The 84,383-nt window shown below is 34.8% G+C and carries 67 protein-coding genes, 1 tRNA gene and 1 pseudogene (1 of these 69 only partly in view); 51 read left to right on the top strand and 18 right to left on the bottom strand.

Annotation, left to right across the window (positions count from 1 at the left end; genetic code table 11):
* Together FLS47_RS19110 and FLS47_RS16770 are read right to left on the bottom strand one after the other, a co-directional pair.
* Positions 1-152 (bottom strand): DUF4372 domain-containing protein (locus FLS47_RS19110; RefSeq protein WP_149915475.1); only part of this gene is annotated, 152 nt, incomplete at its 3' end.
* A gap of 359 nt (positions 153-511) precedes the next feature.
* Positions 512-596, bottom strand: a tRNA-Ser gene (locus FLS47_RS16770).
* 160 nt (positions 597-756) lie between these two features.
* Here FLS47_RS16770 and ispE point away from each other — a divergent pair.
* Positions 757-1,566 carry a 4-(cytidine 5'-diphospho)-2-C-methyl-D-erythritol kinase gene (ispE, locus tag FLS47_RS16765; RefSeq protein WP_149915474.1) on the top strand — a complete coding sequence of 270 codons (810 nt, stop codon included), beginning with the start codon at positions 757-759 and terminating at the stop codon, positions 1,564-1,566.
* A 27-nt stretch (positions 1,567-1,593) separates the two neighbouring features.
* On the opposite strand, the gene FLS47_RS16760 is transcribed toward ispE, so the two are convergent.
* A complete protein-coding gene (locus tag FLS47_RS16760; RefSeq protein ID WP_149915473.1) occupies positions 1,594-2,835 on the bottom strand; it encodes a PQQ-dependent sugar dehydrogenase in 1,242 nt (413 codons plus the stop codon).
* Positions 2,836-2,990: 155 nt separating this feature from the next.
* Positions 2,991-4,229 (bottom strand): PQQ-dependent sugar dehydrogenase, encoded by a 1,239-nt coding sequence (locus FLS47_RS16755; protein WP_149915472.1) that lies wholly within the window; start codon positions 4,227-4,229, stop codon positions 2,991-2,993.
* Positions 4,230-4,376: 147 nt separating this feature from the next.
* On the opposite strand from FLS47_RS16755, the gene FLS47_RS16750 reads away from it, so the two are divergent.
* Positions 4,377-5,093 carry a class I SAM-dependent methyltransferase gene (locus FLS47_RS16750; RefSeq protein WP_149915471.1) on the top strand — a complete coding sequence of 239 codons (717 nt, stop codon included), beginning with the start codon at positions 4,377-4,379 and terminating at the stop codon, positions 5,091-5,093.
* Positions 5,094-5,200: 107 nt separating this feature from the next.
* Positions 5,201-5,536: a hypothetical protein gene (locus tag FLS47_RS16745; protein WP_149915470.1), complete on the top strand. Its 336-nt coding sequence runs from the start codon at positions 5,201-5,203 to the stop codon at positions 5,534-5,536.
* Positions 5,537-5,818: 282 nt separating this feature from the next.
* On the opposite strand, the gene FLS47_RS16740 is transcribed toward FLS47_RS16745, so the two are convergent.
* Positions 5,819-7,450, bottom strand: a complete 1,632-nt coding sequence (locus FLS47_RS16740) for an ABC-F family ATP-binding cassette domain-containing protein (RefSeq protein ID WP_149915469.1) — start codon at positions 7,448-7,450, stop codon at positions 5,819-5,821.
* 166 nt (positions 7,451-7,616) lie between these two features.
* On the opposite strand from FLS47_RS16740, the gene FLS47_RS16735 reads away from it, so the two are divergent.
* Both FLS47_RS16735 and FLS47_RS16730 read left to right on the top strand, forming a co-directional pair.
* Complete coding sequence (locus FLS47_RS16735) at positions 7,617-8,486, top strand: helix-turn-helix domain-containing protein (RefSeq protein ID WP_149915468.1); 870 nt, start codon at positions 7,617-7,619, stop codon at positions 8,484-8,486.
* A gap of 151 nt (positions 8,487-8,637) precedes the next feature.
* Entirely contained in the window at positions 8,638-10,137 is a 1,500-nt protein-coding gene (locus FLS47_RS16730) for an acyl-CoA dehydrogenase family protein (RefSeq protein WP_149915467.1), read from the top strand.
* Positions 10,138-10,177: 40 nt separating this feature from the next.
* Here the strand turns inward: FLS47_RS16730 and FLS47_RS16725 are convergent, their stop codons facing one another.
* The gene (locus FLS47_RS16725; RefSeq protein WP_223225397.1) at positions 10,178-10,936 is read right to left on the bottom strand and encodes a metallophosphoesterase; all 759 of its coding nucleotides are present in this window, start codon (positions 10,934-10,936) and stop codon (positions 10,178-10,180) included.
* Between the two features lie 13 nt (positions 10,937-10,949).
* Here FLS47_RS16725 and FLS47_RS16720 point away from each other — a divergent pair, with 13 nt between their 5' ends.
* Positions 10,950-11,492 (top strand): TraX family protein, encoded by a 543-nt coding sequence (locus FLS47_RS16720; protein ID WP_149915466.1) that lies wholly within the window; start codon positions 10,950-10,952, stop codon positions 11,490-11,492.
* Here the strand turns inward: FLS47_RS16720 and FLS47_RS16715 are convergent.
* Genes FLS47_RS16715 through FLS47_RS16705 form a run of 3 tightly spaced genes read right to left on the bottom strand, consistent with a single transcriptional unit; the run spans position 11,451 to position 14,289 of the window.
* Positions 11,451-12,836 carry an exonuclease domain-containing protein gene (locus FLS47_RS16715; RefSeq protein ID WP_149915465.1) on the bottom strand — a complete coding sequence of 462 codons (1,386 nt, stop codon included), beginning with the start codon at positions 12,834-12,836 and terminating at the stop codon, positions 11,451-11,453. The two genes, FLS47_RS16720 and FLS47_RS16715, sit on opposite strands and share 42 nt — an antisense overlap.
* A gap of 27 nt (positions 12,837-12,863) precedes the next feature.
* A complete protein-coding gene (locus FLS47_RS16710) occupies positions 12,864-13,628 on the bottom strand; it encodes a sulfite exporter TauE/SafE family protein (RefSeq protein WP_149915464.1) in 765 nt (254 codons plus the stop codon).
* Between the two features lies 1 nt (position 13,629).
* Positions 13,630-14,289 carry an HAD family hydrolase gene (locus tag FLS47_RS16705; protein ID WP_149915463.1) on the bottom strand — a complete coding sequence of 220 codons (660 nt, stop codon included), beginning with the start codon at positions 14,287-14,289 and terminating at the stop codon, positions 13,630-13,632.
* Positions 14,290-14,385: 96 nt separating this feature from the next.
* Here FLS47_RS16705 and FLS47_RS16700 point away from each other — a divergent pair, with 96 nt between their 5' ends.
* Positions 14,386-14,682, top strand: coding sequence for a hypothetical protein (locus tag FLS47_RS16700; RefSeq protein ID WP_149915462.1), 297 nt, complete (start codon positions 14,386-14,388; stop codon positions 14,680-14,682).
* A 5-nt stretch (positions 14,683-14,687) separates the two neighbouring features.
* Here FLS47_RS16700 and FLS47_RS16695 read toward each other — a convergent pair whose 3' ends face one another.
* Positions 14,688-15,839 (bottom strand): serine hydrolase domain-containing protein, encoded by a 1,152-nt coding sequence (locus FLS47_RS16695; RefSeq protein WP_149915461.1) that lies wholly within the window; start codon positions 15,837-15,839, stop codon positions 14,688-14,690.
* 131 nt (positions 15,840-15,970) lie between these two features.
* Here FLS47_RS16695 and FLS47_RS16690 point away from each other — a divergent pair, with 131 nt between their 5' ends.
* The 6 genes from FLS47_RS16690 to FLS47_RS16665 all read left to right on the top strand — a co-directional run bounded on the left by FLS47_RS16690 (position 15,971) and on the right by FLS47_RS16665 (position 20,011).
* Positions 15,971-16,837 (top strand): SPFH domain-containing protein, encoded by an 867-nt coding sequence (locus FLS47_RS16690; RefSeq protein WP_149915460.1) that lies wholly within the window; start codon positions 15,971-15,973, stop codon positions 16,835-16,837.
* 26 nt (positions 16,838-16,863) lie between these two features.
* On the top strand, positions 16,864-17,019 hold the full coding sequence (locus FLS47_RS16685) for an Arc family DNA binding domain-containing protein (protein ID WP_149915459.1): 156 nt from the start codon (positions 16,864-16,866) through the stop codon (positions 17,017-17,019).
* A 143-nt stretch (positions 17,020-17,162) separates the two neighbouring features.
* The gene (locus FLS47_RS16680; RefSeq protein WP_149915458.1) at positions 17,163-17,987 is read left to right on the top strand and encodes an ABC transporter ATP-binding protein; all 825 of its coding nucleotides are present in this window, start codon (positions 17,163-17,165) and stop codon (positions 17,985-17,987) included.
* Between the two features lie 9 nt (positions 17,988-17,996).
* Positions 17,997-18,803, top strand: coding sequence for a hypothetical protein (locus FLS47_RS16675; protein WP_149915457.1), 807 nt, complete (start codon positions 17,997-17,999; stop codon positions 18,801-18,803).
* 1 nt (position 18,804) lies between these two features.
* Positions 18,805-19,182, top strand: coding sequence for a GntR family transcriptional regulator (locus FLS47_RS16670; protein ID WP_149915456.1), 378 nt, complete (start codon positions 18,805-18,807; stop codon positions 19,180-19,182).
* A gap of 1 nt (position 19,183) precedes the next feature.
* A complete protein-coding gene (locus FLS47_RS16665; RefSeq protein ID WP_149915455.1) occupies positions 19,184-20,011 on the top strand; it encodes a hypothetical protein in 828 nt (275 codons plus the stop codon).
* Between the two features lie 50 nt (positions 20,012-20,061).
* On the opposite strand, the gene FLS47_RS16660 is transcribed toward FLS47_RS16665, so the two are convergent.
* The 5 genes and pseudogenes from FLS47_RS16660 to FLS47_RS16640 form a co-directional block, all read right to left on the bottom strand.
* Positions 20,062-20,391 (bottom strand): LPXTG cell wall anchor domain-containing protein, encoded by a 330-nt coding sequence (locus tag FLS47_RS16660; RefSeq protein ID WP_149915454.1) that lies wholly within the window; start codon positions 20,389-20,391, stop codon positions 20,062-20,064.
* An 89-nt stretch (positions 20,392-20,480) separates the two neighbouring features.
* Entirely contained in the window at positions 20,481-20,924 is a 444-nt protein-coding gene (gene rplI / locus FLS47_RS16655) for a 50S ribosomal protein L9 (protein WP_149915453.1), read from the bottom strand.
* Positions 20,925-20,938: 14 nt separating this feature from the next.
* Positions 20,939-21,202, bottom strand: a complete 264-nt coding sequence (gene rpsR, locus FLS47_RS16650) for a 30S ribosomal protein S18 (protein WP_149915452.1) — start codon at positions 21,200-21,202, stop codon at positions 20,939-20,941.
* Positions 21,202-21,570: a 30S ribosomal protein S6 gene (gene rpsF, locus FLS47_RS16645; protein ID WP_149915451.1), complete on the bottom strand. Its 369-nt coding sequence runs from the start codon at positions 21,568-21,570 to the stop codon at positions 21,202-21,204. Before rpsF ends, rpsR begins: the two co-directional genes overlap by 1 nt.
* Before the next feature lie 833 nt (positions 21,571-22,403).
* Positions 22,404-22,685, bottom strand: a pseudogene (locus FLS47_RS16640) (GIN domain-containing protein); the annotation flags it as partial.
* Between the two features lie 179 nt (positions 22,686-22,864).
* Here FLS47_RS16640 and FLS47_RS16635 point away from each other — a divergent pair.
* From FLS47_RS16635 to FLS47_RS16605, 7 genes are all read left to right on the top strand, one after another.
* Positions 22,865-23,425 (top strand): Crp/Fnr family transcriptional regulator, encoded by a 561-nt coding sequence (locus tag FLS47_RS16635; protein ID WP_149915449.1) that lies wholly within the window; start codon positions 22,865-22,867, stop codon positions 23,423-23,425.
* An 83-nt stretch (positions 23,426-23,508) separates the two neighbouring features.
* On the top strand, positions 23,509-24,897 hold the full coding sequence (locus tag FLS47_RS16630) for a TolC family protein (RefSeq protein ID WP_149915448.1): 1,389 nt from the start codon (positions 23,509-23,511) through the stop codon (positions 24,895-24,897).
* A gap of 2 nt (positions 24,898-24,899) precedes the next feature.
* Positions 24,900-25,862, top strand: a complete 963-nt coding sequence (locus tag FLS47_RS16625) for an HlyD family secretion protein (protein ID WP_149915447.1) — start codon at positions 24,900-24,902, stop codon at positions 25,860-25,862.
* 7 nt (positions 25,863-25,869) lie between these two features.
* Positions 25,870-27,033 carry an ABC transporter permease gene (locus tag FLS47_RS16620; protein WP_149915446.1) on the top strand — a complete coding sequence of 388 codons (1,164 nt, stop codon included), beginning with the start codon at positions 25,870-25,872 and terminating at the stop codon, positions 27,031-27,033.
* Between the two features lie 241 nt (positions 27,034-27,274).
* Complete coding sequence (locus tag FLS47_RS16615) at positions 27,275-27,742, top strand: hypothetical protein (RefSeq protein WP_149915445.1); 468 nt, start codon at positions 27,275-27,277, stop codon at positions 27,740-27,742.
* 84 nt (positions 27,743-27,826) lie between these two features.
* A complete protein-coding gene (locus FLS47_RS16610) occupies positions 27,827-29,140 on the top strand; it encodes an IS1380 family transposase (RefSeq protein WP_149915444.1) in 1,314 nt (437 codons plus the stop codon).
* Positions 29,141-29,469: 329 nt separating this feature from the next.
* On the top strand, positions 29,470-30,618 hold the full coding sequence (locus FLS47_RS16605) for a sensor histidine kinase (RefSeq protein WP_149915443.1): 1,149 nt from the start codon (positions 29,470-29,472) through the stop codon (positions 30,616-30,618).
* 106 nt (positions 30,619-30,724) lie between these two features.
* Here the strand turns inward: FLS47_RS16605 and FLS47_RS16600 are convergent, their stop codons facing one another.
* Both FLS47_RS16600 and FLS47_RS16595 read right to left on the bottom strand, forming a co-directional pair.
* Complete coding sequence (locus FLS47_RS16600; RefSeq protein WP_188347471.1) at positions 30,725-32,332, bottom strand: astroprincin family protein; 1,608 nt, start codon at positions 32,330-32,332, stop codon at positions 30,725-30,727.
* A gap of 57 nt (positions 32,333-32,389) precedes the next feature.
* The gene (locus tag FLS47_RS16595) at positions 32,390-33,106 is read right to left on the bottom strand and encodes a hypothetical protein (protein WP_149915441.1); all 717 of its coding nucleotides are present in this window, start codon (positions 33,104-33,106) and stop codon (positions 32,390-32,392) included.
* A gap of 411 nt (positions 33,107-33,517) precedes the next feature.
* Between FLS47_RS16595 and FLS47_RS16590 the strand changes: the two genes are divergently transcribed.
* The 28 genes from FLS47_RS16590 to FLS47_RS16455 all read left to right on the top strand — a co-directional run bounded on the left by FLS47_RS16590 (position 33,518) and on the right by FLS47_RS16455 (position 80,837).
* Positions 33,518-34,150, top strand: coding sequence for a DUF3826 domain-containing protein (locus FLS47_RS16590; protein WP_149915440.1), 633 nt, complete (start codon positions 33,518-33,520; stop codon positions 34,148-34,150).
* Positions 34,151-34,195: 45 nt separating this feature from the next.
* Positions 34,196-35,800: a DUF5123 domain-containing protein gene (locus tag FLS47_RS16585; RefSeq protein ID WP_149915439.1), complete on the top strand. Its 1,605-nt coding sequence runs from the start codon at positions 34,196-34,198 to the stop codon at positions 35,798-35,800.
* Between the two features lie 42 nt (positions 35,801-35,842).
* On the top strand, positions 35,843-39,055 hold the full coding sequence (locus FLS47_RS16580; protein ID WP_223225395.1) for a SusC/RagA family TonB-linked outer membrane protein: 3,213 nt from the start codon (positions 35,843-35,845) through the stop codon (positions 39,053-39,055).
* Between the two features lie 12 nt (positions 39,056-39,067).
* Complete coding sequence (locus FLS47_RS16575; protein ID WP_149915438.1) at positions 39,068-40,972, top strand: RagB/SusD family nutrient uptake outer membrane protein; 1,905 nt, start codon at positions 39,068-39,070, stop codon at positions 40,970-40,972.
* 36 nt (positions 40,973-41,008) lie between these two features.
* Entirely contained in the window at positions 41,009-41,968 is a 960-nt protein-coding gene (locus FLS47_RS16570; RefSeq protein WP_149915437.1) for a hypothetical protein, read from the top strand.
* 196 nt (positions 41,969-42,164) lie between these two features.
* Positions 42,165-43,781, top strand: a complete 1,617-nt coding sequence (locus FLS47_RS16565; RefSeq protein WP_149915479.1) for a polysaccharide lyase — start codon at positions 42,165-42,167, stop codon at positions 43,779-43,781.
* Between the two features lie 451 nt (positions 43,782-44,232).
* The gene (locus FLS47_RS16560) at positions 44,233-47,370 is read left to right on the top strand and encodes a DUF6298 domain-containing protein (protein ID WP_149915436.1); all 3,138 of its coding nucleotides are present in this window, start codon (positions 44,233-44,235) and stop codon (positions 47,368-47,370) included.
* A gap of 27 nt (positions 47,371-47,397) precedes the next feature.
* Complete coding sequence (locus FLS47_RS16555) at positions 47,398-48,801, top strand: glycoside hydrolase family 140 protein (protein WP_149915435.1); 1,404 nt, start codon at positions 47,398-47,400, stop codon at positions 48,799-48,801.
* 100 nt (positions 48,802-48,901) lie between these two features.
* Entirely contained in the window at positions 48,902-49,747 is an 846-nt protein-coding gene (locus tag FLS47_RS16550; protein ID WP_149915434.1) for a glycoside hydrolase family 43 protein, read from the top strand.
* Positions 49,748-49,756: 9 nt separating this feature from the next.
* Positions 49,757-51,583, top strand: coding sequence for a sialidase/neuraminidase family protein (locus FLS47_RS16545; protein ID WP_149915433.1), 1,827 nt, complete (start codon positions 49,757-49,759; stop codon positions 51,581-51,583).
* 2 nt (positions 51,584-51,585) lie between these two features.
* A complete protein-coding gene (locus tag FLS47_RS16540; RefSeq protein ID WP_149915432.1) occupies positions 51,586-54,366 on the top strand; it encodes a glycoside hydrolase family 2 protein in 2,781 nt (926 codons plus the stop codon).
* 11 nt (positions 54,367-54,377) lie between these two features.
* Positions 54,378-57,119 carry an alpha-L-rhamnosidase gene (locus tag FLS47_RS16535; RefSeq protein ID WP_149915431.1) on the top strand — a complete coding sequence of 914 codons (2,742 nt, stop codon included), beginning with the start codon at positions 54,378-54,380 and terminating at the stop codon, positions 57,117-57,119.
* Between the two features lie 3 nt (positions 57,120-57,122).
* Entirely contained in the window at positions 57,123-58,259 is a 1,137-nt protein-coding gene (locus FLS47_RS16530) for a sialidase family protein (protein ID WP_149915430.1), read from the top strand.
* A gap of 5 nt (positions 58,260-58,264) precedes the next feature.
* Complete coding sequence (locus FLS47_RS16525) at positions 58,265-59,410, top strand: iron-containing alcohol dehydrogenase (RefSeq protein WP_149915429.1); 1,146 nt, start codon at positions 58,265-58,267, stop codon at positions 59,408-59,410.
* On the top strand, positions 59,394-60,344 hold the full coding sequence (locus FLS47_RS16520) for a dihydrodipicolinate synthase family protein (protein ID WP_223225393.1): 951 nt from the start codon (positions 59,394-59,396) through the stop codon (positions 60,342-60,344). The genes FLS47_RS16525 and FLS47_RS16520 overlap by 17 nt, the downstream gene beginning before the upstream one ends.
* Complete coding sequence (gene pdxA / locus FLS47_RS16515; RefSeq protein ID WP_149915427.1) at positions 60,337-61,362, top strand: 4-hydroxythreonine-4-phosphate dehydrogenase PdxA; 1,026 nt, start codon at positions 60,337-60,339, stop codon at positions 61,360-61,362. Before FLS47_RS16520 ends, pdxA begins: the two co-directional genes overlap by 8 nt.
* Positions 61,363-61,369: 7 nt before the next feature.
* On the top strand, positions 61,370-62,509 hold the full coding sequence (locus FLS47_RS16510) for a four-carbon acid sugar kinase family protein (RefSeq protein ID WP_149915426.1): 1,140 nt from the start codon (positions 61,370-61,372) through the stop codon (positions 62,507-62,509).
* 18 nt (positions 62,510-62,527) lie between these two features.
* Positions 62,528-64,075: a sodium:solute symporter gene (locus FLS47_RS16505; RefSeq protein ID WP_149915425.1), complete on the top strand. Its 1,548-nt coding sequence runs from the start codon at positions 62,528-62,530 to the stop codon at positions 64,073-64,075.
* Between the two features lie 22 nt (positions 64,076-64,097).
* A complete protein-coding gene (locus FLS47_RS16500; protein ID WP_149915424.1) occupies positions 64,098-65,486 on the top strand; it encodes a DUF4974 domain-containing protein in 1,389 nt (462 codons plus the stop codon).
* Positions 65,487-65,634: 148 nt separating this feature from the next.
* Positions 65,635-66,537 carry a sugar phosphate isomerase/epimerase family protein gene (locus tag FLS47_RS16495; RefSeq protein WP_149915423.1) on the top strand — a complete coding sequence of 301 codons (903 nt, stop codon included), beginning with the start codon at positions 65,635-65,637 and terminating at the stop codon, positions 66,535-66,537.
* A complete protein-coding gene (locus FLS47_RS16490) occupies positions 66,527-67,978 on the top strand; it encodes a glycoside hydrolase family 28 protein (protein ID WP_149915422.1) in 1,452 nt (483 codons plus the stop codon). Before FLS47_RS16495 ends, FLS47_RS16490 begins: the two co-directional genes overlap by 11 nt.
* A 31-nt stretch (positions 67,979-68,009) precedes the next feature.
* Positions 68,010-70,724, top strand: a complete 2,715-nt coding sequence (locus tag FLS47_RS16485) for a family 78 glycoside hydrolase catalytic domain (protein WP_149915421.1) — start codon at positions 68,010-68,012, stop codon at positions 70,722-70,724.
* On the top strand, positions 70,725-71,831 hold the full coding sequence (locus FLS47_RS16480) for a glycoside hydrolase family protein (protein ID WP_149915420.1): 1,107 nt from the start codon (positions 70,725-70,727) through the stop codon (positions 71,829-71,831).
* Positions 71,832-71,861: 30 nt separating this feature from the next.
* A complete protein-coding gene (locus FLS47_RS16475; RefSeq protein ID WP_188347470.1) occupies positions 71,862-74,216 on the top strand; it encodes a glycoside hydrolase family 2 TIM barrel-domain containing protein in 2,355 nt (784 codons plus the stop codon).
* A gap of 132 nt (positions 74,217-74,348) precedes the next feature.
* Positions 74,349-76,778: a right-handed parallel beta-helix repeat-containing protein gene (locus FLS47_RS16470; RefSeq protein WP_223225391.1), complete on the top strand. Its 2,430-nt coding sequence runs from the start codon at positions 74,349-74,351 to the stop codon at positions 76,776-76,778.
* A 9-nt stretch (positions 76,779-76,787) separates the two neighbouring features.
* Positions 76,788-77,873 carry a Gfo/Idh/MocA family protein gene (locus tag FLS47_RS16465; RefSeq protein WP_223225389.1) on the top strand — a complete coding sequence of 362 codons (1,086 nt, stop codon included), beginning with the start codon at positions 76,788-76,790 and terminating at the stop codon, positions 77,871-77,873.
* Positions 77,870-79,441: a sodium:solute symporter family transporter gene (locus FLS47_RS16460; protein WP_149915417.1), complete on the top strand. Its 1,572-nt coding sequence runs from the start codon at positions 77,870-77,872 to the stop codon at positions 79,439-79,441. The genes FLS47_RS16465 and FLS47_RS16460 overlap by 4 nt, the downstream gene beginning before the upstream one ends.
* Positions 79,442-79,487: 46 nt before the next feature.
* Complete coding sequence (locus FLS47_RS16455; RefSeq protein WP_149915416.1) at positions 79,488-80,837, top strand: glycoside hydrolase family 88/105 protein; 1,350 nt, start codon at positions 79,488-79,490, stop codon at positions 80,835-80,837.
* A gap of 52 nt (positions 80,838-80,889) precedes the next feature.
* On the opposite strand, the gene FLS47_RS16450 is transcribed toward FLS47_RS16455, so the two are convergent.
* Complete coding sequence (locus FLS47_RS16450) at positions 80,890-81,657, bottom strand: IclR family transcriptional regulator (RefSeq protein ID WP_149915415.1); 768 nt, start codon at positions 81,655-81,657, stop codon at positions 80,890-80,892.
* Between the two features lie 411 nt (positions 81,658-82,068).
* Here FLS47_RS16450 and FLS47_RS16445 point away from each other — a divergent pair, with 411 nt between their 5' ends.
* The 3 genes in view from FLS47_RS16445 to FLS47_RS16435 are tightly spaced (at most 4 nt apart) and all read left to right on the top strand, a layout consistent with a single transcriptional unit that may run on beyond the window.
* Positions 82,069-83,211, top strand: coding sequence for an ABC transporter substrate-binding protein (locus FLS47_RS16445; RefSeq protein ID WP_149915414.1), 1,143 nt, complete (start codon positions 82,069-82,071; stop codon positions 83,209-83,211).
* 4 nt (positions 83,212-83,215) lie between these two features.
* Entirely contained in the window at positions 83,216-84,364 is a 1,149-nt protein-coding gene (locus FLS47_RS16440) for a CaiB/BaiF CoA transferase family protein (RefSeq protein WP_223225387.1), read from the top strand.
* Between the two features lie 2 nt (positions 84,365-84,366).
* On the top strand, positions 84,367-84,383 hold the 5' end (the start) of the coding sequence (locus tag FLS47_RS16435; protein WP_149915413.1) for a CaiB/BaiF CoA transferase family protein. It continues 1,126 nt past the right edge of the window; the window shows 17 of its 1,143 coding nt (coding positions 1-17); its start codon is at positions 84,367-84,369; its stop codon lies off the right edge, out of view.

Raw genomic sequence — 84,383 nt, 5'->3', positions numbered from 1 at the left:
AACATACTAATCAGGTGGTCTTTAGTTGTAAAACGTTTAACGTAACGATCCGAACTGCTTTTTTTTACTGCACTTTTTATGATCTTATCGTCAATTAACGAAATCAGCTGTCCGAAAACAGATTTGCAAGAAAAATAATTACTTTTACTCATCGTATTTTTAGTTGTGGTAAACCAAATCTACGATTACTTTAAAGAAGCCAATAAATTGGCTTCTTTTTTTTACAGATTTTACCGGACATCAGTGATTAAAATATAGTAATAATACATTTTAGGATTGCCTTACTCAATTTTCTGAAGATGGATAACCTGAATTTTTTATTAAATATTGGAATTTACAAATAATTCACATTTCAACATTCTGTTAAGAGTCCTTGTAAAAGTTTTGAACTATTATGAAATTCGAATAAATGTTAAATACATAAAAATTTGCTTTGGGATAGGGGTATACAAAAAAAAATCCCTAAAACGTTTAAATTATAGGGATTTGATATATTTTATCATTTAAGATGCGGAGAGCGAGGGATTCGAACCCCCGAACCTGTGACAGTTAACGGTTTTCAAGACCGCCGCATTCGACCACTCTGCCAGCTCTCCGCCACAAAAGTAGAAATTCTTACTAGATCTACAAAACTTATTTTACGCTTGTATCTTTACACCTTGAAAATGAGCCTAATTAATTTGATTTTGCTGTTTTGCTAAATAAAACCACATTGAAATCTTTTCTACCTTTGGCATTATTTCGTTATTTTGTACTATGATTTCGTTCGCAAACGCAAAAATAAATTTAGGATTATCTATCACCGAAAAACGTCCAGATGGTTATCACAACATTGAAACGATGTTTTATCCAATAAAGATGTATGATGTGTTGGAATTTGGTGATGCGGATACGTATTCTTTTGAAGCTTTTGGTATAGATATTCCAGAGGATGGAGTTAACTTATGCACGAAGGCTTATCAAATTTTAAAAAACGATTTTCCAGCAATCCAACCAATTTCTATTAAACTACTTAAGAATATTCCTGTAGGGGCAGGCTTAGGAGGTGGATCTTCAGATGCTGCTTATGTGTTAAAGGCAATCAACGATCTTAATAAGATAGGATTAAGTAAAGAACAATTGCAACAGTATGCAAGTAAGTTAGGAGCTGATTGTCCTTTTTTTATTTCAAATAAACCTGTATTTGCAGAAGGAATAGGTACAGAATTTAGCGAAGTAGAGGTTGATTTATCTACGTATTTCATCGTGATAATTAAACCTGAAATTCATATTTCTACAGCTGAAGCGTATAGCAATATTACGCCTCAAGTACCAAAAGTAGATTTGCGTAGAGCTATTAAATTGCCTATACAAGAGTGGAAATACTATATTACGAATGATTTCGAATTAGGAATTTTTGAAAAATATCCTTTGATTCAAGATATAAAAAACAAACTCTATGAAAAAGGCGCATTGTACTCCTCAATGTCAGGTTCGGGTTCGTCTGTATTCGGTATATTTGAGGAAGAAATAAATCTTGATGATATTTCGGATTTGGGAAAAGTTTATTATCCTGTAGAAATATAGAAAATATAAAATTACAAAGAAGTAGCGCTACTTCTTTGTAATTTTATAAAGTTTACCTGCATCTGTAACGGTATACAATTCTCCATTTTTACCCTCTACCACATCACGGAAACGTTCTGCTTCACGAGATAGAAGTCTTTCTTCGCCGACAACTTTATTGTTATTAATCACCAGACGTGCAATGTGAGTGCTGCTCAATCCTGCAATAAATAAATTGTTTTTCCATTCTGGAATACCTTTTCCCGAATAAAAAGTCATGCCTGAAGGGGACAAAACGGGATCCCAATAGTATACTGGTTGTTCCATTCCTTTTTTTGCTTGTATTGTTGGTTCACCAATTTGCTTACCTGAATACTCGATGCCGTATGTTATTACTGGCCAACCGTAGTTTTTAGCAGGTCTAATAAGATTCAATTCGTCACCACCTCGTGGGCCAAATTCTGCGGCCCATAGTGTGCCATTGCTAGGGTGAAAAGCTATTCCTTGAGGGTTACGGTGTCCGTATGAATAGATTTCAGGCAAGGCGTTTTTGTTGTTTGCAAAAGGATTATTTGCAGCTGGCTTACCATCTTTCGTTATACGGATTATCTTTCCTAAAGAACTTTTTAAGTCTTGAGCCAATACCCTTGTCGATTGATCCGAACGCTCGCCAATAGTTACTAATAAATTACCTGACTTATCAAAAACCAAACGTCCACCATAATGTAATGCACCGCGATGGGTGTGAGTAGAGCGGTATATGACTTTAGCATTTTGCATGGATTTTTCATCTTTAGAGAGGGTACCTTTAGCTACGGCAGTATGGTTTCCGTTTGTACCAGTCTCTGTAAATGCCCAATAAACAGTTCTATTGATTGAGAATTGTTGATCCAAAACTAAACCTAATAAACCGCCTTGTGCGCGTGCATCTACTTTGGGTAGTCCTGCGATTGCTTCACTGATATTTCCAGCAGCATTGACGATTCGCATATTACCTTCCTTTTCGGTTATTAATAATTTGCCGTCCGACAATATAGCAATTCCCCATGGAGATTTCAATTTATTCGTCATGACCTTGAAGTCATAGGCAGTTTTAGTTTTTACACCACCGATTCTAGTTTGTCCTGCAAATGCTGGTTTATAATTTGTATTTGCTTTATTCTTTTCAACAGGAGCAATTGTGTCTTTTTGTATTAAAGGCAAGTGAATAAATGTAGTATGCTGAGGTATTGATGATGAAGATAATAGGAGTGTAGTTGCTACACTAGCTGTGAGTATTAGGTTTTTCATAAATTAAGTTTTGTTGTCCAAATTTATTAAAAAGAGAACAGATAAAAAGTTATTTGTTTATTCCCAATTTCTAAAAAAACAAGAAAAGCCCTCTAATTCTTGTGATTAGAGGACTTAGCTTTGTATTGTAAAGAATATTTTACGCTAAATGATGCTTATTTTTTGCCAATGCTGTATAATTTTCCGCCATCAGTGACAGCTAATAACTCACCATTAATGCCTTGAACTACATCACGGAATCTTTCACCTTCTTTAGCTAATAGACGCTCTTCACCCACTACTTTATTGTCTTTGATGACAATTCGTGCAATGTGTGTACTGCTTAACCCTCCGATGAAAAGATTGTTTTTCCATTCAGGAATAGCATCACCTGAATAGAACGTCATGCCTGCAGGAGATAAAACTGGATCCCAATAATAAACGGGTTGTTCCATACCTTCTTTAACCTGTATTGGCGGATTGCCAATTTCTTCACCACTGTATTCAATGCCATAAGTAATCGTCGGCCAGCCGTAATTTTTACCTGCCTTAACACGATTCAATTCGTCACCACCGCGTGGCCCAAATTCCGATTCCCAAAGATCTCCAGTTTCTGGATGAAATGCGATACCTTGCGGATTACGGTGTCCATATGAGTAGATTTCTGGTAAAGCATCTGCCTTGCCCGAAAACGGATTGTCACTTGCTGGTTTACCATCTTTCGTGATGCGAATCAATTTTCCTAAGGTAGATTTTAAATCTTGTGCTAATGCACGTGTAGGTAAATCAGAACGCTCACCACTTGTCACAATCAAATGACCTGTTTTATCAAATATTAAACGACCGCCGTAGTGTAGCTTGCCATTATAAGTTGGTGTCGTACGATAAATTACGGTCACGTCTACTACCGATTTCTCGTCATCTGCCAAGCGACCTTTAGCCACAGCTGTATGATTTCCGCCCGATACGGGTTCCGTGTACGCCCAATAAATTGTTTTGTTACTCGCATATTCTGGATCTAATGTGATACCTAACAAACCACCTTGACCGTCATTGTCCACCTTTGGTAACCCATTAATGGCTTCGCTCACCATACCATCATTCGCCACTAGACGCAATACACCTTCTTTTTCGGTAATCAAAAATCTACCGTCAGGAAGAACTGCAATACCCCAAGGGGATTTCAATTTATTGGTAATTACTCTACTTTCATAAGGTGTAGTCGTTTTTACCCCAGCTATACGTGTCTGTCCTTCGAAGGCAGGCTTGTAATTTGTGTTTGCTTTACCAGTTTCTACTGGAGGAAGCGTGTCTGTCTGCTGTGATGTTTCTTCTCCTTTTGTATTATTCTCGTTGGTACAAGATGACGCAATAATAATAGATGCAAATATTGCAGTATAAAAAAGTTTGTTCATATTAAATGTTAAGTTTTGTAGGCTAAGATATTAAATTTATAGTAATACTCTTTATCATAAACATTCAAACTCTTGAAAAGTTCTTAATTAAGATCAATAAAAAGTAAGCCAATATTATTTATTATCTTGTAATAAATTTGATAATTCATGAACCATAAAGCAACCCTTAAGGAAATAGAAGAGCGTTTTGATAATGATGTAACACGTTTTTCGAATTTGGAGACTGGGCAGTTGACCACTTTGGATGCAAAATTCAATATGGAACTTATCACAGAGGGTATTGTTCGAAGCAATCCCAATGTACAACATGTATTAGATATTGGTTGTGGTGCTGGTAATTATGATATTAGTCTTTTGCAACGGAAGTCGCCTTTACATATCACTTTATCCGATTTAAGTCAGCCAATGCTTGATAAAGCTAAGGAAAGGGTAGATGCTGTAAATTTCGGAGGTTCTTGTCAAAAGATAAAGGGAGATTTTAGGAAGATTGAGGTTGCTGATGAATCTTTTGATGTTATAATTGCAACAGCTACATTACATCACCTTCGTGACGATGCGGATTGGGAATATACCTTTGCAATGCTGTATCGAAAATTGAGGAAGGGTGGAAGTATATGGATATTCGATTTAATAACGCAAGATTCTGACTTATTACAAGAATTTATTTACAAGGTTCGTTATGGTGACTACTTAGTGTCATTGAAAGATGAAGCTTACCGCGATCATGTTTTTGATTACATCGACAAAGAAGATTCTCCACGAAGCTTGATGTACCAGCTGGATTTATTGCGCAAGGTCGGTTTTTCGAAAGTGGATGTTCTTCATAAGAATTTGTGTTTTGCTAGTTTTGTAGGTGTGAAGTAAAGATTTTTAAATGAAAGATTTTAGACTAATTATAGTTGTTTGCTTATTATCTTCTTGTAATAATAATCAAGAATTTTCCGGCAATGAAGTTGAAAAAAAGTTAACTTTTGACTGATTACACTACTGAAGATAAATACAATAGTCTTCTGAAATCTGCTATCAATGATGGTAATGTTGACTCTTATAATGAAATTGTAAATATGATGTTTTTGTATAATGATCTAGCTGAAGCTTATTATTATTCACAAATTATGGCCTTTAAATATAATTGCGCGGAAGCATATTACAATCTTTATCAGGTTTTAAGCAATAAGGGAACAATAAATGACATTAATACGTATAGCGATGATGAGTATACAAATAATATGGCAAAATATTATCTTCTAAAATCTTACGAATTGGGATATAAAGATTCGAAAAAGTATATTAAAGACATTTTTTAAAGAAAATAAAATTCCATCATCTTTTGAATATATTAATTTTCAGAAGTTAAATAATCTTACAACTAAATAGATTGTTTGTTTTTTCAAGGATAATTTAATAAATAACTAAACTTTTCATATATAGCATTTCGATTAATCTAAGCTTCTCAACAAAACCAATAAGAAGGAGCTTTACTAAGTGCTCAAGTAATTATTTTCTTATTAGCAACTTGGTTAACATTCAATAGAAAATCCCCAACTAGCTAAGCTGATTGGGGATTTTCCTATATACTTAAGATAGTCTTATTTTACTTTGTACATTTCTTCACGTTGTGCTTTTACGACATCAGAGTTAATGTATTCGTCGTACGTCATCAATTTATCGATAATACCGTTAGGTGTTAATTCGATGATACGATTCGCAACAGTTTCAGTTAACTCGTGGTCACGTGATGTAAACAACATCGAACCTTTGAAGTCTTTCATGCCATTATTCAATGCTGTGATTGATTCCAAATCCAAGTGGTTGGTTGGTTCGTCAAAGATTAAGAAGTTAGCACCTTGCAACATCATTTTGGAGAACATACAGCGCATTTTCTCACCACCTGATAATACAGAAACTTTTTTCATCACTTCTTCACCAGAGAACAACATTTTACCTAAAAAACCACGGATAAATTGCTCATCAGCATCAGGTTTTGTAGTATAGTTACGTAACCAATCTACTAGGTTTTCGTTATTACCATCAAAGTAAGACGAATTATCCATTGGCATATCCGTAGGAGTGATGGTTACACCCCATTTGAATTCACCTGTATAATCTTTGTCACGTCCAGTAAGGATTTCGTAGAAAGCCGTAGTAACCAAATTATTTTGACTCAATACAGCAATTTTATCGCCTTTATTCATCATGAATGTGATGTCCTTGAAGAATACTTCACCATTCACTGTTTTACTCAGACCTTCAACATTTAAGATTTGATCTCCAGGCTCTCTATCATACGTGTTAAACATGATAGCAGGATACTTACGATTCGAAGGCTTGATCTCATCAAGATTGATTTTATCTAAGGCTTTCTTACGTGAAGTCGCTTGTTTTGATTTGGAAGCATTTGCAGAGAAACGACGAATAAATTCTTGTAACTCTTTTACTTTATCTTCCATTTTCTTGTTTTGGTCAGTACGTTGTTTCAATGCCAACTGCGATGATTCATACCAGAATGTATAGTTACCGGAATAAATAGTCATCTTACTGAAATCGATGTCCACGATGTGCGTACATACATGGTCTAAGAAGTGACGGTCATGGGATACGACCAATACGATAGCTTCATAAGACGCTAAAAAATCTTCTAACCAAGCAATGGTATTGATATCCAAATCGTTGGTAGGCTCGTCCAAAATCAAAATATCTGGTTTACCAAAAAGCGCTTGTGCTAGTAACACACGTACTTTCTCGTTACCATCTAATTCTTTTAATTGTTTGTAGTGTTGGTCTTCTTTGATACCTAAGTTGCTCAATAGGGTAGCAGCATTACTTTCCGCATTCCAACCATCCATTTCAGCAAATAAGCTTTCTAATTCACCTGCACGTTCACCATCAGCGTCAGTGAAATCTTCTTTCATATAGATTTCATCTTTCTCTTTCATGATTTTGTACAGTTCTTGATTTCCGATCATCACGGTCTCAAGCACACTGAATTCATCAAATTCATAGTGATTTTGCTTCAATACAGACATGCGCTCACCTGGTGTGAATGCTACAGAACCTGTACTAGGGTCAATTTCACCCGATATAATTTTTAAAAAGGTTGATTTACCAGCACCATTAGCACCAATAATACCGTAACAATTTCCAGAAGTAAATTTTAAATTAACATCTTCGAATAGCACACGTTTGCCAAAACGAAGAGATAGATTGGATACATTAATCATGGGGGCAAAGATACAGTTTTATTCATTAAAATGTATACGTGTAAAGTACCTGCAATGTAATTTATTACAGTGTGATAGCGGTTAAATTTGTATAGTTCATAAGCGATTAATTTTGTAAACTATTAAATATACATTAGTTTAGAAGACGTTTTAACGGTTTCATAGGATGAAAAAGAACAAGATATATGCAGATGAGTTTGTTTCCAAGTTTATGGAAGGGAGCTTACAGCATCTGAAGTATATCCAAACTCCAATCAAAATATTCGCTCTAAAGGATATTGCTCCCTATTTAAGAACGCCAATTCCACCGATATTTTTCGGTTATAATTTATTAATACATCTTACAAAAGGATATTTTCAACATCAGATCGAATCCACACAGTTTTTAGTAAAAGCCCCAGCCGTAATAATAGCTAACTATGGACATATATCTGCTATTAGCGATGTAGACAAGAATGCAGAAGGACATTGTGTGCTGATCAAAGAGCAGGCTATGACTTCGATCTTGCGGGATCAAGAGACCTTGAATATTTTTAATATTGCTCCATTGCTCAATTTGAATCTTGAAGAAAGTAGAGATTTGGACTCGATGTTGCAACTGTTGTATAAAGAAATTTACGATCAAAATCCGTATCAGTCCTATTACGAAAGTATTTTTAAAACCATTCTATTAAAGATTATCAAACTTTCGGATGCGAATACCACTCTTCAGCGTAATCAAGAAATTGCAATAGCTTTTAAACAATTGGTTTACTTGGATTTTTTTAAAGAAAAGTCTGTTACATATTACGCAGATAAATTATCCGTGTCTACCAATTACCTCAATCGTTGTGTTTCAGGGGTTTTTAATAAGTCTGCTAAGCAAGTCATATTGGAAGTGGCTATTATGCATAGCCAGTTGCTTTTGGTCGAAACGAATAAACCTATAGCAACAATAGCGTATGAATTGGAATTTGAAGACCCTTCTTATTTTACTCGATTATTTAAAAAACTTGTAGGTATTACTCCTAAAGAATACCGCAATAGGACAATGTAAAAAACTGTTAATGCACGATTTGTCCTGTTATTTGTTCTGTTTTTAATAGTTAGTGCCTCTCTTATCGGTTAATTTTACGAATGTAAGTGCAGTTGCACTATTTGCACTATGAAAAACACACTGAACATAAAAGAATTAAATTACAAAAGATATGAGTCAATTAGTTGAGCAAGCAGATTTTAAGACATACATTGCTGACTTTTCAAAACATTTACGCGAACTATTTAGAAACGAATATGATTTCAATAAAATAAGTCTAAGTCGCGATTTACCGCCAGAATTTAGAGCAAAGATTATGTCTAAAAATCCATTGGCGGTAGCTATACCGGAGTTACATGGTGGTCGAGGAGTAAATGTAAAAGAATGTTTGGGAGTACTTGCTGCAGCTTCATACGAGTCATTGTCTTTGTCTTTAATCTTTGGTATAAACATCGCGTTATTTCTAGAGCCATTAGCTAAATACGGTAACTACAATGTTCAAGAGCGTATTTTCAAAAAATTCTTGGAAGAGAAAGCAATGGGTGGTTTGATGATCACCGAAAAAGCTTATGGAAGTGATGCGCTAAATATGAAAACATCCTTTCAAGAAGTTGATGGTGGGTATAAAATTAATGGTGAAAAACATTGGCAGGGTTTAAGTGGTGCAGCAGATTTTTGGTTAGTGACTGCGCGTAAGGCAAATGATAACGGTGATTTGGCACGGGATATAGATTTCTTTGTGACAGATGATAAAAATCCTGCGCAACATATTCCAATGGTGGAGCGTTATAATAATTTAGGATTGTATGCGATTCCTTATGGGGTCAATCAAATAGATATTACTGTTCCTGAAGAACAAAAATTACAGCCCGAAAGTACAGGTTTGAAATTGATGTTGGATATGTTGCACCGTAGTCGTCTCCAATTTCCAGGTATGGGATTAGGATTTATCAAACGACTAATGGATGAATCATTGGCACACTGCCAAAATAGAATAGTTGGTAATGCTCCTCTAGCGAATTTGGATGCTGTTAAATTTCAACTTTCACGCATTCAAGCAGCATATACTATTTGTTCAGGAATGTGTCACTATAGTACTTCAAATAGTGGTATTGATAAAGATTTGGCTACGGCTGCCGTTGAAGCCAATTCATTGAAAGCATTGATTACTGATTTAATGCAAGAATCAGCTCAAATAGCTTTGCAGTTGGCCGGGGCAAACGGTTATCGTTTGGATCATATTGCTGGAAGAGCAGTAGTTGATAGTAGACCTTTCCAAATTTTTGAAGGTTCCAATGAGATGCTTTATGGGCAGATAGCTGATTCTATTTTAAAGCTAATGCGTAAATCAAAAGAAAAAAGTTTAGCTAATTTCTTGTCGACTTATACGAATACAAATGATAGCATTCCTTACTTTGCTAACTTATTAAACTTCACTATTGACTCTTCAGTCAACCAGCGTGACGCAATTACGTTAGGTCGTATTATTGCGCGTGTGATTAGTTTCCAATTTGTGTTACATATGAATGGATTTAATTCAGAACTAATTGAGTTGACTCGTCAACATATGGTCACGGACATCACAATGTTGGTAGGTCAATATTTATCAAAAAATACAGCTAGCCCAATTTTTGAATACCATGAAAATTCAGATTGGATGAATTTTGCCTAATTATTCATAAAAATTAGGAAAGGGTAGAAAATAAATCTTTCTACCCTTTCTTTTTTAATGTAAATACTGTTATTTCTGGTCTTACATTCCACCTGACGCGAATGGAATGCCCTAATCCTTTGTTTATATATAATGTTCTTCCGTTAGAAAGGTGTTTCAAACCTTCATCATAATTTTTATTATCAACAGGAATAATACTGGCTTTAGAAAAGGGGAGACGTACTTGGCCGCCATGCGTATGTCCAGATAAAATCCAACCATCATACCCGTTCCAAACATCTAGATCACATACATCTGGATTATGCACCAAAACAAGATTAGCTTTTTCTCGGCTATATAAATCCATTGCACTGTCTGGATAAAAATTAGTTCTCCAATAATCATCTATACCAATTACATTGAGCCCATTTATATTTAAATTTGTATTGCGTAAAACAGTAATTCCGTTATTGACAAGTATCTGAACTAAGGAATCAGCTAGGGATCCATTTCTGGCAAGTATTCCGTAATCATGATTTCCGAGAATTGCTACAGTTGCTAACTTTCCCTTTGGTGAATATTCAAGAATTTTTTGTAACTGATCAAATGGAGCTTGATTAACATTTACAGCACTTATATAATCACCTGTGAAAACTAAAATATCAGGATTTATATCACATATTTTTTTTTTAATTTGTCTAATTATATACTCTTCGTCAACCGTTTCACCAATGTGTATGTCTGAAATCTGCACTAGCTTTTTGCCAACCAATGATTCTGGGAGATTTGTAATAGGCATAACGTATTGATTCCATTCCACCCAACGCGGTTCTATGCGCCAAATGTATACACCAAGTGATAATGAAATTAGGTTTACGCATACTAAAAGTAGTAAACACTATTTTTTTCGTTTGTTTATGTTTGCTCTACTTTCAGAGATTCCTTATGATCTAGCGTTTGGAGGTCAATGGTTTGATTCTTCGCGACAGAATATATTCTTCACCTTGCTAGCAGGATTATCAGCGTTAATGGTAATAGATTCAAACAAAATATCCTCTGATGTGAAGATATTGCTTATCGTAGCGTTGGTCACAGCAGCTAATCTTTTTCATTTTGATTACTATTATTTGGGAGTTCTACAAGTTGTTTGTTTTTATGTGTTTCGGACGAATGTACTGAAGCAATTTCTTACTGTGGGGATTTTAAACTTATTTTACATGTTTAGGATATCTACGCAATCGGCGGCAATTCTCGGTCTATTGCCTATTTATTTATACAATGGTGAGCGCGATAAGAAAACTGGGATAGTATTCTACATATTCTATCCTGCGCATTTATTCATATTCTGGATTATTAAAAGGTACTTTGTTGGCTAGTTTTTTTACCTTTCTTGGATATCTTTCGATGAATTGAAGAACCAATGAATTCATATAGTAGTTACTTACGCACTTGTCTTCGTCATTAATTACATCTTCATAATCTCGAATGTCTAAATCCACATCAAAATAACCAAAAGCATGTAAGTTGTTATTTTTGAAGAGTATATAGGATTTTTCGTCCAAATGTCTACCTTGATCAATCACTAGAAAAGATTGCGATTCCATTTTAACTTTTTCTAAAGCTAGTTCGACTTTTTCATTGTGTTCAACAGAAGATGGGAGAGTACTGTAGTCTAACTTTGGCTTTGATTCATTGTGTACGCTGTAGAAGTAACACAACTTATTGTCTAGTTCGAATTCCTCCATCAGTTGCAAAAGCATTTGATTGGCTTCGTAAGGACGCTCAAAGTGTTGTACAGCGCTCGCGTGTTTGTCATAAGGTGAAACGATAAGGCGTACGTAATCATTCTGATCCGTATATTGAATCAATGAAAATTTTGGTTCAAACTTTTTCAACGCACGATTGTGCGTTGGCCAATGCTGCTTGATTAGCTTACATTCGGTGAGCAAAGACATTAACTCCGTTCCAGTTTCGATGTAATCTATATGATGTATATCATTGATAAAAGCTTGTCTTTTTTGCGTCCCATTTGTTCCCGAAAAATGACTTAGCACTCTTTTTTGAATATTTACAGCTTTGCCCACATAAATAATTTTGCCTACTGCATTATGAAAGATATATACGCCAGTTGTTTCGGGGAGTTTAAGGAAATCTTCCTCATTGATATGTGTTGGCAGGCGGTGTTCTTTAGTTTTCCGTAGCGTACTTTCAATCAGCTTCTCCTTGTCCTCTCGTACGAGTTTTTCAAAAAGTGTCACAGTTGCTTCCGCGTCTCCCATAGCGCGGTGTCTATCGTGAATTCGTATGCCAAGATTTTGACACAATTTCCCTAAACTGTACGAAGATTGATTCGGAATTATTTTGCGCGAAAGTCGGACAGTACACAATTTGGGAGCTCGCCACGAATAGCCAGCATTTTTTAATTCTTCGACGATAAACGAATAATCGAAATTGACGTTGTGTGCGACAAAGATTCGCTTGTGTAATAATCCGTATACAGTGGATGCTATATCTTTGAATGTCGGTGCATCTTCCACCATTTCATTTGTAATGCCAGTCAAGGCTTGAATATGAAAGGGAATAGGAGAATCGGGATTTACTAAGGACTGAAATTTCTCTAAAATATGCGTTCCATCGTGGATGACAATTGCTATCTCTGTTATTTTATTCCCTGCTGCATACGAACCAGTCGTCTCAATATCCACAATCGCATATTCCATACGACAAAAGTACAAACAAGTTTTTGATTAGAGAATTATCAATAAGATAGAAGCAATGATTACCAAAGCGATAATTATGTGTCGGAAGGTTTTTTCGGGTAAAACTTTAATAATTTTAATTCCAATAAATCCACCCAATAGAATAAAGGGCAAAGCCATAAGATTTAATATAATTCCTTCCCAAGTAATATTGTGCCACACAAATACTTGAAGTGGAATCTTACTCAAATTTAATATGAAAATAAACCAAGCAGATGTAGCTGCAAAAGCAATTTTATCTAAACGCTTTGAAAGCATATATACAGAAAGGGCAGGCCCAGCCGCATTGCCTATCATCGTAGAAAAACCTAATATAAATCCAAATAGCGGCGAATACCATTTTTTATTAGTCAATAGCTTCTGTTTTTCTAAAGATGATTTTTCCATCCAAAGCATAATGAAAACGCCAACTATTATGCAGATTCCAATACAGATTTTAAAAGTCTTATCGTCGATGTAATTTCCCAACAATAACCCTATGAAAAGCCCAAAGAAAGCTAGCGGTAATAATTTTTTGACTTCATGCCACAGAAATGCCTTTCGATAATAAATTACAGCCACCAAATCTGCAAAACAAAGCAGAATTAGCACAATTCCTGTAGAATATTTTGCCCCGAAGAGTAAAGCAAAAAGAGGCACAGCTAATGTTCCAATGTTTTGAATTCCCGTTTTGGAAATACCAATCAACATGGCGCACGTAAAATACAACGCCCAACCATAAGGACTTGAAATCAATTGCAGTGCCTCTTCCATTTTAAGATTTTAGTATATCAAGAACCTTTGCAGCATTGATCTCTGAATAATCATTAATGTAATAGTCGCATTTCGGTAATTGTTCTTTCGTATGCGAACTTAATACAGCTACTACTTTCATTCCTGCATTTAATCCTGCAGTGACACCAGAAAATGAATCTTCAAAGACGACACAATTGCTTGGCTCAACACCTAATCTGGCGGCTGAATTTAAATAAACTTCAGGATGTGGTTTATGCAAAGTCACATCTTCACTAGCCATTAAAGATTGCATTTGCTCACGAATACCTAATTGATCAATTATCATATCCATATTTGCTCGTGGAGCTGAGGTGCATACCGCGGTTTTGAAATTGTTGGCTTTCAGATCCGCTAAAAATTCTTTGTAATGGAGTATAGTTTCTACTTTATCTTTATAGAGGTCGCGAAACAATTGTTCCTTTTCATTTTCTAATTGAAGTAGTTCTTCACCATGTACTGGTCTTTTGAAAAAGTAAGTCATGATGTGACTGTTGTGTTTACCATACATATGATCTTCAAACTCTTGCTCTGAGTATGGAATTTGGTATTTGTCAAAAAAAGCTTCGAATGCTTTAGCGTGATGCGGATTGGTATGGCAGATTACACCATCCATATCAAATAATACGGCATATTGATTCATAGGGCAAATATAGCTATAAATTAAGGCTATAGCGTCATAATTGTGTGTAAGTTATTTGATGAAAATCGGACATAATTATTATTTTTGGCAATGCCAATGAAAAACTTTCTTACAATAATTATAGCCATACTTTTTTTAGCCTGTGACAATGATGTGTACGAGACACACACCAAGCAAGGTGTATTTACCATTACCAAAATAAAACGAAGTGGTAAAAGACATCTTCGCGGATTCTATGTCGAAGGATTTGAAAAGAAAGTCAAATACAGTGATATACGAAATGGAAAATACAACGTAGGCGATAAAGTTCAATTGAATTATGATTCTGTAATTAATAAAACCAAAGGAACCTATAAGATAGTATTGCAACGCAGAATAGATGTCGAAAAATAGCTTAATTAAATACCCATCATTTTATAAGCTTGTTCAATATATTGATAGAAAGCCCCTTGTGGATCTTGTTTGTTTTTCTTATCATGCAAATGACCTAATCGAACAATTAAAATATTATCCGCCGGAATTGAAATAACAAATTGCCCTAAATGACCATCCATATAGAATACTTTCTTGCCCTTATATTCATTCAGCCACCAACTGTAACCATAATTTTGTGAATCCAAAGCTGCTGGCGTTATTGAATTTTGCACGTAAGAAGAATCTAGAAGTTGCTTTTCACCCCAACGTCCATTTTGGGTATACAATTTTCCAAAACGTGCGAAATCGCGTGCATTACTTGCAATACAACAATATGTTTTTTCAACACCATCCTGAGGTGAGAATTGCCAAAGTGCATCATTTTCAGCGCCCATTGGCTTCCAAAAATGTTCGGACAAAAATTCTGATAGCGAAACAGGAAGGGCTTTAGCCAATACCATTCCTAGTAATTGCGTGTCACCGCTTTGGTATTTAAATTTTTGATTTGGTTTGTCCTTTATTGGCAATTCCAACATGGCTTTGCTGATATCTTTGTAAAAATAAGCTTTAGTTGTAATTGAAAAAGGGGAATAGTATTTTTCATCCCATTGCAATCCCGATCGCATGGAAACTAAATCACGGATAGTCAATTCATCTGCGTATTCGCCTTGTAATTCGGGTAAATAGCTTTTCACTTTTTCATCCAAACTAATTATATAGCCTAGTTCTAAGGCTTTGCCTAATAGGGCAGCAGAAATGCTTTTGGCCATAGAAAATGAGTTTGTCAACGATTTTTCGTTAAAACCATCGTAATATTTTTCAAACCAGATACTGTCATTCTTTATAATCAAATATGCTATGCTTTTATTAGCAAGGTGGATAGAATCTAATACAGGTGTAGAACTGCTTTTATTGTAATCTACCGATTGTGGCCAAGGTTGAGGTGTTCCTTTTTCGATTTTTCTGTTCTCAAAATATTTATAATCCTCCAAAAAAGCAGATGTATGTCCTGTCAAGTAAACTGTACGTACAGCCTTGAGAATATACCCATTACCTGTAAATAATAGACCTAAAGAAATAACTGTTATAAGCACGATAAGACTACCAATTAGCCATTTGAGTATGTTGAGTATCATATATTCGGTTTATAAAAAATAAAGATACATAATGTTTTAAAATAATGAGATTCAAATATTTTTTGAAATTTAATTTTATTTTGATATATTTATGATATCAAAATGATATCAAATTTTAACACTTATAAATTATGGAAAAAGTTATTAAGCCTACCTCAGGATATTCTGCAATCGGAATTGGCATTGTTTTGTTATTAATGTCTGGTTACATTGTATATTTATCTGTCTTAAACGATCGACCAGGATTTATATTCCTCGGTATTCTAGTTTTTTTAGCCTCAGTTTTTATTTTTAAAGGAATTCTGATTGTGCATCCGAATCATTCACGTGTATTGAATTTCTTTGGTAGCTATGTAGGCACAATTAAGGAAAATGGATTGTTTTTTGTGAATCCATTGTATACAGCGACAAAAATGTCTTTGCGTTCGGAAAACTTACAAGGACAAACGTTAAAGGTTAATGATAAAATGGGTAATCCTATTGAAATCGGTGCGGTAATCGTTTGGAAAATAGGGGATACGTATAAAGCTGCGTACGATGTAGAACGCGTGTTTGATTATGTGCGCGCACAATCCGAAGCTGCGGTTCGTCATTTGGCGGTGAGTTTTGCATACGATGATTTGGAAGATGATACGGCTGAGATTACCTTGCGAAATGGTGGGGAAGAAGTAAATCACATTTTGGAAAATGAATTGACAGAGCGCTTGTCAAAAGCAGGTATAGTTGTGCAAGAAGCTCGTATTAGCCACTTGGCTTATGCGGCAGAGATTGCTGGAGCGATGTTGCAAAGACAGCAAGCTGCAGCAATTGTAGCAGCGCGTGCAAAGATCGTTGACGGTGCTGTTGGGATGGTAGATATGGCGTTGAAAAAATTATCCGCTGAGAATATTGTGGAATTGGATGATGAGCGCAAAGCAGCCATGGTAAGCAATCTAATGGTTGTATTATGCGGCGAAAAAGCAGCACAACCAATTGTAAATACAGGTTCCTTGTATTAATAATAGGAGCATCAAAGTGATTTGATATGAAGAAAAAAAGTTTTGTGGTGAGGATAGATGAGGATACATTCAAGCTACTTGAAAAGTGGGCGCAGGATGAATTTCGTAGTGTCAATGGTCAAATTGAATTTTTACTACATGAAGCCCTGGTGAAGAGCAAACGGAAAAAGAATAAGGAATAATAGTTTTTAAGAGAGATTTTCGAATCTCTCTTTTCGTTTATATAAGGTATTCAAATTACTTAAAACAAAAATTTATTTTCAAAAATAGTTGAAATATAAATTTTTCGATTTATATTAGTGTATCATTTAAATAGTACACTAGTATGATAGCAATTAAAAACTTAAATTTTAGTTATACCAAAAACAAACCAATCTTTTCAGATTTGAATCTAGATTTGGATACAGGGCATATCTATGGACTCCTCGGTAAGAATGGGGCAGGAAAATCGACGCTTCTGAAGAATATGATTGGATTAGTATATCCCAATTCAGGCGAGATTTTAATTCTTGGACAGAATGTGCAACAGCGAAATCCTTCTTTATTGCAAGAGATTTGCTTTATACCAGAGGATTTGTATTTACCTGATGTATCGGTAAAAAGTTATCTAAAGTCTAACACATGCTTTTATCCTAATTTTGATGAGAGCTACTTTCAAAAACTCTTTACCGAATTTCAGATTCCTGCGAATCAAAATTTAGGAAATATGAGTTACGGGCAGAAGAAGAAATTCTTGATTTCGTTTGGTTTAGCGACCAACACTAAAGTAGTCATCATGGATGAACCGACTAATGGATTGGATATTCCGTCCAAAGCACAGTTCAGAAAGGTTCTTGCAGCCGTAATGAATGAAGATCGTGTGATTGTGATTTCTACGCACCAAGTCCGTGATTTGGACAATTTGATTGATTCTGTCATTATTTTGGATCAACATCGTATTGTTTTGAATGAATCTATTCAAACTATTGCAGATCGATTGCACTTTAAAAAAGTTACGGAATTGAGCCAAGATATACTGTATGCTGAACAAGGAATTGGAACATACAATGTTATCTCAACGAATGCTGATTTTGAAGATTCGAAAATTGATCTTGAATTGCTGTTCAATGCGGTAACCGTAGAAAATGAAAAAATTACCAACCAATTTTAACCACAGAATATGAATAATACATTTGATTTTAATCGTTTCAAATTGCTAATTGGTAGACAATGGCAATCTTATAAAAAAGAGTATTTCCTTATTGTTGGTGTTTTGTTGGCAATAATTCTTTATTTCTATGGGAATGAACTTTACAAAGTTTTCAAGGAAGGTGATATTGTTATGTATAACAATGATTTTAGGTTCAGAATTCCTTTATTTATTATTCTTGGACTTCTTTATATTTCTTTAACAGCTAGTTCTTATTTTAAAAATTACGGAAAATCGAATGCGGCTATAGCGGAGATATTAGTTCCAGCTTCTAAATTAGAAAAATTTCTTGCAGGCATAGTTTACTCAACAGGTTTAGGATTTGTAACATATTTACTTCTATTTCATATTATAGATTTTGGGTTTATGAATTACGTGCGTTCATTTACGACAAGCACAACATCGTACATGGAAAATGGTAAAGAAATAGTACGCGATAACTTAAATTTCTTACACAAGGTGATATATATAGATCCAGTGAAATATTTTGTATTTCTACCGTTTACTATTAATGCGCTTTTTTTGTTGGGCTCAATTTATTTTAAGAACAAGCAGTTTATAAAAACAATAGTTTCCGTTGCTGTATATGCTGGACTTTGTTTTTTTCTAATTTATAGTATTTATAGATTATTCTTTTTAGGACACATGCAGTTGGACAAAAATAATATAGATGACAATAAGGATTTGATTAAATTTTTATTTGCTGCGATGGGTTGGACTATAACGATTATTTTGTGGACAATCACGTATGTCCGATTGAAAGAAAAGGAGGCTTAATATGGATTTTAACCCGAATAAAGCAATTTATTTGCAAATAGTAGATCATATATGTGAAAATATTCTGCTAGGTACGTGGCCAATCGATTCCAAATTACCGTCCGTGCGCGAGTTAGCTATAGAAATAGCCGTGAACCCAAATACAGTCATGCGTACTTATGATTTTTTGCAGCAGCAAGGTATTATTTCGAATAAGCGTGGCGTTGGTTTTTTTGTGACAACAGATTCTTTTTCACAAATAAAAAGGTATAAGAAAGAAGTTTTCGTGAAAGAAGATCTTCCTCAAGTTTTCAAAAACATCTATCTTCTTGATATCTCATTAGATGAGTTGAAAGAGAGATATGATGCTTTCATTAATGAAAATTATAAATCGAACTAAAATGAAATTAAGTAATAAATTATTAATAGGGCTTGGTATAGGCTTATTTACACTTATTTTGAGTGGTGTCATCATAGCAAATACTGGTGGTGTGGATCAAGCAGAGTATTGGAAAAGCATAGAAAACGAAGCTAAAAATTTCTCGTCAGAAAGTAAATATTTGAAGGGTAATAAGCTCAATACTTACAACAGTATAAAATTAAATAGTGAACACAGTAGAGGAGTGCAACTGCATTTAATTAAAGATGAGACATATGGATTCAAAAGTAATTCTGAGGCAAATGAAGTAGAAGTTTCTTCTAATGATAATGAAGGACTTGTTTTAAATTTTAAAACAAAGTCATATCATCACTTACATGTTTACCTGTACGCGCCTCATTTTGAGAATGTGACTTTGTCAAATTTAAATCTAGATGAGTTGGTTACATCAGAAGATTCATTGAAATTGGACATTCTAAATGCCTCATGGGGATCTTATAATATAGATAATGAAAGTTTAAAATTTTTGAATCTGAGTTTAACGAATTCGTCTATTGATAATACGCTAAAAATTGGGAAATTGGAAAACTTAAATCTAAAATTGACTAATTCAGCGGTAAAACTTCAGCCATCCTCGATTAAAGGTTTAACCGTTCAGGCAGAGAATTCCAGATTCGCTATTGAAGAGCCAAATGGTCCTACAACAATCTCTAGTTTATCCGTTGTTACACAAGGCAAATCAATTATTAGTCTGCCAAATAAAATTTCTGTAGACAAAATAGAAGGAAATCTTTCTGATAGTACATCTACAAATTTTCCTGTATTTCTGCTAAAGAATTTAATCAAGTAAAATTAAAATCTCAAACATAACAAAAGCGTCATTTATGACGCTTTTGTTGTTTAATCTCTTCTTAAAAATTCTCTGTCTTCATCTGACAAGCCATCATTAGGCTTGTATGGCGAATCTATATAATTATCTTCTTCTGGTTGCGCAGCAATTGGAGGTTGATACACTGGATTATTAATTCCGTATTCCGAAGGATGTTTTTTTCTACGTCTAAATAGTATTCCCCCAGTAATAACACCGAGAATAAAGAATATGCCTAATATTAATAATTTGGAGGTACGGATATCGCCAAATAACCAAAAAGAACTTTCTTCTTTATTATTGAAAAGGATGATAGCTACAAGAGCTAAAAGTATAGCAGTGAATATTGATTTTGGACTCATATCAAAATACTATTTTATTGAGACACAAACATAACAAAAAAGGAGATAACCGATGGGTTATCTCCTTTATATTTTGAGTGAATAACTAATTATTCAGCTACTACTTCGAAAGGAACTTGAACTTTCACTTCTTTGTGTAAGTTTAAGTTTGCGATGTATTCACCTACAGATTTAGGCTCTACTTCGAAAGTGATACGGCGACGGTCAACGTCATAACCTTGAGCTTTCAATGCATCAGCAATTTGGATGCTATTTACTTTACCAAAGATTTTACCAGACTCACCAGCTTTAGCACCGATAGACAACTTAACGTTTTCTAATTTAGCAGCTAATTCAGTAGCATCTTTCTTAATTTTATCTTGTTTGAACTGAGCTTGTTTGATGTTCTCAGCCAACACTTTTTTAGCAGATGAAGTTGCTAATGTAGCAAATCCTTGAGGAATTAAGTAGTTACGGCCGTAACCTGGTTTTACTACTACGATATCGTCTTTCTCACCAAGGTGCTTAACATCTTGTTTTAATATAATTTCCATTTATCGTATCCTCCTTATTTTAATGAATCAGCTACGTAAGGTAATAAGCCTACGATACGCGCACGTTTCACAGCTTGAGCAACTTTACGTTGGAATTTCAATGATGTACCAGTAAGACGACGAGGTAAGATTTTACCTTGATCGTTAACGAATTTCATTAAGAAGTTAGCATCTTTATAATCGATATATTTGATACCATTCTTTTTGAAACGACAGTATTTTTTACGGTTGTCCTCTACTTTAGGAGCAGTCACGTATTGGATGTTTTCCTTTGACATTATTTTGCTACCTCCTCAGTTTTAGTTTCAGCTTTCTTGTTGAATGCACCGCTACGTTTTTTCTCGCTGTAAGCAATTGCATGCTTATCTAAAGCGATAGTCATAAAACGCATAACACGCTCATCACGCTTGTATTCAAGCTCTAATTTTTTAATTAATTCACCTGGAGCCTTGAATTCAGTTAAGTGATAAAATCCAGTAGATTTTTTCTGGATTGGATACGCTAATTTTCTCAAACCCCAATTATCTTCAGCGATAATTTCGGCTCCGCCTTCTGTTAAGATGTTTTTGAATTTAGCAATTGCCTCTTTCGCAGCATCTTCTGAAAGCAACGGGGTAAGAATGATTACAGATTCGTACTGTTGCATTGTTTAAATAATTATTTTAATTTAAATATTTCCGCACTTACGGAAGTGCAAAAGTAGATAAAAAATATTATTTATCAAAGGGTTTGTTGAAAATTATGATATCTGTTTTGTTTGAACCGCGAGTGCCTCATAATTTGGTCTTGACGTAAGAATGGAACAAAAAGTTTCAGGCTTGGATGATTTAGCTAAATTATCTAGGGCGCTTTCTTCTGGTAGAAACTTTTTTTAAATATACTTCTGCAAAAACTTTACGCTTTCTTAAGACTTCAATTCAGAGATTCTTCCTTTTGTCGGAATAACAGTGTAAATTTTAAATAAAAGTACAATCCTTACAACTACTTAAATATCGCCTTATCGGATCTGCAATAGCAGGAAAAGTGAGCCATTGTGCCGATACTGTACAGCGATGATTTTTTGTTTCTTTTTATAAAAAAAGAAAGAGCCTGTCTGGCGGTGAAGACATAGGAGGATTTGGCAAAAAGGACAAAACTTTTTGTAACCTCGCTCAAGCCGCGAGGGGCTAATACTTTTTTTTTGATAAAAAAGTATTCAAAAAATCAAGGCTTGGATATTTTGGCTAAAATCAACTCTTTTCCGCTAAACAGATTTGAGCCGTTTCACTTTTTAAATCTGTTTCTAACGCTTCAACTTCGTTGATTTCTTTACGCCAAACCATCCTAGGCCGTTTCTCTTGGTAGGTGCTAATAAAATATTTTTAATACACATTCAATGCTTTCAACTACTAAAATATCGTCTTAGTGAGTTTCCGATTGTAGGTCATATTAAACCCAATACAATATCTAAATATTACCTTTTACAAATCATCTGACTTCTTATGACCTCTTAACTAATTTTCCACTAGAAGAAGTTTTATTTTCTAAAATTTGAGTAGGTTCTTTTATATATGTAATATTTGCGGACGAGGATAGGTTACTTCGTAATGTTTGGGCTGTCGTAATGTTTAATTTAGCGGAAGAACTTCCATCACAAACTACGTTACGAACAGAAGCCTGCGTTAAATCCAATTTTGCTGAAGAACTCATTTTTATATTGGAATCTTCAATTTTGCCAGCTAAGAATATTTTTGTGGAACTCGATGCAGAAATGTTAAGTTTTGATGCGTCAACATGATTTGTTTGTTAATATTTGCGTCTTTTATAGAGGCGCAAGAACATACAGCAAGTACAAGTAGAAAATATAAGATAGTGTGAATTTTCATAATTCAAGTTTTCTTTTACTAAATATAATTAATATTGTGATTTCTTGTCTTATCTTTTGATTTCTATATTTGTCTATGACGTTAATCGAGCATTTCAAAAATTTATATCAAATCGATGATGAATTAGAAGAATTTTTTGATTCTATCAGCGAAACGAGGGAGTTCGCAAAGGGCGAATTTATTTTTGAACCGAATAGTTACCTGAGACATATTTATTTTGTGGAATGTGGATTCACACGTGTCTATTATTACAAGAATCGAAAGGATATAACGCATTACTTTTTCGGTCAAAACACGTTCAGTACAGGTATTGAAAGTGTTTTTTACCAAAAGCCAAGTTTATTTGGTTTCCAAGCATTAGCTCCATCAAAAATTACGTTACTACCTTTTGCGCCTATACGCGAGATGGCGAATATAAGTATTACGATGAACCATATCATCGAGAAAATACTTTTGGATAATCTTATTTCTTTCTCAAAAAGGTTTTACAACAGCCAATTTGAAACGGCTCATGAGCGATATGAATCATTATTAACTGAAAATCCATCCTTACTCCAAAATGCGAGTTTAGGTCATGTTGCTTCATATTTAGGTGTATCTCAACAAACATTATCCGTAATCCGAGGAATGAAGTAATTACATTTTTTAAGATATCTGAAAAATTTTCATTAAAACAAATACTACCTTTGTGTTGTTGTAGGAAATACAAATAATTTTTTATGAAAAAAAATATTTTAATAATTATTTATGTTTTATTGATTGTATGTGGATATCAATCTTATACGTATGCGCAGGAGCAATTGAAAACTTTCAAATCAAGTGTTGTAAAGGCATTAGACCACAATAAATCTATTCAGAATGCTAAACTGGAAAATCAAAAAGTAACATTGGATCGGGAAGTAGTCCAAGGTAAACTATTGCCTAAGGTATCATTGAATGCGCTTTATGGTTATGTGAACTCGGGGCTAGACATTGATTTGCCAACGCAACAGCTGCCTATCACAGGCATAAACCTTTTTGAAGGAACTACCAAAGGAAACATTTCTTCTCAAGTCTTTACTACGGGTGTCACAGCCACTCAGGTGCTATTTAGTGGATTGCAGATTACGAACGGCCAAAAGGCTTTGGAACATAAATACAAAGCACAGGCATTACTTACGGAAACTGGATATGATCAATTGGCACAAGAAGTCATTACTTCCTATGATCAGTTAATGTTACTAAAAGAAGTGGATTTGCTAATTACTGATTCTGAAAAACGCCTGAATAAAGAGCATCTTAAAGTAGTAAAAGCAATAGAGAATGGCGTAGCTATTCCTTACGATCGTGATAAAATTAAGTTGGCGATGTTGGAATTGGAAAGTAAACGTGCTGAAGTCGAGAGCAATCGCGAATTATTGTATTATAAATTGGAAGAATTAACAGGACTTCCTACGGAAGAATTAAAAGAAGTAAACTATTCACTAGAGCAAATCGTGTTGACCGATGAGGCTACAGTGATGAATCGTAAGGAATTAGAAGCATTAGAAGCTTCGCATAAAGCTTTGGAATACGTTTTGAAAAAGGAGAAAGGAGCTCAATTGCCGATGGTATTTGCATTTGGAAATGTTTCCTATTTGAATGCATTTGATATGAAAACTACCATCAAAGATGTACCGCAGTTAGGTGATCTTCATTTCAAATCTAATCACCTCCGTACGGCTCCAAATTTTGCGATTGGTGTAGGAATGAAATGGAATATTTTTGAAGGAAAGTCTCACAAAGCTCAAATTCAAAAAGCCAAATTGGATTTGCAAATTCAGGACAACAAATTAGCAGATACAAAGGAAAAGCTTGGTTTATTGCAACGCAAAACACAATCTGACTATGAGTTAGCATTAAAGAAAGTGTCTGTGAACCAGCAACAAATGACTATCGCCAAAAATAACTTGAACTTGGCATCTCGCCAATTTGAAGAAGGCTTGCAAGATGTAACCGAAAGATTGGAAGCGGAAAATGAATACTACAAGCAATCACTTAATTATTACCATCAGGTATTGAATCAGCGTATGACGGCGACAGAAGTATTGAAATCAAACGGAAATTTATATCAAACCATTATTAGATAATCATGAAAAAAATAATATATACCCTAGGATTTTTAGTGATGATGCAAAGTTGTTCATCCGAAAAGATAGATAAAAAGTTAGAAGGAAAAATAGAAAGAGAACAATTGTCTGTGACAACTAAAATCCCTGGGAAAATCCAAAAGATTCTAGTAGAAGAAGGTCAATTTGTGCAAAAAGGAGATACCTTAATAATACTCGAATTGCCAGAAGTAGACGCCAAAGCAGCACAAGCACAAGGCGCATTGGAATCTGCGCAAGCCCAATATCAAATGGCTATAAAAGGTGCGACAGATGGTCAGTTGAAGCAGTTACGTGCGAAGGTAGATGGATTAAAAGAACAATACGATTTTGCGGAAAAGTCATTGAACCGTATGCGTAATTTGTTGCAAGATTCATTAGTTTCTCAACAAAAATACGATGAAATATACGCGAAATATCAAGGTGCTAAAAATCAATATTTGGCGGCGCAAGCGGAGATAGCTGATGTAGACCATGGGGCACGTATCGAACAACAACAAATGGCATTGGGACAAAAAGAACGTGCTTTAGGTGCAGTTTCGGAGGTTAATGTAGCTGCACAAGAACGATATATTATTGCGCCTCAGGATATGACTATAGAGACTATCAACCTCAAAGTAGGGGAGTTGGCTATGGCGGGCTATAGTTTAGCTTCAGGTTATATCACGGATGGCACGTACTTCCGTGTTACTATTCCAGAGAGTAAAGTCAAAGATTTCCAAAAAGGAGCAATTAAGCTATTGCGTATTCCCTATTTGGAAAATAAAGAAATAGAGGCGCGTGTAGAAACAATTAAAACATTGACATCCTATGCCAATATCAGTACGGCATATCCAGATTTTGAACAACAGGAAGCGATGTTTGAAATTCGTTTGAAACCTACTAACGCAGAAGAAAGTAAAGATTTGCTGACTAAAGCAACATTCATTATCGAGGCTTCTAAATAAGGTTAATATGAAGAACTTTGTAAGTTTAATAAAACGAGAATTTCAATTATTCTTTCAGAATAAAGTCTTGATGGTCCTCTTTTTGGGTGCGCCAATAATGTACGGGATTTTGGTTGGTTCCGTATATAAGAAAGGTACAGTCACTGATATTCCGATTATTGTTGTCGACGAAGATCAGTCTCCACTCTCGAGACAATTAATTGATATGTTCAATGAAAATGAAGTGATCTATGTAGCTTCCGTGTTGCCTGATAATTTCAATTCTCGTGAAGAGGCATTACGAAAAGAGGCTACTGTAGTGGTGACTATTCCAAAGAATTTCTCTTCGAATATCAATTACAATCGACCGACAGAATTGACATTATTCGTTAATACTTCGAATACAGTGACATCTAATTATGCGATGATGGCAGCAAATATATGTGCTGGAACATTGAAAGCGGGGATTCAGGTTAAATCTTTGGAGAAAAAAGGTGTGCCTGCTTATGCAGCTGCACAGCAGTACGAACCATTTAAAACCACGATAATAAAACAAAATTTTCGTTCGGGGAATTATCTTTATTTTATGTTGCCAGGTGTATTGTTGACGGTATTTCAACAGGTTATGATGTTAGGTTTGGCATTGAGCTTTGCTTCAGAATTTGAAAATGGCACATTCAAAGATTTAGTTTCAAGAACGACGAATGTATTTGAATTACTATTGGTAAAAATAACACCTTATTTATTGATGTCTATTTTTATCTATGGTTTATATTATGGTTTTTCAATTTTGTATCGCATGCCAATCGAGATTGAAGGTTTTGCGTTTTGGGGAAGTACCATTTTATTTCTCTTATCGGTAAGTTTTCTGGGTACACTCGTAAGTATTGCTATCCCAACACAGCTAAAAGCTACAGAAATTTTGATGGTTATTGCTACACCATCGTTTATTTTGAGTGGATTTACATGGCCGTTAAGCCAAATGCCAGCTTGGGTTGTCAGTATTGCAAATTGTATTCCGTTGACACATTATCTGCAAATATTCAGAACACTTGTGATAGAAAAAGGAAGTACTGATTTAATTTTAGATTCAATTTTAGGATTAGCTAGTATAACTTTAGTGACTTCTCTGCTCTCAATTTTGCTGTTACAGTATAAAATTCATAAAATGAAGAAAGAAATTAGTAATTAGAAATTGTAATATGCATTTTATCCTAAGGAGTTCTATTTTAAATAGTAAACTCCTTTTTTATGTAAAATGAATTAATAATTTGAAATATTATTTATAAGTAATAATTTATGTAAATGATAAAAGTGTTATATTTAGGCATAATTCTTATTAGCCTACCCGCCTATGAATTTTAGAAAACGATTTTTATAACGTTTTTTAATTATTTATTTTTAATTGCTTTGGTAATTCTCCATCGGAGGAATTGTTACGTTTCAATGATTCTATACAAAATGTAATAAAGAAGGAGAAGGATTATATTTTATTGCGTAATAACATCACGGATTTATTAAATAGAAACTATGCAAACAATAAGCCTTTTGTCATAGATTATATAGAAAAGAATATCCTAAATAATCCAACTTATACCAATGACACCTTATTCTACGCAAACACCTTAAATACATATGCAATTTGTTTTCTGGTATCCGATGTAGATAGATGTATTGAGATCGCGAAACAGGGAATCAATTATATTGGAAATAATGAAAATCCAGAGATTTTAGAAAAGTTAGCCTTGTTAAATTCTAACTTAGCAAATGCTTATGCTATTATTGGTCATAATCACACTAGGTTAAAAGTGTTTGCGGATATTCAGCCTATTATTCTTAAGACAAAAAAACCCCCAGATAATAAGAAATTACAATCACAAACTTGGAACTTTTTATTATGAATTTAACCCAGATTACGCAATAGAAAAAAATAGTTAATTTAGAGATTTAAAATCCAACTGCGTAGCAGTAGAAAAAAATGCGCTATGAAATTCGAGTTATCATTTACTAATCAAGAGATTACACCCTGGGGCGGAATGGTTTTTTTGAAGCAAATGTTAGACAAAATTGGCTTTCGGGAGGAGATAGAAAACTGTACTTCTTTACCTGTATCCCAATCCAATAATTCCTACAAAAAGGGAGTTCTTCTGGAGTCCTTTATTACAAGTATTTGGTGTGGAGCAAATCGTTTTCTGCATACGGAGATTACACGTTCAGACAGGGCTCTTGGTCAAATTTTCGATTGGAAAAAAACACCCGGTCAAGATGCGTATAAACGTTATTTCGGCAAGTTCACACAAAAGACGAATCAAGAGGTAGGTCATCATTTTTTTAGTTGGTTTTTTCAAAATATTAACATCAACTATTTCACTATGGACATTGATTCCTCAGTTGTTACCCGCTATGGCGCACAAGATAGAGCCAAGAAAGGGTATAATCCCAAGAAAAAAGGAAGAAACAGTCACCATCCCATTATAGCTTTCGTAAATGAGGTAAAAATGGTTGCTAACTTTTGGCTCAGAAGCGGAAACACTAGTTCAGCGAATAATTTCATTGGCTTTTTAGAAGAAACTTTATCGGTTTTTGGTACTAAAAAAGTGGGTATGGTTCGATTAGACAGTGGCTTTTGTCAAAAAGATATTTTTGAACATTTGGAACACAAAGCGCTGAAATATATTGTTGCTGCAAAGTTTACCCACCCTGTACAGCATTTAATCAACAAGCAAGACACCTGGTTGATGGTGGATGAGGGAATTGAAATCTGCGACAAGCACTATCAGGGGGAAACCTGGGACAAGCAACGCAGACTAGTAATCGTCAGACAGAAGATAGCCAATAGACCCAATGCAACGGGCAGAACCTTAAGTTTATTTCCCGACGATGAAATCCACAGAAATTACCGCTATTCTGCATACTTTACCAATAATGAATTTGCTGCAACTGATGTATGGCGGATGTATCGCCAACGTGGTGATGCGGAGAACAGAATCAAAGAATTGAAGGCTGATTTTGGAGCAGAGAGCTTTAACCTGAAAGGATTTTATGCAACAGAAGCTGCATTAATATTCTCCATGATAGCCTATAATCTAATGTCGATATTCAGAATATTCGTCTCGCAGGAAAAAACGCAAAAAACATTATCAACACTACGTTATAGAACTTTTGCAATTGGTGCTTACTTTGAAAAGGTAGGTGATACACTCAAGCTCAAAATTGCACTAACAAAAAAAAGTAGAAAATGGTTCCGGGGACTTTGGGATTACCCGATAGATCTTCAAATGAAAATATCTACTGCGTAATCTGGGTTTAATGAGCTTGATAAATCACTAGAGCATTTGTACAAAGGTATTTTTATAGAAGAAGACTTCTTGTATCACCCAAGCTTTGCTGGAGTAACTGAGATTTTATTGCTTCTGTTTTTTTAAAGAAAAACCAGATTGACAGTGTTCGAAAATATATTAAAATTTCAAATGGCATAAAAAGAAGGGAGCTTCCTGCTATTTTCAATGCAAGAATAAAAAATTTATTAGGTCTTAGTGAGGCCTATGTTGGAGATTATAGCAAGGCATCAGAATTATTAGATGAGGCTTACGAAATTGCACTTTCTAATAAGGATACCTCAGAAATATTGTATAATCAATTTATGCAAGCGCGTACATTGGTATTACAAAAGCAATTCTCTGCCGCGATAACGAAATATAATGATGTGCTTTCTAATAATAACGAAGAGTTTTCTCATTATCGCTATTATGTGTTGCTAAGTTTGATTGATGCTTACAAAGCGGATGGACAATTTGATAAAGCATTCTTGACTTATGATGTATTGCTTAAATATATGAACGAACAAAAGGTTAAGAACCAACAATTGTACGCTGAAGAACTGAGCTACAACATGAAATTTAACGAGAAAATTGCTGAAATAGAACGTTTGAAAATAAGCAATGAAAAAGCTGAAATCAAGCAACAGCGAAATGGCACTTTTATTGGTGGATTAGCCATTTCTTTGTTCTTGCTTTTGTTGATTTTATTCTTAATGCTCAAAGCACAGAAAAGAAATAAAATGCTTGCAAAAAAGGAGTATGAACTTTTAGAAGCTAAATTAGAAGAAGAAAAAAATAGTCATTTAATAGATGAGATGACTTTATTGAAGCATGTCGAAGACCGAGAAAGAAACCGCATTGCAACAGATCTACATGATAGTATAGGTGGGCTTTTGTCCTCAATTAAAATAGCTTTATTTAATTTTCAAGAGACATCAAATTTAAATCCTTCTCATATTGAGCATACAGATCGGATATTAGAATATATTGATGAAACCAAGCAAGAATTAAATAGAATCTTTTATAATCTCACTCCGCTCATAGTAGAAAAGTTTGGATTATTGGAGGCTATAAAGCAATATTGTAAAAAAATACAAACGGATAATTTTAAAATATATCTTCAAATTATTAGTGTTCCAGTGAATATTAATGTGCAGGATGAAATCACGTTGTATAGGATTATTCAAGAAGTATTACACAACATTGTGAAGCATGCTAATGCTGAAAATGTTTTATTACAGGTTCAAACTAATTTTGCTAGTGGTATGGTTGTTATTTCAATTGAAGATGATGGCGAGGGTATGAATGTGGAAGATGCAAAAAATAAAAATGGACTTGGTATGCGCAGTTTGTATTCTAGAGTACAGAGTCTTAATGGATCCATCACAATAGAGTCTGAAAAGGGGCAAGGCACAATGATTTATATCAGTTGTATTCCTAGAAAAATAGAAGAATAGTAATACTATTCAATCCTTTGCGATTAATATGGAATGAAAATTATAAACAAAATAAACAAGGCTTAAATTTTATTTAAGCCTTGTTTATTAGAGTGGTATTGAAAAATTATTTACAATTTGGTATGCTATATATAGCTTTCAAATTAGAAGAATTTGATGCTTGATTGTAAGTAAATGTACCTGATAGTCCTGATTTGGTTGGTATATCAATTGCATTTTTATTGAAAACAAACTCAGCAGAATTTACTTTGCCATCAAAATATGTTTCAACATGATATTTGACATTATTTTCTAAGTAAAAGGAACCTATTCCTGCATTAATATAGGTGTAAAAAGAATATTGCTTTTGTCCATTAGCATTAACAGTATACACGTATATCGGAACATATGGTCTCACTTCGTAATTTTTTGAAGCGCATCGCCCTGCTATATTTACATTTACTAACACTATATCCTTAGGAGCTGGATTTAGTGCAATTGTCATCCCTTGTCCAGAACACGGATTGAATATCGTTGACTCAGCAACTTTCTCTCCGCTATAATAATCATAAATTAATAATTTAGCCAATAGATTTGGCATATTATATAATGTTATCGTGTTATTTCCTTGGTTTATATAACGTGATGACGTCGCATAATTTGTTAAAGGTTGGCCATTTGGCGTAACGAGCTTGAGCGTGTAATATTTATTGGCAGCAACAGCATTTGCGTTTATTGTAATAGTTGAATTTCTGGTACATATTGGGCCATAAAAATCCAAATTCCAGTAGGATAAGTGATTGATGTCAAAATGAACTTTTAATTTACCAGATTCATTTACGATCTTAGCTGTCGATTCCTTTTTCCAAATTCCTGTCTCTTCATCCATACTCCATACAGGTATTTCGTCTCCAACTTTAAGAGCAGAACCCGTAGAGGGGTTAATTATAGCACTATTAACCTCCATTTCAACTTTCAAAGGTTTTGAAAATTTTTTTACTTTTTGATTCCCTACTTTCATATCAATGGATAAAAATCCTGCAGTGACGAATGATCCAGCACCTAACGTATTGCCATTTTCGTCTTGAATATTTTGCGGCATGAATCCTCCTGGAAAAGCGTCTAAGGAAGCTTCTGTTCCCGTGCTGTAATGAACTATATTACTGGTAAGAGAATTACCATTCAATACAGCTCCATTTTCAGCTAAAAATTGTGTCCCAGCTTGTAATAAAATGTTCGCTTTTTCTGGTTTGTTAATTTTTGAGTCTAATGTAAAATTTTTTGCATTTGCGTTTGTGTTGCCTGATAAAGTAGTACTGTTAGCAACCACGGCAGAAGTTCCTTCTGGTAAACTTGAGTATTGCGACATCTTAATAACATATTGAGAAGCTGAATCACTATCCAACACTATTGTCTGTGAAAGCGGAACATAGCCCTCAATTTGTGCATTTATGTGAAATTGAATTTTATTGCTTTGCGATGGTTTAATGCCTTCTTGCAATCCTAAAGTTAATATTCCACCTACTACTTTGAAATCTTTCTTGCCGACTTCATTTATTACTTTGTCCGCATCTGGGCCCGAAACCACGACGGGAAAGTCACCTATTGGTTGTAAATTATTTTCATTAGCATTCAGAAATAATATATTAACTGGAGCATTGTTGTATACATTAGCGTCTGCAATAATATCAATCCCTTTAAATGGATCTTTACATGTGTAAAAGAATGTGCACATAATTAGTGCGAAGCTGTTTATTATTAGTTTGTATATAGATTTCATTATTTTATATTTTTATTTACCCAATTTGAAATTTAGATTTAGTTGTATCGTAGGTAGCCAACGATAATCCGAAAGATTATTTTCTAGAAGTGATTCATTTTCTTTATTAGCTGCTAATAATTTAGTGGCATCTATTTGGACTTTAGGTTGCTGCATGTAGTATGTGCCAAGATCAACATTTACACCAAAACGTTTGGAAGGTGTGCTTTTACCAATACCTAATCCAAAGTAAGGCGCAACACCATTAAAACTTATATTTGCAGTAAGATTTCCAATTTGATCAGGAGAAATGTTTAAATTATCAAAATCAATCCCTTTTGAAGGTTTAAGAAATCCACTAAACTCTGTATTGTTTATATAAGCTCCTCCTGCTACTAGTCGCAATGTAGAGAATATATTAAATTCGCCCAACATACCAATTTGGCTAACACTTCCTTTTAGATATTGTATGTCACTTTTCAAATCACGAAGTAAGCCGGCATTTTCTGAATTCCGATTAAAAGGTTGATTTATTGTTGTGCCAAAATATGTTGCATTAAACCGCACAGCAAACTTATCTAGGAATTGATAACGAAAACCCGCACCCATGCCATTTGATCCCGCTTGTAATTGTATAGAAAGCTTATTTGATTGGAATCCCTTATTTACTGAATCATAATCAGTCTGCGCTATCAAATATCCAGATAGTAGAATTTGACAAGAAATTAAAATTGTTTTTTTCTTCATCATTCTTGGTTAATTAAGTTTGGTTCTTAAAAATACAAATTTTTCATTATAATGTTATGAATGAATTTTAATAATTAAATTAAAATTTACTTGATTAATAAAATTGAGTTGGCTTCGTTGTGGTATTATTATTTAAGAACAAGTTTATAATCTAACTATAATATTCAATATAAAGTAAATAGTGTTATATATAGGATATTTCACAAATATCATAGCGTTAATATGCATTCATATCAAGATAGTATAATAATTTGCTAAGTTATAATAGAAATCCCGCTACTTGAATTCCGTAATTTGATATTACCGATTATAAATATAATTCATCACAAGTTTTGCTTTAAGTATTTACAAATTCAAGAGGCATTGTTTAATGCTATAGCAAATCATTGATGATCACATTTTAATACTAATATTATGATACGAATCTTTTTAACATTAAACATTTTATTGTGGTCTATTGCTGTTTTTTCACAAAGTGATAGAGAAAAATACTTAGAAACTATTACATCAAGGTCGCAAAAGATTATCCAATCTGCTGAATTACAACATCTAACATCAAGTGATATTCTGTTGAATGAGTTGGTTAATTTCTACGATAAAATAAATACCAATGCAGAGAAGTACGAAAAGAAATTAGCAGCACTAAAGTCAGAACCAAACGCTAAACAACTTGAAATCGATAAAATAAAAATGGAAAGCGATTCACAGGCTAAACGAATTTATTCAAGATTCCTTAAAAATATTTCAGAACATGCTAATAATCAACAGGTAGAGGCTTTGGTCGATGGGGTGACATATGGATTATTAAACCGTACATATAATGCATACCTTGACATGATCCCACAGCTAAAAGCAGAAGAAAAAAAAATGATTAAAAATATGTTGCTTGAAGCTAGAGATCTAGCGGTGATAGCTTCGGATTCTAAAGAAAGACATGCTGCATTTGGAAAATATAAAGGAAGAATCAATAACTACTTGTCTAAAGAAGGCTATGACTTAAAGAAGGAAGGTGATAAATGGAAGGAAAGAATAAATAAGCAGTCTTAAATACAAGAATAAAAAACATCTTATCTATACAAACAAACCAAAATTATGCAATTAAAGAAATTCTACCATTGCTCTGCTTATATGGCAGCAGGGCTTCTATTAGCATTCCTTATCAGTAGTTGCCAAAAGAAAGATAGTTACACTTTGTCAAGTTTGACTCGCCTCTCTGGAGATATTAGCTTCGTACACGCTGATACAGCAATTACTTTAAATTGGAATAATGCTATTACCGCATGGGAAGGTGAAGGAAAGCCATCACTGCATTACCAAGTAGAGGTATCTACGGATTCTACTTTCACGGATCCTCAAGCAACAATACATACTACTGAGAAAGATTCAACAACTATTTCTTTGGGGAAAGAAATATTGACCCCAAATGTAATTTATTTTGCACGAGTTCGGTCTGTTGCAGGTACTAGTGCATCCTTATCACCTTGGGTTAATAGTACAAGATTTCATATTCTAAATGAAGTTCCTGAGATCGATATTTTTAGAACCTTAAAATATCATGATCTTATCCATAATGCAGCTATTATACGTTGGCAACAAGATGCTTCAATCACGCATATTATTGTCAAATCTGATTCATTAAATTATACCAAACAATATGACTTGTCATCAGGTGATAAGGCTGCTACATTAAAATTAATAAATGAATTGACTTCAAATTCTACTTATGCTATTCAATTATTTGCTGGAAATAAAAGCATGGGTAAAATGACCCTCAAAACTCGCAATGGAGTGGATGATCCATCATTTATTGATCTAAGACCTATGGCTGGAGATCCATCTGCATTAAAAAATGCATTATTGACTGCAACTGATGGTGCTACTATTGTTTTGAAAAGAGGAGAAGAATATACTTTTGAAGAATCATTTTCAGTAGATAAATCTTTTAAAGTGATTAGCGAGCCAGGATTTTCGCCAGCAGCACATATTAAATTGAACTCTTTTAATGTTGTCGAAGGAAGTACCATTAACTCTATAATTTTTCAAGATGTGAAGATATCAAGTGACTTTGATGCCGGTTACGTTTTTAATATTCAAAGTGCTGGAAAAATTAACAACTTGATTTTTGAAAATTGTCATTTGACAGATCATCGTGGTGTGGTGCGAGTACGAGCGCTGAGTAATTCTGTATATTTTATGATTGAGAATTTGCTTATCAATCATTCAATTATCGAAAATGTCAAGGATTTTGGTGTGGCAAATATTGGTCACGTAAATGGAAACATCAAGAACACGACGGTACAAAACAGTACAATAATTAATGCACAACGATTTATAGTAACGCAAAATAGAAATACAAATCACGATGAATCCGTAACGGTATCAGATGTTACATTCTATAACTCACCTAATGGTGGTCAACGATTGTATGATTACACCAATGGATTGGTAACAAATGGTGTAAAAGTTACAAATTGTTTGTTTGCTTCATCTGCTGCTGGTAATCCACGTGCGTCCAATAATTTAACCGTTCAAAGTATTAACAATTTTAGCACATCTGATTTCACAGGAGCGGTAATCGTTGGACTTAATGCTTCTGGTATATCCTCAGCGAATGCATTTGTTAGTCCATCCGAAGGGAATTTTACACTACAAGCACCAAGTTTATTTCATGTAGGTGATCCGCGTTGGAGACCATAAATATTCTTGTATTCTATGTATTAATGAAGAAAACTTAAATCAATGAAATCAAAAAAAGATATAAGCAAGACAAGTTTGCCAATAGTGATTAAGGGGCTGGCGCTAGCATGTATACTTGCTTCACCAGTTGCAGGTCATGCAATGGTAGATGAGAATATTACGAATAAATCAATCGGAGTATTTGTAGGTGTAAAAGGTGTAGTTAAAGATGCATCTGGGCAACCTATTGCAGGGGCTACGGTAATGATAAAAGGGACGAAAAGTGGTGTGAAAACTGACCAAAACGGTAATTTTTCTATTAACGTTCCTACAGACAGAGCGATATTGGTAGTTAGTTATTTGGGCTTTAAGACTCAAGAAATACCTGTAATATCTGGAAGAGATATAAATATTGTGTTGGAAAGGAGTGAAGGTCAAATCGAAGATGTTGTTGTAACTGGATATGGTTCTCAAAAGAAATCCGAGATAGTGGGATCTATTTCCACTATAAAAGGGGAAGAGCTTATGGATATTCCTGCACCAAACTTGGCAGGAGCACTTCGTAATAGAATAGCTGGAGTAGGTGTAAATCAAGAGTCTGGTCGTCCAGGTGCACGTATATCTTTAAATGTTCGTGGATCAAGTATATCAAGTAATGCGCCTAGTGGAGCTACCGATGAACCTCTTTATATTGTTGATGGGATTATTGTAAGTGAGGATGTATTTGATAATCTTGATGCTTCGATGGTCGAAAATATTTCAATTTTAAAGGATGCTTCGGCTGCAATATATGGTGCTGCAGGTGCTAAAGGGGTAGTGTTAGTTACCACTAAACGTGGTAAAGTCGGTAAACCTAGCATTTCTTACAATGGTTATGCGGGTATTACAGATGCAGCAACAAAACCTAATTTATTATCTGCCTATGAGCATGCACAATTATTAAATGAGGGACATAGAATTAACAATTCTCCAGAAGACAGATTTTTCTCACTAGAAGATTTAGAATATTTAAAAGGATTAAATACAGAAAGTTGGTACGATCAAATTTGGCAGGCTTCATTAATGCAGCGTCATAATCTCAGTGTTTCAGGAGGCTCGGACCGTACTACATATTTTGTTGGCGGAAGTTATCAAAATGAAAATGGTAATTACGCTGGAATGAAGCTAGATAAATATTCCATGCGAAGTGGCCTTTCTGCAACGATTTTGGATGGACTAAAGGCTGACATCAATTTTAATGTAGATCACCGTATTCGAGAAAGTAAGAATAATCTTGGAAACGGTACAGATAATGATTTTTTTGAAGCATTAGTGTCAGCACCACAATGGATTCCATTGCAAATAGATGGTATGCCGGTATACTTTAATAGAGGTAATGTAAGAAATCCACTTGCCATTACAGAATCAGGATATTCGGATTCTCGTAAATCACAATCATATCGTATAAACGCTAGTTTGAGTTATCAACCTAAATTTATACCTGGATTGACGGCTAAATTCCAAGTATCTCAAGGAGGAGGAAGTTTTAATAATTCTACTTATATAGCACCATATAAGCTATATAATTTTGAAAGAATGGGAAATAATAATCAGTTATATTCCACTCAATTGGCAGCAGTCAATCCTATTGTTGATGGTGTAACTCAAGCAAATTCTAGCCTAACACCAAATCTTGGAAAGGATAATGGATATCAGGGCTTTTTTACCTTGTCTTATGCTAATACATTCGCCAAACATAGTATAGATATTGTAACTGGTGCAGAACAGACCGTAAATAATAACGAAAATCTTTCTGTGCGTTGGGATGGCCAAATGATACCTGATATGACGGATTATTGGGCTTTTGATCAAAACCGACTCCAAATTGGAGGGCGTTCAATTGGAAAATCAACCAAAAGATCTTTCTTCGGACGTATGAGTTATGATTTTGATAAAAAATACTTGCTTCAAGCGGTATCAAGAATCGATGCTTCTTCAAATTTTGCACGCGGAGATAGATGGGGAATTTCGCCAAGTATTGGTGCAGGTTGGGTAGTCAGTCAAGAAGACTTTTTCAAAGATAATGTATCGTTCATCAATTTTTTAAAATTTAAAGTCAATTATGGTATAGCTGGTGATGATAGGGTGGATGAAAGGCTTTGGCAAGAACGCTACACTATTGATTTGAATAACGGTTATTTGTTTGGAGATAATAATTATGGTATTGGATTAAATCCATCTGTGTATCCAAATCTTTTAATTACTTGGGAAAAGAAGCGTACCCTTAACGTTGGTTTTGAGAGTTCATTGTTCAATAACAAGTTAGATATAGGTGTCGAATTCTTCCAAAATAAAGTTTTTGATGGATTTGATAAAGGTGCAAATGAGATGAATCCATTATATGCTGGGATTTTAGCTCCTACTGTAAATTATAGAGAAGCTTATAATTGGGGATCAGAATTTTCAATTGGATATAGAACTAAAATTGGCTCAGAACTGAATTTCAATGCAAATATGAATTTTGGGTACGGTAATTCTATAGTTACAAAAATAATTTATAACCCTGCGGATCTACTAGTTACAGACAGAAGTGATGGCAAGTGGTTAGGAACTAAGTTTGGCGTAGATCCTCGTAAATACAATAGCTCTAATATGGGGTATAGAACTAGTGGTATGTTCAGAACGCAAGAACAAATTGATAAGTTCTTAGCTGATAATCCTAATTATACTATTGCGGGTAATATTCCACAACCAGGATGGTTGATATATGAAGATACGAATGGCGATGGTATGGTGAATCAAAACGATATTGTCCCATTATTCGAAAACAATAATCCCATATTTTCATCTGGTATTACGTTGGGGCTTGGATATAAGTCATTTAATCTAAGTACAAACTTTATGGCAAGACTTGGCGGGAGAGTATTTTATGATTCACAAGCACGTAATAAAGCTGATAACACCCGAAATGTGGTAAGTATATGGAGAGATCGTTGGACTCCAGAAAATCCTGAAGAAGGAAAATTCCCTAGAACTGACGATCCATTAATAAATGTGAATTCAGATTTTTGGGCAGTAAATGGTACTACGGTTCGAGTAAATAATATGACACTTAGCTACAAATTTCCAGCACAAGCTATTTCACGATTAGGATTTTCAAATGCAAGAATTCTATTGACTGGAAATAATCTTTGGACAATAATCAATCCATATGGATATAAAGATCCGTATTCATCAAACGCATATCATTATCCAATTACAAGGACTATCTCTGTGGGATTAAGTGCAAATTTATAACATGCAGTAATTATGGAAAGAAATAACTTATATATAAAATTAAAAAAAGGCACATTAGCAATTTTTGCTGCCCTGATATTGTCTTCTTGTAATGTTAACGATGATGACTTCTTCGTATTACCAGATCGCGGCGGAATGGATGCTAATATTTGGAACACGGAAGGTGCTGTAAATATGCATCTCAATAAAACTTATGATTTAATAATACCTAAATTCCCCTATCAAACTATTCCAGATCGTTTTGATATACACCTTGTAAGTGATGAAAATTATTTACCATCAAATGGTGGTTGGGGCGCTAGAGCGTTAGGGATTACAGGAGCTGCCTTGATTAATCATGATGTACGATATGTTGGTAATCGTTATACTTTAAATTATTTGGATAACAGATACATGGATATTGCTCGCTGCAATAATGCCATCAAATATTTGCCAGAAAGTAGTATTCCTGAATCTAGTAAACGTGCACTTCTGGGTCAATATTATGCAATGCGTGCAATGGTATATTTGGAATTGGTTAAAGTTTATGGTGGAGTTCCACTTGTACTAGAACCACAAGATCCATCGCAATTGACTGCAAAAGGAAGAGCTTCAGCGAAGAAATGTTTTGATGTTATTGTTGATGATTTGACCAAAGCTATGGAATTTTTGAAAGATGTTAATTGGTCTGGAGATAATTGGGGAAGAATTTCTTATGCCGCTGCTGCAGCGCTTAAAGGAAAAGCTTTGCTCTATTGGGCAAGTCCACAATTCAATCCACTTAGTGATCCTAGACACCCATATGATCAGTCAAGATGGCAATTAGCATTGCAAGCAAACAAAGAAGCTTATGATATTGCTACAGCCGCAGGTCATAGTTTGGTAACTGATTATGGCAAAATATTCCAAACGAAGGGTACGGCTAATAAAGAAACGTTGATTTCCAGACCATATTCGAATACTCGACAAGCGAGGGGACATGATGAGGAACGTAAATCTCGTCCTTCCTCAGAAGGTGGATCTCCGTATATAGGATATCGTGCAACACTTAAATTGCTCCAAGCTTATCCAATGAAGGATGGAAATCGCATAGACGAATCAGGACAGTATAGTTATGATGACGTGTTATTTTGGAAAGACAGAGATCCTAGATTTGATGCAACATTTGCCTACAATGGAGCTTCGTGGCCACTAAGTAATAATAACAGAAGAAAACAATGGACCTATGTTGGAGCAACAAGTGAAGGAGCAGGATGGGGTGTATACACTAAAAAATTCACAACTCCAGAACTTGCATTAGGTTCTGTACCTTATTCAAGTAATATTGGTGGGAGTGGAATGGATTGGATAGAAATGCGTTTAGCTGAAGTTATTTTAAATTACGCGGAGTCAGCAAGTGAAGCAGGTGATTTAACCACCGCAAAAGAAATGATTCGCCTGATCAGAAAACGCGCGGGTATTGAGCAAGGGATGAATGATTATGGTCTTGGAAGTGTTAATTCTGTTGAAAGCATGCGCTCACTTTTACTTAACGAACGTATGGTCGAATTTGCTTTTGAGAATAAGAGAAATTCTGATTTAAGAAGAACTAGAAATTGGCACTTGCTATCTGGTGAAGAAATAGAGACTATCCAAATTGAGCCCGCAGGAGGCACAGCTTCCGAAATGACCGCTACTCGTTCGCAGTTAGAAACTATTAATCCAGCAACTGGCGCCATGTTTAGAGAAGGTATTGATATTAATAATAAGCAGACATACCTTACCTATTTTAAACCTTATACAATATTGCCACAACCAAATGGTTTTAGAGTAATTGATATTCCTGAATACCATACATTTTATACTTTTCATAATGACTTTGTATGGCGTGGAGAAGATATCTATCCAACTATTGGATGGGAAGGTGGCGTATTTGATCCACTTGATAACCAAGATTAAGGCTTATTTAATTTTAATACATTTAAAATAAGATAGATGAAAAACATACAATTTATAAGATTAATAGCGCTGTTTTTGATAGGGAGTACGATTTCTGTGAGCTGTGTAAAAGAGCAGGAAAATATATTCAATATGTTTGATGACTTATCAGTCGAATTTATTGATAAGGGTGGATTTAGTATAACGCAAGATGCAATTCTGAATGATGGTGATAGTGCATATATTTATTTCAATGTGTCATCGCAGGAGAATATGACTAAAATTTCTGTTGATAGTACTTTAGGTAATGGTCAAATAGGGAAAAGGGAAATTATCCTTAAACAAGATGAGAAAAATTCATATTCTGGCTTGATAAAGCATAAAATGAAGAGAGATGGTAAGATTACTTTTCGTGTATATGCTTACAATAGAGTGAATGAGTATATTGGGGATGGTTATAAAAGCATAACTCTAGAAGGAAGACCAAGCTACATCAATTTACCCAATAGGCAAATATATGCTCCACAAGAAGGAGATAACAGTAGAAAAAGTTTTTATTCTATTCTCAATGGAGCTGCTTATGACTTTGCAACTGGTAAATCAAATTCATCAAATATTGATTTTGGTATTTACGAATTGAAAGACACAAGACCAACTCATATTAATAGATCGTCCTATAATCTGTATTCAATAGCAGTCGATGAGAATCCAAATCCGACATTAGATATAAGTGATTGGAATAAAAGGACTACACTATTCAGTGCGCCTATTACGAGTTCAGCAAGTACATTTACGAATGTACTTGTATCATCAAGTATGATAGAAACAGAAGCTAAGAAAAGAACAATAAACCTCACGAAAACAGCAATTACTGATTCTGACAAAGGATTAGCTGCAGGAAATATGGTTTATTTTTTAACTCCTGAAGGTAAATATGGGGCATTATATGTAAATCAAGTTACTTCAGATTCAGAAGGATTTAGATATTTGAGTGTTAGTACGAAAATTCAAAAATAATTTTCGCATTCATGATAAGATACTGCAGTAATATGCTAATTTCTTTAATAAGAATGCCTCAAATTATGTGTTATTTTGGTTAGTAGAGAAGATAACTTTCTCTAAGCAAGGATAACCTTTTGTAGATAAACAAAATTTAATTTATAAACGAATACCATACATTATTAGGATGAGATTATTAAAAGCAGCTTTTGTTATGATGGGGGTAGCGCTAGTGTATAGCCAGGATGTGAAGGCTCAATACCCAAAGATTCCCTCTGATGTGAAGAAAGCTTCTGACGAGATGTTGGAATTAGCACGTAAGCAGTCAGATGCAGCATGGGAAAAAGCTTTGCCTATTATTGATCAATATGCAAAACAAGGAAAACCATATATTCCATGGGCAGGAAGACCAACAGATCTCCCACAAGCTGAAATACCTGCTTTTCCAGGAGCTGAGGGAGGTGGGAAATATTCATTTGGTGGACGTGGAGGTAGAGTAATTGTAGTGACAAGTCTTGAGGATAGTGGTCCAGGGACCCTAAGAGAGGCATGTGAGCAAGGTGGTCCACGAATTATTGTATTTAATGTCGCTGGTATTATTCGATTAAAAACACCATTAATTATACGAGCTCCATATATTACCATAGCTGGACAATCCGCACCAGGAGATGGTGTATGTGTTGCTGGCGAAACCGTATGGATTGATACACATGACGTGGTAGTACGTTTTATGCGTTTCCGTCGGGGAGAAACATTTGTAGGTCGTCGTGATGATGCTATTGGCGGTAATCCAATTGGAAACATCATGATGGACCACATATCGGCTAGTTGGGGTTTAGATGAAAATATGTCTATTTATAGACACATGTACGATGATGGTACAGGTAAGCAGGCAGTTAAGTTAGGTACTGTAAATATTACGATCCAAAATTCCATTTTCTCTGAAGCTTTGGATACTTGGAATCATGCTTTCGGAAGTACATTAGGGGGCGAAAATTGTTCTTTCATGCGCAATTTGTGGGCAAATAATGCAGCAAGAAATCCATCAATTGGATGGAATGGGATATTCAATTTTGCAAATAACGTGGTGTACAATTGGGTTCATCGTTCGGTTGATGGAGGTGATTATACGGCTCAATACAATATTATTAATAATTATTTCAAACCAGGGCCTGCAACTCCTTTGAATCAACCGATCAGGTACAGACTGTTAAAACCAGAATCAGGACGTAGCAAATTAAACTTTATGGTGTTTGGTCGAGCATACGTGGAAGGAAATATTGTAGAAGGGAATGATAAAGTAACAAACGACAACTGGGCAGGTGGGGTTCAATTTTACAACAAAGATGGTAGCTTGGCGTCAGGAAATGATTATGAAGAGTATATGCTTCGTTCACGCGTGAGTAAACCACTTCCTATGGCTGAAATGAATATTATATCAGCTAAAGAAACATATAATCTCGTGTTAGAAAATGCCGGAGCGACATTGCCTGTACGTGATGCCGTAGATAAAAGAATTGTTAAAGAAGTGCGAGATGGAAAACCTACTCCACTGAAAAATGTGAAATTACCTGATTACGAATTTGAGCATAGACGTTTGCCAAAAGATTCTTACAAGATTGGAATAATTACAGATATTTCTCAAGTTGGAGGATATCCAGAATATAAAGGCAAGCCTTATAAAGACTCCGATAATGATGGTATTCCAGATGATGTTGAGAAAAAAATGGGATTGAATCCTAATGATCCAAAGGATTCTGCTCAAATCACTGAATCAGGATATTCTAATATTGAAATTTATTTGAATAGTCTGGTTACGAAGAAAATATAAAACAATGTCCTTTTCATAATAGTTTATAATTGGTTTTTATTGGTAAACCTCAGAATTGGTTCCTTTTTTAATATCTATCCTCCCCAGTTTAGCTATTAACAATTGGAACCATTCTTTTTTTAAGCATATTAAATTTTTGAAATAATTGCATTGTAATTGTTATTTTAACGATCAAATCATCGAACTTATGCATACTTTCCATTCAAATAAAATTATACTATTTGACCTTTAGGTAATCAGATAGTTGATATTCAATGGTCTTCTTATATATGCTTAATTATATTACGAGAGCATCTTTTACTAAAGAAAAAGCCAATTTGTAATCTAGATAAGATTCTACATTAGACAGAAAATAACATATATAACATAAATGTTTAATTCATTTAAGTTTGTATATGCTAGATTATGAAATTGTATGAAATTTCAAATTTTAGATATAACCAATTTATCCATGTTAAAGACGCTAATTATTTACGCAGCAAAAAAAATATACTTTAATGCATTGTCCATTTCAGCATGGATATGCTTTTTAGTTGTCTTTAATCCTATCTACGCTCAACAACACAAACCTTTATCAATAACGGAAGAAAATATTACGGTTTTGCCAGATGCTTTGGGGAATGTAATTCCAGATTTTTCATACGCAGGATACAAAGGTGGAGATTCGGAAATTCCATTTATTGCAGCAAAAGTATCCGTGTCACACATCAAGGAAGATGCAACTAATTTAATTCAGTATGCTATTGATTATGTTTCCAAACTTCCAAAGGATACAAATGGATTTAGAGGAGCTATTCAACTTTCTAAGGGAACTTATAATGTATCAGGTACGCTTAAAATTCATACTTCTGGTGTTGTATTAAGAGGAGCTGGCCTACAGGACGATGGTACTGTACTTCTGGGGACTGGTAAAAGTAGAAATACCTTAATTGAAGTTGTTGGTGGAAATAATAAAGTGATTGAAAATAAGCTGACAATAAATGATAACTATGTACCTGTAGGTAGTAAAAAACTGATAGTGGAACATAATCAAACTATTAAAGTTGGAGATCATATAACAATTACTAGACCTTCATCGAAAGAATGGATTGAAAAATTGGGTACAGATCATTTTGGAGGGGGGATTACTTCCATAGGATGGAAGCCAAGGCAACGGGATATTAATTGGGATCGAGTAGTTACTGCTGTGAATGGTAATGAGATTTTAATAGACGCACCTTTAACAAACGCAATAGAGAAAGAATATAGTGAAAGTTATGTTAGCCTGTATAAATGGGAAGATAGGGTAGAACAAATTGGAGTTGAAAATGTAAAGTTGGTTTCAAGTTACGATTCATCAAATTCCAAAGATGAAGATCATCGTTGGATGGCGATTTCAGTAAATAATGCTAAAGATATATGGATCCGTCGTATAGCATTCCATCATTTTGCAGGCTCTGCTGTTTTTTTACTTTCATCAAGTCAACGAGTTACGGTTGAAGATTGTATTTCATTAGAACCTATATCCGAAATAGGAGGACAAAGACGGTATACCTTTCATACCAAAGGGCAGCAGACTTTGTTTCAACGTTGTTATTCTGAAGGTGGTTATCATGATTTTTCAATAGGATATATGGCTGCTGGCCCAAATGCATTTGTGCATTGTCATGCTTATGATTCCTATAATTTTAGTGGTGCAGTAGATAGTTGGTCTACAGGTAGCTTGTTTGATAATGTATATATTGATAATCATGCTATAAGTTTTAAAAATAGAGGGCAAGATGGAAATGGAGCGGGTTGGACCGCTGCTAATTCACTAATATGGCAGAGTAGTGCAGCCTTGGTCGAGTGTGAGCAACCACCAACCGCAATGAATTGGGCATATGGGATATGGTCTCAGTTCAATGGAAATGGATATTGGGAGAAGTCCAATGAGCATATTAAACCGCGCAGTATGTATTATGCGCTATTATCTGCAAGAATTGGCAATTCAGTGAGCAAAAGAGCTTTATTCAAACCAATTGATGGAGGAGGTACAAGTAGTCCAACAGTAGAGCAAGCTAAAGTTTTAACCGTAGATTCTTATGCTGTTGAGTCAAGTTTAAAAGATTTTATATTTCAAACAATTAATAATAATCCGCTAAATATAAAATTAGACGGAATGTTATTGACAGATGAAGTAAAGCAGAATAGCATTAATAAATTACCTTCTAAAAACATGACTATCCACAATGGTTGGCTAGTAGCTCAAGAAGGAGTCTTGGTCGGTAACAAATTAGATGTACAATGGTGGTCTGGTAGTTCTCGTCCATATGGCACAATGAAAGCAAAGCCTCACATTACTCGTTTTGTGCCGGGTGAGAAAGGCTTAGGTATGACAGATGATTTAACTGAAGTTGCGAAATACATGTCTTCTAATAACATCTTATCAATTGACCATAATTATGGATTATGGTACGATCGTCGTCGTGATGATCATGAGCGTACACGCAGAATTAATGGCGAAGTATGGCCCCCATTTTATGAATTACCGTTTGCAAGAAGTGGTGAGGGAATTGCTTATGATGGATTATCAAAATATGATTTGACGCGTTATAATCATTTCTACTGGAATCGCCTGGAAGAATTTGCCAAATTGGCTGACGAAAATGGACTAGTATTGCTTCATCAAAACTATTTTCAGCATAATATTTTAGAGGCTGGAGCACATTACACTGATTTTCCTTGGCGTACAGCAAATAATATTAATAATATCGGGTTTCCTGAACCCGTACATTATGCAGGGGACAAACGCATATTTATGGATGAGCAATTTTACGATATTAATCATCCAATTAGGCGTGAAATTCATCGAGCTTACATACGAAAATGTTTAGAAAATTTTCAGAATAATAGTAATATTATTCATCTTATCAGTGCCGAATTTACTGGACCATTGCACTTTGTAGAATTTTGGATTGATGTAATTAAAGAATGGAAACAGGAGAAAGGTAAAAACGTATTTGTCGCATTAAGTACCACAAAAGATGTGCAAGATGTAATCCTTAAAGATAAAAATAGAGCAACTGAAATACAATTAATCGATATAAGATATTGGCACTATCAGGCAGACGGATCGACTTACTCACCTGAAGGAGGTAAGCATTTAGCCCCGCGTCAACATGCCCGTTTATTAAAACCGAAAAAAACATCATTCGATCAAGTGTATCGTGCTGTTTCAGAATACCGTATGAATTTTCCAGACAAGGCTGTTATTTACAGCGGAGATAATCATCCTTCTATGGCGTGGGCAATATTTATGGCAGGAGGATCTATGGCTGCACTGCCTAAGATTGAAGATAAAAACTTTCTAAAAGCTGCTGCTACAATGCAACCTAAAGAAATTAATGGAATAAAAGTCTTAGAAAGTGAATTAGGTGCGATTGTATACGGTGTTACATTAGAACAAATACTTAACACTATTCCTCAATATAAGGGAACATATCATGTTTCTATTATTGATTCTAGTTCGGGTCAAGTAAAATCTTTAGGCAAGATAAATCTTCAAAAAGTACCTAAACAGTTTCAAGAGTTTAATAAATCAACTGTGGTTTGGTTATCCAAGAAGTAATCACAACATTAAAATAAATCTAACAATATGAAAATATTAAATAAGCTTTTTTATTCAACTCTAGCAATTGGCGCGCTTATCAGTTGTGAAGCATCTAAAAATACGTCACCAACACCCGCATTGAAAATTAGTGAAAATGGGAGGTATTTGATGACTGAAGATGGAAAGCCTTTTTTTTGGTTAGGGGATACAGGATGGTTGATGTTTAATAAGTTGGATCGTGACGAAGCAGAAGCATATTTGGAAGATCGAAAATCCAAAGGTTTTAATGTAATACAAGCAATGGTATTGCACACTGTTCCTTCGGTCAATATATATGGCGATTCGTCAATTGTTAATGGTGATATCTCAAAACCGCTAATTACTGAAGGTAATAATCCTAATAATGCGGATGAGTATGATTATTGGGATCATATTGATTATATGATTGATCGTGCCGCAGCAAAAGGCTTATATATGGCGTTAGTACCTGTATGGGGCACTAATGTGAAAAATGGTTTAGTTACTCCACAACAAGCGAAAGAGTACGCTTCTTTTTTAGCTGAGCGTTGGAAATATAAGGATAATATTATATGGTTGAATGGTGGTGATATTAAAGGTTCTGATTCTATTAGTGTCTGGAAAGAAATAGGTCCAGCTATAAAAACTATTGTACCAAAACAATTAATGACTTACCATCCAAGAGGCCGAACTGGGTCTTCAGATTGGTTTCATAATGAAAGCTGGTTAGACTTCAATATGGTGCAATCAGGTCACAGACGTTATGATCAAGATACATCCCGCAATGAAGTAAAACATTATGGCGAAGACAACTGGAAGTACATTCAAGTAGATTGGAATTTAAAACCTGTAAAGCCTACAATAGATGGTGAAGCATCGTACGAAGGAATACCCCAAGGATTACATAATATTGAAGAGCCACGTTGGAAAGATTATGACGTACGTAGATACGGATACTGGTCGGTATTTGCAGGTGCATTTGGATATACCTATGGTGAAAATTCTGTGATGCAGTTTCATTCTGCGATTGACACGACTTCAGCCTATGGATCTTCTGTATTGTGGAATGAAGCTTTACAAGCTCCAGGCGCTACTCAAATGCGTTATTTGAAGGAATTAATGCTTTCAAAACAGAATTATTTTGATCGAATTCCAGATCAATCTTTATTAGCTGAAAATGGAGAACGATATGAACGTTTGTTGGCAACAAGGACAGATGATTATGCGCTAATATATAATTATACAGGACGCAAAATGAAAATCGTCATGGGCAAAATCAAAGGAGAGAAGGTAAAAGCTTCGTGGTTTAACCCTCGTAATGGCGAAACAATTTCAATTGGGAATTTTGATAACAAAGGAATTCAAAGTTTTAAGCCTGATGGCGATCATAAAGCAGGTAATGATTGGGTTTTGATTTTGGATAAAATTTAAATTTTTGAATAAATATATTTTTATAGTGTTCTATTTCAAGCGTTTTGGTTTTTTATTTATTCTGGCTAGTCTATTTATTTCTTGTCAGAAGGATGTTTATATGTTTACCTCTTTTCGCGAACCCGCAAACGAGGGGTTAAGATTCTTATATAGTTATGATGGATACAAATGGCAATCTATAGATAGAGTATCATTAAAACCTGTATTGGGTTCACAGAAAATCTTGCGTGACCCATCAATTGTAAGGGATAAAAATAACATATATCATTTAGTGTGGACTATCGCTTGGAAAGGAGATAAAAGTATAGGGTATGCATCTTCCAAGGATCTGGTCAATTGGGAAAACATAAAAACAATTCCTGTGATGGCGCACGAAGAGACTACTGTTAATGTCTGGGCTCCTGAGCTATTTTATGAGGAGGATAAACATCAGTTTACTATTATTTGGGCTTCAACAATTCCTTATCGTTTCGAAAAAGGCGTGGAAGATGAATATAATAACCACAGAATGTATTATACGCAAACTAATGATTTCAATTCGTTCACGCCTACAGCACTGTATTACGATCCCGGTTTTAGTGTGATAGATGCAGTAATTGTGAAAAAAAATAAAGCAGATTATGCGTTGGTCTTGAAAGATAATACGCGTCCAAATAGGAATTTAAAAGTTGCTACGGGAAATAACCCATTAGGACCTTTCAAGGACATTACATTACCATTTTCTGATTTTCTTACTGAAGGACCTTCTGTTTTGAAACTTAAAGATCATTGGTTGATATATTTTGATTCTTACGGTAGTAAATCTTATGAAGCAGTATCAACCAAAGATTTCAAAAGCTTTGAAAAGGTAAATGATAAAATCAATGTTCCTGTAGGACATAAGCATGGAACAATATTTAAGGCTTCAAGCAAACATTTAAAAAATTTATTGAAGCACGAAAAATAGCATTATATTATGAAGTTTAGATACAATTTATTAGCAAGTATATTGTTTTCTGTTTCAGCTGTTTATGCGCAAGATACAGTCAAATATACAGGCAATTCCTTATCAAATATTGATTATCATCATGGTCAGCTTACGCCGGCGGTGGGTACGCATAATATCCAAATATTTCGTGCTAATAGAGAAAATCCGCAATTTGCTGGTGGCCAATATTTCACATACAATCATCAACCCTTTATAGCGTATTGGAATAATACTTATTATGTTCAATATTTGAGTAATCCTGTGGGTGAACACATTGCTGAAGGAATTACATTTTTACACACTTCTAAAGATGGGTACAATTGGTCGGATCCAGTGGAACTTTTTCCTGCCTATAAGGTCCCAGAAGGATTTACTAAACCAAACAGAACGGATAAAGCTGGAAAAGATTTATATGCTATAATGCATCAGCGAATGGGCTTTTATACAGCAAAGAATGGAAAGCTGTTAACTATTGGATATTATGGCGTTGCATTAGATAAAAAGGATGATCCAAATGATGGAAATGGTATTGGCCGTGTTGTTAGAGAGATTAACAAGGACGGAACTTTCGGTGCCATATATTTTATCCGTATGAATTCTTCCTTTTCAAAATATAAGCCTGAATATCCAATGTATACCAAAAGTAAGGATAAAGAGTTCATAAAGGCGTGTGAGGAAATGATGAAAAATCCACTGGTAATGCAACAGTGGGTAGAAGAAGCAGATCGCAATGATCCATTAATACCATACAATAGACCAATAAAAGCATTTTCTTATTATCACCTACCCAATGGCAAAGTCGTAGGGCTTTGGAAACATGCATTAACATCTGTGAGTAATGATAATGGTAAATCTTGGCAATATACGCCATTGCGCGCGCCTGGATTTGTCAATAGTAATGCTAAAATATGGGGACAACGTACGGGTGATGGGAAATACGCTACTGTATATAATCCGTCTGAATTTAGATGGCCTTTGGCTGTATCTACGAGTATTGATGGCTTGAATTATACAGACTTATTGCTAATAAATGGAGAAATCTCTACTATGCGATATGGTGGGAATTATAAATCTTATGGTCCTCAGTATGTTAGAGGTATTACGGAAGATAATGGTTCACCTGACAACAAAACCATGTGGCTGACTTATAGTATGAATAAAGAAGACATGTGGGTAGCAAAAGTACCTGTACCTGTAGTGTCGGAAGTGACAGAAAATGTAGACGATGATTTTTCAAAAAATGCGTTTGAATCATTCAATAAGTGGAACATCTATAGTCCTCTTTGGTCATCGGTTAAGATAGAAAATGGTTCACTCGTTTTGCGCGATAGTGATCTTTATGATTACGCCAAAGCTGAGAGAGTTGTTCCGTCAAGTAAGCGTATAAAGTTGTCATTTTCTCTTATTCCTGAACAAGTAGATAATGGACAATTAGAAATTGAATTTCTGAATAGTAAAGGACAAGCGGCAGGAAGATTAATTTTTGATCAAGATTCACAAATTAAGAATAAAGCTGGTTACCGCAATGCTTCTATTCAGGCATACAAAAAAGGAGAAAGGTATGATTTTGATTTAGATATTGATGTTACCACAAGATCATTTCAATTAAATATCAATGGCGTAAGTAAAGGAACACGAATATTTTATCAACCTATAAGTGAAGTATCACGTGTAAGTTTTCGAACAGGAGAGACTCGACGTTATCCTGATGCGGACACACCTACTGATCAAGATTTTGATGTTCCAAATCCAGGCACACCTGTGAAAGAAGCTTGTTATAGATTGTTAAATTTTAAAGCAGAAAAGATTAACTAATTATGTTGGCTAAATGTATTAGACTGTTTAGTGTTTGTTTATTTATTCTGCTTCAACTACAGGTTTTTGCGCAGAAGACGGAAGTCATTTATCTTTCTGGTAAGGGAAAAGACGATGGGGTAAAATGGGATTTTAAAGTATCGGAAGGAATGAATGCGGGCAAATGGTCCAAAATATCAGTTCCATCAAATTGGGAGTTACAAGGTTTTGGAAACTATAACTATGGTTTTGATAAAAAGGAAACCGTTTCAAAAGAATACGGAGAGTATAAACATTCATTTGTTGTCGACAAAAGCTGGAAAGATAAGATAATTAATCTTGTCTTTGAAGGTTCGATGACTGATACAGAAGTCAAAATCAATGGAAAATTAGCAGGAGAAATACATCAAGGCTCTTTTTACGTATTCAAATATGATATTTCTAAACTGATTAAATATGGTCAGAAAAATCTATTGGAAGTAAAAGTATCCAAACATTCGTCTAATGCATCTGTAAATGCTGCCGAGCGTGAAGCAGATTACTGGATTTTAGGTGGAATATTTCGTCCAGTTTATTTGGAAGTATTACCCAAGACTTATATTTCAAGACTTTCTATAGATGCTAGAGCAGATGGTAGCTATCGAAGTAGAATACTGCATAGCGGATCCGCTAATGAAATATCTATGCAAGTGTATGATCAGCAAGGTAAACCATTTGGGCAAGTAGTTAAGCAAAAGATAGACAGCGATTCGACATGGTTAAATTTGAATTTCTCTAATCCTAAATTGTGGTCAGCCGAGTTTCCAAATCGATATAAAGCTCGAGTATCTTTACTGAAAAATGGAATTGTTGTTCATGAAATTGAGCAGAAATTTGGTTTTAGAACTATTGAGGTTAAACAACGAGATGGGGTTTATATTAATGGACAGAAAATCAAATTTAAAGGTGTAAATCGACATAGTTTCCATCCAGAATCCGGACGAACAACAAGTGAAGGAATTAGTTATCACGACGTTCGAATGATGAAAGATATGAATATGAACGCTGTTCGTATGGCGCACTATCCTCCCGATAACCATTTCTTAGAAGCTTGTGATTCTTTAGGACTGTACGTGATGAATGAACTGGCAGGTTGGCATGGCTATTACGATACAGAAGTAGGTTCGAAAGTTTTAAAGAAAATGATGGTGGTTTCCGAAAACTATTCTTCTATAATATTTTGGGCGAATGGTAATGAAGGAGGTCATAATACGGCATTAGATTATTTATTTTATGATCAAGATATTCAGAATAGACCGTTGATTCATCCTTGGGCGGTATATGGAGGATTCGAAACTACGCATTATCGTGAATACAATTATGGTATCGGTAGTTATGATCATGGGCATAATATTTTAATGCCTACTGAGTTTTTGCATGGAATGTTTGATGGAGGTCATGGTGCTGGATTGGAAGACTATTGGAAGGCAATGTGGTCAAATCCATTATCGGCAGGCGGGTTTTTATGGGATTTTCAGGATCAAGGGATTGTACGTACAGATAAAGACAATATAATTGACACAGATGGTAATCACGGTGCAGATGGTATAGTAGGTCCATACTATGAAAAAGAGGGAAGTTATTATACAATCAAAGAAGTGTGGAGTCCAATTTTTTTCGAAAAGAGAGAAATGACTCAGGAATTTGATGGAAAGTTTAACATTGAAAATCGGTACGCTTTTACAAATACTAATCAATGTACATTTAATTTCGAACTTAAAAAACTGGGCAAATATGGGGAAAGTTTAGGGAGCAAAAAGAACACAATTCAGTCTCCAAATATAATGCCTTATGACAAAGGAGTTTTAGCAGTTGATTTGCCTATTGATTGGTATAGTTTTGATGTTCTTTACATCACTGCAAATGATCCTTCAGGCAGGGAAATATTTACTTGGAGTTTTCCTATAGCATTACCAAAACGTACAGCAAGCCAATTCTTGTCTGCTTCGCATGATTCTTCAATTGAAGTTGTAGAGGATGCATTATTTTTTACAATCAGCTCAAATAAAATTGTTTATAAGTTCAATAAAATTAATGGATTGCTTCAAGAAGTACATAATTCCAAAGGGTTAATTCCTTTAGGCAATGGACCGGTAATTGAAAAAGGAGTAAATAATTTTAAGGATTTCAAGATTACAAAAGTCGATAATAAGGTCATTATTGAGTCGACATTTGATAGAAAGTCAAGCTATAATACATTGCGATGGGAAATATATTCATCGGGGCAACTGAAAATGCATTTACAATATTTTCCTGAAGCATATTTCACGAGATATGTTGGGGTAAATTTTTCTTTCCCAGAATCAGAATTAAAATCTGTAGAGTATATGGGAAATGGACCGTTTAGAGTTTGGAAGAATAGGATGAAAGGAAATCAATTTGGTGTATGGAAGAAGGATTATAATGATGCTGCAACAGGCGAAATTCCTTTTAAATATCCCGAATTTAAAGGTTATCACAGCAATTTGTATTGGGCTAAATTTATTATGAACGACCAATCATTTAAAGTATTCACAGACAGAGAAGATGTGTTCCTACGATTGTTTACACCTAAAGAACAAAAGGACACAAGCTGGAAGAATATGGAACCAACATTCCCAAGTGGTGATATTTCATTTATGAATGGCATATCTGCTATCGGTACCAAAACACAGAAACCTGAAACAACAGGTCCAATGGGAATGGACCATGTTTATTACGATTTTGAGAAGGAGCCAATTCGCGCATTGCATATGAAGATATTTTTCGATTTCTCTGGTAATTAATAGTGATAATTATGAACGCACGGATTAATATATTATTTATACTAATTTTTTGTACGCTATTCGCAAAAGGAGAGACAATTGCGTTGTATGATCTTCGTTGCGAATTACTAGTTGATCCGATAAGCATTGATATTAATAAGCCAAGATTGAGTTGGAAGATTCAGAGTTCTCAACGAAATGTAATCCAGCAGTCCTATCGCATTTTAGTATCCTCAAATCTAGAAAAGCTTAATAATGATATAGGTGACGTGTGGGATTCTGGAGATGTAATATCTAATAATTCTATAGCGGTCTATTACAATGGTAAGAATCTTACAAGTCGTCAGCAAGTATTTTGGAAAGTAAAAATAGCAACGAATAAGAGTAAAACTACTTGGTCTTCACCTGCGACGTGGACCATGGGGCTGTTAAAATATAAGGATTGGTACAACAGGTGGATCGGTTTTGAAAGTTATTTCCCAAGTGACAACCAACAAGAAGGCAAACTTTCAGCACGTTATTTGAGAAAGGAATTCAAAACACCTAAGAAAGTAAAAAAAGCTACCGCTTATATCATGGGCTTAGGGTTGTATGAATTGTATATTAATGGCCGAAAAATAGGCGATCAAGTACTTGCGCCAGCTCCAACGGATTATTCTGAAAATGTTAAATATAATGTTTTTGATGTGACGACGTCATTGCAGGAAGGAGCGAATGCAGTTGGCGTAATCCTAGGTAATGGCCGATTTTTTGCCATGAGGCAAACTAAAGCTTACAAAGTTAAGTCATTTGGCTTTCCTAAAATGCAGCTTCAAATATTTGTTGAATACGGGGATGGAACAACAGAAACAATCCGCTCGGATGATTCTTGGAAAGGAACCACAGATGGTCCCATCATTGCGAATAATGAATATGATGGAGAAGAATATAATGCACGCAAAGAATTAGGAAGATGGTCAGAAAAAGGCTATGATGATTCGAGTTGGATGAAAGTATCATATGTACAAGCGCCTACTGGAAAATTCGAATCTCAGCTCAATAATTTTATGAAAGTAATGCAGGATATCAAACCTGTTCACATTATTCATAAAGAAAAAGGGCGTTTTATAGTTGATTTTGGACAAAATTTTTCAGGGTGGGTAAAGTTTAAAGTACAAGGCAAGTCTGGTGAACAAGTAAAGCTACGTTTTGCAGAATCTCTTCAGGATGATGGAGAAATATTTGTAGAGAACTTGCGAGATGCGAAATCTACCGATTTGTATACATTAAAGGGGGGGCAAATAGAAGAATGGGAACCACGTTTTACTTATCATGGTTTTCGATATGTTGAATTTTCTAATTATCCTGGTGAAGTACATGCTAATAATTTCATAGGTCGATTTGTTTACGATGATTTGGTGACTATAGGATCTTTTGAAAGTTCAAATAGTCTACTGAACAAAATTCATCAAAATGCATGGTGGGGCACAGCATCTAATTATAAAGGGATGCCTATAGATTGTCCACAAAGAAACGAGCGTCAGCCTTGGCTCGGCGATCGAACAGTTACTGCCTACGGAGAAACATTCCTGTTTGATAACATTAATTTTTATATCAAATGGCTCGATGATATTCGACTATCACAAACAGCAGATGGATCTATTTCGGATGTAGCACCAGCATTTTGGAGATATTATAGTGATAATATCAGTTGGCCAGGAACTTATCTGATAATTGCGGATATGCTGTATCAGCAGAGTGGTGATTTAAGAATTATTGAAAATCACTATGCATCTATGAAGAAATGGATGAATTATATCTATTCTAATTATTCGAATGGTCAAGGGATTATTACGAAGGATAGTTATGGTGATTGGTGTTTTCCGCCTGAGTCTATTGAAGCTGGACGAGGAAAAATTGCAGATAAAAAATACCCAAGCTTACTAATATCCACAGCTTATTATTATCATTTATTGGGCTTAATGGAGAAATTCGCTGAATTAACATTTAACTCAAATGATAAAACAGAGTACATAGATCGAGCTCAGAAAATAAGAAGTGCTTTTAACAAGGAATTCTATAATGAAAACGGTTATTACGGAGCAAATAAGTTAACGGATAATATTTTAGCTGTGTGTTTTGGGTTGGTTGAACCTTCAAACAAAGGAAGGTTAATTCAAACAATTGAAAATAATATTCGAATTGATAACGATGGGCACCTTAGTACAGGAGTGGTGGGTGTGCAATGGTTAATGCGTACATTATCTGATATCGGTTTAGGTGAACTTGCATACGAGATGGCTAGTAAAAAGACTTATCCATCATGGGGTTATATGATTGAAAATGGGGCGACCGCCATTTGGGAATTGTGGAATGGAAATACGGCACATCCAAAAATGAATTCGCAAAATCATGTCATGATGTTGGGTGATTTACTAGTATGGTATTATGAAAATTTGGCGGGAATAAAGTCTAAAGAAAATGCTTTTCAAACAATTGTTATGACCCCTGAAATCCTTGGTGATCTGACTTATGTGAATGCGAGATTCCAAAGTTTATTTGGTAAAATTCATTCCCATTGGAAAAGAAACAAAAAGAATTTTGAATGGGATATTTCTATTCCTCCTAACACCAAAGCGATTATTCATTTACCTACATCTTCTTTGGAATCAATTAAAGAATCAAACAAATCAATACAAACAATAGAAGGAATCAAATTACTCAGCGAATTGAGAGATGGTAAGGTAATAATTGAGATATCTTCTGGTAATTATCTATTTAAAAGCAAATTATAAATTATGAGATATATATTGCTGACGATGTTGTCATGCTGCATTGGATTAATATACGCGCAACACAATAATCTACACAAATGGCAGAAAGGTATTATCACCGATCAATTTGTGTATGATGTTGCTCCATTTCCATCATGTCACTCTGCTACGATTGAAGATACACCATATGGTTTAATATATGCTTTCTTTGGCGGTAAACATGAGCGAAATCCTGATGTAGAAATTTATGTATCACGTCTAGAAAACGGAAGTTGGAGTCAACCTGAGTCTGTAGCTGATGGTGTTCAAAAAGATGGTTCACGACTACCAACTTGGAATCCAGTTTTGTATCAAATTCCGAATGGTGATTTGCTCTTGTTTTATAAAGTTGGGCCAAAACCGTCGGAATGGTGGGGAATGTTGAAAAGATCAAAAGATGGCGGTAGAACGTGGTCGGAAGCAACACAGTTACCTTCTGGAATTTTAGGTCCCATAAAAAACAAGCCTATATTATTGTCTAACGGAAATCTTATATCACCAAGTAGTACGGAAGGAAATGGATGGAATATACATTTTGAAATTAGTACTGATAATGGACTGACCTGGCGTAAAACAGCCTCTGTTGATAGAGGTGATAATATCAATGCGATACAGCCTACTATTTTGAATCATGGTAAAGGAAAATTGCAACTACTGGCACGCACAAGAAATTGGGCAATTGCGGAATCATGGTCTTATGACTTTGGTGAGACTTGGTCGCCATTAAGCAAAACTTCCTTGCCAAATAACAATTCAGGCTTTGATGCAGTGACACTAAACGATGGTACGCATGTGTTAGTTTACAATCACGTATTGCCTCCGGCTGATAATCCAAAAGGAAAAAGAACGCCGTTGAACGTTGCGGTTTCGAAAGATGGAATAAAATGGTATGCTACATTGATTCTTGAAGATTCACCAATTAGTCAATATTCTTACCCAGCTGTAATTCAAAGTAAAGATGGGTTGGTTCATTTTGCATATACATGGCGAAGACAGAAAATGAAGCATGTGGTGGCTGATCCAAAAAAAATGAAAAGGCGACTAATTAAAAACGGTATTTGGCCAGAAGTAAAGGGGTATACATTACCGAGTGAAGAAGTTTATAAACCAGAGGAAGAATAAACCTAATGAATACATATTTAAAGATTAATTTTCCTAGACAGTTAGTTTTTGGAAACGGTGTTTTAGATCAATTGGTGCAAGACCTAAAATCTTTGCAATGCAAGGAAGTCGTAATACTTTCCATTGTTCCATTGCGTGATGCCATAAAGCCATTAATTAATAGCTTAGAAAATGATTGTGTGAAGTATCATATTGAAGAAGGAATTGTTCAAGAGCCATCATTTGAGGATTTAGAACGTGTGATTTTCTCGATTCCATTAAAAAGTGTGGATACGGTAATAGGAATTGGTGGAGGAAGTGTACTTGATGTGGCCAAGTTAATAGCAGCTCTTCTCGATAGTGAGCAGACATTAGAAGAAATAGTAGGCAATGGATTGTTGCATAAGCGCGAGAAGAGACTCATATGTGTACCTGCCACTGCAGGGACAGGTAGTGAAGTTTCTCCAAATTCAATATTAGTAGACCCAGAAGGACAAAAGAAAGGGATTATTAGTCCATTCTTAGTGCCAGATATGGTTTATGCAGACCCACTATTAACCTTAAGTATTCCAAAAGCAATAACAGCGGCTACTGGTATAGATGCCCTGACGCATTGTCTAGAAGCTTATGTCAACAAAAATTCACAAGAGTTTATTGATATGTATGCTTACAAGGGCATGCAATTGATAGCAGATAACCTTGTACAAGCTGTTATAAGTGGAAATGATATCGAAGCACGAAGCAAAGTTGCGATGGGAAGCTTACTAGGCGGGTTTTGTCTAGGACCTGTTAATACTGCAGGAGTTCATGCATTATCCTATCCGTTAGGAAGTATGTTTCATTTGCCACATGGTCTGTCCAATGCGATTTTATTACCTCATGTGATGGAGTTCAGTTATCTGAGTAACATCAAAAAATATGCTGAAGTTGCAGTTGCATTAGGATGTAATAAAAGTGAATCTGAAGAAGAAACTGCTTTAGCAGGTATTGTTAAAATTAAACAACTGCTTGCCGATTGTGGTGTGCCCTCACGATTAAGAGATCTTAATATTCCAATAGATGCAATACCACAAATGGCTGAGGATGCAATGAAAATAACACGGTTATTAGTAAATAATCCGCGTGAAATTAAGCTAAATGATGCAATAGAAATATTTGAAAAGGCCTATTAACAATATACTTATAATGAAAGAAACAATTATTCCTGTCATATCTCCAATGCGCGAAGATTTATCACTTGACAAAGATGCAGTTAAGAAAATCTTTACGTATTTGTATTCTAATAATGCTATTCCTTTTATTTTGGGGACTACAGGTGAATGCGCATCATTACCTCAAAATTTTAAAGAAGAGTACCTTAAAGTTGCTGTAGATAATCGTCCTGTGGGACAAAAGTTGCTTGTAGGTGTTTCTTCTAATATAATAGATGATACTATACAATTTGCAGATCAAGCCTTTGAGTTGGGTGTTGAAACAGTGGTAGCAACATTACCTACTTACTATGCTCTGAGTGAGGAGCAAATGGAGAATTATTTTCTTAGACTGGCAGATGCATGTAAACCTGAATTGATTATTTATAATATTCCTGCAACGACACATATGTCAATTCCGCTAGCTGTGATAGAACGTCTTAGTCATCATCCTAAAATTGTGGCTGTGAAAGATTCAGAACGCTCTATTGAGAGATTGATCGCATTACTTGATCTCTGTAGAGATAGAACAGATTTTAAGCATTATATGGGCTGGGCTGGACAATCAGCTATTGCATTATTAAATGGAAGTGCGGGAATTGTACCAAGTACAGGGAATTTTGCTCCAAAAATCTATACACAAATGTGTTTAGCGGCTGAGCAAGGATTAGAAGATCGTGTCTATAGCTTGCAGCACGAATCGGATAAACTAGGTCTTATTTATCAATCAAATAAGTCTTTAGGAGATTCTCTTTGGGCGCTTAAAGTTCTTATGAAACAGCTGGATTTATGTGATACGCATATGATGCCACCACTAAATAGAGATAATGTAGAGGAAGAAAATAAGCTGATTTCAAACTTTCAAGACTTAGTTAATCAAAATACTATAACTCTTAATTTGACAAAAAATGCATAAGCCAGTTATCGGGATAACTATGGGTGATCCAGCAAGTATAGGTCCTGAAATAGCCATTAAAGCTTTATTAGATCAAGATATTCACTCTATTTGTAAGCCATTATTAATTGGAGATGCAAAAGTTTTCCAACACATCGCAGAGCTTCTTAATATCGATGTCGAGATTAATGCAGTTTCTGATGTAGCTCAAGCAAATTTTGATTTTGGCAAAATCGATGTGTTTGATTTACAGAATGCTAATTTGGATGAAATAAAATTTGGTGAAGTATCAGCTGAGGCAGGTAAAGCATCTTTTGAAGCGGTGAAAAAAGTAATTGACCTTGCGTTAGATGGGAAGTTAGATGCCACCGTTACTGGTCCAATAAATAAAAAATCTATTAACGAAGCAGGTTTTCATTTTGCGGGGCATACCGAGATATACGCAGAGTATACAAATACAAAGAAGTATGCGATGCTATTGGTAGAAGAAAATATGAAAGTTATCCATGTGTCTACGCACGTTTCATTGAGGCAGGCATGTGATTTGGTTAAAAAGGAGCGTATCATAGAAGTTGTAGAATTGCTCCATAATGGATTGATAAGTTTAGGTGAACAAAACCTAAAAATAGGTATCGCGGGACTTAATCCACATGCAGGAGATTCAGGTCTTTTTGGTACAGAAGATGATTTAGAAATTTTACCAGCAGTTGTGCAGGCAAAAGAACTAGGTTATGATGTAGATGGACCCGTACCTGCCGATACGTTATTTTCAAAAGCGGCTACAGGCTACTATGGCGGAATCGTAGCGATGTATCACGATCAGGGACACATACCTTTTAAGTTAACGGGTTTTAAATGGAATCCAGAGAAAAAGCAAATGGATAGCGTGAAAGGTGTAAATATAACTATGGGCTTACCAATTATCCGTACATCAGTAGATCATGGAACGGCTTTTGAGATAGCAGGAAAGGGTGTAGCAAGTGCTGACGCGATGCTTTTAGCTATTAAATCTGCAGTACAATTAAGTCAAAATAAATAGTACTACCATGTTTTCAATATTAGTAATCGCTGATGATCTCACAGGAGCTGCTGAAATTGCAGGAATAGTTCTACAATCTGGTTTAACAGCAGAAGTTTATAATAGCTTATCAGAAGAAGACAATTTCAAAAGTGATGTTATTATTTTAAACAGCAATACGCGTTCTTTAACGTTAGAGGACGTGAAAAATAAGATTATTACTATTGTTGATGCAGTTGATTTTTCTGTATTCAATTGTATATATTTAAAATTTGATTCGGTTTTAAGAGGTCACATAAGTGCGGAAATTGAACTGTATTGTAATCTTTTGAAACATAAAATTATTAATTTTTGTCCTATAAACCCAATTTTAAATCGCTCTATAAAAGATAGTAAATACTATATAGATGAAGTTTTGATTAGCCAAACTTCTTTTGCGCAGGATCCAGAATTTCCTGTTATGCATGATGATGTATTGGAGATTTTGAATAACCCTAATTGGCATTTATGTAAGGTTGGAAAAGATTTCGGGACTAAAGGCGTGACAATTTGGGAAGCATCTTCTGAACAGGATTTAGTTGTTTTGGCAGGCGAAACTTATTTGAATCGCATTAATGCTGGAGCGTCAGCATATTTTAAGGAGTTATTAAAATTATTATTGATAAATAATGAAATAAAAATTAATCCTATAAATTCTGAAGATTTTATATCTTCGGTCGATAAGTCAATTATTGCCGAAAACACCAAACTTTATGTGTGCGGTTCTACGCATCAAAATTCCAGAAAGTGGCTTCAAGCACGACCTGAAGAATTTGTGATCTATTGGGATGGAATTAATAATGACGTAGTTTCTTATCTTATCGAAAAGTTGAAAACACATAGAACAGCGATTCTAGCATTTATTGATGATGTAAATGAAAAAGCTAATGTTTTGCGTTTTATTATGGCTAAAGTGGTAGCAGACTTATATTCCCAAAGCGAAATACATGAGCTAAATATTGAAGGTGGTGCTACTGCCTATGAAATTTTAAAAGTATTAAACATACATAAAATGAGACCTGTAAATGTATTTCAGGCAGGAGTAATACGAATGAAAGTGGATAATACTGAATTATATATTACATTAAAACCTGGAAGCTATTCATGGAATAGCCATCAGGATGTTTAATATCTAATTACACAACTAATGGATAAACCTATTTTAAGTTATTTGGATTACGGAATTATTGTATTTGTGCTCCTTATAACCTTATATTTTGGTGTGCGGTATGCTAAAAACCAGAATACTACAGAAGATTATTTCTCAGCAAAAGGTCGTGTACCTTCTTGGGCAATTGGTATGTCTTTACTCGCTACGCTAATTAGTAGTGTTACATTTTTAGGCTATCCAGCCGAAGGTTTTTCAAATAACTGGATACTTCTCGTACAAGGGTTAATGGTTCCAATAATCTTATTAGGAACTGTTTGGTTTATCGTGCCCCTTTATAGAAAAGTGATAGGCCTGAGTACATACGAATATTTCGAAAAACGATTTGGGTCTTTTGCAAGGTATTATAGTTCCATTGCATTTGTATTGAGGCAATTTTCAGGTATGGGAACCGTACTCTATCTCTTGGCTGTTGCATTAGAAGGTATGACTGGTTTTGATACGTATGTTATCATTTTATTGGTGGGAGGTTTGATTGTTGCTGTGAATTTACTTGGTGGTATAGAGGCAGTTATATGGCTTGATGTGTTTCAGGGCTTCATGTTGTTTGCTAGTGGTATTTTATGTTTGTTTGTTATTATCCTATCAATTGATGGAGGTGTTGCGGAACTGTGGAATGTGGCATCAACAAACGGTCGTACTGGTTTCGGTCCTTACGATATGGATTTCAAGAAATTAACATTTTTAGTGATGGCGATAAATGGCGTGTTCTATGCGATTCAGAAATATGGAACAGATCAAACTGTTATTCAAAGGTATTTAACTGCGAAATCAGATAAATCGGCTATCAGAGCATCGCTATTAGGTATACTCTTGACTGTACCGGTATGGTCCTTATTTATGCTAATTGGTACAGCTTTGTTTGTATATTATCAACAAAATCCTTTACCAGAAACTGTTGGGCCTAATAATGTATTTCCATACTTTATAATGTCTGAGTTGCCAATGGGCGTGGTGGGGTTTATTTTGGCTGCAATGATATCGGCAGCGATATGTAGTTTGAGCGCAGATTTAAATTCGCTTGCAGCAGTTGGAATCGAAGATTATTACAAAAAGGCAAAGCCTAATTTATCGGATAAAAAATACTTAAACGTAAGCCGTTGGATGGTGGCTTTAGCTGGTGTAATTTCTATTGTGATAGGTTTTATCTACGTTGAATTGGGAAGTGAAAGTATCTTGGGCATAATATTTACATTGTATGCTATTTTCTCAGGAGGAATTGTTGGTGTCTTTTTATTGGGAATCTTTTCGTCAAGAGCGAATAATCAAGGGGTAAATATTGCAATTGTCGTTTGTATATTATTCACAGCATATGCTTTTTTGACAAGTACCGAAATTAGTTTTGGAGAAGAAACCTTTAAGATTCTTGATTTTGGTAGGTTTAATTTTACACATAACAAATTGATGCTTGGAGTCTATAGTCATTTGATTGTTATAGGTGTTGGATATGTTGCCAGCTTGTTTTATCCAAAACCAAATCTTGATCCTAATTTGACTTTCAAAGGCTGGAAAAATAATAGAGATTAGAACTAAAATAATTAAAGTTATCATGAAGTTGTGTTTTGTAATAGTCTTAATATTAATAAATTGTGTTTTAAACGGAATTTTAAAAGCTCAAACTACTGATACAAAATACAGCGTTCCTCTCGAAGAGGTTTTAAAAACTATAGAGAATAAATTCAAGGTCACTATTAAATATAATGAGGAACAATTAAAGGATAAATATATTGAATATGGTTTTTGGCGCTTTAGAGGTAATGTTGAAGAGACATTATCAAATATCTTATCCCCTTTAGATTTAAAAGCCAATAAGGAGGCTGAGAATAAATACAAAATCAAAGAGTACGAGTATTTTCGTTGGAAAGAAGAAGATGGATGGCAATTTTTAAAGGAATTGTCTGCACAATACAGAGATAGATCAAGTTGGCAAATTCGTAAAGATTCGCTTCGTCGAGATCTTTTTAAAGCTTTAAAACTCTCACCTTTACCACCTACACCTAGCGGCGAGCCATTTGTAACTAAAAAGAGAGTGTTTCAAAAGTACACTGTTGAAAATTTCGCCTTGGAAATAATGCCTGGACTATTTGTGAATGGATCAATATATAGACCAAAATTCAAGAATGCGACGAAAATTCCTGTTGTACTTTCGCCAGATGGACATTGGGGAGGTCACCGATACAGAAAAGATGCCCAAATCCGCTGTGCCATGATTGCTCAATTAGGAGCCATTGCTGTAAGTTATGATTTATTTGCCTGGGGAGAATCGTTGCTTCAGTTTGAATCACGAGATCATCGGAAAAGTTTAGCATTAACAGTACAAACTCTATCTGCATTACGAATAATAGACTTTTTATATACAGATGTTACGGTCGATACAAGTCGTATTGGAATTTGTGGTGGATCAGGTGGTGGTAACCATAGTGCATTAATAGCTGCATTAGATGACAGAATCAAATTAAGTATTCCTGTAGCGTCTCTATCCTCATATCATTTTGGTGGGTGTCCATGCGAGAGTGGGTTACCTATACACTTTAGTGGATCTGGGACCAATAATGTTGAAATCGCAGCAATGACAGCTCCTCGTCCGCAATTAGTAGTTTCAAATGGAAAGGATTGGACTGCACATGCGCCATTGTACGATTTTCCATACTTGAAAGAAATATATAAATTCTACAATGCAGAACATGCTGTGGAGAACATTCATTTTCCGGATGGAGCCCATGATTTTGGTTACGAAAAGCGAAGGGCAGTCTATGATTTTCTAGTAAAATATTTTCATCTTACTCCTCAGTATATTAAAAATTCCAACGGAGAATACGATGAAAGTAAATGTATTATAGAAGATCAACAGGATTTATATGCTTTTGGCCCTAAGGGTGAGCTAATTCCAGCGCATGCCATATACGGTTATGATAATCTTGAAAAACTCTTCAAGTAAGATGCTATAATTTTTGGCTAAAAACGTACCGTACACGCTTTATATTTCTTACTATTTTTATCCTGTTCATGAATTAATAATTCAATGAGCTAATACTTGTTATACATTTTAGTATTATAGTATCTAACCAATGTAAACCAGCGTTACCATGGAAACAATAGGACGAAAGGATTTTATTAAGCAATGTATGTTGTTGGGATTAGTTATTTCTAATCCGATGAGCCTATTTGCGTCAGCTAATAAAACAAGATATCGTGTAGCTGTAATTGACTTGATGATTTTGAAGCGTCAAAAATTAGGTGCAGTACAATTGGCAAGTGAAATCGGTGCGGATGGCTTGGAAGTGGATATGGGAGGATTGGGAAATAGAGATACTTTTGATAATAAATTCTTTGATAAAGATTTTCGTAGCAACTACATCAATCATCTTAAAAAATTCAATATTGAAATTTGTTCTGTAGCAATGACTGGATTTTATGCGCAATCATTAGCGACTAGAGCTACTTATAAGAAAATGATTGCTGACTGTTTGGTGACATGTAAGCTTCTGGGTGCAAAAAATGCATTTTTACCGCTAGGTGTTCAGGGGGATTTAGTCAAAAATCCTGAATTACGTCCAGTCCTTGTCAAACGTCTTAAAGAAATTGGCAAAATGGCTAAAAAGGCTGGTGTTGTTGTTGGAATAGAAACGGCATTGGATGCAAAAGGCGAAGTAGCTTTGCTCAAAGAAATTGGATCTAAGAATATCAAAATTTACTTCAATTTTTCAAATCCATTGAAAAATGGACTTTCACTGGTAAATGAACTTAAAACTTTAGGTGCAAGAAATATCAGCATGATTCATTGTACTGATGAAGATGGTGTGTGGCTTGAAAATAATCCTAGACTAAATATGCGGGCAGTAAAAGATGTGCTGGACAATATGGGATGGAAAGGTTGGTTGGTAATCGAACGTTCTCGAGATGCCTCACTATCCCCACGTATGGTTTTAGAAAATTTTGGTGCTAATACAAGGTACGTAAAAAGTATATTTCAAGAGAATGGTATTTAGAAATATTTTCGGATTAATAGTTCTATTTGCATTTATTAGTTGCGAATCAAATATTCATAAGCAATTACATAATAATATCTTAACTACACATTCCTTGATGCAGGCTATAGATAAGATACCTGTTAAAGAAGCATATAGTCCATTTAGTAAACATGTATTTCATAGTCCAGAGTTTCCGAAAAATTTTGTAGTAATTACAGCTGGAAATAATATTCAGAATGCTATTGATTCATTGGCAGAAATTGGAGGTGGACATGTTATTTTGAAATCTGGAAGCCATCTATCCAGAAGAATTATATTGAAATCTAATATTAATCTTCAAATTGATCAAGATGCGCAATTAGTGTTTAAAAATGATATTGATGATTATTTGCCTGTAGTATTTACTCGTAATGAAGGTATTGAATTGTATTCTTTAGGGGCTTGTATATATGCAAATAATGCTAGAAATATTGCTATCACGGGGAAAGGTAAAATTATCGGTCCTGGTGAAGGATGCGTAAGACAGAAAACAATGTCACACGATGTCATTGAAAATATTGTGGATCACCATAAACCTGTGGATGAAAGAATATATGATGGTAATTCAAAAGATTTCATTTTTCCACCGGCCTTGATTGCTCCAATTAATTGTGAAAATGTACTGATTGAAGGTGTGCACTTGGAAAGATCTGCTTTTTGGAATATTGTTCCAACGTATTGCGAAAATGTTATTATACGTGCTGTATCTATTAATTCTGTAGGAATTCAACGTGGCGACGGAATAGATGTTGAATCATCAAAAAATGTTCTTATTGAATACTGCACCTTCAACACAGGTGATGATTGCATAGCAATTAAAGCTGGGCGAGGATACGATGGATTAAGAGTAAATAAACCTTCTGAAAATATAATTGTAAGATATTGCTTGGCACAGCAAGGGCATGGTGGGCTAACAATTGGCAGTGAAACAGCTGGAATGGTGCGTAATGTGTATGTGCACGATTGTGTATTTGATGGGGTGGATGTCGGAATACGTTTCAAAACCAGACGTCCACGAGGTGGTGGAGGTGAAAATATGTTATTTGAAAATATACGTATGCGTGTAGTGCATTCTGCATTGAGATGGGATATGCTAGGACAAGCATTACATGTAGGAGAGCTTGCAGATAGAAATCATAAAGTTTCGTCAAATATTTTAACACCTAAATTTCAAGATATCACGATCAGAGATGTGATCATTGAAGATGCTGCAGATTGTATTAAAATAGAAGGTTTACCCGAATCGCCTTTAGAAAATGTAGTTGTAGAGAACATTTATGCTGTTGGTAATAACTGGCTAAAAGCTAATGATGTACATGGGTTAACTATAAACAATGCTTTTGTGGCTGTTCAAAATAAAAGTATTGATACGATTAATGTTTCAGGGTTGAAACTAACAAACATAAAATTCGAAAATTAATAACTAATAATCTTTTCTTGATTTATAAAAGATGTTATATATAAGAATCATTCTATTATTTGTTTTTACCAGCCTAAGTGCCATACTTATTGCACAAGTAAGAATTAAAGAGGTGTTAATTGAAGGGAGAGAAAATCCTCTAGGGCTAAATACGTTGGAACCAACTTTTTCTTGGAAGCTTGAAAGTGAAAAAAACAATGTTTCCCAAATTGCTTATCGTATAAAAGTTTATGAGGATCAAAAATTCAATACGGAGAATTTAAAATGGGATTCTAAGTGGGTAAATTCAAGTAAATCGCTTTTTGTAAAATATGCTGGATCTTCGTTAAACGCAGCTAAATCATATTATGTAGAAGTACAAGTAAGGGATAATAATAGAAAAGTATCAAAAAATAATAGCTCTAGATTTCATACGGGTTTGTTAAACCCGAGTGATTGGTCTAATGCAGAGTGGATTACGTTAGAAAAACTTCCAGATTCATTAATTAACCCATTACCATTAGGTTCAAGTAAAACTAATATCTCTAAGCCCTATGATTTACCTGTATTCCGTAAATCTATACATACCAAACCAAAGGTAAAATCCTGTTATGCTTATGTTTCAGGATTGGGACATTATGAATTGTTGCTGAATGGTGAAAAAGTGGATGACAGTTTCTTGCAACCAGGTTGGACAAAATATGATAAACAAGCATATTATGTAGTTTATGATTTAAAAGATAGGCTTTTATCAGGACAAAATACATTTTCTGTCTTACTGGGCAATGGTTTTTACTATATACCACCTATAAAGGGTCGCTATCAGAAACACAAGGTAGCTTTTGGCTTGCCGAAGTTGAAAATGAAATTGATCACCGAGTATCTTGATGGTACTATTGAAGAACATCATACAGACGAAAGTTGGAAAGTACATAAATCTCCCATTACATTCTCAAGTATATATGGGGGGGAAGACTACAATGCTAACATATTGCCATCAAATTGGACTACAAATACATATGATGATGCGCATTGGCAAAATGCAGTTACAGTTGATGGACCTCAGCTTAAAATACAAGAGGTCGAACCAGTTCAAGTAATGGAAACATTTAAACCTGTTTCAACGAAGGAGTCTATTAATCGAAAAAGCACTATCTATGACTTTGGTCAAAATGCTTCTGGAGTAGTACGACTAAAATTATCAGGCAACAAGGGAGATACCGTTCGAATATACCCATCTGAGTTGCTTACAAACGAAGGTTATGCAAATCAAAAACACACTGGAAGTCCACATTATTACCAATACATATTTGACGACCAGAAAGAAGTCACATGGTCTCCACGATTCACATATTATGGTTTACGTTATGCTGAAGTTTTTAAAAAACAATTAAAGGGTAGCAACATAGAGGTAAAAGAGATTTATTTGGATCATATTCGTAATAGTACAAAGGAATCTGGGACATTTTACAGTTCAGATACGCTGTTTAATCAAATTCATAATTTAATCAAATGGGCTATCAAAAGTAATATGGTATCTGTTTTTACAGATTGTCCGCATCGTGAAAAATTAGGTTGGCTTGAGCAATTGCATCTAATGGGGCCATCTGTGAAATTTAATTTTGATTCTTACAGTCTTTTTTCGAAAGCCTTGAATGATATGCGTTTGTCTCAAACTTCGGATGGTCTTGTACCCGAAATTGCACCAGAATATGTGCAATTTGATTGGGGAGGAGATATGTTTAGAGATTCTCCTGAGTGGGGAAGTAGTGCGATACTGCTTGCATGGTATGCTTACCGTTGGTATGGTGATGAATCACTTTTAATTGAGAATTATTCCATGATGAGAAATTATATAAAGTATCTGGAAGCAAAGGCAAAAAATAACATTTTGTATCAAGGCTTGAGTGATTGGTTTGATATAGGGGATAATCGTCCTGGTGTGTCTCAATTAACACCTCACGGTATTACGGGGACTACGATATATCATTACGACCTTAAAATTATGTCAAAAATCGCAACTAAATTGGGCTATGAATCACAATCTCAATATTACGATTCACTTGCTTTTGAAGTGAAAAAATCCTTTAACGAAACTTTTTTTGATAAAAAAACTGGTTTGTATGCGACTGGTAGTCAGACAGCTTTGGCCATGCCCTTATATATGGGTATCGTTGATACTGAGTTTAAAGAGAATATCTTTGGTAATTTGATAAAAGATATAATTAGTAAAGACACAACTTTTACTGCTGGTGATGTTGGACATCGGTATTTAATACAAGCATTGACTCAAAATAATCGCGATGATATAATTTATGCAATGCACAAAGATGATTCGAGACCAGGTTATGGGTACCAAATTCGACAAGGCGCAACCGCGTTGACCGAGTCTTGGGCAGCGCTTCCAAATGTCTCGAACAATCATTTTATGCTAGGACATCTGATGGAATGGTTTCATGCGCAGTTGGGTGGGATTTCTCAGGATGAAAATTCCACTGCTTACGAACATATACATATTAAACCTAAACTAGTTGATGTGATTGATTCTGTAAGAGTTACGTATCAAAGTCCATATGGTGAGATAGTCGTAGATCGCAAAAAAGATGCGTATTTAATCCAAATTCCTATCGGAAGTAAAGCCACAGTTTCATTGCCAATACGTGATGAATACAGGGTAAATGGAAAAAAAGTAAAATCTCACATTTCTCAGGATAGAAATTCTGTAGAAATCCAATTGTCGTCAGGTAAATATTTAATAAGTAATTAGATGAGAGTAGTTTATGTTATAATGCTTCTTGCTTTAATCTTATCTGTTCGAGGACAAGAAAAGAGCCTGCAAATCTCAAATTCTGAGATGGAGAAATTATACAATGAAATAAAAACTCCGTATAAATATGGGTTAGTCGTTGTGCCAAATAAGAAACAAGATTTGATTGATTGTCCATCCATTTACAGGGAAGGAAAAAAATGGTTTATGACTTATATTTTGTTTGATGGTGTAGGCTATGAAACTCATTTGGCAGAAAGTCATGATTTATTGAATTGGATCTATTTGGGCAAACAGCTAACAGCATCGTCGACTGCTACTGAATGGGATTCAAAACAAAAAGCTGGATATAATGCACTAATTAATACAAAATGGGGTGGAAAATACGATTTGAAAAAGTACGATGGTAAGTATTGGATGTCTTATTTTGGAGGCTCCACAGCAGGATATGAACCAGAACCATTGTCAATTGGAGTAGCTTACACACATAGTACACCAAATACAGCTTTTGAATGGAATAGAATTGATAAACCTGCTTTGAGTAGTACGGATCATGATATTAGGTGGTGGGAAAACAGACATAAGCTTTTTAAAAGTTATGTAATTGAAGATAATGAAGGAAATACCGGACATCGTTTTGTGATGTATTATAATGCGGTTGGAGATTCATTAGTTAATAATAAAAAGACACGCTGGTATGAGCGAATTGGGATGGCGGTTTCGGACGATATGGTGAATTGGAAACGCTATCGAAAGGATCCTGTTGTACATCACCCTGTTGGTATTACAGGCGATCCTATGATTCAACGCATTAATGGAACTTGGGTAATGTTCTATTTTGGGGCTTTTTGGGAAAACAAAAGTGGTGGTTTTAATCGCTTTGCAGCTTCAAAAGATCTGGTACACTGGACAGATTGGTCTGGAGAAGATTTAATAAACTCTAGCGAAGATTATGATATTAAATATGCCCATAAATCTTTTGTGCTCAAGCATAAAGGAATTGTATACCATTTCTACTGCGCTGTAGACAAAGACGATAATAGAGGGATTGCTGTAGCAACATCAAAGGATATTGGAAAGAGTAAGTTAAAGTTTATTAAGGAGTAATATTTTATGCTAAAGAACATTTTATTAGTTATGCTATTTACATTCATCATGCATGTAACTAAAGGCCAAGGAAGAGAAGTGATAAATTTTAATGCCGGATGGAAATTCATATTGGACGATAACTTGCAATATAGACATACCTCCTTTGATGATACGAAATGGAAGAAACTGAATCTCCCGCACGATTGGAGTATTGGATTTGATTTTGCAGAACATTATCCTGCTGGTAATGCTGGAGGAGCACTTCCTGGAGGTATAGGTTGGTATAGAAAAACTTTTGATCTTGAAAAGAAAGATATTAACAAATCTGTATTCATTTACTTTGGAGGGGTATACAGGTATGCGGAAGTTTGGATAAATGGAATATATCTCGGAAAAAATTATAACGGGTATTTGTCATTTGAAAAAGAATTAACTAAGTATCTTAATTATGGTGATAAAAGTAATGTAATTGCAATTCGTGCAGACAATAGTCTTCAGCCTAATTCACGATGGTACTCAGGTTCGGGAATCTATCGCGATGTAAAATTAGAAAAACGTCATAAATCTTACTTGCTGAAAAATGAAACAATTCTTACGACTCCAATAGTAGATGTTTCTCAAAGTACTTTAAATGTTTCTTCAAAAATATTTGGTCAGGGCGAATTGGTCAAAATAGAACTTTCAGATAAAAATAATAAACTGCTTGCACAACAGGAAGTAAGGGTAAAAAATGAGCAAATTGAAGCTTCATTAAACATTAATAGTACAATTTTATGGTCACCTGAAAATCCTTATTTGTATCAAGTAAAAATTTCATTATTAAATAATAAGAAAGAAAAACTTGATGATTTAACATATAGTATTGGGTTCCGCCATTTCAAATTTGAGGTCAATGAAGGATTCGAATTAAATGGTGTTAAGACAAAAATATTGGGCGTTTGTCTTCACCACGACTTAGGAGCTTTGGGAGCTGCGTTTAATAAGTCTGCCGCCAAACGACAATTGGTTATTATGAAAGAAATGGGTGTAAATGCTATTCGTACAGCGCATAATCCTCCTGCAGAAGAATTACTTGACCTTTGTGATGAAATGGGCTTTTTAGTTTACAACGAAGCATACGATATGTGGAAAAAGCGTAAGAACAAATTTGATTATCACATCGATTTTGACGAGCATCATATTGCGGATTTGGAAAACTTTGTAAAGCGCGATAGAAATAGAACCTCAGTTTTCATGTGGAGTATAGGTAATGAAATTCGTGAGCAATTCGATGCTACTGGTACATCCCTTACAAAAAGTATGACTAAAACTGTTAGAGAACTTGATCCTACTCGCCCTGTGACTGCAGCTTTGACAGAGACTGATTATGCTAAAAACTTTATAGCGCAAGCAGAAACATTAGATGTTTTAGGATTCAATTACAAATACTTTGATTACGACAAGTTGAAGACTGAATTTATAAACACCACATTATTAGCATCTGAAACGACATCTGCTCTACAAACACGCGGTGTGTATCAACAACCACAGGATACGATTCAATTGTGGCCAGCATCAAGTAAAGATAAATATGTGACGAATGGAAATATGGACTTTACGGTTTCTGCTTATGATAATGTAGCCGCTTATTGGGGAACAAGTCATGAAAGAGCATGGTTGGAAGTGAAAAAACGTGATTTTTTATCCGGCATATTCGTTTGGACAGGTATTGATTATTTAGGAGAGCCAGTTCCTTATCCATATCCAGCACGTAGTTCATATTATGGTATTGTGGACTTAGCAGGATTGCCAAAAGATGTGTATTACATGTACCAATCGGAGTGGACAAAAAAGGAAGTACTACACTTAATGCCGCATTGGAATTGGAAAAAGGGGGATAACGTTGCAGTATGGTGTTATTATAATAATGCAGATTACGTAGAACTGTTTTTAAATGGTAAAAGTTTAGGAAAATCAACAAAATCAGATGAAAGCTTACATGCTGAATGGAAAGTTCCTTTCGAGCCAGGAGAACTGAAAGTTGTAAAGTATAGAGATGGCAAAATAGTACAAGAAGAATTTCGTCACACGGCAGGCGAAGTGGCTAATGTTCATTTGGAAGTAGAACATGATAAATATGCAGCAGGTGATGCTACAGATTTGTATTACATCACTGTTTCTCTTCGTGATGATAAAGGGAATATTGTTACTGACAATGATTTAGAAATTGAATTTTCAGCAGATAATAATTGTGCTGTGCTAGGTACAGATAATGGCTATCAAGCAGATTTACAAGGATTGACTAGGCCAATTCGCAAAACTTTTAAAGGTTATGCTGTGGGATATATCATGAAAAATGACATAAAGAATGCAGCGGCATTAACCATAAAATCAAAATTAGGAAGCAAGACTATCCAATTATAGTTTTAAAAAAAACATCATAGAGCATTTACTAAAATGATCAAATACAGGATATTTTTAAAATATGTACTTCAGTGTGCAATTTTGCTATTGACGTTGTTGTCTCATTGTCTTGCCACAGAAATTTATGTGGGTTTGCAAAGTCAAAATGCAATGCGAGACGGCTCATTAAATTCACCATTTGAAACACTGGAGGATGCGCTTCGTCAAGTACGTGAATGGAGACGTCTTGACGATGCAAAGGTGAAATCTGCGGTCTATATCTTAGTAAAGGATGGGGCATATTTTCCAAGTCAATCTATACTTATTAGACCAGAAGATTCTGGAACCAAGGAAAGTCCAACAGTCATACGTGCATTAGGAAATAATGCTGTTTTTTCCGGTGGTGTTAAAGTAAATGGCTGGAAAAAAATAGGTAAAAATAATTTGTTTAGTGCGGAATTGTCCAAAGACATTTACGTAGCAGATGCCCCAACAGTAGGTGATAAATATTTTCCAATCCGACAAATGTGGGTCGGCAATAATAAAGCAATAAGAGCAGAAAGTCATTCCGATTATACTTTGCCAAGGATTCTAAATTGGAATTTTGAAAAACAAACAGCAGTTATTCCGAATGTCTTTAAAAATTTTGAATTTAAACCAGGAATGGAATTTTTTATCCATCAATGGTGGGCCATTGCACAACTTCGAATCAAAAATGCTATTCTTGAAAAAGATAGTATAATCTTATCATTTCATGATCCCGAAAGTAAAATACAAAGTGAGCATCCTTGGCCTCGTCCTTGGATTTCCAAAGAAACAGGTAATTCAGCCTTTCGATTAGTAAATGCTATTCAATTCCTTGATACCCCTGGAGAATGGTTTCATGATGAAAAAAATCATAAAATTTATTATTATAAACGTACTAATGAAAATCTTGATAAAGAGGAGGTCATTGTACCTATTCTAGAGACTATTTTAGATGTAAAAGGTACTTTTGAAAGCCCAGTGTCTAACATCCATATCGAAGGATTGCATTTTAAACATACGGCATGGTTTAGGCCACATTTTAATGGTCATGTAGCATTACAAGCTGGTATGTTCTTTTTGGATGCTTATAAATTGCAAACTCCTGGTACACCCGATAAGAAAGGTTTAGAGAATCAGGCATGGGTAGGGAGACCAAAAGCAGCAGTTACTCTTTTAAATACATTCCATGTACATATTTCTAATTGTCAATTTGTGCATATAGCTGCTACTGCAGTTGATTTTCAAGAAGGAAATCTTAACGATATTTTTCAGGGTAATGTCATTAAGGATGTAGGCGGAAATGCTGTGCTAGTGGGCAAATTCTCGGATGAGCAGTTTGAAGCACATCTTCCTTACCAACCTAAAGATGAACGCACGGTATCTGATGGTGTTACAATAGCGAATAATCTCATTAATAATATTGGTAATGAAGATTGGGGTGTTGTGGGTATAGGTGTGGGATTTGCACGAAATATCCACGTAACCAATAATGATCTAAGTGATTTATCCTATACAGGAATAAGTGTGGGTTGGGGATGGACTCCTACGGTCAATATAATGAGAAACAATATGATTGTAGAAAACCGTATCACGCGATATGGTAAATTTATGTACGATGTAGCCGGCATTTACACTTTATCTGCACAACCTGGTACTAGAATTCAGAAAAATCTAATCGATAGTATTTATCTTTCACCCTATGCACATATTCCAGACCATTGGTTTTACTTATATACCGATGAAGGTTCTGCATATATGAATGTATCCGATAATTGGTTTCCTGAATATAAAATATTACAAAATGCAAATGGTCCTTCTGTAGAATGGAAGGAAAATGGACCTAAAGTTAGTCTAGAAAAAGTTAAAAATGCAGGATTGACAGCCCAATATCAAAAGTTACTACATCATAAGAGTAAAGTGGATGAGCATGCTAAGATTAACCAGCATATTCCATTCGAAAAACCAGTTTATATACAAATCTATGATCCTAATAACTCTATTGAAACAGAAACTTTAGCTAAATATATCCAACGACAAGGTGCGGATAACAAGCAGATATTTCGTTGGGGGGCCTATTCTTTAATTCGAACTACGGATGATATTGCACAAAAAATAGCAAGTTCTTGGAAGGCGGATTTTCCCGAGGTTAAGTACAAAGTTTTTAAGGATATTTTCTATGCATTCAATTCCGATGAGCATTGTCTGTCAGCAGAGTCGAATAGCGAATATGATTTTGTGATTTTGTCAGCTCAACTGGTAAATGACAAAGAAAAGCGCGAATTATATTATACCTATCATAAAAATCAATTTGAAGAGTGGTCAGAAGTTTCCAAAGGATTCTGTCAAGCTGGCTTCAAAGAAGTTTTACTGTATCGAAATGATCATCAACTTTTGCTGGTTATTTCATTTCCAAAAGGTAAGAAGTTTGAAGAAATTAATTCCTTAACGTTAAAAGATAATCCCCGCGTTGAAGATTGGAATAAATTAATGAGCGAATTTCAAAGAGGTATAGAAGGTACATCTGATGGAGAATCATGGATATTTTATAAAAAATAATTATACAAAGTGAAAAAATTAAGATTAGGTATTCTAGGACTTGGTGAAGGACGAAGTACAATGTCTGCTGCCTTAAATAGCGAACTGATTGAGTTGGTCAAGGTCTGTGATATAAATGAAATCATGTGTAGGCAGAGAGCAAAGGAATTCGATTATCATTCATACACGACAAATTTTCAAGATTTACTAAACGATCCTGAAATTGATGCAATAGCTATTTATACACCCGATCATTTGCATGCAGAGCATATTAAGCTTGCTTTAGAACATGATAAGCATGTCATCTGTACAAAACCATTTATTGACGATTTAAATGAGGCTGATTCATTGTTAAAATTAGTAGATAAAACTAAAAAAAGAGTTTTTGTGGGACAAAGCTCTAGATTTTTTGAACCTATGAAAAGACAGCGTCAAGATTTTGAGGAAGGCTTAATCGGGGATTTAATTACAATAGAAAGTCATTATCATGCTGATCACCGTTGGTTTTTGAATAAGCCTTGGTCGTTGAATTCAAAATTCAAATGGTTGTATGGTGGATTAAGTCATCCAGTAGATTTCATAAGATGGTATCTACCAAATATTGAAGAGGTTTTTGGATACGGTATGCTGAGTCATAATGGTAAGGTTAATGGCTTGAAAAATGAGGATACAATGCATTTTATTTTCAAGTCAGATGAGGGAAAAGTTGCTAGAGTAAGTGGTGCTTATACGGGACCCGTTCAGCCGGTAACCAGAGATAGTGAAATGACTTGTATTCTTCGCGGAACAGAAGGTGCTAGTCAGGCAGATTATATGGATTTGCGGTATGCTATTACGGATAAAAATGGTGAAGAGAAAATTTTGACTTGGGAGCACAAATTAAAACATTATTTCCGTTTTGAAGGGAAAAGTCATCATGCTGGTGAGTACCAAAATTATCTTGAATATTTTGCGGAAGCTATTTTTAACGAATCTCCTGCTTTTCCAGATATCAAAGAAGGAATTGGGACAATAGCTTTATTACAAGCTATGGACGAGTCATTGGCTACGGGTAAACCTGTACGTCCAAATGATCTTTTAGCTAAATATAATATTAATCCGAGTGATCTATTATGACAACCACCATTCTTGATAAATTAACAATTTATGATTACCTCATTTTAATAGTTTATCTCGTAGTATTACTCGCTCTAGGATTATTTTCCAGCAAAAATAGGGATAATGGAGAAGAACGTTTCATTGCAAATAAGTCGTTAAGTTGGTATAGTATAGGTTTCAATATGTGGGCAACCAATGTAGGACCTTCATTATTGCTAGCCTTTGCTACTGTTGGATACACTACAGGTATAGTTGCTGTTAATTTTGATTGGTATGCTTTTGTGTTTTTATATCTTTTAGCCGTTGTGTTTGCACCTCGTTACTTAGCATTAGGTGTTAAAACTTTGCCTGAATATATGGGACTGCATTATGGATCAAAAACTCAAACAATATTAGCATGGTATTCCTTAGTGAAGATGTTGATCTCTTGGCTTTCTTTAGGACTATTTTCAGGAGGTTTCCTAGTTAGACAAATTTTAGGTATTCCGATGTATTTGTCCGTAATTGTATTAGTGAGCTTGGCTGGATTGTTTGCTTATACAGGAGGATTAAAGACGATAGCTAAAATCAATATTTTTCAAATGATTTTGTTGATTATAGTCTCTGCATTATTGACTTATCTAGGAATAATGAAAATTGGTGGCTTAGATGTTTTATTTTCATCAACACCAGAAAATTATTGGTCTTTGATTCGACCAGCTTCTGATAATGAATATCCTTGGTATGCCATTTTGTTGGGATATCCCGTTGCAGCGATCGCATTTTTCTGTACAGATCAAGCTATGGTTCAGTCGGTTTTAGGATCTAAAAGTTTGAAACAGGGGCAATTAGGTGTTAATTTTATTGCATGGCTGAAAATATTATCCTTGCCTTTGTTTATTTTGACGGGTGTAATTTGCTATATTTTATTTCCAAATTTAGAAGATCCTTCGCTTGCCTATATGACGATGGTAACTAATTTATTTCCAACAGGGTTGAACGGATTGGTAATTGTTGTTTTAATTGCAGTTTTAATTGGTACAATAGGTTCATCACTCAATTCGCTAAGTACGGTATTCACTATGGATTTATATATAAAACATATCAATCCATCTGCTAAAACAAATGATATAATTAAGACGGGTCAATTGACAGTTGTTGTAGGGTGTTTTGTTGCTGTTTTAATGGCTTTAGCTATTGATCAAATCAAAGGACTAAATTTATTTGATGTTTTTCAGTCTATTTTAGGATTTATAGCCCCACCATTAGCAGCCGTATTTTTATTAGCCGTATTATGGAATAAAACAAGTCAATTTGCAGTTAATTCCTTACTTACTTTCGGAGCATTTTTGAGTTTGGGAGTTGGAATATTGTATTTATGGATTTTTCCATCTAAGGAATACGGTTTTTGGCCGCACTATTTAATGCTTTCATTCTATCTTTTTGTTGGATTAATTATTTTAGGAATTCTATTATCTTTAATAAAACCATCCACCAAATTAACTGCTAAAACTGTAGTAAAATTAGAGAGAACAGAAAGAAGTGTCCACTTTGCTTGGTATCTACTTTTTGTTATAATGGTCATTCTATATGTGATTTTTTGGTAAATCCTAATACGCATATTTTTAATATAAAATTATAAACTATCTACTAATGAAAAAATATTTATGTCTTCTTCTCTTATTATCTTTAATATTTTCATGTGCATCTGAAAAGACAAAAGATAATGTTATTTGGTCTCAAAAAATGGTGGAATCTCATGGATTAGGAGATTTCTACTGCAATAAACATTACCAAGGAAAATTAGATACTACAGGTTGGGATTATGTATCGGGATTAGTTGCCTTATCTGTATTGAAAACTTGGGAACAATATCCGGAAAAAACGGAGTATTACACTTCCGTAAAACAGTTTGCTGATAATTGTCTTAATGAAGATGGAACTTTAATCGTAAGCAAAAGTGGTAAATCAGCTCTTAGACCAAGTAATATAGATGATCTTCCTGCAGGAAGAGTATTTTTTACTTTGTATAAAGAAGAACTACGTAAGGGGAATAACAAAGATGCTGATCGTTACAGAAACGCCTTGAGTTTAGTGAGAAATACGCTAAAATTTCAGCAAAGAAGAATAGAAAATGATCTGCCTGGGGCTGGTGGATTTTACCATAAAGCCATTTATCCCAATCAGATGTGGTTAGATGGTTTATACATGGGATCACCAGTTTATGCGCAATGGGAAGATACTTTTGGAAAAGATAATGAGGCTGAATTCCAATCAAGTTGGGATGATATTGCTTTGCAGTTCAAAATTCTGCATGAGAAAACTTATAATAAAGAGTTTCAATTAAATTATCACGCTTGGTCTGCACTTCCGACGGATTCCAATTCATTTTGGGCAAAAGCACAAGAACCTTACTTAGGCTGTAGTAAAGAATTCTGGGCTAGGGGAATGGGTTGGTACTTTGCTGCATTGGTCGATGTGTTGGAGTTTATGCCAACAGATCACATTGATTATCAATATATGTTAACTATTACGAATCAAGTTGCGAGCGGATTGAAACGTTGGCAGGATGAAAAATCTGGATTATGGTATCAATTATTGCAATATGATTCGACGATGACGGCTGATGGAATAGGCGATCAAATAGCTGGTAAAAAATATAATGTTGGAACTGCAGCAAACTATTTAGAGTCTTCAGCTTCCTCAATTTTTACATACGCTTATTTTAAGGCTATTCGTTTGGGATTGCTTGATAAACAAGAGTTTTTGCCTGTGGCAAACAAAGCTTATCAAGGATTATTAGATAATTTTATAGAAGAAAAAAATGATAAAATAGATATAATCCAGAGTTGTGCCTCTGCTGGATTGGGACCTGCGAAAGATCCTTCACGCACAGGGACAATTAATTATTACCTTGCGGGAAAAGACGTTGGTTTAGCTCAAAATGAGGGAAAAGCTATAGGTTCTTTTATATTAGCTTCTTTGGAGTTCGAGAAACAATAATAGTAATCTTTCATAATTAAGTTCGAGAAGGCATAGTAAAGTGGTTTGAGGATTAAAATAATCCTAAATTACTTTCTATGTCCTTTTTACAGTATAGAAGTGCTTCAATTATCTTTTCATTTGATAACTGATTGTTTTTATTAATAGTAAGTAGTTTTGATACGGTCAGACATGCTACAATTCCTGATGCGGAATTACCAATCGGAACAGAAAAATCTACCACACCATGGGCATAAGTACTTGCCATTTCGAGGTATCCTTGTTTATTTATTGTTTCAAGATTTTTGATATATTGTTGTTTTTCCTGTACAGATAGTGTGATGTAATTTGGTTCCTTTCGTAGTATTAATTGTCTGTTTTCATCATCTATTGAACTTAATAGAATTTTCCCAGAAGCAGTGTTGCAAATCTCATAAAGATTACCTTCTTCAATCATGACCGAAATTGGAAAAGGACTTTTACTGTAAGCAATGACTAATACTTTATCATTGAAAAGTACGCCCAAATGACAAGGTTCCATCAGCTTCAGAGAAGTTTGTTTCATCGGTTGAAGAGCAGCAGATCGTAATTTTTCAATAATCGATTGATGATGTGACAAATAATAGAGTTTGAGTGTAAGGGCGTATTTTGATGAAATTGCATCACGATGAACATAGCCTCTAGCTTCCAGCGCAGATAACATTCTATAAATTTCATTGGGACTTTTGTTAAGTCCTAAAGCAATTTCACTTTGTGACTGTGCAACAGGTTGTGTAGCTAAAAATTCAATAATATCGAGTCCTTTTTCTAAGGCTGGTGCTTTATATTTATTATTATCCATAAATATTTATTTCATTAACTCGTTCATCTAAATGGTATATTTTATAGTTCTGTATATTATCTGTTCCCATATAACATGTATTACGATAAAGATATAAGATGCTAAGATATAATATTTTATTAATCACTTAAGTTTTAAGTTTTAATATGTCGATGAGGTTCTTATTTCCAAATAACTATAAAAAAATTACATAAAATCATTTATATTCAAATGTAATATTTATATTTGAATATGTTAATGTAATTTACTGCATACATACCAAGTATAAATCGATCTATGTAAAATCAGTGTTTTTTATCTCTTTAACTAATGATGTGAGTCTTTTGTTAGGGACGAATATCCAATGCTATATCTCAAACATAGTGTAATCGTATTTATGTTAATAAGAGTTTTAACCGGTTATGATATACCATGAGTAATAAAATGCAATTGAAGGGAATTACTTGGGGACATAGTAGAGGCTATGTACCTATGGTCGCAACTGCTCAACGTTTTGAGGAATTACATCCAAATGTAGAAATTATTTGGAAAAAGCGCACACTTCAAGAATTCGCTGATAAATCAATCGCGGAACTTGCTGAGGAATATGATTTATTAGTAATCGATCATCCTTGGTCAGGCCAAGCAGCAAGAGAAAATCTACTTGTACCTTTTGATGATTATTTGTCTGTTGAATTTTTGCGGGATCAGAAATCGAATAGTGTAGGGAAATCTTATGAAAGTTATAATTTTCAAAATAAACAGTGGGCATTACCAATAGATGCAGCCGCACCAGTCGCTGCATCTCGACCAGATCTTTTAAAAGAATTGGGCGTAGGGGTACCTGAAACTTTTGATCAATTGTATGAATTGGCTAGGCGAGGTAAAGTAGCATTCTCCTTGATTCCAGTCGATGTTTTGATGAGTTTTTACATGTTCTGTTGTTCGCTCAATGAAGAGCCATGTAAATCACAAGAATATGTAGTGAGTGATAATGTTGGCACTGAAGCTTTGAGATTATTCAAATCATTGGCGGATTGTGTTGATGAGCGTTTCTATTCTAAAAATCCATTTATGGTTTACGAGGATATGATTAATTCGGATGATATCGCTTACTGTCCATTCGCATATGGGTATTCCAATTACTCTCGTGTGGGATACGGCAGAAAATCACTCGAGTTTCATGATTTAGTATCCTTAAATGGTGATCGAATGATTAGTACTCTTGGTGGAGCAGGACTAGCCATATCAGCAAGATCAAAAAATATTGAAATCGCTATGCAGTATGCAGAGTTTGTGGCATCACCCATTATTCAGTCTACTTTATATGTTGAGAACGGTGGTCAACCTGGGCATTTGTCGGCTTGGAAAAGTGAAAGCGTTAATGCCAATTGCGACAATTACTTCCTTAATACATTACCTTGTTTAGAACGCTCTTATTTGCGTCCACGTTATCCGGGTCATTTACATTTTCAAGATCAAGGTGGAGATGTATTAGTGAATTATCTTAAAAATGGCATAGACGAAATAGAAGTATTAAGAGGAATTAACAAACTGTATAAAGATTCCCTATAGACCAATGATTAAACCATTAGAAGGATTGCTTGTATTAGAGTTTTCTCAATTTATGGCGGGACCGACAGCCGGATTACGTCTAGCAGACTTAGGGGCAAGAGTTATCAAAATCGAACGTCCGCATGGCGGTGATGCAGGTAGACAAATTGCAATCAAAAATCTGTTTGTCGATGGTAGTAGCCTTGTGTTTCACACTATTAATAGAAATAAAGAATCTTTTGCTGCTGATTTAAAAAATCCAGAGGATTTGGAATTAGTCCAAAAGCTTATTGCAAAAGCAGATGTTATTACACACAATTTTAGACCTGGAATAATGGAAAAATTGGGTTTAGATTATGACAATGTCAGAATATTAAATGATAAAATAATATATGCTGTAGTAACAGGTTACGGAAATAAAGGGCCTTGGGCAAGTAAGCCTGGACAGGATTTACTTGTTCAATCGATTTCTGGTTTAACGTGGCTTTCTGGAAGTAAAGATGATGGGCCAATACCATTTGGCTTATCTGTAATCGATATGTACTGCGCTACGCATTTGACACAAGGTATTTTAGCTGCCTTAATAAAACGCGCAAAAACAAATAAAAGTGTTTTGGTGGAAGTTAGCCTTTTGGAATCTGCATTGGATATGCAATTTGAAGTACTTACATCGTATGCCAATGATGGGTATAAATTGCCACATAGAAGTGCGATTCGTGGTGGCGGCCATGCCTACTTAAGTGCGCCGTATGGAGTATATAAAACATTAGATAATTATATTGCCATAGCAATGGGAGATGTAAATAAATTGTTCGAGCTATTGTCAATGAATGACAATAGTTATGAAGATTCTTCTACATGGTTTAAAGAAAGAGACAGTATTCTACAAAAAATTGGAAAGGTTGTGAGTGAATGGAATTCGGTTGATTTGGAATCATTGCTCGAAAAAAATGGTGTGTGGTGTGCTGTAATAAGAAATTATATAGATTTTTTAAATAGTGATGGATTTAAAAAATCAAAGATGTCTCAATATGTAAAATTACAATCTGGTCAAGAATTGAAGACTACACGTAGTGTTTTCCAAATTGACGGATCGTATATCTTTAATGATAAACCAGCTCCAAAAATTGGAGAACATAATGCTGTCATTTCATCAGATTACTTAAAAAATTGATTATGCTGCCCTTAGAAGA

Origin of the sequence: Sphingobacterium cavernae (assembly GCF_008520265.1) — a bacterium.
GTDB lineage: Bacteria > Bacteroidota > Bacteroidia > Sphingobacteriales > Sphingobacteriaceae > Sphingobacterium > Sphingobacterium cavernae.
This window is presented reverse-complemented; position numbering and strand designations above follow the sequence as displayed.

Coding starts and splice junctions, on each gene's coding strand:
- ispE (WP_149915474.1), top strand. CDS start 757: ATGATTTCGTTCGCAAACGCAAAAATAAATTTAGGATTATCTATCACC.
- FLS47_RS16760 (WP_149915473.1), bottom strand. CDS start 2,835: ATGAAAAACCTAATACTCACAGCTAGTGTAGCAACTACACTCCTATTA.
- FLS47_RS16755 (WP_149915472.1), bottom strand. CDS start 4,229: ATGAACAAACTTTTTTATACTGCAATATTTGCATCTATTATTATTGCG.
- FLS47_RS16750 (WP_149915471.1), top strand. CDS start 4,377: ATGAACCATAAAGCAACCCTTAAGGAAATAGAAGAGCGTTTTGATAAT.
- FLS47_RS16740 (WP_149915469.1), bottom strand. CDS start 7,450: ATGATTAATGTATCCAATCTATCTCTTCGTTTTGGCAAACGTGTGCTA.
- FLS47_RS16735 (WP_149915468.1), top strand. CDS start 7,617: ATGAAAAAGAACAAGATATATGCAGATGAGTTTGTTTCCAAGTTTATG.
- FLS47_RS16730 (WP_149915467.1), top strand. CDS start 8,638: ATGAGTCAATTAGTTGAGCAAGCAGATTTTAAGACATACATTGCTGAC.
- FLS47_RS16720 (WP_149915466.1), top strand. CDS start 10,950: ATGCGCCAAATGTATACACCAAGTGATAATGAAATTAGGTTTACGCAT.
- FLS47_RS16715 (WP_149915465.1), bottom strand. CDS start 12,836: ATGGAATATGCGATTGTGGATATTGAGACGACTGGTTCGTATGCAGCA.
- FLS47_RS16710 (WP_149915464.1), bottom strand. CDS start 13,628: ATGGAAGAGGCACTGCAATTGATTTCAAGTCCTTATGGTTGGGCGTTG.
- FLS47_RS16705 (WP_149915463.1), bottom strand. CDS start 14,289: ATGAATCAATATGCCGTATTATTTGATATGGATGGTGTAATCTGCCAT.
- FLS47_RS16700 (WP_149915462.1), top strand. CDS start 14,386: ATGAAAAACTTTCTTACAATAATTATAGCCATACTTTTTTTAGCCTGT.
- FLS47_RS16695 (WP_149915461.1), bottom strand. CDS start 15,839: ATGATACTCAACATACTCAAATGGCTAATTGGTAGTCTTATCGTGCTT.
- FLS47_RS16690 (WP_149915460.1), top strand. CDS start 15,971: ATGGAAAAAGTTATTAAGCCTACCTCAGGATATTCTGCAATCGGAATT.
- FLS47_RS16685 (WP_149915459.1), top strand. CDS start 16,864: ATGAAGAAAAAAAGTTTTGTGGTGAGGATAGATGAGGATACATTCAAG.
- FLS47_RS16680 (WP_149915458.1), top strand. CDS start 17,163: ATGATAGCAATTAAAAACTTAAATTTTAGTTATACCAAAAACAAACCA.
- FLS47_RS16675 (WP_149915457.1), top strand. CDS start 17,997: ATGAATAATACATTTGATTTTAATCGTTTCAAATTGCTAATTGGTAGA.
- FLS47_RS16670 (WP_149915456.1), top strand. CDS start 18,805: ATGGATTTTAACCCGAATAAAGCAATTTATTTGCAAATAGTAGATCAT.
- FLS47_RS16665 (WP_149915455.1), top strand. CDS start 19,184: ATGAAATTAAGTAATAAATTATTAATAGGGCTTGGTATAGGCTTATTT.
- FLS47_RS16660 (WP_149915454.1), bottom strand. CDS start 20,391: ATGAGTCCAAAATCAATATTCACTGCTATACTTTTAGCTCTTGTAGCT.
- rplI (WP_149915453.1), bottom strand. CDS start 20,924: ATGGAAATTATATTAAAACAAGATGTTAAGCACCTTGGTGAGAAAGAC.
- rpsR (WP_149915452.1), bottom strand. CDS start 21,202: ATGTCAAAGGAAAACATCCAATACGTGACTGCTCCTAAAGTAGAGGAC.
- rpsF (WP_149915451.1), bottom strand. CDS start 21,570: ATGCAACAGTACGAATCTGTAATCATTCTTACCCCGTTGCTTTCAGAA.
- FLS47_RS16635 (WP_149915449.1), top strand. CDS start 22,865: ATGACGTTAATCGAGCATTTCAAAAATTTATATCAAATCGATGATGAA.
- FLS47_RS16630 (WP_149915448.1), top strand. CDS start 23,509: ATGAAAAAAAATATTTTAATAATTATTTATGTTTTATTGATTGTATGT.
- FLS47_RS16625 (WP_149915447.1), top strand. CDS start 24,900: ATGAAAAAAATAATATATACCCTAGGATTTTTAGTGATGATGCAAAGT.
- FLS47_RS16620 (WP_149915446.1), top strand. CDS start 25,870: ATGAAGAACTTTGTAAGTTTAATAAAACGAGAATTTCAATTATTCTTT.
- FLS47_RS16610 (WP_149915444.1), top strand. CDS start 27,827: ATGAAATTCGAGTTATCATTTACTAATCAAGAGATTACACCCTGGGGC.
- FLS47_RS16600 (WP_188347471.1), bottom strand. CDS start 32,332: ATGTGCACATTCTTTTACACATGTAAAGATCCATTTAAAGGGATTGAT.
- FLS47_RS16595 (WP_149915441.1), bottom strand. CDS start 33,106: ATGATGAAGAAAAAAACAATTTTAATTTCTTGTCAAATTCTACTATCT.
- FLS47_RS16590 (WP_149915440.1), top strand. CDS start 33,518: ATGATACGAATCTTTTTAACATTAAACATTTTATTGTGGTCTATTGCT.
- FLS47_RS16585 (WP_149915439.1), top strand. CDS start 34,196: ATGCAATTAAAGAAATTCTACCATTGCTCTGCTTATATGGCAGCAGGG.
- FLS47_RS16580 (WP_223225395.1), top strand. CDS start 35,843: ATGAAATCAAAAAAAGATATAAGCAAGACAAGTTTGCCAATAGTGATT.
- FLS47_RS16575 (WP_149915438.1), top strand. CDS start 39,068: ATGGAAAGAAATAACTTATATATAAAATTAAAAAAAGGCACATTAGCA.
- FLS47_RS16570 (WP_149915437.1), top strand. CDS start 41,009: ATGAAAAACATACAATTTATAAGATTAATAGCGCTGTTTTTGATAGGG.
- FLS47_RS16565 (WP_149915479.1), top strand. CDS start 42,165: ATGATGGGGGTAGCGCTAGTGTATAGCCAGGATGTGAAGGCTCAATAC.
- FLS47_RS16560 (WP_149915436.1), top strand. CDS start 44,233: ATGTTAAAGACGCTAATTATTTACGCAGCAAAAAAAATATACTTTAAT.
- FLS47_RS16555 (WP_149915435.1), top strand. CDS start 47,398: ATGAAAATATTAAATAAGCTTTTTTATTCAACTCTAGCAATTGGCGCG.
- FLS47_RS16550 (WP_149915434.1), top strand. CDS start 48,902: ATGTTTACCTCTTTTCGCGAACCCGCAAACGAGGGGTTAAGATTCTTA.
- FLS47_RS16545 (WP_149915433.1), top strand. CDS start 49,757: ATGAAGTTTAGATACAATTTATTAGCAAGTATATTGTTTTCTGTTTCA.
- FLS47_RS16540 (WP_149915432.1), top strand. CDS start 51,586: ATGTTGGCTAAATGTATTAGACTGTTTAGTGTTTGTTTATTTATTCTG.
- FLS47_RS16535 (WP_149915431.1), top strand. CDS start 54,378: ATGAACGCACGGATTAATATATTATTTATACTAATTTTTTGTACGCTA.
- FLS47_RS16530 (WP_149915430.1), top strand. CDS start 57,123: ATGAGATATATATTGCTGACGATGTTGTCATGCTGCATTGGATTAATA.
- FLS47_RS16525 (WP_149915429.1), top strand. CDS start 58,265: ATGAATACATATTTAAAGATTAATTTTCCTAGACAGTTAGTTTTTGGA.
- pdxA (WP_149915427.1), top strand. CDS start 60,337: ATGCATAAGCCAGTTATCGGGATAACTATGGGTGATCCAGCAAGTATA.
- FLS47_RS16510 (WP_149915426.1), top strand. CDS start 61,370: ATGTTTTCAATATTAGTAATCGCTGATGATCTCACAGGAGCTGCTGAA.
- FLS47_RS16505 (WP_149915425.1), top strand. CDS start 62,528: ATGGATAAACCTATTTTAAGTTATTTGGATTACGGAATTATTGTATTT.
- FLS47_RS16500 (WP_149915424.1), top strand. CDS start 64,098: ATGAAGTTGTGTTTTGTAATAGTCTTAATATTAATAAATTGTGTTTTA.
- FLS47_RS16495 (WP_149915423.1), top strand. CDS start 65,635: ATGGAAACAATAGGACGAAAGGATTTTATTAAGCAATGTATGTTGTTG.
- FLS47_RS16490 (WP_149915422.1), top strand. CDS start 66,527: ATGGTATTTAGAAATATTTTCGGATTAATAGTTCTATTTGCATTTATT.
- FLS47_RS16485 (WP_149915421.1), top strand. CDS start 68,010: ATGTTATATATAAGAATCATTCTATTATTTGTTTTTACCAGCCTAAGT.
- FLS47_RS16480 (WP_149915420.1), top strand. CDS start 70,725: ATGAGAGTAGTTTATGTTATAATGCTTCTTGCTTTAATCTTATCTGTT.
- FLS47_RS16475 (WP_188347470.1), top strand. CDS start 71,862: ATGCTATTTACATTCATCATGCATGTAACTAAAGGCCAAGGAAGAGAA.
- FLS47_RS16460 (WP_149915417.1), top strand. CDS start 77,870: ATGACAACCACCATTCTTGATAAATTAACAATTTATGATTACCTCATT.
- FLS47_RS16455 (WP_149915416.1), top strand. CDS start 79,488: ATGAAAAAATATTTATGTCTTCTTCTCTTATTATCTTTAATATTTTCA.
- FLS47_RS16450 (WP_149915415.1), bottom strand. CDS start 81,657: ATGGATAATAATAAATATAAAGCACCAGCCTTAGAAAAAGGACTCGAT.
- FLS47_RS16445 (WP_149915414.1), top strand. CDS start 82,069: ATGAGTAATAAAATGCAATTGAAGGGAATTACTTGGGGACATAGTAGA.
- FLS47_RS16440 (WP_223225387.1), top strand. CDS start 83,216: ATGATTAAACCATTAGAAGGATTGCTTGTATTAGAGTTTTCTCAATTT.